This is a genomic window from Parvimonas micra (assembly GCF_037482165.1).
Classification (GTDB): Bacteria; Bacillota; Clostridia; order Tissierellales; family Peptoniphilaceae; genus Parvimonas.
The window spans coordinates 807,401-922,743 of record NZ_CP148048.1; the positions used below are offsets into that span (position 1 = coordinate 807,401).

Genomic DNA, 115,343 nt, shown 5'->3' on the forward strand with positions numbered 1-115,343 from the left:
TAAGATTGATCTCTATCTACACCAAAAACAAATTTTTTGTTTTCTTTGGCTGATTCGATTACTCCATTACCAGTTCCACCTGATGCATGGAAAATCATATCAACACCTGATGAGTACATGCTATTTGCAATAGCTTTACCTTTAGTAGCATCACCAAAACTTTCAGCATATTGAGCAACAACTTCTACTTTTTTGTTATTGTCTTTTGCAGCAAGTTCAACACCCGCTCTAAATCCTGCTTCAAATTTTTTGATTAATGGAGATGTAATACCACCAACAAATCCTACTTTATTTGAAGTAGTTAATGTTCCAGCTAAATATCCAACTAAAAATGAGTTTTCATTATCTGCAAATATTGTTCCAATTAAATTCTTTGGTGTGTTTTCAAAAGAAGAATCAATGATTACATATTTTTGATCAGGATTAGCTTTTGCAGCAGCTTCAATATCTTTTGCTAGCGCAAATCCAATTCCAGCAATTAAATCATTTTTAGCATCAAGTAAAGTTTCTAAGTTCGTTTTGTAATCAGAAGCTTGTTTACTTTCAACATAAGTAGGTTTTTCAATTATACCTTCTTTTTCTAATTCTTTTAATCCTTCATAAGCAGATTGGTTAAAAGATTGATCATTTACACCACCAGTATCTGTTACCATAGCATACTTAATTGGTTTTTTAGTGTTTTCTTTTTTTTCTTCTGTCTTTGTGTCTTTTGATTCATTAGGTTTAGAAGAGCAACCTGTTAAGATCATAGCGCCAACTAAAAGTGCCGCAAAAGTCTTTTTGAGTTTCATATAAAACCTCCTAGTTTATTTAGTCAAATACATTATATATCAAAGTTATCAAAAATTCAATACTTTTTTACTAATCTCCGACTAAATTGTCACCATTTCCTGAATTATTGTCATTTTTCTTATCATGATTAATATTTTCACCTGATTCCGATTTACTATCTAAATACTGCCCTATTATATCTCTAACAATTGGACCACAATAAGCTCCAGCTCCACCTTGAAATATTACTGTTGCAATAGCAATTTCTGGTTTATTATAAGGTGCAAAAGAAACATTCCATGCATAGTTATCATATGCTTGTCCAGTAACTGGATTTACTCCACTTTTTTGTGCAGTACCTGTTTTTGTTCCAATTTCAATTGGTAAATTTTTAAATATTTTAGAATTTTCTGAAGTCTTAGATGCCATATTCATACCTTCCAAAATATACTTTAGATTTTTAGGATTAAAACTAGATTTTTCAGTTTCAGGATTATTTTGAAATGAAACTGTCTTATTATCATAACTTACTATTTTTTCAATAACAGATGTTTTTATCTTCTGACCTCCGTTTGATATCATCGCCATATATCTAGCCATTTGAATTGGAGTATATGCATTTTGACCTTGTCCAATTACTGTATTTAAAGAGTCTGCATTAGACCAAGAAGCTTGATTTAAATAATCAAACTTTATCATATCAGCTAGAGTAGTTTTTGAATTAGAAACAGTTTCTTCTGCTTTTAATTCTAATTTTTCTAATCTTTTAATCACTTCAGTTCTTGATGGAACAGTATCTTCATCAGCCCAACTTACAATAGTATCAATAATTTTAGTAAAATCATAGTCATCTTTATTTTTTCCATCCAATATATATTTATCAATTTCTTTTTCGAGTTTTTGCTTTAACATAATTTTTGTTAAAGATTTCTTAGTATTTGAATCAGGAACAACACCCTTACTTTCTTTAGGTACATTAATTTCAATTCCTGTTCTTTCACCAAGTCCCAATTCTTTTACTGTTTTTGATAAATCTTCTATTGTAACTTTAGTTCCAGTTTTTTTATTTGATTTTGGGTTTTCTCCTAAAGCTAAAGCGTAAAAATAATAGTTACAACTGTCTCTTAATGCTGTTCTTAAATTTTCATTACCATGAGTTTTTTTATATTGATTCCAAATCCAACAACCAAATTTAGTATCCCCAACATCCATTACACCTTGACAGTTAATGTTTTCATTAGGATTCAATCCTTTTTCAAGCGCTGTTAAAGCAGTTGCCAATTTAAAAGTAGAACCTGGTTGTGAAATACTTTGAGTTGCTATATTATACAGAGGTCTTGGAGCAAGAAAATCTCTTGGATCTTCAGGAAACAAACTTATCCAATCACTATTTGAAATTCCAGTTACAAAAAGATTTGGATCATAGGAAGGATAACTTGCAAGAGCTAACACTTTTCCTGTTTTTACATCGAGAACTACAACCGCTCCACTTGTTGCATTTTTATGACTTTCATTAGGTCTATAGCTTCCCCACTTACTTTTATATTCACTTCCATTTCTTATAGATTCTAAAGTACGTTTTAAAGACTCTTCTGCTACCTTTTGTAAATCTGAATCAATTGATAAATAAACATTTTTTCCAGGAATAGCTTGTGTTTCAGAAATAGTTTCTGTTCTATTCCCTCTATTATCAACCATAACTTTCTTAAATCCATCTTGTCCTTTTAAAGAAACTTCTTGACTTTCTTCTACTCCCGTTTTTCCAATGAAACTATCAGAAGAGTAACCCTTATCTTTACTATATTTTTCAATTTCATCTTGCTGTGATATTTTTCCAATATATCCTAAGATATGTGAAGCCATTTCTCCGTTAGGATAGTACCTTATAGGTTCCATTGAAACCGTAAACCCATTGTTATTCTCAAATTTTTCTTTTATATGGGAAATACAGGGTTCAGAAATACCATATGTTAATGTTATAGGAATATATGCTTTATCTCCTTGTAACTCTACTTTTCTATTTAAAACCAAATAACTATATGCATTATAATCATCTAAATTTTCAATAGAATATGTCTTTTTTAAAATTTCAAATAAACTTTCAGCAGTATAATCATCTTTAATTTTATATCTATTTTTTATTTCTGTACGATTTATATTATAAACATAGTCAAATGATTTACTAGTTATTGAAATTTTTAAAATTATATTGTTTTCTGTATTTACTTCTTGAGCAACAGTTTTTATTTCATCTGATAGAACAAAATCATAGAGTATATTATTATCTTCAGCAATAGAAATTAGATGAGTTAAAGGTTCTACATCATTTTTAGAATTATCTTTATAATTAAATTGAACTACTTCCTTATCCTTTTCATCTTTAACAAGAGTATAATCAACATTTGCATCTATACCTTTTTCTTCTAATTTTTTTAATAATATTTCTGCAGGAATGATTTTATTACCATTTTTATCAACTTTGACATAGCTCAATAATTTATCCATAGTAAACTTTCTAACCATATTGTAAAAATCATCTTTTGCACTTGTCTCCATTGTTACCTTAGAATTTTGTTTATTTAATTCAGATTTAATTAATAATAAATTATATCTATTTAAATCAACTAATGGTTTTAATTCAATATTATTTAAAAGATTTCTATTTTTTAATTCATCATAAACTAATTTTCTTGCCAAAGGTTGATCTAGTATTTTTCTTATTATTGATTTATCATCTTTTACTAATGATGCAACATGAGAATAAATACCTTTAGAAAGATCTTTTCCTTTTGCATATTCATCATATTTTGTACCTTTAGTAAAAGTAATTTCTCCACTATCTACATCAAAAAAATCACTTGGAACATATATTCCTTTAAGTTGTAAATCTCTAATAACTTTTTTAATTATATAGTAAGAAAATTCTGATGATGAATTTTTTTCAATTTTTAGTTTTAAAATATCTTCTACTAAATTATTTTCCATAATAATATCAAGTACTTTCTCTTTTGGAGATTTTAATTCAGTAAAATAATCTAAATCTGAAGAATATACAAAGTAATTAATTCCTAAAAAATAATCATCAGTATCCCAACTAGCACCATCTTTATTAAGTATTTTAATTAGTTCTTCAATCTTATTTGCTTTTTCATCTTTATTTAGTCTATTAAATTCATCTTTTAAAATTTGAACAGCTGGACTAGTTTTTACTCCTGCTAACAACTTTCCATTTTTATCATAAATATTTCCTCTAGGGGCAGTTATTTTTACATCTTTAAGTCTATTATTATCTGCTTTATCTCTATAGTCATTACCATTTATAATTGTTAAGTGAAATAATTTGAGAACTAGTGCAGACATCAAAATAAATAAAATTGAATAAACTATCTTATATCTTAATTGTCTATCATTAATCTTTTCTAATTTATTCTTATCAAAAATTTTCATATAAGTACCTACTAAAATCTAAATTTTCTCTTTTTGAATACTTTTCTCAACAAATAATTACATATCAAGTATAATAAAACATTCAAAATTAATTCAATAATTATTGGACCTTTTAAATAATTTAAAAGTTCTACTGAAGATGAATTTCCAAGAATCATATTAATTATAGTATTCATAATCCAATAAAACAAAGTTGCTACTACTGTAATTATGGAACCTGAACGTATATCTCCTTTATTAATTGAATCTTCATTATATCCAACTATAAATCCTATCATATAATAAATTAATGCTCTAATTCCAATCAATTTTGAGAATAAAATATCTTCCAGAAAACCAAGAACAATTCCTGAATAACCTGATATATATGATCCATAATTCATAGCTATTGCTACAACAAGTGCTAGACTCATATTTGCTTTTGAGTTAAAAATACTAAAATTTGGCAATATAGCAGTTTGTATCATAATACTAGCAAAAAACAACAATACAATTTTTAATCTATTCATTCTTATCACCATTTCCTTTTAATACGAAAACTCTAAATAAAGTTGTAAAATCTACTGGAGATTTTACATTTATCTTTTTTTCTAAATTATTTTCTGAAGTTTTTACTTCTGTAACTTCACCGATATATAGATTACTTGGAAATACACCACCTCTTCCAGAAGTTACTAACTTATCTCCAACAACAACATCTGCATCTGATTTATACATAAACCCAGATAGAAAATCATTTTCTTGACCATTAATAGCACCAAAAGATTGAGTTCTTACAACATTAAAAGAAACATTACTTGCAGAATCAACTAAACTAGAAACTTTACTCCAGTTGTATCCCACTTCTATAACTTTTCCAACGACAGCCTTAATATAAGTGTTATTTTCGTCCCCTACAGTTCCCTGTACAATAATATCTCCAACTTTCACGCCATCTTTACTACCTTTATTAATATTAAATCTTACAAATAGATTATTATTATCTAAAGCAATTACATTAGCACTTAAAAGATTTTCTTTATTTTTCATATATAGATTATATTCATTTTTTAGAAATTCTTCTTTAGCAATTATATTCTCCATATTTGTCGCTTTTTCTTTAAGTTCTGCATTCTCAACTTTTAGTTTTTCATTTTCTTCTCTAATTGCTTTTGATCCAAAAATATTTTTAAAAACTTCCTTTGAATTAGCAATTGATGAATAAATTATTCTTGAAATTGAATTTGTAACTGTTCCTATCGCATTTTCACCAATATTCATAATAGAAGAATTATTACTGAAAAAAATAATAGAACTTAAAATAATTATAGTGGTGAAAAAAGATATCTTCTTTTTACGTGCTTTAATATTTCTAAATCTATTCATTACTTTTTCTCCTATTATTTTTAACTTTTAATTCACTTGCTAGTATACTAGCTCCAGCACAAGTACAAGTCAATGGATTATCAACGACGTTAATAGCTATCCTCAATTCATTTTGTAAATATTCAACACATCCATTAATTTTGGAACATCCTCCCGTTAAAAAAATCCCATTCCTTAAGACGTTACCAGTCATTGATGGTGGTGTTTTTTCTAATATAACTTTGATTGCATCAGCAACTGCATTAAAAAGCGGAAATAAAGAAGATGTTATATCTTTCCCATAAATTGTTGCATTTCTAGGCATTCCACTATTTATATCTCTCCCAAATATTGATAAATTATTAGTAATATTGCTAGTGATAAATGACGAAAGGTTAATCTTTATATATTCAGCAGTTTCTTTATCTATCATGAGATCATATTTATTTTTAACAATATTTATAATATCATAATCAACTAAATCTCCCCCAATATCTACAAACTTAGTTGCAACAACTCCTCCTAAACTTACTAGTGAAACGTCAACTGTTCCACCACCTACATTAGCTATAATGCTACCTGATGGCTCTAAAGCAGGAAGTCCCATTCCTATTGCGGTTGCTACGGCACTTGGAATAAATTCAACACTTCTAGCTCCAGAATATATTACACAATCTTCGATAGCTCTTCTATCAACTTCGGATATTCCACTAGATATCGCTATATATACTTTAGGATGAAAAATTGAAAAATTTGATTTTGCTTTTTTTAATAAATTAGTAAGCATTACTTGTGCAATCTCAAAATTTATTATTTTTCCACCCTTTATTGGTGATAAAGTTATAATATTATCAGGAGTTTTTCCTTCCATACTTTTTGCTTTCTCTCCGACTGCAACAATTTCATAATTATTTAAATCTACAGCCACTACAGAAGGTTCTATAATCTTACCATCTTTTCTTTTTGAGTAAATTAGAGTATTAGATGTACCTAAATCTAAAGTCAAATCTTCCCCTAAAATCCATGAAAAACTCATTATTCTACCTCTCTTATCTCATTAATCCCTTTTCTTTTAAACTTATATACTTGTTATATCCAATTATAATATGATCTAATAATCTTATTCCAACCAAATCTCCAACATCTTCTAACCTTTTTGTTATGTCTATGTCTTGTGAACTTGGAGTAGGATCACCACTTGGATGATTGTGCAAACAAATAATACTATTTGCACCATATTTCAATGCATACTTAAAAACTTCTCTTGGATGAACGATAGATGAATTCAAATCCCCTTTTGATATTTCGTTCCAAGATATTATTTTATTTTTTGTATCTAATAATAAGACGTAAAAATGCTCTTTCATTTCGTCTCTTAATATATTCATGAATATATCTGCAACACTTTTTGGAGAACAAAATGAAAAATTATCAACACATTCTCTCATGTTTAATCTTTTAAAAAGCTCTAAAGCGGAAATCAAACTACAGGCTTTAGATAATCCAATACCATCAATTTCCATAAGATCATTAATTGTAATCTCACTTATTCTATGAAATTTACTCATATAAATCCATAATTTTTTTGAAAGAGCTAAAACATCTTCTTTTTTTGAACCACTTCGAATTAAAATTGCTAAAAGTTCATATTCTGATAAACTTTCAGGACCAAATTTATAAAGTTTCTCTCTAGGCTTATCCGTTTCCTTTAATTCATTTATTGAAATAGTAAAAGTTTCAATATCTTTATATTCAATATTTTTTAATCTATTTACTTCACTTATTGTTTTATCTGCAAAAGGTATTTCTCCTTCTTTAACTTCTTTTTCAAATGATTCTTTATCTTTTATTTTTTCATTTTTTAAAAATACATTTAAATCTTTTAAAAATTCTTCATAACTATAATTTGACATAATAACCTCGTACAATTTTATACATAAAATTTGAAATCACACCAACTAGTATGCCTGTAAAAATTCCAATCATTCCTAAAATAGGAATAAAATTAACTAAAGTTCTTGAATTTAAAAGAACCATAGAAACTAGTATTTGAACCATAACATGAGAAACAGAACCTAAAACACTTATTCCTATTAAACTTAAAAATTTACTACAAAACTTATTTAATACATACATAATAATAATACTTGTAAATCCAGCAGTAAAATTATATATAAAACTTATTGGATTTCCTAAAATTATCACCAATAAAATAGCTTTTAAAAATGAAATAATAAATGCTTCCTTAAAGCCAAATAATAAAATAGAATTTATTATTATTATATTTGATAATCCTAATTTCACATTTGGTACGGGAATTGGAATATAATATTCTAGTAATGAAACTATTAAAGCTACTGAAACAAATAATGAAATTAAAACTACTTTTCTTGCTTTCACTAATTTACCACATCCAAATCATTAGTTTTTCTTGATTTTATTTGTATTACAAGTCTATTAGGCATACAAATAATTGCCTGTCCAACTTTATTTATTTTACCAAATTTAACATCAAGTTTATCAGGACAACTTGCTTCTATTACTCTAACACTTTCATTATCAACCTCTAGAATATTAAGTCCAAAAGAAGTTCTTATAGGATAAACTTTTTTTTCGTTACCAAAAGTGATTTGTTTAATCTCTTCTCCATTTACTTGAACACTAATATATTTATCACCAGTTGTTATAAAACTATTACTTATATATATAAATGACAGACAAAATACAACGATTAAAGTGAAGATAACAATAATATCACCTTTTTTCATACACACATCCTTATTTTTTATTAGAAATAACAATATTATATATTTTTAATAAAATTTATCAGTTCTTGTAAGGTAACATCATACCTCAGCATTAATTTTATCAAAATTTTATCTAATTTTCAATGTTTTAGAAAATTTTTTTAGAAAATACTTATTTTTTACAATAATAAACAAAAAGTAGTAATATATATTAAAAAATTTACTACTTTTATAGTTAATTTAATATTAAAAATCTAACTAACTGAATTTATATAGTGTCCTTTAAATCTATTTCTATCATTTATTTCTCTTGAATATTTTGAACAATCAATACATTCATTTAAAATTTTATAGACCATCATCGAATTTTCATAAGTAAAATCAAGTCTTACTCTGTCAACTCCTAATTCAAATATTTCTTTTATATCAGCTCTTAAATCAAGAGCAATATGGTTTCTTATTTCAGTTCTACAAAACATATCTTGAAATAGTCTAAACTCTCTATTTTCCATATCTTTTAAAGCATAATCACTTCTTGCACATTCCGCACAACGTCTATCTTTGTGACAATCCTTTGTTAAAACTCCCATTGCACAGTATTCTGTAAGCATTGATCTAGTATGGCCGTATATTATCATGTCAACATTTGAATTTCTTTCTTTTAATTTATCCAATATGTTTTTTATTTCAAATTTATTTATTTCTTGTGAAAGTGTTATATCTTCAGCATTAAAATATTTTTCAAAAAATTTCAATGAATATGAATTATAGATATTAAAATATGTATCTATATTGAATTTTTTGGTATCAAATTTTGATTTAAAAAAGCTTTTTGACCCCCAAGTTGATATTTGAACTTTATTAAAAATTTCATCATTTAATTTGGATAAATATTTTTCTAATACAGAATACTCTTCATTTCTTATAACACCTAACGCACTATAAATTAATTTTATTCCAATGGCTTTTAGATTATTATAATATTTTTCAAGTAAATTAAAATCCTCAGTGTAAATTTCTCTTATAAACTCTGATATATTTGGATATTCTAAAATTTTATCCAGTTGAGAATTTTGATGTACTTTTAATGTAATCTTTCCATTAAATACTTTTTTACCATTTTGATAACTAAAATTTTTAAAAGGACATACGATTCTTTTTTCTGAAAAATCTAGTTTATATTCCTCATATTTTACTATAGCTTTTCTTCTCATATTATTTAAAACTGAGACCGGAATAAAGGCATCTTTATCAATAAAAATATTTTTAAAAACAAAATTATATGGCGTTCCTCCAGTTTTAGACAATTTTTCAACAATCTTAGAAATCTCAACTTCTTTATTCTTTGCTTTTTCTATTTTTTCGTCTGAATAAACTTCGATATTTTCTAAAATAAACTTAGCTTTCTGTCCAACTTTAATAAAAATTTCACATTTTAAATTTATCTTTTTATTCTCAATTCCTTCTCTAAATGATTTATTGGCATTATCTACCAATAATTTATCAGAAGTTTTGTAAACAGGAGTTTTGGGTTTTATATCTTTTAAAAAATCAATTTCTATAATTTCTCCGGCTAGTCCAGAATCAAAAATTTCTCCATTTTTAATTATTCTACCAACATCTCCTCCACCTAAATTAATGCCGTCTCCCTTTGAAAGTTTACCGGATAATATTATTTTCAATTTCTTCTTTTTGGAATTGAAACTTAAAACTTCTCCTACTTTAACTCCAACATTATTAGGCTTATCTAAATTAATAATATCAGAACCGTTTTTACTCATAAGGTATCCTGATGTGAATTTTCTATTAAAAATAGCTTCTAAATCTTCTTTTAAAGCCTTTTTATCATCTGTAATTTTATTATTTATGTAATTGTCTATAGTTTTTCTATATCTTGATGTAACAACTGCTACATATTCTGGTCTTTTCATTCTTCCTTCAATTTTTAAGGATTTAACACCCGTATCCAATATTTTTTCGATATTTTCTATACTACATAAATCTTTTGGACTCAATAAGTAACTTCCATTTACATCAATTGCCTTTCCTGTTGTTTTGTTAATCAATTTATAACTTTGTCTACAAGGTTGAGCACAACGACCTCTGTTTCCTGAACGATCTCCAAGCATTGAGCTCATAAGGCATTGTCCTGAGTAACTTACACAGATAGCTCCGTGGATGAATACCTCAATGTCTATATCAACATTATCACAGATTTCCTTAATTTCTTCTATACTAAGTTCTCTTGCAAGAACTACTCTGTTAAATCCAACTTTTTTTAATTCTAAAACGTCATTTAATGAATGTGCAGATATTTGAGTTGATGCATGAAGTTCCATATTTGGATATCTATTTCTTAAAACTTCTGCAACTCCAATATCAGACAAAATTATTGCATCCACACCAATTTTATATAAAAAATCTGTATAAGAAATCAATTCTTCAATTTCTTTTTCTTTTATAGATGTATTTACAGTAACAAATATATTTACATTTCTAAGTTTTGCATATTTTACAGCTTCTACAAGCTCATCATTGTCAAAATTTGTTGCAGAAGCTCTTGCTCCAAAACTGCTACCACCTAGATAAATAGCATCTGCTCCATTTTGAATTCCGGCTTTCAAGGATTCCATAGACCCCGCCGGAGATAAAAGTTCAAACATAATATTCCTCACAATAAAAAATATATCTTTATAAAATGTGTAAAGATATATTCTATTATACCATAATTTTTACAATAAAAAAGGAGAAATTATAAAATTCCTCCTTTTAAAATATTCAATCATATTTAAATTTTATAAGAAATGTATTAATAAAAATCAATATAAAATGAATTATTATTATAATTATAAACAATAATATTGATTTAGAACCTAATAATTCAACTTTCCCAAATACAACTGGATACAATATTGCTAATAATTGAAATATTACATAGGATAAATTTATAATTAAAAATTTATAATTTATCTTATACAAAATAGAAAATGTCATATATAATATGAATACTATAATGAATGTTCCTCCATTTAATTCATCAATTATAGGCAAAACCTTTAAAAATAAATATTTATCAATACTGTATATATACTCATGATTTAAATCGACATAATCCAACATAAACATAAGTAAAGTAAATATAACAAAATTTACAATCCATAAATAATTTATAAAATATTTTTTAGCAATATTCATAACCAACACCTCAATATAATATAAAATCTGTTATTTATTAAAACTTAATTTTTAAGATGTTTAAATTGGTATAAATTAATAAGATGTAGCAAAATTATTATCAATATATTTGTAAAAAAATACATCATTGAAATATTATCTTCAAAACCGGCACGTCCTATAGTTATTGGATATATATTGAGAATAAAATATATACTCAAAAATATTTGATTTATAATTAAATATATTTTGTTTGAACAGAAAATTAAATTTAAAATCGAATAAAGTAATATGCTGTAAAAAAATATATGAGTCAAACCATATTCAGGGGGTGATAATATCTTATTCACTCTAAAAATATTAATTAATATATATCTGTAATAATTAAATGTAAACTCTTGATTTAACATTATATTTTCTAAAAGAAAAAATGATATTATAAACAAAAATATACTTAAAATAGAAATTGTTCTCGATTTCATAATAATTTTCTCCTATTTCACTGTACAATATATACTTTATAAAAGTATTATAATACAGCAAATTAAAAAAGTCAATCATTTAGAATTTATTTCAAAATTGGAAAGTGAGTTACCATATCTTAATTCCTTTCTTAAATCCTGAATAATATTATCCATTTTCTCAAGCTCTATAAGTAATTCCTTTTCCTTTTCAGTTGTTTCATGTATCGCAACAATAGCTCCATTATTTATTACAATTCTCTTATCAGCAATTAATGCAAGTATTGGATCGTGTGTTGCCATTAATACAATTTTATTTTCACTAACTAATAAATCTAATGCTTTTTTTCTATCAATTCCTGCGTTTTCAATCTCATCAATCAAAACAATAGGCGATGAACTTAAAATAGCTGTATCTGCAATCATTAAAGCCCTTGACTGTCCACCACTCAATGATGTTATAGGAGTGTTTAAGTCAAATTTTTCTCCAGCAAGTTTATTTGCTTCTACAATAATTTTATTAATAATCTCTTCTTCATTTTCAACCATTCTGCTTTTTGCATGAAGTTCTATAAACTCATATGCTGATAAATCCATAACAAAATTCATATTTTGGGAAAGTTGGGAAACTAATTTATTATTTGCACTTAATCGCCATTTCTTATCAGCATCTTTTCCATTTATTAAAATTTTTCTATTAGTAGGAGTATCTCTATCTGCCACCCACTCAATATCTCCTAATAATCTTGACTTTCCACTTCCTGTAGGACCAACTATTGAAATTATTTCTGATTTATTTACTATAAATTCATCGTAATTTTCTTTATTACCAAATTTATCTGTACCAGCTAGTAAAGTTATTGAATTTACTTCATCATCTTCTAGTCCTAAAAAACTTTTCATTTGATTTATATATATTTCTAATGAATCACAAAGCAATTCTTCATCTATTGCAAGTTCTTCTTTTTCTTCTTCAGAAAATGAATGTAAATACTCTGCAAATGATAAATGTTTACTATTTGAAATATCAAAGTTATTTTCTTCAAAAAAAACTTCAACAAAAGGATATTTTTCAATTAATTTTTCAATTTTTAGATTACGCATTTTTATCCTCCAATTTCATTTTTTTGATATTTCCCATTTGATATTTTGCTCCGATTTTCTTTTCTCCCAAGCAGTAAGAACATAATGCAGTTGGCATCGCAAATTTTAATTCCATACCATTAACAGTATTTATTGAATTCTTTTCATCATACAATAAAGTACTTAATTCATAAGTTCCTTGTCCTGTAAGTCCATTTATATTCATAACTATAGAACTTGGATTAACAGAAGCAACTCTTGAAGAAAAAACTTCCCTTTCAGCCTGGGAAACAATATCTCCTTTTGTTATAACAACATAATCCGCACTTTTTAACATTGGACCAATTTTTTTAGGTGTATTTATACCAGATAAATTATCAATAACGCAAACAGCTTTTATATTTTTAATATATGGTGAACATCTATTGCAAAGTCCAGCTGATTCTGTTATTAAAATGTCCAATTCATTACTAATTCCCCATTGAACAACCTCTTCAATATTTGAAACAAAGAAGTGATCTGGACACAAAGCACCAGATAGTCCTTTTCTGACTAAAATATTATTTTTTTTATAAATTAAATCGTCATCAGTATATAAACAGTCAAACTTAACTACTCCTGCTTTAATACCTCTATTTTTTAAGTTGTCAATTGTCTTTACTATTACACTGGTCTTTCCTGATGAAGGAGGACCTGAAAATACTACTAAATTCATATAAACCTCTATTTTAAAATTTCTTCATTAAAAATTCTTTCAGATTCTTTCATAATTTTTACTATATCATTATTATGAATATAATCCCAGCCACAGAATAAAAACCCAAAATCTTCATCCAACATATTATCTACCCCATAAATTGTAGTAGGAAATTTTCCATTTGATGAAAGTAATTTTCCAACATTTTCATTTCTAAAAAATTCAACTACTTTTTGTGCTTTTTCGTTATCTTTTTTAGCCATTATAAATACAGGACTTATTATTGCCCCATCTTTTGGCCAAACAACCTTAAGTGCTGAACTTCTTGACACCATTTGTGTGAAAAAATATGGAGTAATGCTAACAAGTGGATTGTTCTTTGAATCACCTTTTTTCTTAACCATTTCAGCAGGATGTAAACTCTTTTTATATATTCTTGCCAACGCTTTAATACCTTTGATTCCCCATTTTGCAAAAATGTTCACAACTAAAGCATTGAACATATCTAAATCAGATAACGGAATTGCAACACTGTCAGTGTAATTTCCACTAAAAAGCAAATCATCCCATGAAGTAGGAATTTTTCTACCGTTTAAATTATTTTCATTTATTAAAAATACGCAAGGAACTACTGCAATAATATTATAAATATTTTTAGGATCTCTTAAACAGATTTTTTTATTGTCAAAGTCTTTATTCATCTTCTTATTTTCAACATAAAATTTATTCTTTTCGAAAAAATTTCCGAATTTGTTTTTATCAAAAAACAATTCAAATCCTGCTGAAATCATTATATCAGCAACTTTATTAATATCTTCCGAATCTATATCATTTTCAATCCAATCTATACCTAGATTTGCAGATTTTAATTCATAACCAATAGTCAGACCTTTTGTTTTTTCCTCTTCAACAAATTTATCAAAAGATTCTATAATTGGTATTTTTAAAGGACACGGTAAAACACCTTTAACAATAACATCTCCAGTTACAACTTTTTCTTCTTCAAGAGATTTATCAACTGTACTATGTTCATTATTCAAGAACAAATCTAACTTTTCTTCGAATGCTGACTTATTTATACCTCTAACTTTTAAAGCCATATTTAATGAAACCATTTTACCCATAGTTTTCAACATTTTTTCGTTTTTTAATTGATCAAAACCATTATTTATAAAAAATTGTAATAGTTTTTCATTACCATTTAATATGTTATATAATTTATCATCAAAATCTATTTTACTCATAACTACCTCCTAACTACACAATAATATTATAATAATTTTTTGATTATGTATGTTGCAAATGCAATATAAAAAAATAAAATCGAAAATAATTTTCGATTTTATTTTTTCCTTCTATTAATTTGTTTATCTTTAAAATATAAATTTTTTAAATATATCACACCAACAATTTCTACAATTCCTATTACTATAATTGCAAGATTAGTATAAGATTTTGCTTCTTTTTCACTTATTCCTTTTACATACTTCTCTTTATATATTAAATTTGTTATAAGGTTATTAGGAGCATTTGTTAATGTTATTTCAGAACCTTTTTTTGTATTAATATATTTTGAATTTGAATTAATAATATATTTGTAATCTTCATTTCCATTAAACTTATATTTAAAACTCTTAAAATTATCAAAAGTAGAAAATGAAGAACTTTCTATATTTAGCTTCATTACATTAATATTATTTACTGTTGTTAGTGATGAAGATATTGGATACTCAACAGTTAAATGCTTTTCAACTTTACTATCGGTTTGAATTTCAAAAATTGCAACAATTTGTTTATCTGTTGTTGATTTTAAAACTCCTAGGCTATCATAACCTGAACCACCCAATATTTTATCAAAATTTTCAACAAAAATCTCATAAAGATTATCTTCTGAGAATCTTTGTTTAACATTATCGGGAATGTCCCCTAGAAATAAATTCTTTAAAAAGTTCTCAACATTCATAGATGTCTTTTCAATATTTTCTTTATAACCAGAATTAATTTGTTTATCACCTAAATAAATTTTAGTTCTTATGCTTACATCATTCCCGATTGTATATAAAACTGGTGTTTTACTCTTTCCACTAAATTCATGAGTTAAAACAATAGTTTTAGAATTTTTATTTTCTTCAACCTTTACATTTTCTCCACCTGATAAAAATAATTTTGTTTTATCTGTAGAATACTTAATTGTAATCTCATATTTTAAATTTTCAATGTTATTAGATTCTAAATTAAATTTTCTTAGAGTTCCTACATCTTCCTTTTTAAAATTTACTGGTTCATAGGTTGGAGAATCAATATTATTTATAATTTCTCTATAAAATTCACTACCTGTTGGAGACTTAAATTTATCGTTCAAAAATTTAAGGGTATATGGAACATCTGCTCCATCCATTTTAATTGAAAAATCACTTAATTTTTCTATGCTACTATTAAATGTTATGCCCATCTTAACTGTACTATTATCACCATTAGAGCTCTTTAGAGCGTAATTTGCTTTATAAACTCCATCTAATTTATTTTCAGTTGGACTAGCATTTGAAAAATCTATTACAGATTCTCCAGATAGCTCTATATTTTTAGTATCAGATAAGTTAAAAGGCTCATATATTCTATAATTATCAGTTAAAGTATTTTCTTCCGCATTATTTCTAAACGTGTTTCCCATAAAAAAACAAAATATCGTTAACGTGAGTAAAATTTTATTTTTCATATTTTCCTCCGACTTTTTATATGAGCTATTATACCATTTCTTATTTAGGTTGTAAAGATTATGGACTATAAAGAAAAAATCACAGATAGATTTATCTGTGATTTAAAATAAATTATAATAATTCAATTTTATGTGACTGTTTTATATTCTTATCTACTGCTATATTTACGGTACATATTTTATTTGCAAGATCAATTACCTTATCAATTTTATCAATACTTGCATCAGTTTTTAAAGAATACTTTGTCCTTATTTCTGAATACTCTTGATTTTTAAATGGAGTTTCTCCTATATTATCAGTACTTAAAACGTCAGCTTCAACTTCAATATTTAATTCTTCAAATTTTATTTTATAATATTTTGCAGATTTAATAAAAGTTAAAACTTTACATCCAGCAAGAGCTCCCATGAACATAGCTCCTGGTGACATATATCCAGAATTTACTTCCTTACATTTTAAACTATGTGTTATTATTTCTTGTCCATTACTGGATAAAATCATATCTCCATTTTTTTCTAATCTTATATTACAAATCATAGCTAAAATAACTTCAATATATTACCGATAAATACACCGTAATAATTACCAATAACATATCCTAAAATACCAACTAACATTGCAGGAACAACTAATTGATTCCAACCTCTAGCAATAGCTAACGCTGCAGCAGTTGTTGGACCCCCAATATTAGCATTTGAAGCTATACATACTTCTTCAATTGAATATTTGAAAATCTTACCGAAAATAAATGAAACAATCATGTTTATTACAACGATAAGTACACAAAATACTAATAACCATGGTGCTTTCTTTAATATTATCTCAATAGATGCAGGTGCTCCAATGGCGCCAAAGAAAATATGAATTAAAAATGTACCTATTTCTTCTGCACCTGAAACTTTTGCTAAAATTTTTGTATAAGTTGCTAAAATAACAGTTATTGTAGTCATTAATAAATATTTACTACCAACTAGTCCGAAGAATAAATCAACAAGAAATCTTAACGCAGTTCCCATATTGTCAGTATTAGGTTTAAATCCTGAAATATAAGTGCCTAATTCTGTAGATACCGCAACAATTACAAAAGAGAATGAAATAACTTTTGCTACATCTAATAGAGAAACATCTTTCTTTGCCCAGAATTGTGCAGCTTTATTTTCTCCAACTGAACCTAACTTTTCCATTTCATCTTCATAAGGATGACTATAATGTTTTCTAAAGAATTTCATCGTAGGTATAATAGTTAAACTTACAAAATAAATTCCCATAAATAAGTTATCAGCTACTACAGCAGAACCAACTAATCCTTTATCATCCAAAGGAAATGCATCAGCCATTGCAGTTAAGTTCATACTACCCCCAGTATAAGTTCCAACCATCATTGCACTTAATTTATAAAGTTCTGGAATAAAATTCTTTAATAAGAAAAATGCTACGAATGCACCTAAAATTGTACCTAAACCACTTAATAAATAAATTCCAATAAGCCTTCCGGATTCTTTCCAAACCTTTTTTAAGTCAGCCTTAAAAAGTAACATAGGAATTGCAAGAGGAACTACCCAACCCCATACTATATCATATGCTTTTGTATCTTCAGCAGGGATAATCCTAAAATTTGATAAAACCATGGTGAAAGCTAGTGCAAGAATACATCCTGTAATTTTCCCAGCCCAACTATAAGTTTGTTCTAAGTAAATACTAAATGCAGCTATAGCACATAAAATAGCTAGTAATACCAAAGTATTATCTACCTTAATAAGTGACCAATATTTCTGTTTTGCCACTTCTTGAGCAAAATATAACATAAAAATACCTCCTTTAAAAATATGTAATGCTTTTCACATCATAATTTATTATATACTCACTCTTTAAATTTGTCAAACTTATATTTTTAAAACATATAGTGTTCTAAATGCCTTATCTGTCTTATTCTTAAAATTTTCAAAATCAATAATTTCTATAATTTGAAAATTATTCTTTTTTATTACATTTAAAATATCATTTTCAGAATATATATATTGTCTTTGTATTTCTTTAATTTTTTCATATGTGCCATTCTCAGTCTTTAAGAAAAAATCAATATCAAAATCTATATATTTATTATGAAGATAATTTCTCCAAACATAAAATAGTTCATCTTCTTCATCTACAAAAATATTATTTCCTAAATATTCTCTTAGTTTATACTCAGAGTTTATATCAAACATTAAAATTGAGTTTTCATCCATTTGATTTTTACAATTATTTAAAAACATATCAATTTCCTTTATATTTTTTAAATAGTTTAAAACATCAAAAAAACAACATATTAAGTTATATTTCCTATTAGAATAAAAAGTTCTAATATCTCCTTTTAAGATATTAATATTATCATAAAGTATCAATTTATTATAAGCAATGGATAACATATTGTCAGAAATATCAAAACCATCAACATAAATTCCTCTTTTCAAAAATTGTTCTGTTAAATTTCCACTACCCATTCCACATTCTAAAATATTTCTTACTTCCACATTATTATTTATACAAATTTGTATAACATTAGAGGCAAGTAAATCATAATCTACTTGCCTTTTCATTAATTCATCATAAATATAAGAAAATTTATCGTACATATTAGTCCTCATACGAAAAAATATAAGGAATATTTCTATATTTATTACCATAGTTAAGTCCATATCCAACTATAAACCAATCTTCAATTTCAAAACCAAAATAATCAGGAACTATATCAACTTCTCTTCTACAAGGTTTATCAAGCATAACACATGTTTTAATACTTTTTGGATTTTTATTTAAGAGATATTCTTTAATATTTTTTAGAGTATTTCCTGAATCCATAATATCATCTACTATTAGCACATCTTTCCCTTCAATATCTTCTCTAAGATCAGAAATAATATTAACTTTACCAGTTGAAATTTCAGAATGTTCATAAGATGATGTTGTAATAAAATCTACAACTATAGGTTCATTTATCTCTCTAACTAAATCTGCAAGAAAAACAAAACTACCTCTCAAAAGGCCAATAGCAACTAAGTTTTTACCAACATAGTCTTTTGAAATTTGTTTTCCAAGTTCTTTTACTCTATTGGAAATTTCTTCTCTTGTAAATCTAGTAACCTCTCTTTTGTTCATCAAAATAGTCCTCCTTCGCTACTTTTTTACTATTTTTATTTTTTTCAAATTCAATTCTTTTCTTTTCAGAGTCTTTAATTTCCTTTAAAATCATTAATATTTTATTCAAAGTATATTGAATACTAACAAGTATTATAATCAAAAAAGTCATAAATATAACATTAAAATCTATATTCATATAAAATCACCTAATTATTTTTTATTTTCTCAATGCTTGATATAATTTCATCATAGATATTTTGATATTTCTTTAATTTTTCTCTTTCCTCATTAACAACTTTTTCAGGAGCATTATTTACAAACTTTTCGTTTGAAAGTTTAGAAGATGCCCTTTTTATTTCTGATTCATATTTCTGTAAATCAGTATTTAATTTTTCCAATTCCTTCTTATAATCTACAAGCCCATCTAAAGGAATATAAATTTTTTGATTATTACAGATAACAACCATAGAATTAGAAATTTCTTCATCTTTATCCATAACTATTACTCTAGAACATGATGCCAAAAATCTGTATAAATGTTCTAATGATGAAGTATAAACTTTTGTAATTTCACTATTTGAAACAAAATATAATTCAGATTTCTTTGAAGGCGGAATATTCTTTTCACTTCTCTTATTTCTAATAGCAGTAATAGTTTCAATTAAGTTTTCAACTTCACCTTCTTCTTCTATAAACATACTACTCTCATCATATTCAGGAAAACTTGAATTAATAAGCTTTTCATTAATGCTAGGCATAAAAGAATAAATTTCTTCTGTTATAAAAGGCATAAAAGGATGTAATAATTTTAGAATATTATTTAAAACATAAATTAAAACAGACTTAGCAACTAATTTTTTCTCAACATTATCTCCATACAATCTTGTTTTAGAAAACTCAATATACCAATCACAAAATTCATTCCATATAAAGTCATAAATTTTTGCTGAAGCTAACCCAAATTCAAATTTTGATAGATTTTCTGTTAATTCTTTAATTGTTCTATTTAATCTTGTTAAAATCCACTTATCTTCAATTTCTATCTTACTTAAATCAACATCATATTTCTCTTCATCATTTAAATTCATAAGTACAAATCTTGATGCATTCCAAAGTTTGTTTGCAAAATTTCTGTTGGATTCTACTCTTTTTTCATAAAATCTCATGTCATTTCCAGGAGTATTTCCTCCAACTAATGTAAATCTTAATGCATCTGCACCATATTTATCTATTATTTCAATCGGATCAATTCCATTTCCTAAAGATTTACTCATCTTTCTTCCAAGTTCATCTCTAATCAATCCTGTAAAATAGACATCTTTAAAGGGAATTTCATTTAGATTATATAAACTTGAAAAAACCATTCTAATAACCCAGAAAAATAAAATATCATAACCTGTAACTAAAGTATTAGTTGGAAAAAAGTATTTTAAATCTTCCGTTTTATCAGGCCAACCTAATGTTGAAAATGGCCATAATGCAGAAGAAAACCAAGTATCTAAAGTATCCTCATCTCTAATAAATGTTTTTCCTTCTTCTTTTGGTTCTTTTTTACTTACAACAACTTCTCCTGTTTCTTTACAATAATAAACAGGAAGTCTATGTCCCCACCATAATTGACGAGAAATACACCAATCTTTAATATTATCTAACCAATTTATATAAACTTTTCCAAATCTCTCTGGAATAATGTTTAACTTTCCATCTAAATAAGCTTGCTTAGCAGGTTTTGCTAATTCTTCCATTCTAACGAACCATTGTTTTGATATAATTGCTTCAATAATCGTCTTACATCTCTCGCAATGTCCTACAGCATGATTATGTGGTTCAATTTTAATCAAATATCCATTTTCTTTAAGTTCTTTTACTATTTCTTTCCTTGCAACTTCTCTTTCTAATCCAGAAAATTTTCCGAATCCTTTAGCAATTTTGCCATCATAATCCATAATAAGCTTTTGTCCTAAATTATGTCTACTTCCAACTTCAAAGTCATTCGGATCGTGTGATGGTGTAATCTTAACACAACCTGTACCAAATTCCATATCAACATAATCATCTGCTATAATAGGAATTTCAATATTTAAAATAGGTAAAATTAAAGTCTTTCCTACCTTATCTTTATATCTCTCATCATCTGGATGTACTGCAACAGCTAGGTCACCAAGCATTGTTTCAGGTCTTGTTGTTGCAATTGTTAAATACTCTTCACTATCTTTAAAAAAGTATTTAATATGGTAAAAATTTCCATCTTCATCATTATGTTCAACTTCAGCATCAGAAATAGCAGTACCACAATTACAACACCAGTTTACAATTCTGTCTCCTCTATAAATTAATCCATCATTGTACATTTTTATGAAAACTTCTTCTACTGCCTTAGAAAGATTATCATCTAAAGTAAATGCATCTCTTGACCAATCACAAGAAACACCTAGTGTTTTTAATTGATTTTTAATGTTTCCTCCATATTTTTCAGTCCAGTCCCATGCTTCTTTTAAAAAACCGTCTCTTCCAAGTTTTTCTTTAGAATTACCTTCTTTCTTTATTTTTTCAACAACTTTTGCCTCTGTTGATATTGATGCATGGTCAGTTCCTGGAACCCAAAGAGCCTCATAACCACTCATTCTTTTCCAACGAATTAAAATATCTTGAATAGTATTATTAAGAGCATGGCCTAAATGTAAATTACCTGTTACATTAGGTGGCGGCATTACAATAGTATATGGTTTTTTATCTGTATTTATATGTGCAACAAAATCTTGATCTTCTAACCAACTATTATATATTTTATTTTCAAAGTCTTTTGGATTATAAGTCTTTTCTAAATTTTTCATAAAACCTCCTCATATAAAATAAAATATTCATATTATCCAAATAATAAATTAAGCACTTTTACTTGCTGTAATATTATAATTTATATAATTATAATATTACTACTTTGAATTGTAACATATTGTTATAATATCACAATAAAAAAACTTCATCCCGTATATAGGACGAAGTTATCGCGGTACCACCTAATTTTCATAAAAAATGACTCTCTAAATTTATAACGTAATTACCCGTTTTTCAAAGCTAAAAAGCTACCTTCACAAAAAATGAATTAAATTTTTACACCGAACAAATTCTCTCTGAAAATTCTTTTTATGTTACTCCTCTTTTATATGCCTATATTTAATTTTTAGATAAAAATATTAGATATATTATAACACGAAAAATATTAAATTTCAATAAAAATTAAGAATTTTATTTATACTTTCTTACCATTATATGTCCCCTAAATTTATTAATAGGATTTTTACCTTCAAATCTAATTAACATATAGTATATTTATAAAAATTTATATTTATAAAAATTTAATTTTTATAAATAAAAAAAAGGCCGAAAACTAATTTCGGCCAATTTATTATTAAATTAAATTTTACCAACTAAATCTAATCCTGGAGTTAAAGTTTCATCGCCTGGTTCCCATCTTGCTGGACATACCTTATCTCCATGTTTAGCTACAAATTGTGCAGCTTGAACTTTTCTTAACAATTCTTTAGCGTTTCTTCCAATTCCATTAGCGTTTACTTCATAAAGAACTATTTCACCTTGAGGATTTACAACGAAAGTTCCTCTTAAAGCTTGTCCTTCGCCTTCAATTAATACGCCAAATTGTTCTGAAAGAGAAAGAGCTCTGTCTGAAATCATTGGATATTGAATCTTTCTGATTGTTTCAGAAGCATCCCACCAAGCTTTATGAACAAATTCAGAATCTGTAGATACTGAATAAATTTCGCAACCTATTGCTTTGAATTTATCATAACTTAAAGCTAAATCTTCTAATTCAGTTGGACACACAAATGTAAAATCTCCTGGATAAAAGAAGAAAACACTCCATTTACCTTCTAAATCTTTGTTTGATACTGTGATTAAATCCCCGTCATAATATGCAGGAACTTCAAATTCTTCAATTTTTTTTCCAATTAAACTCATACTAATACCTCCTATATTCGCCTTTTTTACTAAGACATTCATATTATACCACTTTTCTATTCATTCAAACAAAAAAGAGAGCAAAAAGCTCTCTTTAAATTTATAATTATGAAATATATCCTTCATTTGACAAGATTTCTTTAGATTTTTCTAGATTTGCATCATTGACCATTACTACAGGTCCAGTACAACCCATTCCAGTTTTTGCAAATATATTATTTTTCCACAAAGCAACCTTAGCATCTTCAAGTTCAAGAATATCAATTCCACCAATAGTTGCAGTAGCTTGTTCTTCTGCAGGACATTTAACTTCTTCTTCTGGTTCAGCTTTTTTTGCACCAGCAGAAGTAATCTTTTCTAAAATAGCTTTTAGACCAGCTTTATTAGCTTTTTCAAATTCTTTCTTTGAAACTTCTTTAATATTTCCTTTAACTAATTGTCCTGCATAAGTCATAGCATTTGCAATAACAGGGAATCCTGAAGCTCTTGATACTATAAGAACAAGTCTATCATATCCTTCACCAATTCCTGGTCCATAACCATAACCCATAGCTTCAAATCCACCACCAGTAGTGTATGATGAGAAAACTTTCATCAAAAGATTTCCAGTTAATGTATCATTTACCATTACATCTGGGACTCCTTGCAATAAGTCATTTCCTCTCATTAATACTCCACCATCAGCTCTGTTAGACTCAGCAAAGTTCATATCATAACCATTTTCTTTTAATTCTTTAAATGCTCTTTCAACAGAAACTGCATTATCTACATTCAATATACCTACTGTAGGATTTTGAATACCTAATGCTTTTGCAACAATAACTCCATAGATACCATTTTTAACCATACCTTCTACTCTATGTGCAGAAGATGTACCAGTAGTTGTCGCAATAATCATTTCCTTTGCAGCAGCTGGAGTAATAACTCTACCTACAGTAGAAACTCCAATTGGAAAACTATAATGCATAGTTACACAACCATCAATTTCACCACTATCTAATAGTGATTCCATTTTTTTGTAACCTTCTTCTTCATTAGCAACAACATATTGCTTTAATGAAGTATTTACTTCTGGTCCAATAATGCAATATTCTACACTATTATCTCTTGATTGAGCAAGCTCAGCTCCTTTTACAACATTATCTAATCCATGTTCACTGCCTAAAGTTGTAACAGCAATCCTTGGTCTTATTCCAAACGCACCTGTTTCTAAACCAGTAGCAATTTCTTCAAAGACATTACCTATTACTTTTTTTATATCAGACATGAAATCACCTCTATTCTTCAATTAAAGAAGATGCAAAATTTCTCATTGCTTCAGCAACTAATTTCTTAACTTCTTCCTTAGAAACTCCAGAGTTGTCTTCTAATTTACCTGAATTTCTTTCTAAAACAATTGATACACCATCAAATAAGTTAGTCATTCTTCCTAAGAATAAAGAACCCTTACCAATAATCATAGCTCTATTTAATTCACCTGATGTTAAATCTTCACGGCAGAATCCTAAATAAGGTACTCCTGAAGGAATATGTCCTTGAGTTGGAGCCCATCCTTCCATACCATGATCTTCAATAAAGCTAGCAATTTCAGCTTTTTCTAATTGTTTTTTCATTACTCCTAAAGCACCAATCATCTTGAAGTTAGCATTTGGAACATCTCCAGCTCCAGCAGGTTTAGTTATGTCAGGATTTTGCATTTCAGCTGAGTATTTATCAACATCTTTTACTGTTAAATTAGCTTTTTCCAATGGTGCAGTAACTAATGCTGACATAACGGCTTGTGGTGATGAACCAGTTCCTACTGTATGTCTACCAACTATGTCAGTTCTTAATACTGGGTTAACTCCATCATTTTCTGAAATTAATGCAGCAAATCCACCAATACAATCTTCTAATATAGGTAATCCTTTCTTAAGGTGGTCTTTACCGTTCATTCCTAATTTAGCTGTACATCCACCTGCAACTATAACAACATTTTTGAAAGTTCCAGAATGAACATGAGATGATGCAGCAATTAAAGTATGAGTTGGAGCAGCACAGAATCCTCTTATATCAGAACCTGAAGCATTGTCAAATCCAGCTAATTCAGCTATAGATTTTGCAAAGTTACCACCACCTCTTTGGTTCATATCTCCACATGCTTCTTCTGAACATTCAATAACATATTCTACATCATTAGGATCTAAATTATTCTTTGCAACTAAATGTAAAGCAGCTAACAATCCAGAAGCTTTTGTAACCAAATTTTCTAACATAACATGAGCTGATAAGTTAACATCAACATCATGAGCTCTAGTAACTACACCTACTAGTTTATCTTCAAAGTATAAACCTTCTGCATGATTATTCATATGTCCTTCAAGAACTGATTGATCAACACCTTCTTTTAATCTTGCAACTAATCCTTCGCTAATTAGTGGATGTTTTTCCAAATCAGCTTTAACAGATTCAGTAAACTCTTTGTTAAGATAAACTAAATCAAAGGCATCACAAATTTTCATAAGACCAACAAATTCATGTTCTGGCATTATTTCACCATATTTACCATCTCTTGGAGCTCCAGATAAATATTTATCTGCATCTGACCATGGTTGTGGCACAGCCTTTAAATCTTCTGGTCTTTTGTTTCCAATGTAAACTTGGTTTGGTAAATAATTTAATACTTCTTCATATTTTCTAATATGATTTGGTATTTCCTTTAAATATTCTGAATCAGGATTTAAAGCCTTTTCAGTAGTTTGAGTTGTTCCATTTTGAATTATCATGTCTGGTGCATGAACTAATACGTAAGAAGTTCCTTTTAATACAGGAAAATTCATCTTAATTACCTCCTTTAATATAAAAAACAGATAGCATAGTATGTATTGCATATAAGCCAACTACCCTCATCTAATAGAATACCATTAAATTAAAAAGGTGTCAATACCTGACACCTTTTTTTACTTAAAAATTATTCAAATATTGTTTGTCCTTCAACTTCAGTTGATAAAGCTTTTAATGCTTTTTTAACAATACCCATTCTTAATGCATATTCTTCTTCATGGCTCAATTTAGGATTACCTAATGGATGAGGAATTGCTATAGCAGGAACAATTCTGTTAGCTCCTACTGTTAATGAAATTGGAGTTACAGTACATACATGTACTACTGGAATTCCAGCTCTCTCAATTTCTTTTACCATCGTTGCACCGCAACGTGTACAAGTACCTCAGGTAGATGTTAATATAACTGCATCTACTCCATCAGCAACCAATTCTTTGCTGTATTTTTCTGCAAATGCTTTTGCAGAAGCTACAGCTGTACCATTTCCTACTGTAGTATAGAAATATCTATGAAGACTTCCAATTTCACCCTTCTTTTCAAGTTCTCTTAAAACATCAACAGGTAAAACTCTATCTGCATCTTGGTTCGCATAAACTGGGTCATAACCACCATGTGCTGTTTCCCATTCGCCTTCTTTAAGATCCATTACACCTTCAATATCATATTTACCATATTTTGAAGCTGATGAAGATTCAATATGATCAGGGTTTCCATGAGGAACAATACCACCTGATGTTACCAAAGCAATCTTAGCTTTTGTAATATCTTTAACAGCTGGATTTGGATCTACTCTGTCAAAGTGTGGCATTGGAAATTCTGTTTCAAATTCCTCACCTTTTAACTTTTTAATCATCATATTTACAGCTCTCTTACCACCGAAATCTTCTCTAAATATGTTCTTTCTAACTCCTCTTTCAATGTAACCTTCTTCAGCTGGAGAACCAATTTCTTCTCCTTTAACAAGTTTCATTGCAAGTGGAACCATTTTGCTTACAGCATCTTTCATACCTGCAGCACTATTTTTAGTTGAAACTATATATATGCTCTTTTTGAACATATCTGCACCTGGGTTTTCAATATACATACCAGTTAAAGCCGGAATACCCAATTCATTTTGAACAGCTTCAGTAATTGTACCAGCAGCAACTCCATAACGACCAGCATTAAATGCAGGACCTGCTATGAATAAATCTGGATTGTACTTTTTAACCATTTCTAAAACTTCTGCTTTAGCTTGGTCCATATTTTCACCAAAATAGCTGTCTCCGCAAATAACTGTAGCAACTATTTCAGCTTCACCCTTAAAACCGGCATTTAATGCTAAACCAGGTCCAATTTTTTCTTCTCTGACTTCTGGTTTATAATCTGCCTTTTCTTCTCCACCTATACCAGCAAAGAATTGGTTTATATAGTGAACTACTCTTAATTTTTCCACACTAATCACCTCTCTATCATATATTTATATATGATTTTTTTCTTAATTACAAATTATAATGAATTTCTAATTTCACTTACAGCTTCAATGATAGCATCACAGTCAAGAACCATTTCCATCATACCAATTTGGTCATCATAAACTGATTCATCAACTTCTGCTTTAAATTCAGGTTCAACTGCGTGATATACTTTAAGTCCTAACTGAACTCCTGCTAATGGACCTGCAAAAGTAGGGTCTCCTGTAGTTACAGTTTCAGCTGCTAATGCTGCTGATTCTGCTTCAGATGCTCCTAAAAGAACTAAACAATTTTCTGCTCCGTATTTTTCTGCTAATTCTTTTACCCTTCTTTGATTTTCTAAGTCCATTGCTCCTGCTGCAGTTCAGACAAAACATTCAGTTGCTGAAAATACTATTTCTGCAGGAGTTGTAGCGACACATTCTTCCATAGCTGGTCCTGGTATACCATCTCTATCACCGATTATGATTACTTTTGTATTTTCTGTAAAAAGTGCCATATCGCTAACACATCCTTTCTATATATTTTATTTTCGTTTAATTTTATATAATATTCCGTGTATTTAATAAATTTTAATAGCCAGTAGCTGATAATCTATTAAATCCTAATTCATTTGTTGCACCTGTAATTGCTTGTAATTCAACCATAATTGAACCATCTTCTCTTAATGATCCATCGAATCCACCTGCAATAATGTCAACATAATCTAAAGTTCCAATAACTTTGTCCATCTTAGGTAATACAATAGTTTCGTTAGCATTACCACCAGTTACTACCGCATTTGCAGCAACATCAGCATCAGCTAAAGATTGACTTGCACCGTCTCTACCAGCATATTCATCAGTAATGATAACTGTTTTAACGCCTTTACCTTCGATTTTTTTACAGTTCATAATTAAATCTGTATCTGGGTTACCAAATCCTTCTTGTGATACGATAGCTCCATCAAGATTTAAAAATTCACACAATTTAGCAGTCCAGTTTGATGATCTTTCTTTATCTGCTAAATATACATTTTCGTTAGTGATAATAACACCAACAAAGTTGATTTCTTTTCCATGCTTTTCATACATTGCTCTAACAACTGGGTTGTTTAAGTGATGATAAGTTGTATTCTTATCACAAGCAGATACACAGTTACCACTTAATATAGCTCCATCCATCAATTCTGTTGGATATAATAGTGTTGGAACTATTTGTTTTGCATCTACACCGTAAACATATGTATCATGTAATAATCCTTGAGATTGTAACATTTGAACATAAGCAACTTTTGGTAAATGTTTTAATTCTTCAGCTTGTTCGAATAATGGCTTAGTTTCGAATACTTCTACTTCATCAGGTTCAACTTCTTTACCAGCTAATCCTAAATAAGTAGCAGCTTTTAATCCTGCCATTCTAACAGCTTTTTCGTAAGCATGAGCTTCAACACCTTCAGCTGGTTCCACAATTAAAACTATATTATTAGTTTTAGAGAATGGTGTATATTCAGCTCCAGGTCCTTGCATATCAACAATACCTTCTTGGAAGCCTACTATTTTACCAACTGTCATTACTGCGGCTCCTTTAAGAACATGAGTTCTTCCTGAACCAACTACATCAACTTTTGAAATCATTCCAGGGAATACTCCGCCTGCTCCGTTAACCTTTACTCTTGGTTCTACAACATCCTTAATTGGAGTAATTCTTACACTTTCACCTGGTTTTGCAAGATCTACGTCTACTGATTTTAAGTGTTCATCATCCATTAAATGAGCTATTAATTCTTCCTTATTAATGTATAAAACACCTTTGTCAACTTTTGTTTCTGAACAAAATTTAACATCGTTAATTAAGATTTTTCCTAATTCTAGACGCATATACTCACCTCCTTAAAATTTATATATTTAATCCTTTCGGAATTAAATTCATTTATTCAAAACTTTCGACATATTTTCTAGCATTTATTGCGGCTATTGCACCATCATTAACAGCAGTAACCACTTGTCTAAGTTCTTTTACTCTAACATCTCCAGCAACAAAAACACCTTCAACATTAGTTCTCATAGTTTCATCTGAGACTATATAATTTCTATCAGTTTCAATCTTTCCTTCAAATAATGAACTTTCAGGTATATAACCTACGAAAATAAAAACGCCAAAAATCATATCGCCTTCTCTTGGAACTATCTTAGTTTTTTCTCCAGTTTTATTATTTACTATATTCATAGCTCCTAACAAACTAGCGCCTTCAAAACTTTCTACCTCAACGTTCCACATAATCTTCAGTTTTTCACATTTTAAAGCTTTTTCTTCTATTGATTTAGCCACTGATAATTTATCTTTTCTTACTAGTAATGTAACATTTCGTCCAAATTTTGTAAGATACATCGCTTCTTCAACTGCAGCTTCTCCTGAGCCAACAACATAAATATCCAAATCTTGGAAAAAAGGTGCATCACAAGTTGCACAATATGCTATTCCTTTACCAGTAAATTCTTTTTCACCCGGAACATTAAGTAATCTTGGATTTGATCCAGTTGCAATTATCACAGACTTTCCTTCATAAGTAGCATTTTCTCCTTGAACTACCTTTGTGTTCTCAGAAAAATCAACATTAATCACTGTATCTGTTACAAATTCTGCTCCAAACGATTTGGCTTGTTTAACCATTCTTTCAATTAATTCAGGACCTGTTGGGACATCTTCTGCCCCTGGATAATTTGCTATTTCGTCAGTCTTAGCTATTAATCCACCTGGTGTTCCCTTTTCAATAATTATTGTTTTCATACTAGCTCTTGCAGCATAAATTCCTGCACTTATTCCCGCAGGACCAGCTCCAATTATAATACAATCATACATAATTTACCTCCAATTACAGTATCAAAATAATAAACTGTAATGAAAACACATTCGTTTATTATTATATATTAAGTTTACCCAATTGTAAAGCATTTTTTGATAAAATCATAATAAAACTTTTTTATAACTTTAAGTATTTGTATATAAAATTCACAATCTTTTTAAAGTTCCTTTCCTAATGTGTAATTTGCAATATTCACACTATGGTCTGCAATTCTTTCAAAATTTGATAATATGTCAAGAAATTTAACTCCAGCATTTGTATCGCAAATGCCTTTATTAATTCTATCCATATGGTTTCTTCTATAACTTTCTTCTAATATGTCTACTTCTTCCTCAATATTAATACAATTTTTTGCTAACTCAAGATTATTATCTTTATATGCATTGGTTGTATCAACAACAATTTTCATAACATCTGAAGATATTTTTTCATATTCATCAAAAGCTGTTTTACTAAATACAGAATTTTCATCTTTAATTTCTTGAATCAATTCTATTATATTTTCGCAATGATCTCCAATTCTCTCATAATCATTTATAGCGTACATCATAACAAATACTTTATGTTTTTCTTCATCAGATAAATTTTTATCAGCTAAGGGAACTAAATAGTCAATAATTTCCTTTTCTAATCCATTAATCATTTTTTCTCTATTAAAAACAAATTCTATATTCTTGCCACTTTTAGTCTTAAATGCCTCAATTGTCTTTTCAAGAGATTCAATGACAATTTCTCCCATTCTAGCAACCTCTTTTTGAGCTTGAATAATTGCAATACTTGGTGTTTCAAAAAATCTTTTATCCAAATTTTCAGAATAATGTTCTTCTACGACATCATCTCCTTTTATTACTAATTGTGATATTTTAACTAAAAGACTAGAAAATGGCAATTGAATTAAAACATTTATTATATTAAAAAATGTATGAGCATTAGCAATTTGCCTTTGAACATTTCCTGGAGAAATATATTCAACTAAATATTGAACTGGAATTCTTAGAACAGTCATAAATATTATAGTTCCTATTAAATTGAATAGAAAATGAATAAAAGCAGCTCTCTTTGCATTTTTACTTGCTCCTATTCCAGCAATCATAGCGGTTGTTGTTGTCCCAATGTTATCACCAAAAAGAACTCCAAAAGCCTGGTTTATATTAATAGCTCCTTGCATTCCCAATGCTTCCAACAATCCTATTGAGGCAGATGATGATTGAAGTACAGTAGTTAATAAGAATCCGGCTAAAACTCCAATAAATGGGTTATTTAATTTTACAAGTATATTCTTAAACCATTCTTCTTTTGCAAGAGGTTCTAATCCACTACTCATAATAGACATACCTAAAAATAATATTCCAAAACCAATTAATATTTCAGATATATCTTTTTTTCTATCGTTCTTTGCTCTCATCCACATAAAAACACCTATAGCGATAACTAATGGTGCATATTTTGAAATATCAAAAGCAATAATTTGTGCAGTTATAGTAGTCCCAACATTTGCACCTATTATTATTCCAACAGATTGAGCTAAAGTCATAAATCCAGCGTTTACAAAACCTATAGCCATTATAGTAGTAGCAGAACTAGATTGAATAATCATTGTAACAAAAATACCAACCAATACTGCATATATTTTATTTTTTGTTATTGCAGCGATTATTCCTTTTAATCTTTCACCACAAGACTTTTGTAGTCCTGCACCCATTAAATTCATTCCATATAAAAATAAACCTAAACCGCCTAAGACAGAAATGAAAATAGACATATTTCCTCCAAAAATTATAAAAAAAATCAAAATATTAGCTCATATATTATATATAAACTTATCAATAATAGTATACCATAAAATGAAATAAAAATAATATTTATTTCAAACAATTCAATAAATTAATCTTAAAATTTATATAAATAATGAGCTAATCAAAAATTATTATACTCTATTTAATATTATAAAATGCAGATAATCCTAAAAATTTAGAATTTTCTCCAAGTCTGTCCTCAATTCTCAATAATTGATTATATTTACAAATTCTATCAGTTCTAGATGCTGATCCTGTTTTTATTTGACCAGCATTAACAGCAACAGCTAAATCAGCAATAGTTGTATCTTCTGTTTCTCCAGATCTATGAGAAATTACACAAGTATAACCATGAGTTTTAGCAAGCTCTATTGCATCAAGTGTTTCAGTTATTGTTCCAATTTGATTTAATTTAATCAATATTGAATTAGCAATTCCTTTTTCTATTCCCATATTTAATCTTGAGTAATTAGTAACAAATAAGTCATCACCAACTAATTGAACTTTTTTTCCAATTTTTTCAGTTAAAAGTTTCCATCCATCCCAATCATCTTCAGATAATCCATCTTCAATTGAAATAATAGGATATTTTTCAACTAAATCACAATAATAATTTACTAATTCTTCTGAGGAATAAATTTTTCCTTCTCCTTTAAAATTATATTTTCCATTTTCATACATTTCACTTGATGCTACATCCAAAGCTAAAAATATATCTTTTCCTGCTTTATAGCCAGCTTTTTCAATGGCTTCCATAATTGTTTGTAGGGCTTCTTCATTAGAATTTAAATTAGGGGCGAATCCACCTTCGTCACCAACTGCTGTATTATATCCTTTTGACTTTAAAACAGATTTTAAGTTATGGAAAACTTCTGTTCCCATTCTTAGAGCTTCTTTAAATGAACAAGCTCCTGCAGGCATAACCATAAATTCTTGAATGTCTACATTATTATCAGCATGTTCTCCACCATTTAAAATATTCATCATCGGAACAGGTAAAGTTTTTGCGTTAACTCCACCTATATATTCGTAAAGAGGGGTATCTGATTCAATTGCTGCAGCTCTTGCAACTGCCATGGAAACTCCTAAAATTGCATTTGCACCTAATTTTGATTTGTTTTCAGTTCCATCAATTTGAATTAAAGCTCTATCAATTCCAACTTGATCAAAAATATCAAATCCAATCAATTCATCTGCTATAATTTCATTAACATTATTAACTGCATTTAATGTTCCTTTTCCTAAATATCTAGATTTGTCACCATCTCTAAGTTCAACAGCTTCATGTACTCCTGTTGATGCCCCTGAAGGGACAATCGCACTTCCAACTGTACCGTTTTCAGTTGTAACCTCAACTTCAACAGTAGGATTTCCTCTTGAATCTAAAACTTCTCTTGCATAAATTTCAACTATTAAGCTCATAATATTCTCCTTATTATTTATAATTTATTAATGCACAAAAACTAGCACTTTCTAAGCAAGCTCCACCAACTAAAGCACCATCTACATTCTCTTTTTGCATTAAATCTTTTATATTGTTTGGTTTAACACTGCCTCCATATTGAATTCTTATATTTTCAGATAAATTTCCATAAATATCAAATAAAATTTCTCTAATAAATTTAATCATATTTTCAGCATCATCGGAAGATGCAGTTAAGCCTGTTCCTATTGCCCATATTGGCTCATAAGCAATTATTACTTTTTCAATATCAGTTTCACTAATACCTTCTAGAGTATTTCTTATCTGTTTTTCAACAACTTCTTTTTCTACTCCTGAATTTCTTTCTTCAAGAGTTTCACCACAACATAATATTGGAATCAATTTATTTTGTAATGCAGATTTTACTTTTTTATTAATCATTTCATCAGTTTCGTTAAAAATAGTTCTTCTTTCTGAATGCCCTAATATTACATATGACACTCCACAGCTTTTTAACATTAAAGGAGAAATTTCACCTGTAAATGCACCTTTGTTTTCAAAGTACATATTTTGAACCCCTAAACCTACATCAGAACCTTCTAACAGTTTATTAACTTCTGTAACATAAACAAAAGGAACACATACTACTTTCTCAACATTATTATCTAACTTCTCTGATACAATTTCTTTTACTAATTTCTTGGCTTCATCTAAATCTTTATTCATTTTCCAGTTTCCAATAATAACAGGTTTTCTCATACTACCTCCAATTATTTATTATCTATTGAGTCAATTCCTGGTAAAATCTTACCTTCTAAGAATTCTAAAGATGCGCCTCCACCTGTTGAAATATGTGTTATTTTATCTTTATAACCTGATTTTTCAGCAGCAGATGCACTATCTCCTCCACCAATAATACTAATCGCTTCACTTTCTGCAATAGACTTTGCAATTTCAAATGTACCCTTTGCAAAATTTGACATTTCAAAAACTCCCATTGGACCATTCCAAACAACAGTTTTTGCATTATTAATTTCATCTGAAAATAGTTTAACCGTCTTTTCTCCAATATCTAATCCCATATAATCATCTTCTATTGAATCTATATTAACTGTTTTAAATTCAGAATCATTAGAAAATTCTTTACAAACAACGACATCTATAGGTAATAATATCTTAACATTTTTACTTTTTGCTTTTTCAATCAACTCTTTTGCTAAATCGATTTTATCTTCTTCCAATAAACTTTTACCTACTGAATAACCTAAAGATTTTAAGAATGTAAATGCCATTCCTCCTCCGATTATTATACTGTCTACTTTTTCAATCAAATTTTCAATAACAGTAATTTTATCAGATACTTTTGCTCCTCCTAAAATTGCTACAAAAGGTCTTTCAGGATTAGAAAGTGCTTTTCCCATTATAGAAATTTCCTTTTCTACTAAAAATCCCACAGCTGATGGTAAAAACTTACAAAGTCCAACATTTGAACAATGCGCCCTGTGGCTTGTACCAAAAGCGTCATTTATATATAATTCACCTAGTTCAGCCAATTCTTTTGAAAAATCATCGATATTTTTTGTTTCTTCATTTCTAAATCTTGTATTTTCAAGCAAAGCAATTTCTCCATCTTTTAATTTTAAAACTTCATTTTTTACATTATCATCCACTACTAAATTACTTTGTAAAAATTTAACATCTTTATTTAAAAGTTTAGATAATTCTTTAGCTACTGGTGCTAATGAAAATTCTTTCTTAGCTTCTCCCTTTGGTCTACCTAGATGAGATAATAAAATTATTTTTGCATTATTTTCAATTAAATATTTGATTGTAGGTAATGCTGCTACTATTCTAGCATTATCAGTAATTTTACCTTCTTCTGTTTTTGACATTGGAACGTTAAAATCAACTCTTACAATAACTCTTTTTGAGGTCACTTCTAAATCAGTAATAACTTTTTTATTCATAATTACTCCTTACTATACAATATGAGGTGAAAATCTCCACCTCATATTATTATTAAATAATAAGATTCCAATTTTGGAAATTCTTATTTATAGACTATTTTGAAAGATTAACTAAATATTGGAAAGTACGTATCAAGTTTGCAGTATATGACATTTCATTATCATACCACGCAACTGTTTTAACTAATTGTTTACCATCAACTTCAACTATTCTAGTTTGAGTAGCATCAAATAAAGAACCAAATTTTATTCCTATTACATCTGTAGAAACTATAGGATCTTCAGTATACCCAAATGATTCACTTGATGCTTCTTTCATTGCATTGTTAATTTCTTCAACTGTAACATTTTTTTCTAAAACTGTTACCAATTCTGTCAATGATCCTGTAGCAACAGGTACTCTTTGGGCAGAACCGTCTAGTTTTCCTTTTAATTCAGGAATAACAAGTCCAATAGCTTTAGCTGCGCCAGTTGTATTTGGAACTATATTTATTGCAGCAGATCTAGCTCTTCTCATATCACCTTTTCTATGTGGAGCATCTAAAGTATTTTGGTCGCCTGTATATGCATGAATAGTAGTCATAATACCTTGAACAATTCCAAATTTATCTTGTAAAACTTTAGCCATTGGTGCTAAACAGTTAGTAGTGCAAGAAGCTCCTGATAAAATTTTTTCTGTTCCATCCAATATGTCATGATTTACACCATAAACTACTGTTTTCATGTCACCTTTCCCCGGTGCTGATATAATTACTCTTTTAGCACCAGCATCAATATGGAATTGTGCTTTTTCCTTTGCAACAAAGAAACCTGTACATTCTAATACAACATCTATATCTAATTCTTTCCAAGGTAAATTCTTAGGATCTGCATCTGAGAAAACTTTTATTTCTTTCCCATCTATAGAAAAACATCCTTCTTTTACAATTACTTCTTTTTCAAATCTTCCTTGAGTTGAATCATATTTTAACAAATGAGCTAACATATTTGCATCTGTTAAATCATTTATAGCTACTACTTCAACTCCATCCAAATCGTGCATTAATCTAAATGCCAATCTACCTATTCTTCCAAAACCGTTAATCGCAACTTTCATTTCGATTCCTCCTTAAAATTTTATAAAAAGCTTTCGCTTATAATATATTTAAAATCTTTTTAGCTGATTCTTTATCTGTAACTAAAGTCATGTCTTTTCTAATGTTACAAATAGAAATAATCGCCTTATACTTTTCTCCATAACCCGCAATTGCAATTACTTCTTTAATCTTTAAATACTGATCCATATCTAATCCGATAGTATTCGAACTATACACAATGTTTCCACTAATATCAAAGTAATTTCCAAATGCCTCACTAACTGCATTTTTTTCATTTAATATTTTTATTTCATCTTCAGTTAATGAACGTCTTTTTGCCATAGCATCAGATCGTCCAATACCAAAAACTAATACATTTATCTTATTTAAATATTCAATTAGCGTTTTTACTTCTTCTAAATCCTTTAATCTATCAAATGTTAAATCATCTAAATAATCTGGTAAAAAAGTTCCGAAAAAATTTGCACTAAGTTTTTTTGATAAATTATTAGCCACAACATTTGACTGGTATTCCAAGCCGTTACCTAAACTTCCTCTAGCAGGTATAACAGCAATCTTATCATATGATTTTTTTACATTCATTATATCTACAAATGTTTTAACTGTTGTACCTCCTGATATTCCAATTACATCATTCTCAGAAATTGTATTTAAAAAATACTCCGCTGCAACCTTTGCAATTTGTTCCTTTCCCAAAGATTCATCACCAAACGAATCACTAACTATAACTCTTTTTATTCCTAATTTTAGCTTTAACTTATCTGCAATATCTTGGTTTTCATTAAAATTATTAATCAAATCTCTAAGTTCTATTAACATAGACTCTCCAAGATCAGTTATAAAAGTTCCGGATTTAATTACCTCAACAAACTTTTCTTCAGTAAAAAATTCTAATTCATTTCTTACTAGGCGCTCTCCAACACCTAAATATGACGAAATATTTCTTCTCCCAACAGGGGCATTCATGGAAATGTATTCTAGAATTTTATATCTAAAAACAAATTTTTTAATCAAATCTGGAACAAACTTTTTTAAATAATCTATATCATTCATTTTTGTCCCGTTATATACTATTTGTCCCTATGTTTATTTTTTCCCATAATTTTACAATCTTTATGTTATGATTATACTATTATTTAATAAAAAATGCAACAAAAAAATAATAAAATTTTATAATTTTAAGTTGTAATTATACTATTCATACAATGATTGATCTGTTAAAATTAAAGGTCCATCTTTTGTAATAACAAAAGTATGTTCATATTGACAAGAAAGTCCACCATCAATTGTTCTAGCAGTCCAGCCATCATCATCAATTGTACATCTCCAGTCACCTGTATTAATCATAGGTTCAACTGTTATTACCATACCTTCAACAAGTCTAACACCTTTTGTTGCAGTAATATAATGAGGAACTTGTGGATCCTCGTGCATTTCAACACCAATTCCATGTCCACAAAAATCTCTGACTATTGAATATCCTTTGGGCTCAACATAATTTTGAATAGCCTTTCCTATATCAACAATTCTATTTCCTATTATTGCTGCATTAATACCCTTATACATAGCCTCTTTTGTTACTTCCATAAGATTTTTAACTTCATCTGAAACTTCACCAACAGCATAACTCCAAGCACTATCTGATAAATATCCATTTAGATCTACAACCATATCTACAGTTATCAAATCACCAGATTTTAATACTTGTTTGCTTGGAAATCCATGACAAATTACGTCGTTAACAGAAGTACATGTTGCATAAGGATATCCGTGATATCCTATTTGTTTAGGCTTTGCTCCATGTTTTAACATAAAATCATGACAAAATTTATCTATTTCTAAAGTTGTAATACCAGGTTTTATGATATCTCTCAAACCAATATGAATTTTTGACAGAATTTCCCCTGATTTTTTCATACCTTCTATTTCATGTTTACTTTTTATTGTTATCATAATTATCTCCTTGTTTTTATAAACTATATATAATTTTTAGTAAATACAAATTTTATATAAATATAAACATTTATATTTCACAACAAAAAGACATACCAAAAAGTATGCCTTTATTTATTAATCTTCTAATTTTATATATGGAACACCTGCTGAAGATGGTCCTTTTGATTTTCCTACAAAGAAAATGAGTACTAATAATGTACTAATATATGGTACCATTGGCAAAATTGATTCAGGAATATTAATATTCAAACTTGGTAATAAAATTGCTAATTCTTGAGCTGCTCCAAAGAATAAACATGCTCCCAAAACACCATATGGTTTCCATTTTCCAAAAATAACTGCTACTAATGCTATAAAACCATGTCCAGAAACTAAAGACTGTGAAAAATTTGATACAGTAGCTAAACTCATAGTTGCGCCGCCAAAACCAGCTAACAATCCAGATATTATTACAGCAAAATATCTATATAAATAAACATTTACATTTAGAGTTTCTGCAGCTTTAGGATGTTCTCCTACTGCGATTAATCTTAACCCAAATTTAGTTTTATATAAGTAAATTGACATTAATATAACTAAAGCTATAGCTACATAAGTTGTAACATATTGTCCTAGAATTTTATCTATAAAATCAATACCTGTTAAATTATCAAAGATTTTTAACATTTTTCCTTCACCTTCGGCAACAGGAATAGTTTGTTTTGCTCCATCAAACAAAAGTGAACATATAAATAAAGCCACACCAGGTCCAATAAAGTTAATAGCAATACCAGAAACAACTTGATCCGCCCCAAATGTTATACTAACAATTGCGTGGATAAGCGCTACTAGAGATGCTGCGATACCTCCTGCTAAAAATCCTAATAATGCACTTTTTGTAAAATATCCTACTGCAGCGCCTGCAAAAGCACCTATAGTCATCATGCCTTCTAATCCGATATTTGTAACACCTGCTTTTTCAGTAAACATTCCACCTAAAGCAGTAAATAATAATGGAGTAGCAAATAATAATGTATCAGATATAAATAAAGCTATTTTTAATAAACTCATTACTTTTTACCTCCAACTTTCTTAAATTTACTTGAAATGATTTTTATAACTAAAGGCATCGAAATAAATAAAACAATTATACCTATAATAATTTGTACAATTTCATAAGGAACTCCAAGTAGTTGTTGAACCCTAAATCCACCTCTTTTTAAAACACTAAAAAAGAAACCGGAAAATATTGATCCAATAGGATGACTGTTAGCTAAAAGAGCAACAGACATAGCATCAAAACCATTACCTTCAGCTACAGTTAATCTTGCAACATTTCCTGCAAACCCTAAAACTTTTACAGCTCCTGCAACCGCACATAGTGCACCTGATAATCCCATTGATAATACAAGATTCTTACCAACGTTTATACCACCAAATTCTGCAGCATTTGGATTTAATCCAACTGCTTTTAGTTCATATCCTTTTGATGTTTGATTTAATAAATAATAAACTAAAAATGCTAAAATAATTGCCAATATAATTCCAAAATTTATATCAGCAGAAAAGAAATCTTTTACGAAGGGAATAGAAGAATTTCTTAATCCTTGAAACATTTTTATACTTGCTGTAGATTGTATATCGTTTGAAGTTTGTCCTGTTTCATTATAAAACTTTCCAAATGTCACTACTAAATTTGAAAAATATAAAGCTATCCAATTTAACATAATTGTTGTAATTACTTCATGAACACCAAACTTTGATTTAATCCAACCTGCAAATCCACCCCAAGCCATTCCTGCTAAAGCAGCTAATATAATACAAACTATTGGATGAATAATTGGAGGTAATTTTAAAAAGTAGCCAAAAAATGCAGCTGTTAAAGAACCAATTATAAATTGGCCTTCGGCTCCGATATTAAAGGCTCCAGTTTTAAATGCTAGCGAAACTCCAATACTTCCTATGATTAATGGAACTGCGTCAACTAATGTCCTAGCAAAAAATTTTGGTCTTGAAAAAGTAGTTTCTATCATTATTTTATAATAATTAATAGGATTAAATCCAGCTATCATAATAACTATAGATCCTACAACAAATCCAATTAATACAGAGAATAAAAGTAATAATATTTTTTTTCTACTGTTCATTACTAATAACACCTCCCGCCATCATAAGTCCTAATTCATTTTCGTTAGCATCTTTTGCTAATTTTTCCCCAACAATATTACCTTTATAGATAACAGCTATTCTATCAGATAAATCCATTACTTCGTCTAATTCAAAGGAAATTAATAATACAGCTTTTCCTTTATCACGTTGTTCTACAATATATTTATGGATTATTTCAATAGCTCCAACATCTAGTCCTCTCGTAGGTTGTGCAGCTATCAACAAATCAGGATTATTATCAATTTCTCTTGCTAAGATTACTTTTTGTTGATTTCCACCAGAAAGTCCTCTAGCTGTAGCATGAATATCATTTGGTCTTATATCAAATTTATCAATCATTTTTTGTGTATATGATTCTATCTCTTTAAAATTTAATATACCTTTTTTAGAAAAAGGAGCTTTACCTCTTTTTTCTAAAATCATATTTTCTGATACTGAAAAATCTAATACTAAACCATGTTTATGTCTATCCTCAGGAATTGTACTAATTCCACTTTCAATAATTTCATAAACTGATTTATTAGTTATATCTTTACCTAGGATAGTAATATTTCCAGACTCAACTTTTCTAAGGCCTGTAATAGCTTCAATAAGTTCTGATTGACCATTTCCATCAACTCCAGCAATACCTAAAATCTCACCTTTTCTTACATTTAGGCTCAATCCTTTTAAAGCTGGTAAATATCTATTATTAAGAACATTAATATCTTTGATATCTAATACAACTTCACCTATTTCGTTATCTTTCTTATTTACACTAAAACTAACTTCTCTACCAACCATTTTTTCTGCTAACTCTTTTTGTGATGAGTCAGCAACAGTAACTTTATCAATAAACTTTCCACGACGAATAATAGTACAATAATCTGCCATTTTTTTTATTTCATCTAATTTATGTGTAATTATTATGATAGACTTTCCTTCATTCCTTAAATTATTACAGATATTAATAAATTCTTCAATTTCTTGTGGAGTTAATACCGCTGTAGGTTCATCAAAAATAATTATTTCAGCACCTTTATATAGTGCTTTTAAAATTTCAACTTTTTGTTGAGATCCAACTGTAATATCTTGAATTTTTTCATCTAAGTCTATATTGAATCCATATTTTTCAATTATAGAAAGTACTTTTTTACGTGATTTATCAAGATCAATAATTAAGCCTTTAGTATCCTCAGTTCCTAATACAATATTTTGAATAACACTAAATGGTTCTATCAACATAAAATGTTGATGAACCATACCAATACCATTCTCAACGGCTATTTTTGGTGTCATATTTGTATATCGTTTGGAATTAATAAAAATTTCTCCAGAATTTGGTGAATATAACCCATAAAGTATATTCATTAAGGTCGTTTTCCCAGCACCATTTTCTCCCAAAAGAGCATGTATTTCTCCCTTTTTTAATTCAAAGTCTACTTCATCTAAAACTTTATTTTTCCCAAAAATTTTAGTGATGCCTTTCATAACTACTATGCTGTCATTAGTTTTGCAATCAGACAAGTCAAAGCCCTCCTCTAAATTGTTTGTATTTTTTATACCATTACTAAATATTATACAATAAAAACTATCTTAATACAAGAAATAAAAATGTAAATTTCATAAAAAAGTATATAAAATTTACTATTATTTTAATAGCATTTTAACAATTATTTGAACTAATCAACAAATACAGACCCATATTTCTCACCATTAATCTTAATTAAACAATTGTTTGATGTTTCATTAATAATAATACTTTCTAATAATTTATAATTTTCTTTTTTAATTAATAAATTGATTTTTACTTTTTCCAGATACTTTATATTTAGCATATCTAAACCTAAATTTTTTATAATGTTCTCAATTTTCCCCCAATAAACATAGTCTAATACAATATCCAAATCATAAAAAAGCTCTTTTTTAACAATTTTTGACTCTTCTAGTACCCCAACTATTGATTTTGTATATGCTCTAACAAGGCCACCTGCGCCTAATAAAATACCACCAAAATATCTTGTAGAAACTACTAAACAATTAGTTAAATCTTTTTTTCGGAGCACTTCAAGCATTGGAATTCCCGCAGTTCCTGATGGCTCACCATCATCTGAATATTTTTGTATTAACTTATCCACTCCAATAATATATGCAAAACAATTATGCGTAGCATCTTTATATTTCTCTCTTATTTTTAAAATATATTTTTCAGCCTCATCAACACTTTCTATATAGAAAGAATGGCCAATAAACTCTGATTTATTAATAATGAAACTATACGATTGATTACTATGAATGCTTAAAAATGCTTCGTTATTTTTCATTTACTTCATATCCTTTATATATTAAATAATCTTCTGGTTTTAAAAAGACTTCCAAAAAACAGCCATTTGCAATGTGCTCAATAAATTTCGGTGAATAATTATTTAAAATATTACTCAAAATTTTCTGACTATCATAAGGAATTAACAGCCTTGTTTTTACTAATGATGAAAATAGTTTTTTCTCAATTTCGTTTAAAAGTACAATAATATCTTCATCACTTTTTGCACTAATAAAAACTTTATCTTCAATATTTGCATATTCTAATTTAATATTTTCATCAGTTATTTTATCTACTTTATTGAAAACATAAATTAATTTTTTATCATTACATTCAAGTTTTTTTATCATATCATTTGTTATTTTTATTTGTTCATCAACATTTCTATTTGAGATATCAATAACATGTAAAATTAAATCAGAGTATTTTATTTCTTCAAGTGTTCCTTTAAAACTTTCAACTAAATTATGTGGAATATCAGAAACAAAACCTACAGTATCTACATACATTACTTTTGAACCATTTAAAAGTAATCCTTCTCGCACAAATGTATCTAATGTAGCAAACAACATATCCTTAACAAAAACTTCTTTAATTTCAGAATTTTCATTTTTTCCATATGAAATTAACTTATTTATTAAAGTTGACTTCCCAGCATTTGTATATCCAACAAGAGAAATAATTGGTTCTATTGAATTAATTCTCTTTTTTCTAATTTCATTTCTATTTTTCTCAATCTCTTTAAGTTGCAAAGTGATATTTGATATTTCTCTATTTATAGTTCTTCTATCCAATTCAATTTGTTGTTCGCCAATTCCTTTACCACCAATTCCCCCTTGCTGTCTAGAAAAGCCACTTCTAAGTGCGGATAATCTTGGTAATGTATATTTTAGTTTTGCAAGTTTAACTTGAAGTTTAGCCTCTTTCGTTCTTGCTCTTTCGCTAAAAATATCTAAAATTAAATTAGTCCTGTCAATAACCCTAATACCTATAATTTCTTCGAGGTTTTTTACTTGAGAGCCTGTCAATTCATTATTAAAAACTACAAATTCAGCATCCAATTTTTCGCAATAGTCTTTAATTTCATTTACTTTTCCTTTCCCAACGTAAAAAGCCTTATCGATATATGGCTTATTTTGAGTCAAACTTAAAACTACTTCTCCATCTAAAGCTTCAACTAATTTTTCTAATTCATTAACTTTATCTTCTAAAGTTTTTTCATCCATATCTATATTTACAGTAACTGTAATAACTTTTTTATTCATAAGAACTCCTTAATTAATACTAAATTTAATTGTATCATAAATTAATATATAAAAACAAATAAGAATCCCACCCTTCCACGATGCTTTGAATCGGGTGGGTTCCCGGGAACCTTGTTGTTTCACAATAAAAAAGCACACTGAAAAGAGTGCACTTACTTAAAATATTTTACTTTCATTTTCAAAGAAGAAAACTTCTCCAAATTTTCTATTTAATTCTGTTGATATGGTCAGAGCAAGTCTTACATCTGGAATAAAACTACCATTTTCTATTGAAACTATCATTTCAGTTGAAACACCTATTAAAATAGCTAATTCTCTTTGAGAAAGTTCATTTTCAACTCTAAATTTTTCAACATTATTCTTTTCAGATAATTTTCTATTCATAAGATCACCCCTTTTTTAGTAAAACTAAAAATATAATTTTAATTACAAGTTATATTATATTTTTATTCTATCATTAAAAGCTTTAAAAGTCAATTTATTAATGTATATCTTAATTATATTTTGTAATATTATTTAATTTATATTTAAAAAGATTTTTATAAAACATAAAATATGATATAATGTATTTGAATAAATTATATAAATTTTTTTAATAGGAGGAGATATATGAATTTAAAAGAAAATTCTTTGGAAAAAAGCAAAAATATAGCTAATGAACTACGAATTGCATTAGAAGAAAAAAACATTTTTCATTTAAGAGATATAATTTACGACACGAATGAAGTAACTCTTGCAAATATTTTTGAAGAATATTTTGATATAAAAGAAATTCTATTTATGTTTAAAGTTATAAAAAAAGAAAAAACTGCTGAAATTTTTGCTTATCTTCCTCAAAATATGAAGCAACAAGTAATAAATGGTCTACAAGATCATGAAATAAAAGTTATGTTGGACTATATGTTTACAGATGATATAAGTGATTTTTTAGAAGAACTTCCAGCAAATATTGTTAAAAGAGTCCTAAACTCAGCTTCTAATCAAAGAAGAAGTGAAATTAATATGATTTTAAACTTCAAAGAAAATAGTGCTGGTTCTGTAATGAGTACTGATTATGTTGAACTTGATCCAGAGATTACAGCTGATGAAGCACTAAAAATGATCAAAGATAAAGAGAGACTTGCTGAAACTATTTCTTATTGTTATATAACTAATGATCAACATATACTTTTAGGCTTTGTTTCAATGAAAAGTATATTACTTGCTTCTTCAAATACTCTAATTTCTGATATTATGGAAACAGATGTTATATCTGTAGAATGTGACGAAGATCAAGAAGAAGTAGCAAAAATATTTACTAAATATGATTTATTGGTACTTCCTATTGTAAATGATCAACATAGGTTAATTGGGATTATAACTATTGATGATGTATATGATATTATTCAAGAAGAAGTTACAGAAGACTTACAAAAAATGGGTGGTATTACACCAATAGAAGGATCTTATATAAATATGTCTATAATTGAAATGGTAAAAAGTAGAATAACTTGGCTTTTAATACTTATGATTTCTGCAACAGTATCTGGATTTATTCTTGCTAAAAATACCGACTTAACTTTAAAATTTCCTTCTTTAGTAATTTTTATTCCAATGCTTATGGATACTGCGGGAAATGCTGGAAGTCAATCTAGTGCGATGGTCGTTAGAGGTATTGCTGTAGACAATTTAAGTATTAGTGATTTTAAATATGTAATAAAAACAGAATTTTTAAATTCCTTGATTTTAGGTGCAATATTGTTTACTGTAAATATGTTGAGAATTTTAATTTTTATGCCAAATATTTCTATTTCTATAGCAATCTTAATTTCAGGAACGATTTATATAATTATAACTATTGCAAATTTAATTGGTGGAATTTTACCATTGTTGGCAAGTACTCTTAAACAAGATCCCGCTTCTATGAGTGGACCAATTTTGACTACCGTTTGTGATGCAATATCACTTACTGTATATTTTGCTCTTGCTTCTTTGTTTTTAGGAGGTGGAATTTATGGAATATAACTTTTTAGAATATAGTAAAGAACAATTATCTTCTCTACTTCCTGAATTAATAAAAGAGAAAAAAGTATTATTAATAAGAGAAATTTTTGATGAATATAATATAGTTGATTTAAGTGAAATATTTAGTGAATTAGAACTTGATGAAGCGATTTTTGTTTTTAAAATTTTACCAAAGGATATTTCCGCTGAGTTATTTACTTATTTAGATCCACTACATCAAGAAAGATTAATTTCAGCTCTATCATCTATGGAAGTAAAAGGCATTTTAGATAATATGTTTAGTGATGATATAATAGATTTTCTTGAAGAAATGCCCGCTAATGTTATTAAATATATTTTAGATAATGTACCATCAGAGCACCGAAAAGAGATTAATACTCTTTTAAGTTATGAAGAAAATACAGCTGGGTCAGTAATGAGTACTGACTTTGTTGAACTTTTTGAAGAAGATACAGTTGAAGAAGCAATAAAAAAAATAAAAGAACAAGCTGAAATTGCGGAAACTGTAAATGTCTGCTTTGTTATAGATAAAAGAAGAGTTTTAGTTGGCATAGTAAATTTACGAGATATTATTATTGCAAAAAATGATAAATTGATATCAGAAATAATGGATAAAAATATTCACTATGTTTATACAAATACAGACCAAGAAGAAGTTGCTTATTTATTAAGTAAATATGACCTAACAACTATTTGTGTATTAAATGACCAAAATTGCTTAATTGGAATTGTCACTGCTGATGATGTTTTGGACATTTTAAATGAAGAAGCAACCGAAGATATCCATAAAATGAGTGGTATTGTTCCTACTGATGGATCTTACTTAAAAACAGGAATTAAGGAAATGGTAAAATCAAGAATATCCTGGCTTTTAATTTTAATGATTTCTGCAACTTTTACAGGATATATTTTACAATATTTTGAAGATAAACTTAGTACATTAGCCATCTTATCAGCATCAATTCCTATTATAATGTCAACTGCTGGTAATGCTGGAGCACAAAGTTCAACTATGGTAATTAGAGGAATAGCTGTAGATGATTTAAACATTAAAGATTTTTTTATTGTTCTAAAAAAAGAATTATCTGTTGGGCTACTTTGTGGATTAATATTATTTATTACTAATTTTATTAGATTATATATTTTTGGATCTAAAAGTACAACTTTTGCAATAAGTTTTGTTGTTAGTCTTACCATAGCAATTTCGCTAATTTCTGCAAATTTAGCGGGTGGAGTACTTCCATTAATTGCAAAAAAACTTAAAATGGACCCAGCAAGTGCCGCTGCACCTCTTATAACAACTATTGTAGACGCAACTAGTTTAATAATATATTTTATGCTAGCTATAGCTATTTTAAAAATTTAGTATTTGATATTAAAAAGTGTAGATGAAATAATAAAACATCTACACTTTTTAGTTAACATTTATATAAATTTTTTAACTATAAATTAACACAATACATAACGACCTTTCCTAAAATGCTAAATTCATCATCTTTTGAAAACTTAAAATCTGTAAATGAATGATAAGTAGAACAAGGCCTAAAAATTATATCTTCCCCATCTCTGAAAAATAACTTTAAACTATATTCCCCATTTTCAGAAAAGACTACAATATCTTCATCTTCTAAATTATAAATAGGATAATTTAGTTTAACCGCAATGTAACTTCCATTTGGTATCACTTTATTCATACTCTCTCCATTAACATGCATTATGAGAATATCATCGTCATTTGCATAAGGTCCCATAACTGAATCACTTATTTCTATCTTCTCAAGTTCAACATCATAATTAGGACCATCAGGCAATCCTGCAGAAACCCCATAAGGTAAATAATTATATACTGATGCCTTTGTTGAATTAGGAGAATTTGAATAGTGCTCCCATCCTAAAATTTCTATTGGACTTGAATTATAGATTTCTGCTAACTTCAATAATCTATCTATCGGAATATTTGTTATTATATCATTTTCATACTTAAATAAATTTTGTTTACTTGTGCCAATAAGTTCTCCTGCATCTTGTAGTGTAAGATTAGCTTTTTGTCTAAGTTCTTTTAATCTTTCTCCTGTTGTCATACTATCACCTCTACTATTCTACAATAATTATACAACAAAATAACTTAAAAAGCAATTTATTTTATATTTTTTTAAATTTTTCTTAAAAAGTATCTTGACAAGTTATTTTTTGTGTTGTATAATAAAAGTAACTTAAAAAGTGATTTATTAATTGGAGGAAAGAATTATGCAAAAAAGAAAAAATAGAAATCCAGAGTTTAATACTCTAGAAATGCTTAAATTACTGTTAACTTTTACAACTTTCACTTTATCATGTTTTTTTATGATAATGTATGGAGTAACTGGAAAGTTGATTTAATATAAATTATAAATTATTAAGGAATAATTTTACATTCTATTAAAAGTTGAGTAATACTGGATTAAAAAACATCTTATATTGAGATGTTTTTTTATTTTTGATATAATTTAATTATAAAAATTTGTTAGGAGTATTTTATGAATAATTATGATATTATTTTAGCTAGTAATTCACAAAGGAGAAAAGAGCTTTTAAAATTCATATATAAAGAATTCAAAGTAATTCCTGCTAATATTGATGAGAGAAATTTAGAACATCAGTTTTTAAGTAGGACATCTAAAGATAACAAGTCAAAATTTAGCAAATTATGTGATATACTATCTTTTGAAAAATGTAAAGATGTAGCTAAAGATTACAAGAGTGCTTTAATTATTTCAGCAGATACAATTGTTTATGATGATATGTATTTGTTTGGAAAGCCAAACAATTATGAAGAAGCAAAATATATGTTAGAATATTTATCTGGAAAAGAACATATCGTCCAAACCTCAGTTACAATATACTTTAATAATACTTTCTCAACATTTTTAGAAAAAAGTTATGTATCATTTTATGACTTGGACGAAATTCAAAAAGAAACAATTGAATCATACATTAAAAATGAAAATCCATATGATAAAGCTGGTGGATATGGAATACAAGATGGTGCTAGTCTTTTAATAAAACATATAAATGGTGATTATTTTAATATTGTTGGGCTTCCTATTTCAAAATTAAATAGAAAATTATTAGAAATCGTATCGCAAAAAATCTAGTGAATAAACACTAGATTTTTTACTTTTTATATTATATTTTTCGATCACAGATATCATCATTAGGATTATAGAATATATTTCTCATTTTTAAGAGTTTTCCATTTTCTTGTGGAATAAATTCTCCTATTCCAATAAAAATATTATCACAGTATATTTTAAATATTCCTTCTTGTTCAATATTAAATATTTTTCTAAGCCCATTTGAAATATGCTTAAAATATTTTTTATCAAAATTTATGCTTTCATATTCAAAAACATCTTCTATCTTAATCAATGAATTTTTTAATTGCATATCATCAAAATTTTTAAGTCGTTCTAATGATAAAGCATTTTCAATTGAAAATATTCCATATTTACTTCTACAAAGAGAACTCATATAAGCAAAATTATCTGTATCTGATGCAATGTCATTAAACAACGTGCGGATATATGTTCCTTTTGAGCAGTTTACTTCAAAACGTATTTTATTATCATAAAAATTTAGAATTATAAGAGAATAAATTTCAGCCTCTCTTTTTCTCTTTCTACTTCAATTCCTAATCTTGCATATTCATATAATCTTTTTCCATCTTTTTTTAAAGCAGAAAACATTGGTGGTGTTTGCAAAATTGTTTTGTTATCATATCTTTTTATAACTGCAAAAAACTGATTTTTATCTAAATTTATTTCTTTAGAATTAAGACTTTCACCCCAAATATCCAAAGTATCAGTTTCAATTCCCAGAGTCATTTCTCCAACATAACATTTCCCCATACTTTGAATATATTCAACAATCTTTGTAGCATTACCAATAGCTATGGGTAAAACACCTGTTGCATTTGGATCAAGTGTACCGGCATGTCCGACCTTTTTGGTCTTATATATTTTTCTAACAATATTTACTACATCCCTACTTGTAAATCCTTTTGGTTTATAGACATTTATTATACCATTAAAACTCATTAGGATACTCGCTTTTTAATTTTTCTAAAAATAAATTAACAACTGTATTAAAATCTCCATCTATAATACAACCAGCTGCTCTTGTGTGCCCTCCACCGTTAAAATGACTACATACCTTAGAAACATCTACAAACTCTTTACTTCTTATGCTACCTTTAAATAAATTTTCTTTCATTTCTTTAAATAGAATAGAAACTTCAAATCCATTAATATCTCTATAATAATTTACAACATCATCAACCATATCCATTGTTAAATCGGTACCTTCAAAATCAGATTCGAACATTCCTATTACTGCAACTTTATTGTCAAAATATAATTTCGCTCTATTTATTAATTTATTTTTTAGCATTTCAACTTCAAAAATATTATTTTGATAAAGTTTTTTATAAATATAGTCTTTATCTGCACCTAAATCATAAAGATTAGCACATACTCTTAAAGTAGAAGAGGTAGATGATTCATATAGAAATCTATATGTATCAGTATTAATTCCTACTAATAGAGCATTCGCTATATTTTTTGAAATTTTAAAATCAAATTCTTTGAATAAATTATAAACTATTTCACAAGTTGAACTCATATTAGGAAATACATAGTTTAAGTCTCCAAAATAATCATTAGTCTTATGATGATCTATATTTATAGTTTTTTTAGCTCTTTTTCTAAAAAGTTCACCAATATCTCCAGGTCTATCTATCTCACCACAGTCCACATAAATTAATAAATCTAAATCTTGTTCTTCAGTTTCTATAATATTATCAATAGTATCAAGAAATAACAAGTTTTTTGGAAAATCATCTACTTTTATTCCAAATATATTTTTCTCCAAATTCTCTCTTATTCCAAGTATTACAGATATTGTAGAGCCTATATTATCTCCATCAGGATTTTTGTGAGAAATAACTCCAATATTTTCAGATGATTTAATTAAGTTTAAAATTTCTTCAGTGCTATTGTTCTTCTTCATCAACATTACCATATAATTCTCTCTTTTCTCTATCCTCTTTTGAAACTTTTATTATTAATTCATTCATTAAAGCTGCTTTTTCAAAAGATTCATCCAACTTGAAAATTAATTTTGGAGTGTGTCTTAAATCTAAAGCATCTGCAATTCTTTTTTTCATATATCCAGTTGCACTTTCTAAACCCTTCATAATTTTATCTTTAGTTTTTTCATCTCCAAAAATACCTATGCTAACGTAACAAATATCTAAATCATTTGTTACGCTAACCTTTGTTATATTTGTTATTGATGGATTTATTCTATTATCTTTAATTCCATTATATATAGCATCTGATAAAACTCTATTAATTTCAGATTCTATTCTCCCAAGTCTTTTTGTATTCATAAAAAACCTCTATCTTTCAACTTCCTTGTCAATATAAGCTTCAATTATATCAGTTTCTTTTAAATCATTATAATTTGCTATTCCCAATCCGCCTTCATATCCAGTTAAAAGTTCTTTTGCATCGTCTTTAAATCTTTTCAATGAACTAATTTCTCCTTCATGTAAGATTATTCCATCTCTAAGAAGTCTTACTTTTGAATTTCTAGTAACTTTACCATTTAATACATAAACTCCAGCTACAGTACCTATTCCTGGAACTTTAAATGTTGCTCTAACTTCAGCTCTACCAATTACTTCTTCAACAAAAGTAGGAGCCAACATTCCTTTTACAGCTAATTTAATATCTTCGATTGCATCATATATTACTCTATATGTTCTGACATCAACATTTTCATGTCTAGATAAGTCGATTGCTCCTTGTGAAGGTCTAACATTAAATCCAATTATTATAGCATTACTTGCAGCAGCTAACATTACATCAGATTCATTGATTCCTCCAACAGCACCGTGGATTATATTAACTTTAACTTCTTCATTACTCAATTTTTCTAAAGAATTTTTAACTGCGTCAACAGTTCCTCTTACATCAGTTTTAACAATTATTTTAATTTCTTTTAAATTACCATCTTGAATCTTATCAAATAAATCATCAAGTGAAACTTTACTTCCTGAAGCAATCATATTTTCTTTTTGAACATTTATAATTCTTTGGGCATAACCTCTTGCTGTTTTTTCATCTTTAACTGCATAAATAAAGCTTCCTGCTTCTGGTACTTCTGAAAGACCTAAAATAACAGCTGGCATTGAAGGTGTAGCCTTCTTAATTTTCTTTCCTTTATCATCAAACATAGCTCTAATTCTTCCTGTAGAAGTTCCTGAAATAACTATATCTCCAGAATTTAAAGTACCCTTTTGTACTAAAATTGTCGCTACTGGCCCTCTTCCTTTATCAAGCTGTGCTTCAATTACAGTTCCAATAGCCATTCTATTTGGATTTGCTTTTAATTCTTCAACTTCAGCAACCATTAACACCATTTCTAATAATTCATCAATTCCTTCTCCAGTTTTAGCTGATACTGGCATAGTGATTACATCTCCACCCCAATCTTCAGGTAATAATCCATTATCTGCAAGTTCGGTCTTTACTCTTTCAGGATTAGCTCCTTCTTTATCTATTTTATTAATAGCTACTATAATTGGAACTCCTGCATCTTTTGAATGGTTAATTGCTTCAATAGTTTGAGGCATAACACCATCGTCTGCAGCAACTACAAGAATAGAAATATCGGTAACTTTTGCTCCTCTAGAACGCATTGCTGTAAATGCTTCGTGTCCAGGAGTATCTAAAAATACAATTTTATTATTATTTATATTTACGGTATACGCTCCAATATGTTGAGTAATGCCACCAGCTTCTTGAGTTGTAACTTTAGACTTTCTAATATAATCTAATAAAGAAGTTTTACCATGGTCAACATGACCCATTACTGTTACAACAGGAGGTCTTGTTACCAAATCTTCTTTTTTATCTTCATAATCTAATGATAAAATTTCATTTTCTTCTGTAATTTCAGGTGTTTCTAATACAACTGTTTTTCCAAACTCTTCTGCAATCAAACTTGCACAGTCAAAATCAATTTCTTGATTAAGCCCAGCCATTATACCTAAAGCAATTAGCTTTGAAATAACTTGAGAACTACTAACTCCTAAACTTTCAGAAAAATCTTTAACTGTAATACTTTCAGGAATTTTAATTTCTCCAACATTTTCTACCTTGTTTTCAAATTCTAAGTCACTATCACTTTTAGTTTTATGGTTTGCTTTATTCTTCTTTTTAGTAGGTTTTAAAATAAGATTAGGATTTCTATCTTCTCTCATTTTATGTTCATTTAATGACTTATTTTTTTTATTTTTTTCTTGACCTTGTAAATGTGTTTTTCTAGCATCTCTCTTTTCTATTGCTGGATCTACCTCTACAACATCATCTAAAAACTCTCTATTCCTATCGTCGAATTTTTTTCCAAAATCTTTTTTATCCTTACTAAAGTTTCTATTGTCTTTATTGTATCCATCTCTTTTATCTTTATTATAAGGTCTATTATCTTTATTGAAATTTTGCTTTTTATCCTTATTATAAGCATCTTTCTTGTCCTTACCAAAATTTCTATTATCTTTATTATAAGATTCTTTTTTATCTTTATTAAATGACTTACTATCTTTATTGAAATTTTGCTTTTTATCCTTATTATAAGCATCTTTCTTGTCCTTACCAAAATTTCTATTATCTTTATTATAAGATTCTTTTTTATCTTTATTAAATGTCCTATTATCTTTATTATAACCGTCTTTTGAACTTCCATTATCTTTATTCAAGTTATCTTTTTTATCTTTATTTACAGTATTTTTCTTTTCATCAGATTTGTTTTCACCTTTAACAGGATTCTTTTCATCTTTCTTATTTTTTTCTGCTTCAATTTTTCTAAAATGTCCAATTACAATCTCTAAATCTTTTCCTTCAAGAATAGACATGTGACTTTTCACTTCTACCCCTAAACTACTAATTATATTAATTAATTCCTTGCTTTGAAGATTTAAACCTTTTGCAAGTTCATGTACTCTAACTTTACTCATACTAGCACCCCTTTGCTATTTAATAGAATCTACATATTTTTTTAGTTCTTCATAAAATTCACTACTTATTTCTGATTCTAATGCAATATTCAATCTCTTGTTTTTCTTAGCTTTATCAACACATTTACTTGAAATACAAATATAAGCACCTCTACCGTTTTTCTTTCCGGTTATGTCTAATAAAACACCTTCTTCTTTGTTATTCACAATTCTAATTAACTCTTTTTTTTCTTTTTGCTCTCCACAGGCAACACATTTTCTCATAGGAATTTTTTTTGTTTTCATAAAATCACCTATAATTCAAATCCATTATTGATAAATTCTTGTTCCCCATCAAAACTTACTTCAATTAATCCGTTATTAATATCTTCTTTATATTTTTCTAAACCCTTAATATCTATTCTCCAATTTGTAAGTTTTGCTGCAAGTCTTGCATTTTGTCCTTCTTTACCAATAGCTAATGATAATTGTGAATCTGGAACTATTATTCTTGCTCTATTTTCACTTTCATTAATAAATACTGCTATTACTTCTGATGGACTAAGAGAGTTTGATAAATATTCTTTTACATCTTTGCTATAAACAATAATATCAATTTTCTCTCCTCTCAATTCTTTAATAATTGAACTTACTCTTGATCTTTTATATCCAACACAAGCTCCAACTGGATCTACATCGTCATTTTTTGAATAAACTGAAATTTTTGTTCTACTACCAGGTTCTCTAGCAATTGATTGAATTTCTACTATTCCTTCAAGAATTTCAGGAACCTCTAATTCAAACAATTTTAAAACAAAATTAACATCTGATCTTGAGAGTAAAACTTGAGCTCCCTTTGGAGTATTCTTTACTTCCTTAACATAAAATTTTAATCTTTCACCTACTCGATAAACTTCATTCTTAATTTGTTCTGGTGGTGTTACAATTGCTTCAAGCTTTCCTAAATTTATAAATAAATTATTTCTGTCAATTCTTTGGATTTGTCCCGATATTAACTCTCTTTCTTTATCTTGAAAATCATTATAAATTACTTCTCTTTCAGCATCTTTAATCTTTTGGATAACAATATTTCTTGCAGTTTGTGCAGCAACTCTACCAAAATCCATAGTTTTTAGTTTTATAGACACTTCATCTCCTAAGTTATATTTTGTACTAATAGCTTTTGCATCATCCAAAGAAATTTCTGTTATATTATCTTCAACATTTTCTACAACTGTCTTTATTGCAAAAAGTTCAACTTTTCCAGTAGTTCTATTGATATTTATCTTAACATTTTCGTATTCTCCAAAGTTTTTCTCATAACTTTTCAAAAGTGCTTTCTCTAAAGAATCAAAAATTATTTCCTTTGATACACCTTTTTCACGTTCAATTTCATCTAATGCTCTTAAAAAATCTGTTGTTCCTTTCATCATCTTCTCCTTAAATTTCAATTTGTGATTTAATTATTGCAATATCTTTCCTAAAAAAATCAACATTTAATTTTCCCATTATTAAAGTTACTTTTTCTTTATCAAAAGATTTTAATTTTCCAATAAATTCTTTTTCATTATTTATTTTTTTATAACATTTTATTAAAATTCTTTTACCAATAAAAGTTTCTAATTGTTCATCGTTTTTAATTTCTCTTTCAGCTCCAGGAGATGATACTTCTAAAAAATATGATTCTTCTATTGGATCTACTTCATCAAGCCAATCACTTACAATATTACTTGCAATTTCACAAGAATCTAAATCAACTCCACCTTCCTTGTCAATAAAAATTCTTAATACATTTCCCTTAGGCTCTTTTACATATTCTGCATCTACATAATAGATTCCTTTTTCTAAGAAAATATTTTTAAAAGTTCTTTCAATAGTTTCTAATAATTCATTTTCTTTTTTCAATTTTTTCTCCTTTCAATCAGTAATTAAACTAAAACGAAAGAGTGGGATGACCCACTCTTTATAATAAAAGAATATTTTTAATTATTATAACATAGTTTTAAAAACTTTTCAACTACATATCTCTACTTGCTATAATATTTGCCCCAGTATCTAATACATTTTCCAAAATTATATCTCCAACTTTTACGGGAGAAACAACTTCAATCTTATTTAATTCTCTCATAATATCAAAAATCATATTTTTTGGAATTTCTTGTGAAGTTTTTACTGGTAATCTATTGTGTATAGCATTCTTTATCTTAACTGTTGAAGTTATAGTTCTGGTTGGAAATGTTAATTCTTTTTTTCCATAATTTGAACCTTTTGGGCATTTATTTCCAACGACTTTATAATCATTTTCTTCATCAACTGATATTCTACAACCAACTGGACAAACGATACAAACCATATCTTTCATAATTACTCGTCTCCTTTTTTCATGGATATAACTATTTTATCTGTAGTTACAGATTCAATCTGTTTTTTTGTTAACGAAATTTTTTCCATTTCAGCAGGCGCAACATGTGGCCTTTTGAATTCTTTAATAATATTACCATTTTCATCCGTAACTGAAATTATAACATTTTTCTCAACGCTCTTTACCCTAAAAAATATTTCTAATTTATTTTCCAAATTCTCAACTCTTATATTTTGAGGAACTGTATAAAAAATTCCATCTCCATTTAAAATCTCAATCTTTCTACTTTCAAATAAATTATTATCAAAAATGTATTTTGCAGCGGCTCTTCCAGCCTTTTGACTTTCTCCTGTAACAAAATCAACTAAATCATGAACATGACATACATTACCGCAAGCAAAAACTCCATCCATGCTTGTTTCCATATTTTCATAGACAAAAGCTCCTTTTGTTCTTCCATCAATTTCTATTCCAATTTCACGAGTAATTTCATTTTCAGGAATTAATCCTACTGAAAGCAATAATGTATCACATTCTAATTCTATTTCAGTACCCTTTATAGGAATTCTATTTTCATCAACCTTACTTATAACAACTTTTTCAAGTCTTTCTTTACCAATTATATTAGTTACTGTATGTGATAAAAGTAAAGGAATATTATAATCATTTAAACATTGTACAATATTTCTTGCTAATCCATTTGAATAAGGCATAAGTTCAACGCACGCGATAACCTCAGCTCCCTCTAATGATAATCTTCTTGCCATTATTAATCCAATATCTCCTGAACCTAAAATAACAATCTTTTTTCCACACATTAACCCTTGCATATTAACATACATTTGAGCAGATCCTGCAGTCAATACTCCTGAAGGTCTATCTCCCGGTATAGAAATTGCTCCTCTAGTTCTTTCTCGGCAACCCATAGCTAATATGATAGCCTTAGCTTGTATAACCTGATATCCATAGTCCTTACTTATAGCATGAATAACCTTATTTTTATCAAAATCTAATACCATTGAATTTAATCTTATTTCAACATTATATTCTTTTGCTAAATCAATAAATCTTTGGGCATATTCTGGTCCAGTTAATTCTTCCTTAAAATAATGTAATCCAAATCCATTATGGATGCATTGATTTAAAATTCCACCAGCTTCTTTATCTCTTTCTAAAATCAATACTTTTTCTATCCCATTTTTTTTAGCTTCACATGCAGCAGCTAGTCCTGCAGGACCTCCTCCAATAACAACTAAATCATATTTTTCCATTTTAGACTTTTTACTCACTTTCTTTTGTTTTTCCTGTTATGATATAACTTCCAAAATTAGTATTATAAACTTCTTCAGGTGGAATATTTAGTTCTCTTGAAATAATATCTAATACTTTTGGACCGCAAAAACCACCTAAACAACGTCCCATTCCTGCTCCTGTTCTTTTTTTTACTGCACCGAGAGTTCTAGGTGGTAAAGGCATTCTTAATGAATCTATAATTTCTCCCTCAGAAACTGTAATACATCTACAAATTATATTTCCATAAAGAGGATTTTCCTTAATTTTTTTTGCTCTTTCTTCAGAAGATAAATGTTTTATTCTTATAATCTTTCTGCTATCAATATAATTTTCTTTTTCTACAAATTCAACACCAATTTTTTCTAAAATATCTAAACACATTAATCCTATAGCTGCACAAGATGCTAGACCTGGAGATTTAATCCCTGCTAAATCGACAAAATTCTTACAACTTTTAGCCTCTCTAATTATAAAATCAGATTCTGTACTATTTGCTCTCAACCCTGCAAAATTATTGATGTTTTCCCAGTATGGAATATTAGAAATAGTTTTTGAAACTTTATCTTTTACCTCATTTAATCCATCAAATGATGTAGATTTATCAGAAATTTCAGAATTACTTTCTGCATTAGGTCCAATTATTATATTGTTATGTGATGTTGGAGCAATTAAAACTCCCTTACCAACTTTAGATGGACATTGAAATAAAACATGTTTAACTAAATCTTTTTGACTCTTATCTAATATAAAATATTGACCTTTAGATGGTGTAATCTCAAATTCCTTTTCACATACCATATTATGGACTTTATCTGAATTTACTCCAGCTGCATTTACTATATATTTAGATGTATATGTATTATCTTTTGTTTTTACTATAAATTTTTCATCTTCTTTTATAATATCTACAACTTCACTATTTAATTTTATTTCAACTCCATTTGAAACTGCAACTTGAGACATTGCTATACATAATTCCCAAGGATCTATTACTCCTGCACCTGGTGAAAACAAAGCTTTAGTAACAGTTTTATTAATATTGGGTTCTATTTTTTCAATTTCTTCTTTATCGATAATTTTTAAATTTTCAACACCATTTTTTATTCCATTATCCAATAATTTTTCTAAAGTTTTCTCGTCTTCTTTATTAAAAGCTAAAACTAAGGAACCACATTCATTATATTGAACATCTAATTTTTTTACCAATTCTTTAATTCTTTTTGAACCTTCTACATTTAACTTTGCCATTAATGTTCCAGATTCAGGATCATAACCTGAATGTAAAATTCCACTATTTGCCTTTGTAGTACCATCAGCGACATCAATTTCTTTTTCAAGTACTAAAACTTTTAAATCATACTTAGACAATTCATAGGCAACACTAGCTCCAACTACTCCACAACCTATTACTATAATATCATACATTTCTCGTATCTCCCACTATCTTTACATATTTTTCATAAAAGGATTATTTTCTTTTTCAAACTGCAATGTACTTTCTGCTCCATGACCAGGCAATACTCTATAATCCTTTTTTAAATTATATAATTTTTTTACTGAGTTAATAATTTCATCAAAACTTCCAGTTGCTAAATCACTTCTCCCTATGCTCATCCTAAACAAGGTATCTCCTGAAAGCAATACACTATCCATAAGAATACAGATACTACCAACAGTATGTCCTGGTGTTTCCATTATACTTAGTTTTTCTCCATGAAAATCAATTATCTCTTCATCATATAACCATTTATCTGCTATCAACTCAATTCCTTTAAAAGGTGGAATTGATTTTGATAAATTTATTATAGAATCTTTTAGTAATTCTTTTTCTTTTATACTTGCATAAATAGGTAAATTATATTTTTCTTTTATAATCTTGGCTGCACCAATATGATCAGCGTGACCATGAGTCAACAATATAAATTCTAAATTGATTTTTTCTTCATCAACAAATTTTATAATATCATCACTATCTCCTCCTGGGTCAACTATAAATCCATTTTTATTATCATTATAAACTATATAACAATTTACTGCATATACTCCAACAACAATTCTTTTTATATTCATAATTTTCTCCTAATAGTTCTTTTTAGAGTCCAGCTGTATTGTAACAGGACCATCATTTTCTAACAATACTTTCATATCAGCTTGAAAAATTCCAGTCTTTACTAAAATATTATTATCGTAAAACAACTTTAAAAATTCTTCATATTTTTTTCTAGCTTCAAAACTTGATAAGCTATTATCAAAACTAGGCCTGTTTCCTTTTCTACAATCTCCATAAAGTGTAAATTGTGACACGACTAAAATTTCATATTCATTATCTAAAACAGAATGATTCATTTTATAATTATTATCTTCAAAAATCCTAAGATTTAAAGTTTTTTTATAAATATAATTTAAATCCTCAATAGTATCTTCTTTTCCAAAGCCAACAAAAAGAAGGAGTCCTTTGTTTATTCTGGACACTTCCTTCTCATCAACTACTACTCTTGCAAAATTTACTCTTTGTATTACAGCTCTCATTAGGCTCTCACCCTATATACGTCAAGTATACCTTTCAAAGATTTTATCTTATTAATTAGTCTATCAAGCTCATCAATATTTTTTATTTCTACAATAATGTTTGTAATAAAAGTTTTATCTTTTCCAGTTTTCGCAGTAATCCCAACTAAATTTAACTTTGATTCTGAAATAATATGCGCCACATCTGCTAATGCTCCAACTTGATCTAAAGAAATAACTGCAACTTCAACCTTGTAAAATAAATTTTTAGTATTACTCCATTCAACAGCAATAAGTCTATCACGGTTTGTAACATTTTTTATGTTCGTGCAATTACTATTATGAACAGAAATCCCTCTTCCTTTTGTAATATAACCTACAATTTCATCTCCTGGAAGCGGATTACAACATTTTGCAAAACTAACTTCAATATTATCTATTCCTTTTACAATAACACCTTTAGAATTTAATTTATTAGTTGTTTTTTCATTTTTTATTTTATTTATTATATCATCAGCAGATTCGTGATAATAATCGGTATAAAATTCTTTTAATCTTGGAATAATCTGTTTTAAATTTATACTTCCAAAACCAATACCAGCATACATCTCATCAATTGAATTAAAACTTAATTTTTTTGCAATTTGTAAAAGCCAGTCTTCTTTTAAAATTTTACTATAAGTGAAACCTAATCGTCTAACTTCTTTTTCAAGCATATCTCTACCTTGAACAATATTTAAAGCTTTATTTTCTTTTTTAAACCATTGTTTTATTTTTGTCTTTGCTTGAGATGACTTAACTATCTTAAGCCAATCTTTACTAGGACCTGATGAATTAGGATTAGTTAGTATTTCTACTATATTTCCATTTTTTAATTTATAATTTAATGGAACTATTCTACCATCAACTTTAGCACCAACACAATTATTTCCAACAGCTGTATGAACTTTATACGCAAAGTCAATAGGTGTTGCTCCAGCTATTAAATTAATAACATCTCCTTTTGGTGAAAAAACAAAAACTTCATCGGAAACAAAGTCTTCTTTAAAGGAAGTTATAAATTCTCTATTATCATTAACTTCTCTTTGCCAATCCATAAGTTGTCTAAGCCAAGTTAATTTATCATCAAAACTTGTACTTCTATCAACTCCAGCCTTATACTTCCAATGTGCAGCAATACCATATTCTGCCGTCTTATGCATTTCAAAAGTTCTTATTTGTACTTCAAAAACATCACCTGAATTACTAATAAGAGTATTGTGCAAAGATTGATACAAATTTGGTTTAGGTACAGCAATATAGTCTTTAAATCTTGAAGGTATAGGTTTCCATTTAGAATGAACTATTCCTAAAACAGCGTAACAATCACTGATAGTTGGAACTATAATTCTAACTGCTGTTAGGTCAAAAATTTCATCAAAGCTTTTATTTTGTTTATACATTTTCTTATATATACTATATAAACTTTTTGGTCTTCCACTTATTTCACCTTGAATATTATGTTCTTTAAGGCTTTTACTTATTTCTTCAATTATATCATTTATAATCTTTTCTCTTTCACTTCTCTTTTTCTTAACTCTTTCTGCTAAGTCATAATATATTTCAGGTTCTAAGTATCTTAAAGATAAATCTTCAAGTTCCCATTTAACATTACTCATACCTAATCTATAGGCTAAGGGAGCATAAATTTCTAATGTTTCTTTTGCTTTTTCTAATTGCTTAGCTTTCTTCATATATTCTAAAGTTCTTATATTGTGAAGTCTATCGGCAATTTTTATTATAATGACTCTAATATCAGAATTCATTGCTAAAAGCATTTTTCTAAGATTATCAGCTTGTGACTCTTGTTTGCTTTGATACTTAATTTTTTTAAGTTTTGTAACTCCATCAACTAGGTTAGCAATTTCTTCATCAAACATTTCTGCCATCTCTTCATAAGTAACCTCAGTATCTTCAAGAATATCATGCATAAGTCCAGCTATAATAGTAGCATCATCCATATATAAATCAGCTAAAATATTGGCTACTGCAACTGGATGAATAAAGTACGGTTCTCCAGAATTTCTAAATTGTCCTTCATGACATTCTTTAGTAAAATTATAAGCTTTTGTAATTTTTTCAACATCTGTACTTGGATTATAACTCTTAATTTTTGATAATAATTCATCTAACATTTTCTCACCTCCTACCTTATATCCTTAATGAGTAATTGTATTGATTTAGTATTCATATATTCGTTAATTACCGGAGTATATAAAATATCAATAAATTTATTTTTTATATCATTATATTCTGACAATATATCATTAGTTTTAAACTTTTCATTAAAATACTTAATGTACTTATCATAATTAGTAAAAATAATACCACTAAACTCAATTTCATCTTGTTTTAGAACTAATTTAATTACATTCTTATTTTTTCCAATAATTGATAAAGACTTAATTTCTACATTCTTAGTTCCAAATAAAGGTTCTGGATTTGCTTTTCCGTATGGTTCTAACAATTTTAATTCATCAACTATATTATAATTTAATAATTTAAAATCTAAAGAACAGTCTATTTTTACTTTTTCAATAAAATTTTCAGAAGTTAAATCTGAATTTTTATTTAATTCATTTCTTAATATATCTAAATTTTCTTCTTTTATTGAAAATCCAGCTGCCATTGCATGACCACCTAATTTTTCAAAAAGATTTGAAAAATCTCTCAATTTTGAAATAATATTATAGTCTTCAATACTTCTTGCACTACCTTTTAGAATTCCTTCTTCTTTTGCCTTTGAAAAAACTAAAGTTGGCTTATAATAATAGTCTTTAATTCTTCCAGCAACGATTCCGGCAATTGATTCATGAATTTCTTCATCATACACTACAATAATATCATCTTCATAATACTTATTATCTTTAATTTTTAAATTAACTCTAGAGTATGCTTCATTAGTTAAATCTTTTCTTTTATTATTTAATTCAACTAGTTTTTTTGCAAAATTTTCTGCAGATTTTTCATCTTCTTGTAAAAATAAATCCACACCAATACTTGCAGATTCTAGCCTTCCTGCAGCATTAATACAAGGTCCTAACTTAAATCCTAATGAGGTAGTCGTAATTTTCCCTATCTCATTCTCTTTTTTTAGTTTATTAACTCCAATATTATCACTATAATTTAATAATTCTAATCCTTTTTTCACGAAAAATCTATTTTCGTCTATTAAATCAACCACATCACAAACAGTACCCATAGAAACAAATTGCAATAAATCTATCAAATAATCTTCATCTCCACCTAATTCATCAAATAGCGCTTGCATTAATTTAAATGCAACACCAGCACCACATAATTCTTTAAATGGATATTCACAATCAACTCTATGAGGGTTAATTACAGCTTTTGCTTTAGGAAGAATTTGGTTTCCTCCATCATCAAAACAAACTTGATGATGATCTGTTATAATCATTGGAATATTTAAATAATTACAATACTCTGCAACTTCAAATGCAGAAATTCCATTATCACATGTTATAATTAAATCTACACCTTTTTGTTTAGCCGTATCTACAATTCCTTTTGAAATTCCATATCCATCTTCAATTCTATGAGGAATTGCAAAACTAATATTATCTGTAAAAAATCCAATACCTTTCATCAAAACAACTGTAGCTGAATTACCATCTTGATCATAATCGCCTACAATTTGTATATGTAAATTATTATCTATTGCATCTACCAAAATTTCAATCGCGATATCTAGATCTTTCATCAAAAAAGGATTGTGAAGGTATTTATAGTCAGGATATAAAAAATTTTTTACATTAGCAGAATCAATTTTTCTATTAGCTAAAAGTTGACATGTAATATATGAAAACTCACTATTATTTTTGAAATTATCTTTAGTTAGTCCATTATCAGATTTAATAAACCATCTTTTCATAAATACCTCCTTTCATCTTGCATATAAAGAAAAAATAGACGAAATCCGTCTATTTAATTAAAATTAATTTCCTTCGCTATTTTCCTCTTCTTCATCATCTTCATTATCAGAAGGTTCTTCAGATTTGCTAACGATAGAATGAATAGCAGATTTAATAAATTCTATTTTTGTTCCATCATCAGATGTTTCAATTACAACGTCAGTATCTGTAAGCTCAACTATCTTACCTTTAATTCCTCCAATTGTAACTATATTATCTCCGATTTTTAAATTTTCTCTCATTTCCATTATAGCTTTTTGTCTTTTCTTTTGAGGTTTTATTAAAAGAAAATAAGCAATAGCCATAAATCCGCCTAACATAACTAGCTGCATAGTTACTTGATCCATAACATTCCTCCTAAACTTAAATATATGACTATATTTTAACACAAAATATATTATATTTCAAATATTTATAATTACAAATTACAATAAATTTTATATTTTGAAAATAAACAAATTATACTCCTAAAGATAGTTCCAATCTGTATTTTATGAATAAACATATTTTCTTAAAATAAGAACCCCACCCTTCCATGATGCTTCGCATCAGATGGGTTCCCGGGAACCTTGTTGTTTCACAATAAGAACCTCACCCTTCCATGATGCTTCGCATCAGGTGAGTTCCCGGGAACCTTGTTATTTTGCAATAAAAGAGCTAAGAAATTATCTTAGCTCTATATTATCAAATGTAAATTTATGAGATACAAATTTTTCCATCAACATTTTTAAAATTAATAATAGAATCTGGCTTAATTTTACCTTCAATCAACTTTGTCGCTATTTCTGTTTCAATATTTTTTTGAATATATCTTTTAATTATTCTAGCGCCATAATTATAAGAGTATGTCGAATCTAAAATTAATTTCTTACAATCTTCATCCAAATTAATTTTTACTCCAATATCTTTTAATCTTCCTTCAATTTCTGAAATAGTCATATCAATTATCTTATAAAGTTCTTCTTTTTGTAATGGTTTGAATAGTACTATATCATCAACTCTATTTAAAAATTCAGGTCTAAAAGAGTTTTTCAACTCTTTCATAACTTCATTCTCAGCTTCTTTTGTAATTTTGCCATTTTCATCAATTCCATCAAGCAAGTAAGTTGAACCTATATTGGAAGTCATAATTATAATAGTATTTTTAAAGTCAACCACCCTTCCTTGATTATCAGTAAGTCTTCCATCATCAAGAACTTGTAATAAGATGTTAAATACATCCGGATGAGCTTTTTCTATTTCATCAAATAGAATTACACAATATGGATTTCTTCTAACTCTTTCTGTAAGTTGTCCTCCTTCATCATATCCTACATATCCTGGAGGCGCTCCTATAAGTCTTGAAACTGAATGTTTTTCCATATATTCACTCATATCTATTCTAACAAGATTTTTTTCGCTGTCGAACATACTTTCACATAATGTTTTTGCTAATTCAGTTTTACCAACTCCTGTAGGTCCTAAGAAAATAAATGAACCAATAGGTTTGTTTTCGTCCTTTAACCCACTTCTTGATCTTAAAATACAATCTCTAACTAAATCAATTGCTTCATCTTGTCCAACAACTCTCTTATGCAAAATATCTCCGAGATGTAATAATTTTTCTTTTTCTCCTTCGACCAATTTCTTTATAGGAATATTTGTCCACTTAGAAATTACTTCAGCTATTGTTTCTTCTGTAACTTCTTCTTTTAAATAACTTTCTTTTTCTTTTTTCTTTTCATTAAGTTCAGCTAATTTTAATTCTAAATTTGCAAGTTTTCCATATCTTAATTCTGAAAGTTTTTCAAAGTCATATTCTCTTTCAGCTTTTTCAATATCTATTCTGACAGAATCAATTTCAGCTTTCACAGATTTTATTTCATTAATATCTTTTTTATCACTTTCCCATCTAGCAAGTTCAACATTGTACTTGTTTTTCACATCGGAAAGTTCTTCTTCTAAATTTTGCAATCTTTTTTTACTAATTTCATCAGTTTCCTTAACAAGACCTGCTTTTTCGATTTCTAATTGTAAAACTTTTCTTCTAAGGTCATCAATTTCTTGTGGCATTGAGTCAATTTCAGTTCTTACCATAGAAGATGCTTCATCCATTAAGTCAATCGCCTTATCCGGTAAAAACCTATCAGTAATATATCTATCACTTAGAGTTACACATGCAATAACTGCAGAATCAGTTATCTTTATTCCATGATGAATTTCGTATTTTTCTTTTATTCCTCTAAGAATTGAAATTGTATCTTCAACAGTAGGTTCCTTTACCAATACTTTTTGAAATCTTCTTTCCAAAGCTCCATCTTTTTCAATATATTTCCTATATTCATCAAGTGTTGTTGCACCTATTGTGTGCAATTCTCCTCTAGCAAGCATTGGTTTTAACATATTTGATGCATCCAAAGCTCCGTCGGTTTTTCCTGCACCAACTAAAGTGTGAATTTCATCAATGAATAAAATTATTTCGCCTTCTGAATTTTTGATTTCTTCAAGAACAGCCTTTAATCTTTCCTCAAATTCTCCTCTAAATTTGGCACCTGCTATTAAACTTCCCATATCTAATGAAAAAATTATTTTATTCTTTAATCCATCTGGAACGTCATTATTTACAATTCTTTGAGCTAATCCTTCAACAATAGCTGTCTTACCAACTCCGGGTTCGCCTATTAAAACAGGATTATTTTTTGTTCTTCTTGATAAAATTCTAATTGAATGCCTTATTTCTTCATCTCTACCAATCACAGGATCAAGTTTACCATTTCTTGCTTCTTCTGTTAAATTTCTTCCATATTTTAACAACTCTTCACTTGTACTTCCATCTTTATGTTCATTTTTCATATTCTTAATTCCCATCAAAGCATATTTAAAAGAGTTGTATGTTATGTTATACTTTCTAAAAATATCTGATGATTTTATATTCTTTTCTTTCAAAAGAGAAAGGTAAATATGTTCAGGTAAAATTGTACTATCTCCTGTTCCTTTTATTTCATCTTCGGAATTAAGCAAAATTCTTTGATAAACGGTATTTGGATAAATGTTAGAATCTCCATATTGTGAAGGTAAATTATCAAATGCAAGTTTTACATCATTTCTATAATTATCTATATTTACATTCATGATATTTAAAATTTTAATAATTATATTATCATTATCAATCAAAGCTTTGTGTAAATGAATATCTGATATTTCTACATTTGCATTTTTTATTGCTAAACTTTGAGACTCTTCTACAATTTTCATTGCATCACTACTAAATTTTTCTAAATTCATAATACTCCTCCTTTTTTTTGAATTTAACTTTTCACTTAAAAATTAAATTCAACATAATTAAATATTTATTGCATAATAATAAAACTTTATTCAACTTAACATATACATTCTGTAATAGATAAGTTAAATATCATTATTTTAATCTTATTTTTCCATTAATTTTTTATATAATTCTAATTTTTCACCTGATAAGTTTTTAGGGTTATTTATAACTATTTCAAGATATAAATCTCCTGTTTTTCCTTTTAAATCAGTATATCCCTTGTTTGAAATTCTTATTTTTTTCATACTTTCTATCTTTGCAGGAATCTTAACTCTAACATTTCCGTTTAAAGTTTCAATAACCTTTGTAACTCCAAAATATGCTTCCCATGGATATAAACTAACTGTCTTTATTAAGTCTAAACCTTCAAGTCTATATTCATCATTTATAACATTTATTTTTACATATATATCACCATCAAGCTTATACTTATCTCCATTGACTTTTACCTTTTTACCTGTTGTAATTCCTCTAGGTATCTTAACAGTTATTTTTTTAGGAGAATTATTTATATTGACGTAAAGTACTCGCTCTATTCCGGAATATGCTTCTTTAACAGATAAATTCAAGCTAGTTTCATATTTTTGTCTTTGAGGTTGTCTTCCAAATCCTGAGTAAGAATTTCCAGAATATGCATTTGAATTTGTAAAACCATCAAATCCTGAAAATCCGCTAAAATGTGATGAAGTTTTTCCACTTCCACCAAAAAACATATTAAAGAAGTCAGAAAAACCACCCATATCACTTCCACTATAGGAAGCACTAAAACCATAATTTCTTGGGTCAAAATTATCTCCACCACTAAAATTATAATTTGATCCGAACATATCATATTGTTTTCTTTTTTCTTTATCAGACAAAACTTCATAAGCTTCATTTATTTCTTTAAATTTATTACTTGCAGCTTCATTATTTTGATTAACATCAGGATGATATTTTTTTGCCAACTTTCTATATTCTTTTTTTATCTCTGCATCAGTCGCGTTCTTATCGACGCCTAAAATTTTATAATAATCTTTATATTCCATAAATTCCTCCTTGTTTTGACTTTCTTTGACCTTTAATTTTATTATACCCTATATAGAAAATTTAAACAATATTTTTATAAAAATTAAATATGATTTTTAACTTTATTTAAATTTTAATATTGATTTGTACACTAAAAATTCATACATGATATTGCATACAAAAATATAAACTATTTTACTTGTATTAATAATTTTTATATTGTATAATTATATTGTATAAATTAATTTTTTTGGAGGTAAATTATGAAAGAAATAAATGCTAAAGGTTTAGCTTGTCCTCAACCATTGATTTTAACTAAAAGAGCTGTTGAAAGTTCAGAAGAAAAAGATTTTTTAGTTATAGTTGACAATGATACTGCAGTAAAAAACTTAGAGAAATTTGCTAAAAGTAGCAATCTGGATTTTAAATTTGAGAAAATATCTGATAATGAATTTAATGTGTTTGTATCAAAAAATAACGAAACTTCTCTAAAGGAACCAAGTGCCTTTTGTTCTGTTGAAAACTCATCAGATACAGTAATAGCTATTTCTAAGAACTTTATGGGAAATGGGTCTGAAGAATTAGGAAAATTATTAATTAAAGGATTTATTTATACATCAAGCGAATATGAAAAATTACCTAAAACTTTAGTATTCTTTAATTCAGGTGTTAAATTAACTTGTGAAGAATCACCTTGTATTGATGACCTACAAAAACTTCAAGAAAAAGGAGTGGAAATTATTTCTTGTGGAACTTGTCTTGATTACTTCGGATTAAAAGAAAAACTTTTAGTTGGTGAAATAAGTAATATGTATTCAATATACGAAACATTATTTAATGCAGGAAAAGTAATTAATATCTAAAAAAATCAAAACCGGCTAAAATTAGCCGGTTTAGTTTTTTTTAAAATTATAATTTATATGATAATACTCCAATTATATTTTTCTCATAATTTTTTATATTTTGCAATAATTTTTCAAAAGCTGAATATCTTGTAATTCCATACTCTTCAACTAATATAACATTTTTTAAATTCATTATATTACTTAAGTCATTTGTTTTCACTATATTTACTTTATCAATATTCAAATCATTTAACTTATCAATAATTTTTGAATTTGAACTAAGTATACTTAATTCTTCAATATTTTCATTATTAATTTTATATTTCAAAACTTCAAGTAAATCATTATTATTTTTTATTTCCTGAACAAATTTTATATTGTATTTTCTGTAATCTCCTTCTCTATTAATTGTTGGATTAAAAATGTACATAACAAAATTCATAATAGCAACTAAAATTATTAGAGCTACTTCGATAGCAAATACTTTTACTAACAATTTTTTCATACTATATCCTGTATTAACATTTTCTTTAGAGCTTAATTCTTTAGAATAATTTGATTCAACTTTTTCAATAGTAACATTTTTATAAACGGATTTATACTTATTTATTAATTCATCAAATTTCTTTTCAATAACATCATTTACAGCTTTACTTGGAGTTAAAATTTTAGCAGAAACCCCTAAATTAGTAGAAATATAATTTACCACTACTTTCTTATCCCAATAATCAGCATTAGAATTTTTCAAAGTAACAGCCGATGTATCTAATTCTTTAGCCATTTTTGACAAATCTTTATCGCTTACATCATTAAATAAATAAGCACCATTTAGATTAGATACTAGTAACTTTTCATAAAAATCCGAATAGCCTCTTCTACTATATAACGCATTTATATTATCACTCTCAGGAGCTGTTATTTTATAAGCAACATAAGTTGAATATTGCACTCCTTCTTTTGTTATAGTTTTTTTATTTATTGTTTGTAAAACCAACGGACAAACCAAAGCAATACTCAACAGCAAAAATGCTATTAAATTTAAAATTCTCTTTTTATATATATTGGATAATAAATCTCCAAATGAGTAATTTTCAAACATATCATATCTCCTTTATTTTAAAAATTGTATAAGAATTTTCTTTTGATATTAATTTTGCCACTACAAAAATTAATATAATTATAAACCAAAATTGGAATGTAAGTAATATTGAAAAACTTTCTGAAAAACTACTTCTAGGCATAAAAAACAAATTATTTAATATTATTAACGTGCAAACGAAAGGTAAAATTTTATTTCTGTAAGAAACATTTAACATTCTTATAAATAAAAATCCTAAAGCAACACTAAATAAGAATACGCCCAAATATCCATAATCTGTAAAATTTTCCATTATAAAACTACTTCCTAAACCATGTCCTTGCAAATAATCACCTTTCATCGCTATATAAGAAAGATTATGTGCGTAGCTATTACTTTTTATTGCCAACTCAATGCTATTTGTTGTAGCTGTAAATGGCTTTGTATCAAATAATAACTTACCAAAATTCCCATGAGTAAAATACTCGACAATAGGTCCAAAGGTAAAGTTTGTAAAACTTCTTACTGCAATATTACTGTTATACAAAAATCCTTTAGCTAAAACACCAAAACTTGTTCCCTGTTTATAGATAAAATCTATAAATATATCGAATATTTTAAAATTAGAAACTTCAACATTGTCTCTGACATAGTTTAAAAGTCCCATTCCTACAATTATTATAGGAAGACTTGTAAAAATTAGTATTTTTTCTTTAACTCCTATCCATTTATTTTTAATATCTTCTTGTCCCCTTATAAAATAATATATAAAAGAAAATATTAAGCTTAAAATAAATGGATTTCTGGTCCCAATAAATAAATATATTGCATTTGCAAATAGGTTACTTACCAGAACTATAGTAGCATTTCTTTTATTTGGTTTAGATGCTAAATATACACACATCGAATATACTGTAAAAACTGATAATATATACGTGAAGTAAGGCAAATTACTTTTGAAAGACGCGTAATAAATATAATAAGATGTATTTAGCTTAAATATTAATCTTTCAATCAGCCTTAAAGCATAAAATGGATATGTCAATACATATACAGTAAGAGAAATAATTCTTATATTTTTTAGCCATATAGAGCTTTTTAACTTATCATTACTATCTACATCTAACCTCTTTTTGTTTTTTATTTTTAATAATGCTTTTGAAATTATTCCTCCAATAAACAATCCTAAAAGTGAAATCATAACTATAACAAACGCAAAAACATATGCATCTTTTTGATAAGTATTAAAACTATAACTTCTCAAGTAATCTATCGTAGGCCTTGAAACTAGAAATATAAAAATAGTTATATAAAAAAATAAATGTATTATATAATATTTTATATCTGTAAAACAAAACAATATTAAGTTGACAAAAAAAGACAACAATGTAAAAAGTAATATATCCAATCTATCTGTGTATAAATAACTTACTCCAAGTAACAGAGTAAAAATAAAAGAAAATGCTGTAATTAAAGAATAAAATCTTTTAAAAGTAATATTCATATAATTATCTCCATTATTCTAATATTTCATTTATATTTTTCATTTGTTCTGAAATCGTAAACTGAGTTATAAAATTTTTCATTTCTGATTTATCTACTGACATATTATTTTCAAAATAATTAACAATACATTCACAAGCATCATCAGTAGAATTTACAATTTTACCGAATTTACCGTCGTTTGAAAGTTCCTTTACTCCTCCAACATCTGTAGAAATGAAAGGAATTCCTAAAGCCAATCCTTCAACAATAGCACCGGAAAATCCCTCTTGTTTAGACATTGAAAACATTAAATTCATTTTTTTTATATATTTATATGGATTCTTTTGATATCCTAAAAAATGAACATACTCTTCCAAATTATCTTTTTGTACAAGCTCTTTTATATGAGCCTCTAATTCTCCTGCACCTAAAAAATATAAATGATACTTTTTATTTAAATTTTTATGTAATTTTTTTATTGTATCATAAACTTCTAATGAACCTTTTAAGTTTTCAATTCTTCCAATTACACAAATCGAATTTTTTTCAATATTAATATCTGTCCTCTCATTTGATTTTTCCAAAATACTTTCAAAATCATAACCATTATAAATTGTCAAGACTTTATCTTTGTATTCCGGATAAATTGAAATTATGGACTCTTTAGTTTTTTCTGATACAGAAATTATTTTATCAACATTTTCTAAATATCTCTTATGATTATTCCTCTTTTGAGAATCTTTCATAAAATCTTCAATACTGCCATGAATCCAAGCAATTTTTTTTACATTCTTATCTTTTGAAAATTCAAATGGCGGATTAATTATAGTAAATGAAATTTCAATATCATATTTTTCTTTAACCATTATTTTTCTTACTAAATTTGGAAAAAATTTTCTTATTCTCCATAAAATAGCTCTTTTTATCTTAGATTGTCTATAATCTTGCCACGATTTTAATATTCTTATATTGTCATTAACAGGTTCATATCCTTTATCAAAATGCTCGATTTCCAATATATCAATATCATATTTTTCGCTATCAAGATTATTTACAATTGTTGATAATATTTTTTCAGCTCCTCCTCCTAATGAAAAGGACCATAAAAAAAATAATATTTTCGTTTTTTTCAAACAATCACCTTATTTCCAAATATTCTCGTAATTCGCATAGCTGTTTCTTAAATCTAAAAAAAGTAAGTCATGATGTGGTATTTGTTTTTCCTTTGGAGGCAATTTCATATAATCTCCAAATGCTGTCTTTAAATATCCATCATATCCAATAGGAATTGGCATTCTTGTATCTTCAAAGTCAAAATACTTCTTATCTACAAACCATTCTTTTTTATATATCTTTTTCATATAATACGGACCAGAACAAAGTTCTGTAATATATTCTGATTTATCAATTCTATATTTAGTCATTCTTTTTTCTGCGAGCTTCCAAATTTTATATCTAATTTTTTTAGATTTAAAAATTGATAATAACAACTTAGAAACTTTTTTCTTTAGCCCACCATGTTTTTCAGGTAAAACTTGAGCACAAAAAAGAGAATAAATTAGTCCCCACATTATCTGAAATTTTCGCTTAATTTTCCCACTTGGACAACCATCAAGAGGTAAAATATCAAGCGCTATTCCGTGACTTATATTTAAACCTTTTTGATATGGTTTAATAGCAGTAGTTTCATTATCTCTAATAGTAATAAAAAGATTATGATCAACTAAATCTTTATTGGCCTTAACAAGTGAATATTTTTTAGTATCAGCTTTTTCATTCCATAACAAAGCTAATTTTTCATAATCTTCTCTAGGCATAAAAAAATCTAAATCATCATCCCAAGGAATAAATCCTGAATGTCTTAAACTACCAATTGCTCCTCCACCACAAAGATAACATAACAAATTATTTTCTTCACAAAATGAAACAAAATATTTTCCCATTTCTAAACTCTTAAGTTGTAACTCTCTTAAATTTATTTCATCCATAATTTATATCATAACCACTAATTAAATATTCCATTTAGCAACTGTTTTAAAAGGTGTATTCAAGTCATTTTTGAAAAATCTATGAATATCATCAACACTATTTATTTCGTCATCTTCAAACACAATAGATTTAAATCTATTTTGGATTTTTTTATTTCCAAGCATCTTTACTGCTTCTTGAAAATCAACTCTTCCAGATCTGGAACATCCAATTAATGTTAGTCCTTTCTCCAATATATCTCTAGTATTAATTGCAACTTTATTTTCACTAACACCCATCAACATAATTGAACCTTGAGGTTTTATATACTTTATTATGTTATTAATAGCATCTTCACTTCCGGGCCCTCCAGCACACTCAAATCCATGATCTGTAGAAAAACCTTCAGGAATGTCATCACTTGAATATACCTCATCAACAAAGGAGAATATTTTTAATTTTTCCAAGTTTCTGCCGACAACAACAATTTTACTATTAGGAAATTTATATTTCAAAACATTTGCCATAATAAAACCTAAACTTCCATTTCCAAAAATAGTTATAGTTTCTTTACTTTCAAGTGAGTTTTTTACAAACCTATCATAAGCATGAAAACCTACCGAAATAAACTCTAAAATAGAAGCTACAGGTAACTCAATGTTATTAAACTTAACAAGTCTATCTGGAGAGATTTTTACAAATTCTCTCATAAATCCATCATGACCACTTGACAAAAAATATGAGCCTTTTACATAATTTTCATAAATTCTTTCATCAAAATTACAAGGTGGTGTATTTGGAATCATTGAAACTAAATCTCCAACTTGAAAAGTATTTGTAGGATCAAAAACAACCTCACCACAAGATTCATGGATTGGAGCCATTGGTAATTTTTTTGCCAATACTTTTGGATCTCTCTTTCCTAAATAATATCTTTGATCAGCATGACACAAAGATACATATAGTGGTTTTACAATGACTTTATCTCCTAAAAAGCTCTCATCAACATATTTAACTGAGATAAAACCCGGTTTCATTAACTGAAAAATTCTATTTATCATCTTAAATCTCCATAAGCATTGCCTTAGCAATCTTTAAGTCTGTTACAGTAGTAATTTTTATATTTGAAAAATCTCCATTAACTAAAAATACTTTTTCTCCATTTAACACAAATATTTTACAAGCATCAGTTAAAATGTTCTTTTCTTCTTCTGACAATTTATTATAGTATTCCATGAATTTATTAATTTTAAATGTTTGAGGAGTTTGTCCTTGAAACATTGTTTTTCTATCTGGTATTGATGAAATAAACTTTCCATCTTCAGAAGAAACTATAGTATCAAAAGCTGGAACTACAGTATCAATAATATTATATTTTTTACAATTATCTATATTTTCTTCAATCATTTTAATTGAAACAAATGGTCTAACAGCATCATGAGTTATAAGAATATCTTCATCAGACAATCCATTATCTTTATCAATAGCTGAAATAATATTTAAAATTGTAGAATTTCTATCTTTTCCACCATCTACAACAACAATTTTTTCAGATATATAATTATAATCTTTCTCAATTATATCAACGAGATAAGAATTCCAATCAGGATTTACTCCAACATAAATTTTATCTATTTTGTTACATAATAAAAACTTTTCAATAGTATGAATTATAATAGGCTTATCTCCAATATTTAAAAATTGTTTTGGAATATTGGAAATATTCATCCTACTACCTATTCCCCCTGCAAGAATACCTGCATATATCATAGTCTAGTCCTCCTTATTATATGTTTTTAAAAATGATGGGATTTTTAAAAAACCTATCAATGTACCATATCCATAACTAATATGTAAAAGAAAAAATACAATTGGAAGCAATAAGTTGTAGGGATTAAATTTACCTTTAAAAATTGAACTTAAAGACATCAAAATATTCACTATAAGATATGAACCAAATACTAATAAAAATAAATATTTAGTAAAAAATAATGAAATAATTGATATAAAAAGTGCAACTAAAAATGCAAAAGGAACATAATGATATAAATTTAAACACTCAGGACAAATAGCTGTCGTAAGTCCTATCCACATTCCATTAGCTTTCTTTTGTTTAATCATTTTTAGAAGTGAATTCCTTGTATGTTGATATGAAACAATATTATCATTATAGCAAAGTTTATATCCTGCTTTTCTGATTCTATAATGGAATTCATTATCTTCTGTCCTTAACAATTTTTCATTAAAGAAACCCACTTTTTCTAATACTTCTCTTTTATACATTGCGTGAAACATTGACTTTACATATTTTTTCCCAGATGCATTTCTAAAAGGTGCAATTCCACTTCCAAACATCGATGATTCTGCTTCTAAAAGCATCTTTTTATATCCTGTATTATCATCTATTATATTTGGCCTTTTTCCGCCTGAAACATCTTCTCCTGATTCTATATTTCTAACATTTTTTTCTATAAAATCTTTTGGAACTGAGGAGTGTGCATCAATTCTAACAAGTACATCTCCCGTAAAATTTTTTATAACGATATTCCATCCAGCAGATTGAATTTTTTTAGGATTATCTAAAATTTTAACTTCCATAAAATCATTATTTTCTTTAAAATCTTGCATTATATTTTTTGTATCATCCGTTGAAATTCCATCTACTAAAATTATTTCAATTTCATCATGTGGATATGTCTGCATTTTAAAATCTTCAAAAAGAGAAGGTAAAGTCTTTTCTTCATTTAAGGCAACTACCCCTATACTAACTTTCATTATTTTTCCTCCCCAAAAAAACAGATAAAAATGTTTTAAACATAATTTTTATATCATACCAAAAAGAAAATCTTTCAATATATTCAATATTATACTTCATTTTATCTGGCAAAATATAATTTATATATATATCATCAATACTAGTTTCATCATCTAAATGACTTGATATTATTTCATCCTCGTCTTTATAATTTATGCTAGAGTATGAAGTAAGACCTGCAGGTAATAACAAAGTGGCAAACATATAGTCTGAATATCTATCAACATATTTTGTAACTTCTGGTCTAGTTCCTACAAAACTCATATCTCCTGATAATATATTAAAAATTTGAGGAAATTCATCTAATCTATATTTTCTTAAAAACTTTCCAACCTTTGTTATTCTAGAATCTTCCTTTATAGTTACAAGTGTTCCAATTTTATCAGCATTAGATACCATTGTTCTAAATTTAAAAATTTTAAACTTTTTACCATATCTTGTAACTCTCTCCTGCCTATAAAAAATACTCCCTTTAGAATCTAATTTTATAGCTATTGAAATAACAACAATTGGAATAAATAAAATCAATAAAATTAAAATGGAAAAAATAATGTCAAATACTCTTTTAAAAAATAAACTTAATCTTTTTTTTGATACTATTTCGTAGTACTTTTTTACAGATTCATTTTTAAATTCTTTTGGTAAATCTTCAAATTTTATCAAAATATTTTCTCCTTAATTAAACGTCTGTAATATAATAACATATATTTAAAATAAAGTAAAATTAAAGAACTTTAACATCTCCATCATAAACTAATCCACCTACAGTATCAATTGTTACAAGTTGTTCATCTTTAATCATATTAGTAGCATTTTCAGCTCCTATAATTGTTGGAATATTAAAATGTAAAGCAATAATTGCAGCGTGAGAAGTCAGTCCTCCTGTTTCAACTATGATTCCTGATGCTCTATCAATAAACTCAACATATTCTCTATCTGTAAATTTGGAAACAATTATATCTCCATCTTTAAATTTGTTCTTTAAATCGTCTTCATTGTTTATTAGGCAAGCTTTTCCAGTAACCGAATCTTTTCCAATCCCAAAGCCTTTTATCAAAATTTTCCCAACAGTATGAACTTTAATTAAATTTGTTGTTCCTGCAACACCAACAGGAATACCTGCAGTTAAAACAACTGTATCTCCATCACTAATATAGTTTGCATTTAAAGTTGCTGATATAGAACGTTCAATAACTTCATCAGTATGTTCAGATTTCTTAGAAATCAAGCTAGTAACTCCCCAAAAAATTTGTAATTTTCGTCTAACTTTCTCAGAATAAGTTACAGCTATAATATCAACAAATGGTCTAAATTTAGAAATTGAAATAGGAGTAATTCCAGAAGCTGTAGCACAAATTATAGCTTTTGCTCTTAAATTTTCAGCAATTTCTTTTGTTGACAAACTTATTGAATTCATAGTATTTAAAATATCTTGTCTATTCTTGCTTTTTATACTATTTTGAAAATCAAAAGAATTTTCTGTTGTTATTGCAATATTATTCATTACTTTAACCGCTTCTTTTGGATATTTTCCAGCAGCAGTTTCACCGGATAACATAATACAATCACTTCCATCTATAATCGCATTTGCTACATCTGTAACTTCTGCTCTTGTAGGCCTTGGGTTTCTAATCATTGAATCAAGCATTTGTGTTGCAGTTATTACTGGTTTTCCTACTAAATTACATTTTCTAATTATTTCTTTTTGAATTTTTGGAATGAATTCTGCTTTAATTTCAACTCCTAAGTCTCCTCTGGCAACCATTATTCCATCAGAAGCCTCTATAATTTTATCAATATTTTCAACGCCTTCTTGATTTTCTATTTTAGAAATTATTTTAATATCAGAATTGTTATCATCTAAAATTTTTCTAATTTCGTATACATCTTCAGGTTTTCTTACAAATGAAGCTGCAATAAAGTCTAAATCATTTTGTATTCCAAATAAAATATCAGACTTATCCTTTTCCGTAATGGATGGTAAATTTATTACTTCATTCGGTATATTTACACCTTTATTACTCTTGATTACTCCATTATTTTTAACTAGACATTTTATTTCCTTATCTGTCTTAGAAATAACTTCCATTTCAACTAAACCATCATCAACTAAAATTGTACCACCAACCTTAACATCATTTGGTAATAGTTTGTAAGAAACAGAACAAATTTCTTGATTTCCTAATACTTCATCAATTGTAAAGGTATAAAAATCTCCCGCTTTAAGAATAACTTCATCAATACTAAATTTACCTAATCTTATTTCAGGACCTTTAGTATCAAGCATTATTGCTATAGGTAAATCTAACTCTTCTCTTGCTTTTTTTATATTATCAATTCTAACTTGATGTTCTTCTTTGCTTCCATGTGAAAAATTTAATCTACAAACATTCATTCCACTAAGCATTAATTCTTTTAAATTTTCAACTGAATCTGAAGCAGGCCCAATTGTACATATTATTTTTGTTTTTTTCATAATTCTCTCCTAAATAGATAGTTCATCAACTATATCATATAAATCTTTATTAAATATTTTTTTGCTAGATACAGCATCTTCTATAGTAATATACTCAATATTATTATTTTTAAAAGCTAAAGCTAAATTAGTTTGTTCTTTCAACAATAATTTAACAGACATACTTCCCATTTGACTTGCTATTATTCTGTCAAATGAGCTTGGAGTACCTCCTCTTTGGATATGTCCTAGTACAGTAACCCTTGTATCAATTTTCGTTTTTTCTTGAATCTGTTTTTTAAGCTCATAAGGGCTTAAAATACCTTCAGTTAAAACTATGATATGGTGTAATTTACCTCTTTTCCTACCAGATATAATTTTATTACAAACTTTATCTATATCAAAATCGACTTCTGGAACTATTATACTTTCAGCTCCACCAGCTAATCCTGAATTTAGAGCAATATCACCACATTTTCTTCCCATAACTTCTAAAATATTAGCTCTTCCATGAGAAGAAGATGTATCACGAAGTTTTGAAATAGCGTCGATAACTGTATTTACTGAAGTAAAAAATCCAATTGTATAATCAGTATATCCCATATCATTATCAATAGTACAAGGTATAGCAATAGTCTTTATACCATATTTGCTTAAAACATTAGCGCCACGAAAAGTACCATCTCCTCCTAAAACTACAAGTCCTTCAATACCATTATCTTTTAAGCTTTTAACTGCTTTTTCTTGACCTTCTTTAGTCATAAACTCTTTACTTCTAGCACTACCTAATATAGTACCACCTTTTTGAATTATATCTGCAACACTAGACACATTCATCTCAAAAATATTTCCTTTAATAAGGCCATCATAACCAAATTTTACACCATATATTCTAACATTATGATATATACAAGTTCTTACAACAGCTCTTATTACTGGATTCATTCCTGGAGAATCTCCACCACTAGTAAGAATAGCAATTTTTTTCAAATTATACCTCCATTAATTGATACGAAAACAGTCTTTTCCAAAAATATTTTCTAATTCAACAATTAAATTTTCATTTTTTAAATCAAACTTATTTTCTAATCTTAAAGTTTTATGATTGTTAGTTATATACAAAATTACATTATTTATTCCACCATATTTTTCAGAAAATTCACTTAATTTTTTCTTTATACTATTATCAAAATTTTCAATTTTTATATATAGTTTCTTAGAATATATACTATCTACTTCTCTAGCATCAATTACAGTAAAATTAGTATTCCCAAATGAATTTATAGAAACTTTAATCGATATTTCATAAATTTTTCCTTTAATAATATCTAAATCTTTAACATCTAAAATCTCTATACTACTTGTAAAATCTTCTACATTAATTGTTTTTAGCATCTTATTTTTTTTATTTCTTCTAAGTTTAATAGAGTTAATATAAACTATTACATTATAGATACCTTTATCTAAAACTTTTAAATCAATTAACTTCATACTATTTTTAGACTTAATATAATCTTTATATTCATCTAGTGGATGTGAAGAAATATAAAATCCTAAAACATCTTTTTCATATTCTAACATATCGTCTTTTAAAAATTTTTCAGACTTAACATATTTTTCATGCATAAAATCTGAACTTATTAAGGAAAGTTGTCCCGATAATTCATTTTTACTTTTAGATACTATTTGAGTAAATAATGTCTCCAAAGAATTTAGAATTTCAACTCTTTTTTCATCTATTTCATCAAAAGCTCCAGACTTTACTAAATTTTCAATTGATTGCAAGCTCATATTCTTTGAATTTTTCAATCTTTCTAAAAATTCTTTAAAACTTTTAAACTCTCCATTTTTTCTTTCTTCTTCAATATCTTTAGCTAAAAGCCTATTAAATCCTTTAATTTGAGAGAAACCAATTCTCATACACTTATTTTCAGTACTTATCTTATAGTAACTATAATTAACACTTGGAAGTAAAATCTTTATTCCCATCCTTTTAATTTCTTGAAAATATTGGAAAAATTGTCTTTCATAATTTATAACAGAATTTAAAAGACTTACCATATATTCTAATGGATAATAATATTTTAAATAAGCAGTTCTATAAGCATTTAATGAATAGCAAGCACTATGTGATTTATTAAAAGCGTAGTTACCAAACTCAACTATTAAATCAAAAATATTTTGAGCAAGCTTCTCATCCACACCATTTCTTACACAACCTTTTATTTTAATGCTTCCATCTAAATCATCTAGACCATAAATAAATATCTTCCTATTATATTCCATTATATCCATATGTTTTTTACCAATGGCTTTTCGCAAATTATCTGCTTGACCCCAAGTATATCCTGCTAATTCTCTTGCAATCTGCATAACTTGTTCTTGATATACAATAATTCCATAAGTGGATTTTAAATATTTTTCTAAACGCTTATCCAAATATCGAATACTATTAGGATTATTTTTATTTTTAATGTAATTAGGTATTTGATTCATCGGACCTGGTCTAAAAAGAGAATTTGCAGCAACCAACTCATCGAAATTATCTGCTTTTAAATCTTTTAAGAACAATCTCATACCTGTACTTTCAAATTGGAATATGCCAATTGTATCAGCTGTCTTAAATAAATTTAAAACATTCTTGTCACTTAACGATATTTTTTCAATATCAATCTCTCTATTGTAATTTTTTTGAACAAGTCTTATAGTATCATCAATTACTGTTAGAGTTCTAAGTCCTAAAAAATCCATCTTTAAAAGCCCAAGTTCTTCCAACTCTATCATATTGAATTGTGTTACTATATTATCTCCACTTTTAGATAGCGGAACATACTCTGTAAGTTCTTCCTTAGTTATAACAATACCCGCTGCATGTATTGATATATGTCTATGAAATTTTTCAAATTTTTCAGAAGTATTAATAAGTTTTTTTATATTTACATCTTCGTCATATAACTTTTTTAATTCCAAACTATCTTTTAATGCATTTTTAAAAGTAACGTCTAAATTATTTGGAATAAGTTTTGCTACCTTATCAACAGTTGATAATTTATAACCTAAAACTCTGCCAATATCTCTTACTGCTGCTCTTGGTTTCATAGTTCCAAAGGTAACAATTTGTGAAACGTGGTTTTTCCCATACTTTCTAATTACATAGTCTATGACTTCTTCTCTTCTTTCGTTGCAAAAATCTATGTCAAAATCAGGCATTGAAATTCTTTCAGGATTTAAAAATCTTTCAAATATTAATTCATATTCTATTGGATCAATATCAGTTATCTCCAAGCAGTATGCAACAATTGAATTTGCACCTGAACCTCTACCAGGTCCAACTGGAATTTTATTTTTTTTAGCAAAATTTACAAAATCCCAAACAATAAGAAAATAATCAGTAAATCCCATTTTATTTATTACTGAAAATTCATGATTAACTCTTTTTTTAATTTCATCAGTGATATTTTCATATCTTTTTTTCATACCTTCTATGATTATACTATGTAAATAATCTTCCTTTGTACTAACTCCATCAGGTACTTTATATTCAGGTAAATGATACTTTGAAAAGTCAAATTCAACATTACATCTTTGAGCAATCATTTTAGTATTATACATAGAATCTTTTAATTGAGAAAATATTTTTAACATTTCTTCTTCACTTTTTAAATAGTATTCTGCTTGAGTAAAAGTATCTTCTTTAAGTTCAGATAATAAAATACCTTTTGATATACATCTTGCTATATTAAATAAATTAAAATCTGTATTTTCTAAATAATGAACATCATTAGTTACAACAGTCTCAACGTTTACTTCATTTGCAAGTTCCAAATATTTGTTTATCATTAACTCATCATTTTCTTCAAAATGAAAATTCAATTCTAGAAATAAATCCTCTTTATTGAATATACTTTTGAAATTTAAAATTTCATTCTTAGCGTTTAAAGTATCGTCTAAATATAGACATTTTCTAATAAAACTTCTTTTAGAACCAACAATTAATATTAAATTTTTTGAGAATTTTTCTAATTCATCAAATGTTATATATTCTCTATTTCTATTTTCAATAATATATAAATTAGACACTAATTTACATAAATTTTTATATCCTTGATTATTCTTAGCTAATAATATTATATTATAAAATTCATTATTTGGGTATGACAAAGTTAACTCACAACCAATAATAGGTTTTATTGAATTCTTTTTACATCTTTTATAAAAATCAATAACGCCATACATATTGTTATAATCTGTAATAGCCATAGCTTTAAAATTTAATTCTTTAGCTTTATCTATTAATTTTTCCATTGGATTATAATTGTTCAACAAACTATACTCAGTATGAACATTCAAATGTACAAAATCATTAGCCAAAATTATCACCTCATTATTGATTTTACCATATTTTTAGAATTTTTTAAATATATTTTACCTAATCACTTTATATTTTTATGTTTTTATGATACAATTTTATAGTACGAAGGGAGAATTGATATGAAATTTACATTAGTAACTAATAATATTGACTTATATGAAAAAGTGAAAAATAAGAAAGATTTAGACATAATATTTGATGAAAAATATACATATGGAGACATATTAGATATAGTTAAGAAAAAACTTCAAAATGGATTTGAGCTTTCAACTCATCCACTTTGTGGTAGTATAAAACCTAATGAAACACCATACAGATCTATATTAATTACTAAAACAAAAGAACTTGATGTTAATGGAATTATAATTATCGATGAAGCTATTGAAACATACAAAAAATTTCAAAGCAATATGAAAACGCCTCTATGGATAGATAGAGTTCTAAGAGACTTTAGATATGTAGATTGTAACATATTAGTACAAACTATTGAAAAATTAGGAATAGAATAAATTAATACTAAAAAACCCACATTTTTTTAATAATGTGGGCTTTTAATTATTATATATAATTATAGATATTAAAAATTATTCGTCAGAATTTTTTTCTTCATCTTCATCCTTTTCTACAACTTCTTCTTTAGGAAGAATTATTCTAACTTTCTTAACTCTATGTTCATAAATAGATAATATATTATAAATAACACCATTATCTTCAACAATAAGCTTCTCTCCATCATTAGGTATATATCCTAATAGATACATAAGCATACCACCTAATGTATCATAATCTTCTGAATTTTCATCAAGTTTTAAATTACAAGCATTATTTACATCCTCAATTTCACATGCTCCAGTTGCAATAAAATGTCTATCATCTATCTTTTTGATTGAAGGATTAGTTTTCTTATCATATTCGTCATCAATTTCACCCATAACTTCCTCAATTAAATCTTCCATAGTGACAATTCCCGTAAAACCACCATATTCATCAATTAATACAGCCATTTGATTTCTTGAATTTTTAAGTTCAAGAAATAAATCATTTATATTTTTTCTCTCTGGAATAAAATAAGCTGGTCTTAAAATAGAACGAATATCAATATTATCAAATCCTACTTTATAAGCTTCTAAGAAAAAGTCTTTAATATATAAAATACCAATTATATTATCAATATCATCTTCATAAACTGGCACTCTTGAATACCTCATTTGCATTAAAGTTTCAAAATCTTTATCAGGTTCATCAATATCAATCATAAATACTTCAGTTCTTGCTGTCATTACTTCTTCAGCTAATACATCATCAAAAGATATAACACCATCTATCATTTCACGCTCTGTAGGATTGATTATTCCTTGTTCTTGTCCTACTTCAACAATTGATTTTATCTCTTCTAGAGTAACCTGTGCTTCAACTCCACTTGTAGGAACTGAAAAAATCTTTAACACTATATTAGTAGATAAAGATAGCAAATAAACAAACGGACTCATTATTTTATAAACAAAATTTATTGTCCCAACAGAAAATAAAGCAAATTTTTCTGCATTTTGTAATGCTATTCTTTTAGGCACAAGTTCACCAAATACTAAACTAAAGAATGCCAATATGACTGTAATTAAAACAAAAGAAACTCTATACGCAAAAGGAACTGATAAATTTGATAATACTTTTCCAAACTTATCTGATAGTCCAACTGCAGCAGAAGCTGATGTAAAGAAACCAGCAAAAGTGATACCAACTTGAATAGTTGATAAAAACTTCGAAGGCTCTTTTAAAAGTTTTTCAACTTTAATCGCTCTCTTATTTCCTTGTTCTGACAAAGTTAATAACTTTTTCTTGTCCATAGAAACTATTGCCATTTCAGATGCAGCAAAAAAAGCATTAACTAAAGTTAATAAAATTAAAATAAAAATCTGAAAATAGACCTCGGGTCCACTATCCATAAAAACCTCCTAAAATTTATTTATCAAATGCATTATATCAAAAATTTAAAAATATTGCAAATACAAATTTTTTTATTTAAATATAAAAAACAATAATAATTTATAAAAAAATAAAAAGTGTATTTAAAATACACTTTTTACATAAACATATTATTATAATTATTTTATTAACATTCCACCATAGTTTAAAATAACTTGAGCAAACACTAATGCTACTACAGTCATTAACTTAATTAAAATGTTTAATGATGGACCTGAAGTATCCTTAAATGGATCCCCTACAGTATCCCCAACAACCGCTGCTTTATGAGGATCTGAACCTTTACCACCATGATGACCTTCTTCAATGTACTTTTTAGCATTATCCCATGCTCCACCAGCATTTGACATAAAGATTGCCATTAAAACACCTGTAACTAAAGATCCAGCTAATAATCCACCAAGAGCTTCTGCTCCAATTAAAATACCGACTAATACTGGAACTACTACTGCTAATAATCCAGGAATAATCATTTGTTTTAATGCTGCCATTGTAGAAATATCAACACATTTTCTATAATCTGGAGTTCCAGTTCCTTCCATAATTCCAGGAATAGTTTTAAATTGTCTTCTAACTTCTTGAATCATTTCATTAGCAGCATTTCCAACAGCTTCCATAGTTAAAGCTGAGAATAAGAATGGTAACATACCACCAATGAACATTCCTGCAACTACTTGAGGTTTAGTAACATCTATTTTTTCCAATCCTACTGCTTGAGTATATGATGCAAACAATGCTAAAGCAGTTAAGGCAGCTGAACCAATCGCAAATCCTTTACCAATAGCAGCTGTAGTATTACCAACAGAATCTAATTTGTCTGTAATATTTCTAACTTCATGAGGTAATTCACACATTTCTGCAATACCACCAGCATTATCAGCAATTGGACCATAAGCATCAACAGCAATAGTCATACCACAAGTAGAAAGCATTCCTATAGCAGCAACAGAAATCCCATATAATCCTTGACCAGCATTAGCAAATCCATTTGATGCCATATATGATACTAAAATACCTATTGCTATTACTACAATAGGACCAGCAGTTGACTTCATTCCAACAGCTAAACCAGAAATTATATTAGTTGATGAACCAGTTTCTGATTCTTCTGCAATATGTTGAACAGGTTTTTTATCTCCTGAAGTATAGTATTCAGTAAATTGAGAAATAATTAATCCTACTAAAATACCAGCAACTGAAGAAATAAATGCTGAGTTATTTCCTAAAATTTGTTTACTTAAGAAATATGTAACTATAATAGTTAATACTGAACTAACAATAGTTCCCATATTTAAAGATTTTTGTGGATCTTTATCCCCTCTTACGCAGAATAGGCCAACTAATGATGCTAAGATACCAGCTGCAGCAAGAGCTAACGCAAATATAATACCTTCTTTACCAAAAGCAACAGAACCTAATGTAATACCAGAAAGTATAGACCCTACATAAGATTCAAAAAGGTCAGCTCCCATACCAGCAACGTCCCCTACATTATCTCCTACATTATCAGCTATAACAGCAGGGTTTCTTGGATCATCTTCAGGAATTCCAGCTTCAACCTTTCCTACAAGGTCAGCACCAACGTCAGCAGCTTTAGTATAAATACCACCACCTACTCTTCCGAACAATGCTATAGATGAAGCACCAAAACTGAATCCAGTTACAATATTAACGTCTCCTACTAAGAAGTAGCAAACTGTCATCCCTAGAATACCTAATCCAACTACAGAAAGTCCCATTACTGCTCCTCCTGAAAATGCAGTTTGAAGTGCTTTTCCCATTCCGTATTCTTTAGCAGCATTTGCAGTTCTAACATTTGCTTTAGTAGCAGCTTTCATTCCGAAATATCCTGCTAAAATTGAACAAATTGAGCCAGCTAAGAAACAAACTGCTGTAAGTAAATTAATGGCTACCCCTAAAATAATTGCAACAACAACAACGAATATAGCTAAATACTTATATTCACGAACTAAGAAAGCCATAGCGCCTTCTTGAATATAACCTGATATTTCTTTCATTCTTTCATTACCAGGTTCAATTTTTGTAATGCTTAAATATTTAATATAAGCAAATACTAGCGCAACAATACCAACGGCAATTGCACAATAAAAAATCAAATTAGTATCCATTTTTTCCTCCTAAATTTTTTATTTAATCGCAGCCATAGCAATAGCTACTATAAAAAACACAACTGATGCTATAATAGTAATTTGGCTTAACACAGCATCTTTAGATTTTTTTCCGCCTTTTCCAGAAATATTAGTTTCAGCTGTTAAAGACGCAACACCGTCAGACTTAGATTCTTGCATTAACACTGCTAATATTATAACAATACTAGCAACGAATAATATTATTTCCATTAAAACTTGCATTATACACCTCCGAACATTCTTATTTAACCTGCTACTTATAATAACACATTTACAAGCAAAAATCAACTTAAAATATTGATTTTTAAGTTGATTCTAAAAATAAATTAAAAATAAATAACTAAATAATATAAATGGAATTAATGGTATTTCTTGATGTTTAAAAGCTTCTATATCTTTTATAATAATTAGTTTTATTAAATAAAAAAGCCCCGCTATTATAAAAGTAAATAGTCCAATATAAAAAACTGTATACCAATCTGTTGAAATTCCTATTAAAGATAATGCATAAATATCTCCTATTCCAAATACTTCCTTTCCATAAACTAATTTTGATACTATATAAATAGTTCCATACAAAATTATTCCTGAAATTAAACCAAAAATAGCTAATCTAGTGTAATTTCCATATATATTCAATAATATAATCGGAACTAGAAAAGCCATAATGATATTTATAAAAATATTTTTACAAATAATATCAGTAAATGCACAAATGTACAGACATAAAAAACAAAGTAAATTTATCATATATAATATATCATTATAAAAAAATAATGACATTAAATATATATTTGTTAGGAATATTAATATAAAATTTAATAAATTATAGTATTTCTTTATATTGTTAATCGAGATTTTTATTGTCTCTTTTTCTTTTAAATATTTCAAATCGATTGATGAAACTAATAAACAAACAAAAATACTAACCAATCCACCCAAAAAATGCATCTTAATATTTTCTTTCTATCTTACTATCCTTCATTAAAGCATCCATTTTTTTCACATAAGCTACTTGTTCTTTAGCTTTTATTATACTTTTCTCAATTTCATCTCTAACTGATTCTAAATCTAGTTGTTCGGGATTTGTTTTTGATTCAAGTTTAATTAAATGATAACCAAATTGTGTTTTTACAGGAGCAGTAACTTTTCCAACTTCTGCATCTATACATGCATTTTCAAATTCTAATACCATTTGTCCTTGACTAAATTCTCCCAAATCTCCACCTACTTCTTTAGATGGGCACATAGAATGTTCTTTAGCTAATTCTTCAAATTTTTCACCTTTATTACAAAGATCTTTTAGTTCATTAGCTTTTTCTTCACTTTCAACCAAAATATGTTTTGCCTTAAAAGTATATTTACTCTTAAAAATATTTTTATTTTCTTCATAATACTCTTTTATTTCTTCATCAGTAGCATGAATATTTTCAAATAATTCATTTAAAAAATGTTTTGCTAAAATTGAACGTTTAATTTCATTAATTTCTTTAACAAATGCTTCACTTTCATCTAACTTCCTATTATAGCAATCTTGAATTATAAGTTCTTGTTTAACTAATTCTTCACATAATTGTTTTCTACCTTCAGGATTATTATATGGCATTGCTCTATTTCCCATTAATTCTATAAATCTGTCAATATCACTTTCTAAAATTTCAACTCCGTTTACAATTGCCATTACTTTACTTTCCATAATTATTTCCCCCTTAAATTAATTTAATTCCATTTCCCTCAAATTGAATTTTTTTATTTTTTAATAATCTTCCTACGGCTTTCTTAAAAGATGATTTACTCATACCACAAATTTCCTTAATTTTTTCTGGTTCACTTTTGTCATTCAAATCCAAAAAACCGCCTCTATTTTTAATAATATTAAAAAGTATTTCAGCATTATCATTTATTTCAACATGAGATAAATTTTTTAAAACTAAATTCAAACGACCATCTTTTTTTACTTTTGAAATCCTAAAATTAATAGGTTCTCCAATTTCTAAAACGCCAATAATATCTTTATTTTCAATCATAGCATCATATTTTTTATCTACAGCAACGAAAGCACCATAGTCTTTATGGATTGAATAAACAATTCCTTCAACCCACTCACCTTCCTTATAAGGAGAATCTGATGTCAAATAATCTCTTATTTTCATTGTTGCACAAAGTCTTTCTGATTTATCTATGTATAATGCAACTAAATATTTCCTTCCTTTTTCGAGTTTCATAGTTTGCTCTTTAAAAGGCAAAAACAATTCTTTTTCAAGACCCCAATCCAAAAAAGCTCCAATTTTTGAAATATCCATTACCTCTAAAGTTTCTAATTTTCCTAAAGATATTTTTGTTTTTTTCCTCGTAGCAACAAACCTAGACTGATTGTCTTTATAAACAAAAACTTCAATTTCATCATCAACTTTATCTGTTTCTAAAACTTCTTTCTTAGGTAACAATATATCAAGTTTTTCATTTTTTACATCTTTTAGTCCTATATAAGCTCCGTTATTTTTAAAACGCTTTATAATCAACTTCTGAAATTCACCTAAATTATACATATTTTCTCCTCTTATAACTAAACCATTTTTTAAATATCTCTATTTATCTTTATCAATGTTATACTGTGCTGACATTACAATAGCTTTACTATCTAGCTAAAAGCTATTGTAATTATACCATATTAGGTTAATTTTTGTAACCATATAATAATAAAAATTTAAAATTCATTTTGAAATATTATAAAAATGTTGTATAATAAATATATTAATATTACTAATTAAGGAGTAAAAAATGTTTCATATAAGAAAGAGATTTGTTTTTATTTTATTATCTATTTTTATACTATCATCTTGTAGTAAAACTGGTACCAAAAATGTAGATAAAGTAAATAATGAAATAAAGAACTCAACATCCCAATTTTCTCTAACAGCTGAGGAAATTACTGTATTAGAAAAACCTTATGGGGATTTTTCAGATGATGATAAAAAAATTTTTAATAAAATTTTAGAAAAGTATAATAAGTTTAAAAACGACTCTTCAAAGGATATCACGTTTGAAAGAAAAATATTATCAAAACTTGAAGAGATAGAAAATTTTTATGGTAAGAAATATATAAATTTTAAAAATGAATCTTCAAGTAATGTAAAAGTTGAAGAAAAATTATTAAATCAAAATTCTAAGACTGAACTTAATAAAAAAGATTTTTCATATGATAATTATTTAGTAAAACTCACAGGAAAAGGAATTTTTAAGTACTATGTAGATAACAAAATAATTTTAGAAGAAACTTTGAATGATAATGAAAAGCCCAGATATGTACGTATAAAAGTTCTAAATAATTCTAACATTGAATTTAATGGAAATGTAATAGGGATTATTTTTAAAGATAATATAAAATATGATACATTTAAAAACTTATCCAGTGGAATATTTACAATTGAAGATGATTTAAAACAAGGTCATTACAAATTATCGAATACTACTAAAGATACAATTATTAAGATTATATCAAAAGAAAACAAAGAAACAGTTATAAATTTACAAGAATCTCATGAACTAAAGTTAGAAAAAGGAATGAAACTAATAATTTCAGGAGTAGATTATATAACATTAGAAAAGATAGATTAAAAAAGGAGACACAATTGTCTCCTTTTTTAAATTATTTTTAACAACAAACTCTCATCATTCTAATTAATGTAAATTTTATTGAAATTACGAATCTATTATTTTAATGATTTAGGTTTTCCAATAATTTCAGAATAGAGAATAGCTTTTGATAGGCTTTCTTTACCTTTAATGACAAATTTTTTGGTTTTTCTTTCTATTAATTCATCAAAATGTTGAATATCATTTCGCAAGGCTACTCTTTCTGTTTTGCGAGAATTGTACATTTGACCTTGACCCTCCATTGAAGTATTCATAATACTTTTACCTTCAATAGAAGTAGTCATAACTGTTTTACCTTCATAAGAAACATTTTCTAAAGTAGAACCCTCTATACTAGAAGTCATTACACTAGAACCCTCAGGACTTTCGTAATTATCAAAATTATTAATTCTATAATTTGGATTTTTATTACTTTTACTAGCGTTCTTATTTTTCTTGTTTTTAGGTTTGCTAGAAGCTTTTAAAGTACTATTCTTGTTTTCATTACCTACTTCATCTATTTGAGCTTTTATATCATTAATCTCTGATTTTAAATCCTCAATAAAAGATAGAAAACTCTTATTTTTTTTCATAGGAACTCACCTCTATTCTGAAAGTGATTCTCTCATTTTAGTATCTGATTTGATATTTTTAAGTTTTTCATATTCTAAAACTGAAATATTTCCATCTTCAAACGCCTTTGCAATCGCAAGCGGAATTTTACTTTCAGATTCAACAACCTTAGCTTTCATTTCTTCAATCTTAGCTTTATTTTCTTGTTCAACTGCAACTGCCATTGCACGTCTTTCTTCTGCTTTGGCTTGAGCTATTTTCTTATCTGCTTCTGCTTGATCAGCTTGTAATTGAGCACCTATATTTCTACCAATATCAACATCAGCAATATCAATAGATAAAATTTCGAAAGCAGTTCCTAAATCTAAACCTTTTTTCAAAACTGTTTCTGAAATTGCATCAGGATTTTCGAGCACTAAACTATGTCTTTCAGCACTACCTACAGTAGTAACAATACCTTCTCCTACTCTGGCTATAATAGTTTCTTCACCAGCTCCTCCGATAAGTCTTGAAATATCTGCTCTAACAGTAACTTTTGCGATAACTATTACTTCAATACCATTCATTGCAACCGCTGCAATTTTTGGCGTATTGATAACTTTAGGATTTACACTAACTTGAACAGCTTCCAATACATCACGTCCGGCAAGGTCAATCGCTGTTGCCATTTCAAAAGTCAATTCGATGTTAGCCTTTTGAGCAGCAATTAAAGCATCAACAACATTATTTACATTTCCTCCTGCCAAATAATGTGCTTCTAATTCAGAAATGTTAATTTTAACATTAGCTTTCGTTGCTTTAATTAATGGATAAATTATTTTTGACGCTCTAACTCTTCTAAGTTTCATTCCTATTAAATTAGAAATTTTAACTTTAACACCACTGAATAAAGCAGTAATCCAAAGCCCTACAGGAACAAAATAAAAGAAACCAAACACCAAAACTGCAACTAAAATAATAATTATACTATTTGTTGGCATTAAACTTTTCATAACTGTTTGTGGTAACAATCTCATAATTAAACCCTCCTTTATTAATTTACACTATTGTGTATGATAATATTATATCACTTTCTGCAAAAAATTCAACAAAAAAGAAACCAATTTTAAATTGATTTCTATGTATCATTTCCTTCACATTTTATTTTTGCAGTAATTTCATTATTATTAATTTCAAGTTCGTCTACTAAATGTTTTACAATTCTAAGACCTCTACCAGAGGTTGTCGTATTAATATCTCTATTTTCATTAAAGATATAGTTTATTCCATCTCCTTCATCTTTAACATTTATATGTATACAGTCCATATTAACACAGACTTTTAAATTTATTCCCTTTTCTTTATTGCATTTATTACCATGTTCATAGCTATTTATCACTATTTCATTTATAACAATTCTAATATTGAACATTAGTTCTTCATCTCTAATAACACTTGATAACTTTTCTAAAATAAAAGAAACCGCTTCATCAATATCATCTAAATCACTTTTTATAACCTTAATATATTCAAAGTCCATACTTATCTCCTAATTTCTAGTAACAAATATATACCCAATCAAAAATAATTGTTAACATTTTTTATATTTTATTTGCATATTTGAAGAATTTTTAATATAATATATACGTTATGAGGTGATTAATATGTTTTTTAAGAATAAAAATTTATATAAAATTGACTTATTTATACTAATTTCTTTAATTTTAATTATATTAATAGGGTTAGTAAATTTATATAGTGCAACAATAAGTTTGAAAAGAAACTTTATGTTATCACAAATAATTGCTACAATATTAGGCTTTATCTTAATGTTTGTATTAATAGCAGTAAATATTAAATTTTTAAAAAGATTGTATTTGCCAATATATATAATTTCAATTATACTTTTAGTATTAGTACTTATAATTGGTACTGGGGATTCTGTTGGTGCAAGAAGTTGGATTAAATTTGGTCCTATTTCATTCCAACCTTCTGAATTTGTAAAACTTGGAATGATTATTTGTTTAGCAACGGTTATTGAAAAAAATAATTCCAAATTGAATGAACCAAAAACTCTAATAAAAGTTTTGATTTTTGCTTTTATTCCTGTTGGATTAGTTTTAATGCAACCAGACTTTGGAACTGCATTTGTTTTTATATTAGTAATTGGATCAATGCTATTTGTAGCTGGAATAAGCTTAAGACTAGTAGTATATACTTTACTAGCAGCTATAGCCAGTTTACCTATTTTTTATTTTAACCTATCTCAATATCAAAAAAATAGGATTTTAAATTTTTTACATCCTGAAAGAGACATAACAAACACTGGATATCAAGCTGTTCAAGGCAAAATCGCAGCAGGATCAGGAAAATTTATAGGAAGAGGATTATTTAAAGGCCCTCAAAATCAATTTAACTTTATTCCTGAAAAACAAACAGACTATATATTTCCAGTTTTTGTTGAAGAAATGGGATTTGTTGGAGGAACAATTTTGATTGGATTATATACAATAATGTTATATAGATTTGTAAGACTTTCTAAGAAGACAGCAAATAAATTTAATCAAATGTTAATTATAGGAATATGTGCAATGTTTCTAGCTCATATTTTTGAGAATATTGGAATGACTATTGGTCTTATGCCTATAACTGGTATTCCACTTCCATTTTTAAGTTATGGAGGTACTTTCCAATTAGTAAACTTAATTGCTATGGGGATTGTGTTATCCATATCTTGTGAAAAAACACCTCTAGATTTTATGTAAATACTTATTACATATATTATTTACTTTTTATATTATATTTAAAAGCTCAGTGCTATAATGTACTGAGCTTTTATAATTCGTAGTAATTTTTTTCAGTTGATAGATAATCAACAACTCTTACAACTTTATCGCCTTCAAGATAAACTCTTGGAATCCTCATATTTATTCGACATATTAAATCATAAACATTTGTATTAGCTATTTTTGCTATTTCAAAAATATCAAGTCTCATATCCTTGTATTCCCCATAGAGCAAAACAGTATCTCCTATTTTTACATCATCAATATCAGAAATATCTATCATCGTTTGATCCATACAAACTTTTCCTAAAATGTTAGCTTTTTTATTATTTATCATAACATAACCTTTATTACTTAACTCATAAGGATAGCCGTCTGCATAACCTACGGAAATTGTGGCAACTTTAATAGTTTTATCAGCACAGAAAGTTCTTCCATATCCAACAGTATCTCCTTTATGAATATATTTAATATTACTTACTGTACTTACAAAACTAACAACTGTATCCATCTTTATTTTAGAATTATCTTTAACATATTCTGATGGATAATGACCATAAATTCCAATTCCAACTCTTACCATATCGTAATAATAATTATGAAGCAAAACCCCACCATCATTTGCAATATGTAACATTGGTATTTTTAGATTTTCTTCTTCAAGAATTTTCTTAACTTTCTCAAATTTTTCAACTTGTAGTTTAGTAAAAGAAAAGTCATCAATATCTGAAACACATAAATGCGAGAACATTCCTTTTACAATAATATGTTTCATAGAATAAATTTCTTTTAAATACCCCTTTAATTTATCATCAATTAAAAACCCAAGTCTATTCATCCCTGTATCAATTTTAATATGAATTTTACATTTTTTTCTACATTTTGCAGAGATTTCATTTAATTCTCTTATCATTTCAATATTATATACAGTTAATTCAACATTATTTTTTATCAGTTTTTCAAATAAAGCATTAGGAACATAACCTAATATCAAGATAGGTAGTTTAATTCTCTTTTTTCTAAGTTCCATGGCTTCTGAAAAATTTGCAACACAAAAATAATCTGCACCTTGTTTTTGTAAAAATTCAGCAACAGTACAAGCACCAAGTCCATAAGCATTAGCCTTTAGAACTATCCCAACTTTTGCACCATTAGTCTTTTCTTTTATTTTAAAAAAATTATTCTTTAATTTATCTAAATCAACAAAAATCAATGATTGATTTTCATACATAATATCACTCCCTAATATATTTAATTGCATTTGGTAAAAACATTATTATATCAGATGCTACTAAAGAATCTTCACCTAAAGACTCTTTAGCAAAATCTCCAGCTAATCCATGCATAAAAACTCCAAGTTTTGCAGAATTAAAAGCATCTAGTCCTTGTCCAACCAAAGATAGAATAATACCTGTTAAACAATCACCACTTCCGGCAGTTGCCATTCCAGAATTTCCAGTGGTATTAACATAAAGCTTCTTATCTGACTTAACTATTGTATTTTTACCTTTCAAAACTAGTGTATATTTTAAATTTTTTTCAAAAAATTTATTTACAACTTCCAATCTATTTTCTTTAATTACTTTTAAATCATAAGATGAAAATCGAGAAAATTCAACTTCATGTGGTGTTATAATAATATTTTCTCTATTTAATATATCTGATTTAATATTTCTCAAGAAAAAAATGGCATCCGCATCAATTACAATTGGTCCTTGAAAATTCTTCATTATCATTTTAATAATTTTAGTGTTATCTTCATTTCTTCCTAATCCACAACCAATAGCTATAGCATCTAAGTGTTTTATTTTTTCAATAATTTCATCTATATATTTATAAATAAAACAACCATTACCATCATCAGAAATCGGAAGAATTATATTTTCAATTGCTTTAATTTGTAAAATATTAGAAATAGATTTAGGGCATATATTATATACTAATCCACTTCCACTTCGAAGAGCAGATCTAGCACATAAGTCAACACTACCACACATTCCCAAACTTCCACCAATTATTCCAACTTTTCCAAAATCACCTTTATTGCCATCATCTTTTCTATTTAACATTAATTTTTTCATATCTGAAACTTTTTGTAAATCTACTTTTATGCTTAAAAAAGTAACATCAACAACAGCAATTGCGAAATCAGAATCATGAGAAATAGAGCAAGATATACTTCCTATTTTTTTATAAATATCATTATGAATAATTATATCAGGTTTGCCAGAAAAACTATGTATCACTTCTACATCAATAGGTGAAATATTTCCAAATCCAGTACCAATTGCCTTCACAAAAGCTTCCTTCAATGAAAAAATACCTGCAATTGTCTCTTCCCTATTACCTGTATTTATAATATAAGTAATTTCTTCATTTGTAAAATATTTTTTTAAAAATCTTTCCAAATTTTTCATATTTTTAAATCTGGAAATGCTGCAAATATCAATTCCAATCATTATTCAAATTCATCCACTTCTTTTTTTACAAAATCATTTTCTAAAGAATTATATAAATCTTCATAATTCAAAGCCAGTATTTCTTCTGGTTTTTCAACATTTTTCAAGAAATTTCTTATTTTATTTTCAATATCCTTCATACTTTTAAAAGTAATAATGTTAGTAGAATATGAATTACAAATAAATTCCATAACAACATATGAAATATCCCATTTTAATTTTGACTTATCCTCATTTGAAATATTTAATTCATCAACAGCACGTTTTACTCTCTTAACTACAGCAAATACTATAAATTCAGAAAATAAAACAAATTCTTCACAAAAATCATTTTCTTCAATATCTTGAATAACTGAAAAAATCAAATTCCATTTAAAATCTTTATTTACTAATTCTAATAATCCAGTTCCAAATTTTTTGCACAAATCATTTTTAAATTCGATTGTATCACAAATTTCAAAAGTTTCTCCTATAACAATAGTTCTATTATTCGCACTACTAAGTCTATTTAATAATCTAACAAAATAGTCTTCATAACGCATAGAATTATGAAATTTATTTTTAGAAAATATATAATCTACAATTATATTTGCACAATCTTTAAAATCTACAACAAATCCTGTACTCTCTTTAATTTTTACAGAATATAAATCGTGAACCATCTTTGAAACAATAGTTTTTAAATGAATTTTTGAAGAATCATAATTACTTTTATCTTCAACATTTTTTAAATGATTATATACACTTTGTAGTTGATTATCTATCATAGTTAAATTAGCTTTAATTGAGAACATTATAGAACGAATAAAATCCTCAGTAATCATATAATTGAAATTTTTATATAATACACTATGATCAATTTCACCCCAAAATATATTTACTAATGACTTGATTTGTAATTCAAAATTTACAAAATAATCTCCTTCAACTACATATCTCCCATCAATTTTGTATATTTCAAAACCATTTTTTTGAAATGTAGGCTGCTTTTCACTCAGTTTTAATTCTATATTAGAATTTAGTTCGCTCCTGTAAAAACCATTTTCCAACTCAATGGTAAAATTTTTAGATATTTCATCAAAAATTTTCTTTTCATCATCAATAAATCTACATTCAACTCTAATTCCTATTAAATCTGGTAAATTTTCTATTGCAACTTTATGATTAGGATATTTATAATAATAATTATTTCTTAACAATTTTTCTCTAATACTATCTTCACTTTTTATTCTAGCAGTTGTATTAATGAAAAAATCACAATTCAAAAATATATCATTAAAAAACTTTTTTAATGAATCAGCTGAATTAGAAATAAAATCCATATTATTATCCATATGTTCAATTGATTTTTCTAAAAACTGAAAAATTTCAAGTTTCAAAAAAACACCTCCAATCACAAAATTATTTTACCATAGATTACAAATATTTACAATGTAAATAGCTTTAAAAGATATTAATAATTTTCGGAATAATTCTATGTTATTTTTATAAATTGAATAAATAGATTCTTTTTAATTTATAATAAGAACCTCCACCTTTCCATCTTGAGGAGCGTCTGGGAAGCTTGTTATTTCACAATAAAAAAAGACAGTGAATTAAATCACTGCCTTTAAACTTTTTTATAATCCCATTTGTTTTGCAACTTCTTCAGCAAAGTTTTCTTCTTTCTTTTCCAATCCTTCACCTACTTCGAATCTAGTGTATTCTACTATTTCAATACTTCCACCTAACTCTTTTGCTTTATCATTAACAGCTTCTAAAACTGTTTTACTATCATCTAATACATATTGTTGACTAAATAAAGCATATTGTTGATCAATTAATGTATTGTCTTGAATAAATCTTTCGATTTGTCCAGGTAAAATTTTATTCCAAATTTTTTCAGGTTTTCCTTGTTTCTTCAATTCTTCTTTTAATAATTCTTCTTCAGCTTTTAAAACTTCATCAGTTATTTGAGACATTGAAGCAAACTTCGGAATTCTCTTTAATTGTTTTCCAAGTCTAACTAATTCTTCATTTTCTTTTTCAATTGATCCTTTAAGAGCTAAATATTCTTTTTCAACAAAATCAGCATCTAAATCTTTATAACTTAAGTATTGTGGCTTCATTGCTGAGATATGCATGCAAATGTTTTGTAATAAATCTTTTGCACCTTTCTTTGTAGCTTCGCTATCACAATTAGCTTTAAGAATAACACCAACTTTTTTATTAAAGTGAACATATCCACATACTATACTATTTTCACAACATGCTTTTGCAAATGCCAATCTTCTAACTACAATATTTTCTCCAATTGAAGAAATTTGTAATTTCAAGAATTCTTCAAAATTAGTTCCATCTATATTTGATGCATTTAATTCCTCAATATTCTTTATTTCATTATTAAATACATGTTCAGTAACTTTTTTAGTTAATGCGACGAAATTTTCATTTTTAGCAACAAAATCTGTTTGTGAATTTACTTCAGTAAGAGCAGCTTTAGTGTTGTTTTCATCAATTACTAAAGTAATTAAGCCTTCAGCAGCAACCTTATTAGCTTTTTTAGCAGCTTTAGCTAAACCCTTTTCTCTTAAAAATTCAATAGCTTTTTCCATATCTCCACTAACTTCTTGTAATGCTTTCTTACATTCCATCATTCCAGCTCCAGTGGCTTCTCTTAAATCTTTTACCAACTTTGCAGTAATTTCCATAAAATCCTCCTATTATTAATATAATCTATAAAAATAAGGTAAGGATAAATATTATAAATTTAAATCCTTACCCCTTAAAGTTCTACTTGCTTATTATTCAGCTACTTCCTCAGAAACTTCTTCAATTTCTATCACTTCTTCTACTACAGCTTCTGTTTCTTCTGCCTCAACTTGTTCTCCTTGCTTAGCTTCTACAATAGCATTAGCAATAGTACCTGTTAATAATTTTACGGCTCTAATAGCATCATCATTTCCCGGAATAGCGATATCAACTTCATCAGGATCACAGTTAGTATCAACAACACCAATAACTGGAATACCTAATATTCTTGCTTCATTTACAGCAATTTTTTCATTCTTTGGATCTATTACAAAAAGAACATTAGGAAGTTTATCCATTTCTTTAATTCCACCTAAGAATTTTTCTAATTTTTCAGCTTCTCTTCTTAATTTAATAACTTCTTTCTTAGGTAATCTTTGGAAAGTACCATCTTCTTCCATAAGTTCTAATTTTTTTAATCTTTCAATTCTTTTTCTAATAGTCTTATAATTAGTCAACATTCCGCCTAACCATCTATGACTAACATAGAATTGGCCACTTCTCTTTGCTTCTGTTTCAACAGCTTCTTGAGCTTGTTTTTTAGTTCCAACAAATAGAACTCTACCACCATCTGCAACAATTTCTCTTACAAAATCATATGCTTGTTCAATTTGTTTTACAGTCTTTTGTAAATCAATAATATAGATTCCATTTCTTTCTGTAAAAATAAATTTTGACATTTTTGGATTCCATCTTCTAGTTTGATGACCAAAATGTACTCCTGCTTCTAATAAGTTTTTCATTAAAATTACTTGTGACATTTTTAATACCTCCTGTTTTTAGCCACCCATATTCATCAACTTGACAAGAACCACATGGGCAACACTTGTTCAATCAGAATATGTGATTATTCACCAAACTATTATAACATAATACATTTTATTTTTCAACATAAATCATTAAAATTTTGAAAAAAAAATCAGACTTAGTGTCTGATTTTTTTATTAGCATTCAAAAATTATTTATTTACTATTTCTTTTAATGATTTTCCAGCTTTGAATACTGGAGCTTTTGATGCTGGGATTTTAATAACTTCTTTAGGGTTTCTAGGATTTCTACCATTTCTTGCTTTTCTTTCTCTAGCTTCGAAAGTTCCAAATCCAACTAATTGAACTTTTTCCCCTTTAACAAGTGTTTCTTCAACAGTTTGAATAAACGCATTTAATGCTCTTTCAGCATCTACTTTTGTGATTTTTCCTTTTTCGGCCATGCTAGCCAATAATTCAGATTTGTTCATTAAAATTTCCTCCTAAATACACTATTATATTTAATAATTGCCTATAAAATGGTCACTTAACCATTGTGCAATATTATTATATATCAATTTTTAAAAAATATCAAGTAATTTAACTGATTTATTTAAAATTTTTAATTGGTAGGTATCCAACTTCCTTTTGAATACTTTCAAATTCAGTTTTAAACTTTTCAGATAATATTTTTTGTTTCAATTTTTGACTTATAAGTTTCTTGCTCTCATCTGTAAATTGACTATAATCTTCAACAATTTCATTCAATTTGATTATATGGTACCCAAATTTTGTCTTTACTGGTTCACTAATTTCTCCAACTTTTAATTTTACTGCTGCATCATAAAACTCTTGAACCATTATTCCTTTAGTAAATGTTCCTAAAACACCTTTATTATTTTTAACTGAAGGATCTTTTGAAACTTCGGTTGCAACATCTTCAAATTTTTCACCAGCATCTAAACGACTTTTTACTTTCTTTGCATCTTCTTCTGTTTCCACTAAAATATGACTTGCATTAATTTGTGGACCATCAAAATCACTTCCCTTATATTTTTCTGCAACTTCTTCATCTGTTGGTGTATAATTTTCTGCGAACCAAGTTTGAAATTTAGAAGAATATAAATTATCTTCAATTTTATATTTTAATTCGTCTTCAGTAAGTTTTGCTTTTTCAAGTTCCTCATTAAATTTATCACCTAACTGTTCTTTAACCTTACTTAGACTTTCATTAACTTCTTCTTCGGTTACTGTTACCTTAGCTATATCTTCTTCAGATTTTCCTTCGTCTTTATACTCTTTTTCTAACTTAGCAAATTTTTGCTTTACAACCTCAATATTAGAAAACATTTCTAAAATATTTTGTTTCAAAGTTAAAGAAGCAGTTTTTCCCTCTTCAGTTGATTCATCATATTTTTCTTTTTGTTCATCAGTATAAGATGAAATAACTCTATCATATTCTTTTTGTACTTGTTCTTCAGTAATATACTTATCCCCAATTTTTACCATCGCACCTTTTGGAGCCGATGCACATGCTGTTAAAAGCATTGCTGACAGTACAATGGCACTTGTAAATTTTATAAATCTATTTTTCATATTTCTCTCCCTTTCGACTAATATTCTAATCTTTTGATATTATACATTATTTTTTTAGGAATGTCAAAGTTTTTTTAATTTTTTTGATTTAAAAATAGCAAATTTTCAACAAAATTAATACTTTCTGGCAATTTGTCCTTATCATAATTAAATATTAACTCAGCATTTTCATTCAAATTAAATTCTATTTTTCTAAATAATTCATCAGTTAAGCTACCTATTAGCTGTAAAATCTTCTTATTTGATTGATCAAAATTAAATACAACTGACTTTCCTCTTTCTATTATTTTTATAAAATTTAATTCTGATGAAATTCTCTTCAAGTATGAAACATTCATAACATTTAAAACTGTAGTAGGTACTTCTCCAAATCTATCAGTTAATTCTTCATAAATTTCATTAAAATCTTCCTTAGAGGAAATCGCAGCAATTTTTCTATACATATCAATCTTTTGATTACTATCTCCTATATAATTTGAAGGAATATATGCATCAACAGATAATTCAATAGTAGTTTGACTTTTTATATTAATGTTTTCGCCCTTAATAGTTTTTATGCTTTCTTCCAACATTCTAACGTACATTTCATATCCAATAGTCTCTATATGTCCAGATTGGCATTCTCCTAAAATATTTCCAGCACCTCTAAGCTCCAAATCTCTCATAGCTATTTTAAAACCAGAACCAAATTCCGAAAAATCTCTTATTGCCATAAGTCTCTTCTCTGAAATTTCAGTAAGCGCTTTATCCTTCTCATATGTAAAATATGCATATGCTCTCCTAGTAGATCGTCCTATTCTTCCTTTTAGCTGATAAAGTTGTGACAATCCCATTTTATCTGCATCATATATAATCATAGTATTACAATTTTTAATATCCATTCCCGTTTCAATAATTGTAGTGCATAATAATATATCATATTCTCCCTCTTGAAAATCATACATTATATTCTCTAACTCTTTGTTAGACAATTTACTATGCGCCATTGCAATTCTAGCATCAGGAATTAGTTTCGATAATTCAACATACATTTTTTCCATATCATGAATCCTATTATAGACAAAATAAACTTGTCCACCTCTATCCAACTCCTTGTATATTGCTTCTCGAATTACTGAATCATTATATTCTAAAACAAAAGTAGCAATAGTAACTCTTTCTTCTGGTGGATCATCTAAAACACTCATATCTCTAATTCCGACTAAACTCATTTGCATTGTCCTAGGAATAGGTGTTGCAGATAGTGATAATACATCAATGTTTTCTTTTATTTTTTTTAATGCCTCTTTATGTTTAACTCCAAATCTTTGTTCTTCGTCTATTATTAAAAGTCCTAAATCTTTAAATTCTAAATTATTTGATAATAGTTTGTGTGTCCCTATAAGTAAATTTACTTTACCATTTTTTACATTTTTTAGAATTTCTTTTTGTTTAGCAGGACTTCTAAATCTACTAAGCATTTCAATTTCTAAAGGAAAATCCCCTATTCTATCATTAGCAGTATTAAAATGCTGTTGAGCTAGAATAGTTGTTGGAACTAAGAATGCAACTTGCTTATCGTCCATCATGGCCTTAAAAGCAGCTCTTAATGCTACTTCGGTTTTTCCATACCCAACATCTCCACAAAGCAATCTATCCATCGGCTTAAATTGTTCCATATCTTTTTTTATTTCATTAATGGCTCTAAGCTGTGAATAAGTTTCTTCGTAAATAAAACTATCTTCAAATTCTTTTTGCCAAGTTGTATCCTCTGAAAAAGCAAAACCCTTTATTTTATCTCTCTTCGCATAGAGTTGAACTAAGTCTAATGCTATCTCATCTAAAACTTTTTTAGCACGATTTTTCGTTTTTATCCAATCACTAGAACCTAATTTATTTAATTTTGGTCGATATCCATCTTTTCCAATATATTTTTGAATTAAATTCATTTGGTCAGTTGGTATATATAATTTGTCATTTCCTTTATATAATATTAAAATATGGTCTTTTACAATTCCATCAACTTCTATTTGTTCAATCCCTCTATATTCTCCAATTCCATGATTCTCATGGACTACGAAATCTCCAACATTTAAATCAGTATAATCAAGTAAATTTTCTTTACTTTTCTTCTTTGCTTTTTTAGAAGTCTTTTTTACAGTTCCATAAATTTCTTTGTGTGTTAAAAAAAGTACTTTTTGAACTGGATACTCAAAACCTGATTCTAAATTTAATGTAGAAATTCCTAAAATGGAACTTTTTAATTCAAATTCTAATCCTTCAATTATATTAGAATTTATATTCTCAGCAAATAAAATCTCCTTCAAATTATTAGCCTTTTCTAATGAACCTGCAAAGATAACAATTTTATACCCTCTTTGTAATTTAGATTTCAAATTCTGAAATAATAAATCAAATTTTCTGTTAAACATTTCAGCTTCAATCGTTTTTAAATTTACAATACTTTTAGGATTAATAATTTTTGTTCTTTTTAAAAGTTGTGTAAAGTTAATTATACTAAATTCTTTTATTCTTCTTAAAATTTGTTCAAAAGGAATTAAAATATCTTTATGTGAGTCTAAAATTTCTGCATTTTCGATAGAAAATACTACATTTTCATGAAATAAATTTTCTATTTCTAAATTTCTATCATAAATTTTTAAAATATCTTCAGTGCATATTATTGAATCTTTCTCTAAATAATCTAAAAGAGTTGAATAGCTTCCTTTTTTTATATATGGTGAAATTAAATCCATATTTGAAATATGATAATTCTCCTTTAAATCATTGAAAATTTGATAAAATTTTTCTGTAGCTTTTTCAATATCTTTTCCAAATAATTTTAACTTTTGTAATTTTTCAATATCTTTATTCAGTCCATTTAAAATATTTTCAACATCATCTTTTGATAATACCATTTCTTTAGCAGGTATTATTTCTACTTTATTCAACTTTTCAACAGATCTTTGACTATTAATATCAAATATACGTATTGAGTCTACATCATCGCCAAATAATTCTATTCTTATTGGATTTCCAAAATTTACTGGGAATATATCAAATATAGATCCCCTTATTGAAAATTGTCCTTTTGCTTCAACAAAATCTACTCTATCATAATGCATTTTTATTAACTTTTCAGTTAATTCATTTAAATTTATTTCAGAATTTTCATCAATGTTGATATAATGAGATTTAAAAAAATTTGGAGTGCTAATTTTTTTTGATAAAGCACTTGCAGTAGTTATTATTATGAATTTTTCATTGGAAAGAAGTCTATTCATTATTCCTATTCTTATATTTTCTAGATTAGTTTCCAAACTATTTATATTATGAAATCTTATTTCAAAATTAGGATAAACAACAACCTTATCTCCAACTAAATTTTTTAATTCATCGCAAAGTTCATTAGCTCTATTATCGTTTTCAACTAATAAGACTAAATTTTTATCAGGCAAATCATTGAAAATAGAATATATCAAATGGAATAAACTCTCTTTTATAAGTCCGTTACAATATATCGGAACATTATTTAATTTTAAATTTGAAATCATATCCAAATATGACTCATTATTTTTTAAAAAATCAATTAAAAAATTCATAATTAACTCCTGTTCATAAAAAATATAGAGGAATATTATTCCTCTATACACATTCCATTATATTTACACATTGTTTTGTCAACATCACTTTTTATTATCTCTTCAACGGCATCTGCTGCAATTTCTAATTCTTTTTTCAAAATTTTTTCTTCAGTTGATGAAAATTTACTTAAAACAAAATCTTTTAAATCCATATAATCAGGACATTTCCCAACACTTATTCTAACTCTAGGAAAATCTTCTGTTTCTAAATGATAAATAATTGACCTTAAACCATTATGTGTTCCTGCACTTCCTTTTTTCTTAATTCTAACAGTTCCAAAAGGAATATCTATATCATCTAATACAACTATAATATTTTCAGGTTTTATTTTAAAATAATTTACTGCATCTATAACTGCTTCTCCTGACAAATTCATATAAGTAAGTGGCTTTAAAAAAATACATTTTTTTCTAAACATATTTATTTGACCATAGAAAGATTTAAATTTTTCTTTTTTCATATTAATACTATACTTATCAGCTAAAATATCAATAACTCCATATCCTACATTATGTCTAGTTTCTACATAATTTTTACCAGGATTTCCAAGGCCTACTATTAAATAAATATTATCTTCCATCAAAAAGCATGCTCACTGGTCTATTGTTATTTATTCTATCAATAGCCTTTGCAAAATATTGGGCTACTGAAACAACTTCAATTTTACCACCTAAATTCTTTTCTTGAGGAATAGTGTCAGTTACAACACATTTTTCAACTTTTGAATTAGCTATATTTTCTATTGCCTTTCCAGAAAATACTCCATGACTTGCAGTGATATAAACTTTTTTTGCTCCCTTAGCTATTAAAGCATTTGCAGCATTTGTAATAGTTCCAGCAGTGTCTATAATATCATCTACAATTATACAAGTTTTTCCTTCAATATCTCCTATAACATTCATTACTTCAGAAACATTTGGACGAGGTCTCCTCTTTTCTAAGATAGCAATAGGCAAATCCAAATAATTAGAGAAATTTCTAGCTCTAGTAACTCCACCTAAATCAGGAGAAACTACAACCATATCTTTTTTGTCTTCATCTTTTAACTCATCCTTGAAGAAATCAGCAAGAGGTTTAATAGCGGATAAATGATCTACAGGAATATCAAAATATCCTTGAATTTGTCCTGCATGTAAATCCATAGTTATAACTCTATCAGCCCCTGATTTTTCAATCAAATTCGCAACTAATTTTGCTGTAATTGGTTCTCTAGCTTTTGTTTTTCTGTCTTGCCTTGCATATCCATAATATGGAATAACTACATTAATTCTTCCAGCAGAAGCCCTCTTGAAAGCATCAACCATAATTAACACTTCCATTAGATTATCATTAGTTGGATTGCAAGTTGGTTGAATAATGTAAACATCATAACCTCTTACAGTTTCCTCAACTGAAAGATTTATTTCACCGTCACTAAATTTCCCGATATTAATTTCCCCCAATGGCATATCAAGACATTTACAAATATCTTCTGCAAACTTTCTATTTGCAGTTCCTGAAAAAATTTTCATAGGTCCAGTATAAGCTAACATAATTCCTCCTAAAATATTACTTTTTTATTTTTAAATTCTTTTTATAAACCCAATTTTCTTTTTCAAAAGTTTCACTACGTCCAATTATTAAAGAACCTTCATTTTCCACATCTGAAACAACAGTAGTTCCAGCGGCAATAAAAGTATCATTTGCAATTTTTACTGGAGAAACTATATTAGAATTACTACCTACAAAACAGCCATCTCCAATTTCAGAAATGTGTTTATTTTTACCATCGTAATTTACTAAAATAGACCCACAACCCATATTTACATCTTTTCCTACAATTGCATCTCCAATATATGATAAATGTCCAGCTTTAGTATTTTCTCCAACTGTTGAATTCTTAACTTCAACAAAATTTCCTATATGAACTTCATTTTTTAAAATACTATTTGGTCTAAGATGAGCGAAAGGTCCCATAGTTACAGAATCTCCAACAGTACTATCTTCTATATAAGAACTTCTAATTACAACATCATTTCCTATTACAGAATTTTCTATAAAAGAATCTCCTGTTATATATACATTTTCTCCTATGCTCGTATTTCCAAAAATTCTGGCACCACTTCCAATAAATGTATCTATTCCTATACTTATTCCCTTTTCAATCACAGTATTTTCTGGATTTTCCATTACTACACCATTTTTCATATATTCTGAATTTATCCTATAACGCATAATTTTTTCAGCTTCAAATAATTGTAGCTTAGAATTTATCCCATAAATTTCTTCAATGTCATCAAGTTTATAAGTTGAAACATTCTCTCCATCTTGAACTAAAACTTTAATTGCATCTGTAAGATATAATTCGTTTTGAACATTATTTTGATCTATCTTTGTTATTGAATTTTTTAATGCTTTCCCATTAAAAACATAAATTCCTGAATTTATTTCTTTTACTCTCTTTTCTTCAATAGTAGCATCCTTATCTTCAACTATTTTTAAAAATTTACCATTATTGTCTTTTATAATATGACCATATCCTGTAGTATCATCAATAAATGCTGTAAGAACAGTTGCTTTTGAATTCATAGCAATATGTTCTTCTAACAATTTTTGCAAAGTTTCTCCTTTTATTAAAGGAGTATCTCCACTCAAAATTAAAACATTATCGTCATCACTGATTTCATCTACAGCAAGTTGAACAGCATAACCTGTTCCATAAGGATATTCTTTACCGATTTTTTGTTCTTTATATAATACCTTATCTCCAAACTTATCTTCAACTTCAACTTTATTTTTCCCTACAATAATTATAGTTTTATCACTACCTGCATCACAACTAGCATCATAAACATAGTCAATCAAAGTTCGATTAACTATTTTATGTAAAACCTTTGATTTCTTACTTTTCATTCTAGTTCCTTCACCTGCAGCTAATATGATTGTAATATTCATACTCTAACTCCTAACTATATAAAATATATATCACAAATTATAATATTCAATTAAATTAGTATTATTTCTTCAAATCAAGTTTTATGATATGGCATAAATTTTTTAATTATACCACAGTTCCTTTATAACTACTTTTTTACGGTAATTACGATGAAATTAATATAGTTTTATCACAAGGCATAAAACTATATTAATTATAACACATATGCTCAAAAAAAACAAAAGAGATATACGTAAATATATCCCTTTTAATCTAAATTTTTTTCCAATTTTTAAATTTTTTTGAAATGTTTTTTCAATATTTTATTTCCAATTACAACACCAAGTCCACCTAGTATAAATACAATCAAAAGGTTAATTGCCCCATATGTTCCAGTTGAAAATTTTATCATCTCATTTATTGCACTCTCTGTAACTCCGTTTTTTCCTACCCAAGTTTTCTTAAATGATTCTAAGAAGAAATTTACTGGTATTATTTGTCCACATTCACTACCTACTTGAATCAATCCAAAAGCTATAAATTGAGCAATTTTATTTTGATATCCTGTATATGATAGTATAATTTCTCCAATAATAAAGGCAACCGTGTATGAAATAATCCACGGAAGATAGAAACCTGTACCAGCCATCGCAATCAAATAAACACCTGAAAAAAGCAAGAAACTACCTTTTTTCCCAACTTTATTACACATAAACACAAAAACTGTACCTGCAAACAATCCTGCAATTCCAGGACTTATACAATGAGCATATGGTCCCAATGGGAATAATGCAAATGTTACAATCATTGAAACAACTAAATTTAAAGCTCCTAAAATAGCAACCAAAACTAAATCTTTAATTTTCATTTTCTTTTCCTCCTTTTATCTTTTGAAAAATATTAGTTAGTTGATTTTTTTCTTTTAAAATAAAATCCTCTGTGATTTTTCCATCTTCAAGAAATATAACTCTATCTACAACTCTTGACAATAATTCATAGTCATGAGAAATTAATATTATTGCTTTGTCTTTTGATAATTTTTTTATAATATCAGAAATAATAATCATATTATTAAAATCCAAACCACTAGTTGGTTCATCTAAAATCAAAATGTCTGAATTGCTTTTTGCACAAATTCCCATAAGCAGTCTTTGTTTTTCTCCCCCAGAAAGTGAAAATGGATGACAATTTCTTTTTTCATAAAGATTAATGGCTTTTAGCATTTCCAAAACTTCGTCATCAGTCAAGTCTTTATTTGATAAGAAAAACTCTGAAAATACACTTTCTGAAAATAATTGGTAATCCACATCTTGCATCAAAACAAAAGGTAAACTTTTACTTAAAATTTGTCCAGAAGTTTTCTTATTTATTCCAGAAATCAACTTAGAAATTGTAGATTTTCCAACGCCGTTTTTCCCTACCAATCCAACTATTTCACCTCTATAAACATCAAAAGAAATATCTTTTATAATATCTTTAAATTTAAGATTTCTTATTTCTAATATTTTCTCTTCTCTGCTACATTTATTAATTATCGTTAATTCTCTATCAAATGGATTTAAGCTTCTCAAATCTTCTGCACTATAATTTAAAGCATCTTTTCTATCTAAATTTACAATAAGTTTCCCTTTATTTATATGAATTAACCTATCAAAAATTTCTTTTAAATAAAAAATTCTATGTTCAACAACGACAATAGTATATCCATTTTTCTTTAATTTTAGAAAAATTTCTTTCAACAGCTCAATTCCCAAGTAATCCAAATTTGCAGAAGGCTCATCAAATATTAAAGTTTTTGCATCTAATATTGAAACGCATGCAATAGAGATTTTTTGCTTTTCGCCCCCAGAAATTTCTAAAACATTTTTATTTAAAATATTTGAAATACCAAAGAAATTTGAAATATTTTTTATTTTTTTTACAATTTCTTTAACTTCATATCCCAAATTTTCCAAAGTAAATGCCAATTCAGAAGTGGTATTATCAGTAAAAAATTGTCCTCTTGGATTTTGAGAAACCGAACCTATTATTTTGCACAGCTCATAATTCTCACAATCCTTCGTATTTTTATCATCAATAAAAATATTTCCTAAAAGTTCACCGTCATAAATATGTGGAATTAGTCCATTTATACATTTGTATATCGTAGATTTACCGGAACCGGAAGCTCCTGTTATTAACACCAACTCTCCTTTATTTATTTCAAAACTTATATCTTCTAAGGCTTTTTTATCAGAATCTTCATAAGTAAAACTTACATTTTCAAATTTTATCAATAAATCCACCTCCCCAAGAAGCAACTAGTAAAATCAACATAACAATAAGAATAAAATCTACTATATCAAACTTTTTATAGTATATTGAATTCATATTATCAGTACACATCGCACATCTTGTATATGCTGACTCCGTCATTTCATTTGCAATATTCGATGCTCTAAAAAGAGTCGGTACAATATAATATTCAAATCGTTTAATAGGTTTGGTAAATGAAACATCTATTCCTCTAAGTTTTAAAGCATTTTTTATAATTCTTTTTTCTGCAAAATAAATAGGAATAAATTTTAAAGTAATCGTACATGCAAATCTGATTTTTTTACCAAATCCCAATTTTCCTAAAACATAAATCAATTCACTTGTTCTTATATCTAAAACAATAAAACTCGCTATCATGTATGTTGGACACATCTTTACATTTGAATAACTGATAAAACCTATGAAGGAGAAAAATGAATCATCAGGCAACTTTATATAAAAAACTATATACAAACAAATAAGATAAAAAATTAGAAATTTTATAAATCTTTTAGTCTTTCCACTATAAATTAAAATTAAAGAACAAATACAAAAATAAATCATATCTAATTTGAAATTATTCCACACTAAAATCAACGTTCCAAAAATCAAATTCATAAAAATTAAGACAAATAAATTTATTCTACGTTGCTCTATCAAATAAATTCCCCCAATCGATTAAAAATTAATAAGAACCCCACCCTTCCTCGATGCTTTGCATCGGGTGGGTACCCGGGAACCTTGTTGTTTCACAATATAAAGCGCTGTAAAAACAGCGTTCATATATTAATAACTATAATTTTCAGCTAAACTAGAATTTTTAACCATAGTATTATAAACTTTAGATTTTTCTAAAAGTTCATTGTGATTACCTTGAGATTCTATTTTTCCATTTTCCATTACTATTATTTTATTTGCATTTTCTATAGACTTCATTCTATGTGAAATTACTAATACAGTTTTATTTTTAATAAGTTTATTTAAACTTTCTTGTATTTTCATTTCATTTTCAACATCAAGACTTGCACTAATTTCATCAAGTAAAATTATTGGAGCATTCTTTAAAAAAGCACGTGCAATCGAAATTCTCTGCCTTTCGCCTCCTGATAACTTACTTCCATTTTCTCCGATTAAGGTATTATATTTCTCAGGTAATTTTTCAATAAATTCTTCACAATTAGCAAGTCTTGCAGCTTCTTTAACTTGGTCATCAGTTGCATTTTTATTTCCAAATCTGATATTTTCTAAAATTGAAGTATTAAACAATGTAACTTCTTGAAAAACTATTGAAATATTTTCAAAAAGACTCTCTGTTTCAATACCCTTTATATCATTTCCATCTATAATTATCTTTCCGCTATCATAGTCATACAATCTTGACATCAATCTCAGAACTGTTGTTTTTCCACAACCTGAAGGTCCAACTAATGCGGTAACTTCACCTTGTTTTGCAACAAATGAAATATCATTAATTACTTTGTTTTCTCCATATCCAAACTCAACATTTTTGAATTCTATATCAAAATTATGAAGTTCCTTAGCTTCTCCAGTTTGGATTTTGGTACTTCTTAATTCTCTAATTCTTTGTAAATTTCCATCCAAATACATAAGTTCCGCAAAATTTGAAAGCATTCCATTTACAGCATCAATAATCTTTGAAGCACACATTATATAACCGATTAGATAAAGAATAGACGCCTCACCCTTTAAATATAAAGCTGTTCCAAATAAAATCGTAGCTCCTAAAGTTAAATTTTGTATATTTGTTGAAATACTCAATGGAAGCACCATTTTTCCTTCAGCACTTATATGAATTTTTTCTGAATAGTCAATATCATCATATATTTTTTTAGTAATTTTATCTACTTGTCCATAACTTTTTATCTCTTGTTGTAATTCAATTGATTCTTGGAAATCTTCTGAAATACCTCTCATAACATTATAATATTTTTTATTTCCGTTAACTTGTATTCTTTTTGTAATTAATATGAACCCAGTTGCCAAAATAATAGGAATTAAAATACAAAGAGCAAGTTTGAAATTATAAATTAATAACATTATTACTATTATTATTAAATAAAATATAAGTCCTATAGCCTTTGGAATAGCATGACTTATTGCATGTTCAATAACTGAAACATCTTTCATAATTGTTTGAGACAAATCTGAAACATCATGCTTTGAAAAAAAAGAAAGTGGTAATTTTCTTAAAATCTCTGCTATTTCTATTCTAATATTTGCACTTTCTTTATATGTTTCGTTATACAAACAGTCGTATTCTATTGACATAAGAATATACATTATAAGTAGCATAATTAATATTCCTATTACAAAGAAAGAAATAGTATTTTCTTTCCCTTCAATAACATTTTGAATAAAAAACATAAGTAAAATCATAGGAATCATTAAACTACAATATGAAAAGAATGATGCTATTGATGCCTTTATGATTCCGGCAGTTCCCTTATCAGTTAATTGAAACATTCTTTTAAGCATTTTCATAATTATATCCTCCATTCATTTGCTTGAGAGAATAAATCTTGTAAAAATTTATATCTTCCATCAATTTCCATAAGCTCTTTATCTGTTCCTCTTTCAATAATTTTTCCGTTATCAACAACCAATATTTCATCAACATTTCTAATTGAACTCAATCTATGCGCAATCATAATTACAGTTTTATCTTTCATTAAATTAGAAAAAGCTAATTGTATTTCATGTTCATTTTCCGGATCAGATGCTGCTGAAGCCTCATCTAAAATTATAATCTTAGCATCTTTTAAAATTGCTCTGGCAATTGCAATTCTCTGAATTTCTCCACCTGAAAGATGAACTCCCTTTGATCCTATTACAGTATTTTCTCGAGTTTCAAATTTATCTAAAATATCTCCACATCTTGCTAATTTTAAAGCATTCATGACTTCTTCATAACTAGCATTTTCATTTCCGATCTTTACATTTTCAAAAATTGTCGTCTTAAAAAGTTTTGAATTTTGAAAAACAAATGAGATATTATTCATAAGAGCTTCCCTTGAATAAGTAGAAATATTTTTCCCTCCAATTAAAATTGCTCCCTCATCAATATTATAAAAACCGGAAATTAATTTTGCGATGGTTGACTTACCACCACCTGATGAACCAACCAAAGCATAAGTTTTGTTTTCTTCAAGTCTAAAACTTAAATTTTCCAAAATATTAGCAGTATCATATTTAAAACTAACATTTCTAAATTCTATATCATAACCAGAAAATTCTTTATTATTTCCAAACTTAATATCATTTGCTTCCATTTCTGTAAAAAGATTTTTCTAATTTTTCTACTGCTTGCGTCGCCATATATTGATGCATTCCAACATACATAATTCTCATAAGACAACTAAACAAAGTTCCAATAAAACATGTGAAAAAAATTAATTTAATCATTATTACTACATTATTTTCTGTACCCTTTGAAAACATGATTGCAAATGGAATTATAAAAGCAGCTGCGCCAAGTAAAACAATTTGAAACATAACATAAGGCTGTTTACAGCTTTTACTATACTCATAAGCAGTTTTAGAGTAGTCAACGATAGAATCATAAAATGATTTAAAAGAAAATATTGAAGCTTTAAATATCTTTAACACTTGCATACCTCTAACATATTCAACTGCCTCACTATTAACTCTTTCAAGTGCTTTATTATAT

102 protein-coding genes, 1 pseudogene and 1 other annotated feature (2 of these 104 running past the window's edge) are annotated in these 115,343 nt (G+C 27.3%); of the genes and pseudogenes, 8 read left to right on the top strand and 95 right to left on the bottom strand.

Features of this window, described 5'->3' with window-relative positions; all coding sequences use genetic code 11:
- The 40 genes from WFJ11_RS03925 to WFJ11_RS04120 form a co-directional block, all read right to left on the bottom strand.
- A protein-coding gene (locus tag WFJ11_RS03925; RefSeq protein ID WP_293439675.1) for a BMP family ABC transporter substrate-binding protein crosses the window boundary here: on the bottom strand, window positions 1–791 show its 5' portion. It extends 262 nt beyond the left edge of the window; 791 of the gene's 1,053 nt are visible here — the first part of the coding sequence; the start codon lies at window positions 789–791; its stop codon lies beyond the left edge, outside the window.
- Between the two features lie 70 nt (window positions 792–861).
- Window positions 862–4,218: a penicillin-binding transpeptidase domain-containing protein gene (locus WFJ11_RS03930; protein ID WP_338816931.1), complete on the bottom strand. Its 3,357-nt coding sequence runs from the start codon at window positions 4,216–4,218 to the stop codon at window positions 862–864.
- 11 nt (window positions 4,219–4,229) lie between these two features.
- A complete protein-coding gene (mreD, locus tag WFJ11_RS03935) occupies window positions 4,230–4,727 on the bottom strand; it encodes a rod shape-determining protein MreD (protein WP_009354286.1) in 498 nt (165 codons plus the stop codon).
- The gene (gene mreC / locus WFJ11_RS03940; protein ID WP_313960737.1) at window positions 4,720–5,583 is read right to left on the bottom strand and encodes a rod shape-determining protein MreC; all 864 of its coding nucleotides are present in this window, start codon (window positions 5,581–5,583) and stop codon (window positions 4,720–4,722) included. The genes mreD and mreC overlap by 8 nt, the downstream gene beginning before the upstream one ends.
- Window positions 5,576–6,598, bottom strand: coding sequence for a rod shape-determining protein (locus tag WFJ11_RS03945; protein WP_293439669.1), 1,023 nt, complete (start codon window positions 6,596–6,598; stop codon window positions 5,576–5,578). The genes mreC and WFJ11_RS03945 overlap by 8 nt, the downstream gene beginning before the upstream one ends.
- 13 nt (window positions 6,599–6,611) lie before the next feature.
- Window positions 6,612–7,475, bottom strand: coding sequence for a RadC family protein (radC, locus tag WFJ11_RS03950; RefSeq protein ID WP_313960736.1), 864 nt, complete (start codon window positions 7,473–7,475; stop codon window positions 6,612–6,614).
- The gene (locus tag WFJ11_RS03955; RefSeq protein ID WP_293439665.1) at window positions 7,462–7,962 is read right to left on the bottom strand and encodes a Gx transporter family protein; all 501 of its coding nucleotides are present in this window, start codon (window positions 7,960–7,962) and stop codon (window positions 7,462–7,464) included. Before WFJ11_RS03955 ends, radC begins: the two co-directional genes overlap by 14 nt.
- Entirely contained in the window at window positions 7,962–8,330 is a 369-nt protein-coding gene (locus WFJ11_RS03960) for a NusG domain II-containing protein (RefSeq protein ID WP_293439663.1), read from the bottom strand. Before WFJ11_RS03960 ends, WFJ11_RS03955 begins: the two co-directional genes overlap by 1 nt.
- A gap of 233 nt (window positions 8,331–8,563) precedes the next feature.
- Window positions 8,564–10,942, bottom strand: a complete 2,379-nt coding sequence (locus tag WFJ11_RS03965) for a U32 family peptidase (protein WP_338816932.1) — start codon at window positions 10,940–10,942, stop codon at window positions 8,564–8,566.
- 145 nt (window positions 10,943–11,087) lie between these two features.
- Window positions 11,088–11,504 carry a hypothetical protein gene (locus WFJ11_RS03970; protein WP_041953977.1) on the bottom strand — a complete coding sequence of 139 codons (417 nt, stop codon included), beginning with the start codon at window positions 11,502–11,504 and terminating at the stop codon, window positions 11,088–11,090.
- Window positions 11,505–12,040: 536 nt separating this feature from the next.
- On the bottom strand, window positions 12,041–13,048 hold the full coding sequence (locus tag WFJ11_RS03975; RefSeq protein WP_313960734.1) for an ATP-binding cassette domain-containing protein: 1,008 nt from the start codon (window positions 13,046–13,048) through the stop codon (window positions 12,041–12,043).
- The gene (locus WFJ11_RS03980) at window positions 13,041–13,742 is read right to left on the bottom strand and encodes a GTP-binding protein (RefSeq protein ID WP_293439655.1); all 702 of its coding nucleotides are present in this window, start codon (window positions 13,740–13,742) and stop codon (window positions 13,041–13,043) included. The genes WFJ11_RS03975 and WFJ11_RS03980 overlap by 8 nt, the downstream gene beginning before the upstream one ends.
- 8 nt (window positions 13,743–13,750) lie before the next feature.
- Window positions 13,751–14,968 carry an ABC transporter substrate-binding protein gene (locus tag WFJ11_RS03985; RefSeq protein ID WP_313960733.1) on the bottom strand — a complete coding sequence of 406 codons (1,218 nt, stop codon included), beginning with the start codon at window positions 14,966–14,968 and terminating at the stop codon, window positions 13,751–13,753.
- Window positions 14,969–15,066: 98 nt separating this feature from the next.
- Window positions 15,067–16,395, bottom strand: coding sequence for a hypothetical protein (locus tag WFJ11_RS03990; protein WP_009372832.1), 1,329 nt, complete (start codon window positions 16,393–16,395; stop codon window positions 15,067–15,069).
- A 157-nt stretch (window positions 16,396–16,552) separates the two neighbouring features.
- Window positions 16,553–16,978, bottom strand: coding sequence for an OsmC family protein (locus tag WFJ11_RS03995; RefSeq protein ID WP_009372744.1), 426 nt, complete (start codon window positions 16,976–16,978; stop codon window positions 16,553–16,555).
- A 2-nt stretch (window positions 16,979–16,980) separates the two neighbouring features.
- A complete protein-coding gene (locus tag WFJ11_RS04000) occupies window positions 16,981–18,246 on the bottom strand; it encodes a DUF819 domain-containing protein (protein WP_313960731.1) in 1,266 nt (421 codons plus the stop codon).
- 78 nt (window positions 18,247–18,324) lie between these two features.
- Window positions 18,325–19,056, bottom strand: coding sequence for a class I SAM-dependent DNA methyltransferase (locus tag WFJ11_RS04005; RefSeq protein WP_313960730.1), 732 nt, complete (start codon window positions 19,054–19,056; stop codon window positions 18,325–18,327).
- Between the two features lies 1 nt (window position 19,057).
- Entirely contained in the window at window positions 19,058–19,579 is a 522-nt protein-coding gene (hpt, locus tag WFJ11_RS04010) for a hypoxanthine phosphoribosyltransferase (protein WP_009372514.1), read from the bottom strand.
- Window positions 19,557–19,757 (bottom strand): hypothetical protein, encoded by a 201-nt coding sequence (locus WFJ11_RS04015; RefSeq protein WP_009372405.1) that lies wholly within the window; start codon window positions 19,755–19,757, stop codon window positions 19,557–19,559. The genes hpt and WFJ11_RS04015 overlap by 23 nt, the downstream gene beginning before the upstream one ends.
- A gap of 10 nt (window positions 19,758–19,767) precedes the next feature.
- The gene (locus tag WFJ11_RS04020; protein WP_338816933.1) at window positions 19,768–22,395 is read right to left on the bottom strand and encodes a valine--tRNA ligase; all 2,628 of its coding nucleotides are present in this window, start codon (window positions 22,393–22,395) and stop codon (window positions 19,768–19,770) included.
- Window positions 22,396–22,550: 155 nt separating this feature from the next.
- Window positions 22,551–22,735 (bottom strand) — a binding site (T-box leader).
- Window positions 22,736–22,975: 240 nt separating this feature from the next.
- Complete coding sequence (gene ahpC, locus WFJ11_RS04025; protein ID WP_009372322.1) at window positions 22,976–23,539, bottom strand: alkyl hydroperoxide reductase subunit C; 564 nt, start codon at window positions 23,537–23,539, stop codon at window positions 22,976–22,978.
- 106 nt (window positions 23,540–23,645) lie between these two features.
- Window positions 23,646–24,806, bottom strand: coding sequence for a glycine/sarcosine/betaine reductase complex component C subunit alpha (gene grdD / locus WFJ11_RS04030; protein ID WP_313960728.1), 1,161 nt, complete (start codon window positions 24,804–24,806; stop codon window positions 23,646–23,648).
- Window positions 24,807–24,816: 10 nt separating this feature from the next.
- Window positions 24,817–26,358: a glycine/sarcosine/betaine reductase complex component C subunit beta gene (grdC, locus tag WFJ11_RS04035; RefSeq protein ID WP_293439635.1), complete on the bottom strand. Its 1,542-nt coding sequence runs from the start codon at window positions 26,356–26,358 to the stop codon at window positions 24,817–24,819.
- A gap of 131 nt (window positions 26,359–26,489) precedes the next feature.
- Complete coding sequence (grdB, locus tag WFJ11_RS04040; RefSeq protein ID WP_293439633.1) at window positions 26,490–27,797, bottom strand: glycine reductase complex selenoprotein B; 1,308 nt, start codon at window positions 27,795–27,797, stop codon at window positions 26,490–26,492.
- Window positions 27,798–27,850: 53 nt separating this feature from the next.
- Window positions 27,851–28,315 (bottom strand): glycine/sarcosine/betaine reductase complex selenoprotein A, encoded by a 465-nt coding sequence (gene grdA / locus WFJ11_RS04045; protein WP_081446160.1) that lies wholly within the window; start codon window positions 28,313–28,315, stop codon window positions 27,851–27,853.
- A 73-nt stretch (window positions 28,316–28,388) separates the two neighbouring features.
- The gene (locus WFJ11_RS04050) at window positions 28,389–29,675 is read right to left on the bottom strand and encodes a glycine/sarcosine/betaine reductase component B subunit (RefSeq protein WP_009732728.1); all 1,287 of its coding nucleotides are present in this window, start codon (window positions 29,673–29,675) and stop codon (window positions 28,389–28,391) included.
- A 52-nt stretch (window positions 29,676–29,727) separates the two neighbouring features.
- Window positions 29,728–30,657, bottom strand: a complete 930-nt coding sequence (locus WFJ11_RS04055; protein ID WP_293439628.1) for an NAD(P)/FAD-dependent oxidoreductase — start codon at window positions 30,655–30,657, stop codon at window positions 29,728–29,730.
- 161 nt (window positions 30,658–30,818) lie between these two features.
- The gene (locus tag WFJ11_RS04060) at window positions 30,819–32,423 is read right to left on the bottom strand and encodes a Na/Pi cotransporter family protein (RefSeq protein WP_293439626.1); all 1,605 of its coding nucleotides are present in this window, start codon (window positions 32,421–32,423) and stop codon (window positions 30,819–30,821) included.
- A gap of 172 nt (window positions 32,424–32,595) precedes the next feature.
- On the bottom strand, window positions 32,596–33,879 hold the full coding sequence (gene eno / locus WFJ11_RS04065; protein ID WP_293439624.1) for a phosphopyruvate hydratase: 1,284 nt from the start codon (window positions 33,877–33,879) through the stop codon (window positions 32,596–32,598).
- Between the two features lie 13 nt (window positions 33,880–33,892).
- On the bottom strand, window positions 33,893–34,639 hold the full coding sequence (tpiA, locus tag WFJ11_RS04070) for a triose-phosphate isomerase (RefSeq protein ID WP_293439622.1): 747 nt from the start codon (window positions 34,637–34,639) through the stop codon (window positions 33,893–33,895).
- An 11-nt stretch (window positions 34,640–34,650) separates the two neighbouring features.
- Complete coding sequence (locus WFJ11_RS04075) at window positions 34,651–35,847, bottom strand: phosphoglycerate kinase (RefSeq protein ID WP_293439620.1); 1,197 nt, start codon at window positions 35,845–35,847, stop codon at window positions 34,651–34,653.
- 94 nt (window positions 35,848–35,941) lie between these two features.
- Window positions 35,942–36,943: a type I glyceraldehyde-3-phosphate dehydrogenase gene (gene gap / locus WFJ11_RS04080; protein WP_009372720.1), complete on the bottom strand. Its 1,002-nt coding sequence runs from the start codon at window positions 36,941–36,943 to the stop codon at window positions 35,942–35,944.
- A gap of 37 nt (window positions 36,944–36,980) precedes the next feature.
- A complete protein-coding gene (locus WFJ11_RS04085) occupies window positions 36,981–37,997 on the bottom strand; it encodes a sugar-binding transcriptional regulator (RefSeq protein WP_293439618.1) in 1,017 nt (338 codons plus the stop codon).
- A 141-nt stretch (window positions 37,998–38,138) separates the two neighbouring features.
- The gene (gene map / locus WFJ11_RS04090) at window positions 38,139–38,897 is read right to left on the bottom strand and encodes a type I methionyl aminopeptidase (protein WP_009372256.1); all 759 of its coding nucleotides are present in this window, start codon (window positions 38,895–38,897) and stop codon (window positions 38,139–38,141) included.
- 117 nt (window positions 38,898–39,014) lie between these two features.
- The gene (locus tag WFJ11_RS04095; protein ID WP_293439615.1) at window positions 39,015–39,950 is read right to left on the bottom strand and encodes an ABC transporter permease; all 936 of its coding nucleotides are present in this window, start codon (window positions 39,948–39,950) and stop codon (window positions 39,015–39,017) included.
- Complete coding sequence (locus tag WFJ11_RS04100; RefSeq protein ID WP_293439613.1) at window positions 39,950–41,026, bottom strand: ABC transporter permease; 1,077 nt, start codon at window positions 41,024–41,026, stop codon at window positions 39,950–39,952. The genes WFJ11_RS04095 and WFJ11_RS04100 overlap by 1 nt, the downstream gene beginning before the upstream one ends.
- Entirely contained in the window at window positions 41,016–42,554 is a 1,539-nt protein-coding gene (locus WFJ11_RS04105) for an ABC transporter ATP-binding protein (RefSeq protein ID WP_009372597.1), read from the bottom strand. Before WFJ11_RS04105 ends, WFJ11_RS04100 begins: the two co-directional genes overlap by 11 nt.
- 155 nt (window positions 42,555–42,709) lie before the next feature.
- The gene (locus WFJ11_RS04110) at window positions 42,710–43,351 is read right to left on the bottom strand and encodes a YigZ family protein (protein ID WP_293439611.1); all 642 of its coding nucleotides are present in this window, start codon (window positions 43,349–43,351) and stop codon (window positions 42,710–42,712) included.
- The gene (gene hflX / locus WFJ11_RS04115) at window positions 43,341–44,615 is read right to left on the bottom strand and encodes a GTPase HflX (protein WP_338816937.1); all 1,275 of its coding nucleotides are present in this window, start codon (window positions 44,613–44,615) and stop codon (window positions 43,341–43,343) included. Before hflX ends, WFJ11_RS04110 begins: the two co-directional genes overlap by 11 nt.
- Window positions 44,616–44,771: 156 nt before the next feature.
- On the bottom strand, window positions 44,772–44,999 hold the full coding sequence (locus tag WFJ11_RS04120) for a helix-turn-helix transcriptional regulator (protein WP_293441436.1): 228 nt from the start codon (window positions 44,997–44,999) through the stop codon (window positions 44,772–44,774).
- A 225-nt stretch (window positions 45,000–45,224) separates the two neighbouring features.
- Between WFJ11_RS04120 and mgtE (WFJ11_RS04125) the strand changes: the two genes are divergently transcribed.
- Together mgtE (WFJ11_RS04125) and mgtE (WFJ11_RS04130) are read left to right on the top strand one after the other, a co-directional pair.
- Window positions 45,225–46,619, top strand: coding sequence for a magnesium transporter (gene mgtE / locus WFJ11_RS04125; protein WP_338816938.1), 1,395 nt, complete (start codon window positions 45,225–45,227; stop codon window positions 46,617–46,619).
- On the top strand, window positions 46,609–47,985 hold the full coding sequence (mgtE, locus tag WFJ11_RS04130; RefSeq protein WP_338816939.1) for a magnesium transporter: 1,377 nt from the start codon (window positions 46,609–46,611) through the stop codon (window positions 47,983–47,985). The genes mgtE (WFJ11_RS04125) and mgtE (WFJ11_RS04130) overlap by 11 nt, the downstream gene beginning before the upstream one ends.
- 76 nt (window positions 47,986–48,061) lie before the next feature.
- Here the strand turns inward: mgtE (WFJ11_RS04130) and WFJ11_RS04135 are convergent, their stop codons facing one another.
- Entirely contained in the window at window positions 48,062–48,700 is a 639-nt protein-coding gene (locus WFJ11_RS04135; RefSeq protein ID WP_009372567.1) for an XRE family transcriptional regulator, read from the bottom strand.
- A 166-nt stretch (window positions 48,701–48,866) separates the two neighbouring features.
- On the opposite strand from WFJ11_RS04135, the gene WFJ11_RS04140 reads away from it, so the two are divergent.
- Both WFJ11_RS04140 and WFJ11_RS04145 read left to right on the top strand, forming a co-directional pair.
- Window positions 48,867–48,998: a hypothetical protein gene (locus WFJ11_RS04140; RefSeq protein WP_293439972.1), complete on the top strand. Its 132-nt coding sequence runs from the start codon at window positions 48,867–48,869 to the stop codon at window positions 48,996–48,998.
- A gap of 137 nt (window positions 48,999–49,135) precedes the next feature.
- Window positions 49,136–49,753, top strand: a complete 618-nt coding sequence (locus WFJ11_RS04145; protein ID WP_293439974.1) for a Maf family protein — start codon at window positions 49,136–49,138, stop codon at window positions 49,751–49,753.
- 31 nt (window positions 49,754–49,784) lie between these two features.
- Here WFJ11_RS04145 and WFJ11_RS04150 read toward each other — a convergent pair whose 3' ends face one another.
- The 18 genes from WFJ11_RS04150 to WFJ11_RS04235 all read right to left on the bottom strand — a co-directional run bounded on the left by WFJ11_RS04150 (window position 49,785) and on the right by WFJ11_RS04235 (window position 69,126).
- On the bottom strand, window positions 49,785–50,171 hold the full coding sequence (locus WFJ11_RS04150; RefSeq protein WP_338816940.1) for a hypothetical protein: 387 nt from the start codon (window positions 50,169–50,171) through the stop codon (window positions 49,785–49,787).
- Between the two features lie 68 nt (window positions 50,172–50,239).
- The gene (truB, locus tag WFJ11_RS04155; RefSeq protein ID WP_338816941.1) at window positions 50,240–50,695 is read right to left on the bottom strand and encodes a tRNA pseudouridine(55) synthase TruB; all 456 of its coding nucleotides are present in this window, start codon (window positions 50,693–50,695) and stop codon (window positions 50,240–50,242) included.
- Window positions 50,685–51,677 carry a DHH family phosphoesterase gene (locus WFJ11_RS04160; RefSeq protein WP_293439978.1) on the bottom strand — a complete coding sequence of 331 codons (993 nt, stop codon included), beginning with the start codon at window positions 51,675–51,677 and terminating at the stop codon, window positions 50,685–50,687. The genes truB and WFJ11_RS04160 overlap by 11 nt, the downstream gene beginning before the upstream one ends.
- Window positions 51,649–52,047 (bottom strand): 30S ribosome-binding factor RbfA, encoded by a 399-nt coding sequence (gene rbfA / locus WFJ11_RS04165; protein ID WP_338816942.1) that lies wholly within the window; start codon window positions 52,045–52,047, stop codon window positions 51,649–51,651. Before rbfA ends, WFJ11_RS04160 begins: the two co-directional genes overlap by 29 nt.
- Window positions 52,048–52,056: 9 nt before the next feature.
- Window positions 52,057–54,678: a translation initiation factor IF-2 gene (gene infB, locus WFJ11_RS04170; RefSeq protein WP_338816943.1), complete on the bottom strand. Its 2,622-nt coding sequence runs from the start codon at window positions 54,676–54,678 to the stop codon at window positions 52,057–52,059.
- 15 nt (window positions 54,679–54,693) lie between these two features.
- Complete coding sequence (gene rnpM, locus WFJ11_RS04175; RefSeq protein ID WP_293439982.1) at window positions 54,694–54,963, bottom strand: RNase P modulator RnpM; 270 nt, start codon at window positions 54,961–54,963, stop codon at window positions 54,694–54,696.
- A gap of 8 nt (window positions 54,964–54,971) precedes the next feature.
- Window positions 54,972–56,087, bottom strand: coding sequence for a transcription termination factor NusA (gene nusA, locus WFJ11_RS04180; RefSeq protein WP_009372312.1), 1,116 nt, complete (start codon window positions 56,085–56,087; stop codon window positions 54,972–54,974).
- 10 nt (window positions 56,088–56,097) lie between these two features.
- Complete coding sequence (gene rimP, locus WFJ11_RS04185) at window positions 56,098–56,562, bottom strand: ribosome maturation factor RimP (RefSeq protein ID WP_293439986.1); 465 nt, start codon at window positions 56,560–56,562, stop codon at window positions 56,098–56,100.
- A gap of 112 nt (window positions 56,563–56,674) precedes the next feature.
- Window positions 56,675–57,019, bottom strand: coding sequence for a DUF1667 domain-containing protein (locus WFJ11_RS04190; protein WP_293439988.1), 345 nt, complete (start codon window positions 57,017–57,019; stop codon window positions 56,675–56,677).
- Window positions 57,020–57,021: 2 nt separating this feature from the next.
- Window positions 57,022–58,290 (bottom strand): NAD(P)/FAD-dependent oxidoreductase, encoded by a 1,269-nt coding sequence (locus WFJ11_RS04195; RefSeq protein ID WP_338816944.1) that lies wholly within the window; start codon window positions 58,288–58,290, stop codon window positions 57,022–57,024.
- A gap of 10 nt (window positions 58,291–58,300) precedes the next feature.
- The gene (locus tag WFJ11_RS04200) at window positions 58,301–59,737 is read right to left on the bottom strand and encodes an NAD(P)/FAD-dependent oxidoreductase (RefSeq protein WP_338816945.1); all 1,437 of its coding nucleotides are present in this window, start codon (window positions 59,735–59,737) and stop codon (window positions 58,301–58,303) included.
- 21 nt (window positions 59,738–59,758) lie between these two features.
- Window positions 59,759–60,382, bottom strand: coding sequence for an MBL fold metallo-hydrolase (locus WFJ11_RS04205; RefSeq protein WP_293439992.1), 624 nt, complete (start codon window positions 60,380–60,382; stop codon window positions 59,759–59,761).
- Window positions 60,383–60,391: 9 nt separating this feature from the next.
- Complete coding sequence (dtd, locus tag WFJ11_RS04210) at window positions 60,392–60,841, bottom strand: D-aminoacyl-tRNA deacylase (protein ID WP_293439994.1); 450 nt, start codon at window positions 60,839–60,841, stop codon at window positions 60,392–60,394.
- Window positions 60,841–62,994: a bifunctional (p)ppGpp synthetase/guanosine-3',5'-bis(diphosphate) 3'-pyrophosphohydrolase gene (locus tag WFJ11_RS04215; protein ID WP_338816947.1), complete on the bottom strand. Its 2,154-nt coding sequence runs from the start codon at window positions 62,992–62,994 to the stop codon at window positions 60,841–60,843. The genes dtd and WFJ11_RS04215 overlap by 1 nt, the downstream gene beginning before the upstream one ends.
- A gap of 11 nt (window positions 62,995–63,005) precedes the next feature.
- Complete coding sequence (recJ, locus tag WFJ11_RS04220; RefSeq protein WP_338816948.1) at window positions 63,006–64,751, bottom strand: single-stranded-DNA-specific exonuclease RecJ; 1,746 nt, start codon at window positions 64,749–64,751, stop codon at window positions 63,006–63,008.
- 63 nt (window positions 64,752–64,814) lie between these two features.
- A complete protein-coding gene (gene yajC / locus WFJ11_RS04225; protein WP_338816949.1) occupies window positions 64,815–65,138 on the bottom strand; it encodes a preprotein translocase subunit YajC in 324 nt (107 codons plus the stop codon).
- 349 nt (window positions 65,139–65,487) lie between these two features.
- A complete protein-coding gene (locus WFJ11_RS04230) occupies window positions 65,488–68,055 on the bottom strand; it encodes an ATP-dependent Clp protease ATP-binding subunit (protein ID WP_338816950.1) in 2,568 nt (855 codons plus the stop codon).
- A gap of 144 nt (window positions 68,056–68,199) precedes the next feature.
- Window positions 68,200–69,126: a DnaJ domain-containing protein gene (locus tag WFJ11_RS04235; protein WP_004833301.1), complete on the bottom strand. Its 927-nt coding sequence runs from the start codon at window positions 69,124–69,126 to the stop codon at window positions 68,200–68,202.
- A 243-nt stretch (window positions 69,127–69,369) separates the two neighbouring features.
- On the opposite strand from WFJ11_RS04235, the gene yedF reads away from it, so the two are divergent.
- On the top strand, window positions 69,370–69,969 hold the full coding sequence (yedF, locus tag WFJ11_RS04240) for a sulfurtransferase-like selenium metabolism protein YedF (RefSeq protein ID WP_041953997.1): 600 nt from the start codon (window positions 69,370–69,372) through the stop codon (window positions 69,967–69,969).
- Window positions 69,970–70,015: 46 nt separating this feature from the next.
- Here yedF and WFJ11_RS04245 read toward each other — a convergent pair whose 3' ends face one another.
- The 11 genes from WFJ11_RS04245 to dnaE form a co-directional block, all read right to left on the bottom strand.
- Window positions 70,016–71,050, bottom strand: coding sequence for a hypothetical protein (locus tag WFJ11_RS04245; RefSeq protein WP_004833299.1), 1,035 nt, complete (start codon window positions 71,048–71,050; stop codon window positions 70,016–70,018).
- 1 nt (window position 71,051) lies between these two features.
- Complete coding sequence (locus WFJ11_RS04250; RefSeq protein ID WP_338816951.1) at window positions 71,052–72,533, bottom strand: O-antigen polysaccharide polymerase Wzy family protein; 1,482 nt, start codon at window positions 72,531–72,533, stop codon at window positions 71,052–71,054.
- A 13-nt stretch (window positions 72,534–72,546) separates the two neighbouring features.
- Complete coding sequence (locus WFJ11_RS04255; RefSeq protein WP_004833297.1) at window positions 72,547–73,647, bottom strand: glycosyltransferase; 1,101 nt, start codon at window positions 73,645–73,647, stop codon at window positions 72,547–72,549.
- A 9-nt stretch (window positions 73,648–73,656) separates the two neighbouring features.
- Window positions 73,657–74,502 (bottom strand): LicD family protein, encoded by an 846-nt coding sequence (locus WFJ11_RS04260; protein ID WP_269754534.1) that lies wholly within the window; start codon window positions 74,500–74,502, stop codon window positions 73,657–73,659.
- Window positions 74,503–74,523: 21 nt separating this feature from the next.
- Window positions 74,524–75,543: an alcohol dehydrogenase catalytic domain-containing protein gene (locus WFJ11_RS04265; protein ID WP_269754533.1), complete on the bottom strand. Its 1,020-nt coding sequence runs from the start codon at window positions 75,541–75,543 to the stop codon at window positions 74,524–74,526.
- Window position 75,544: 1 nt separating this feature from the next.
- Window positions 75,545–76,252 carry an IspD/TarI family cytidylyltransferase gene (locus tag WFJ11_RS04270; RefSeq protein ID WP_269754532.1) on the bottom strand — a complete coding sequence of 236 codons (708 nt, stop codon included), beginning with the start codon at window positions 76,250–76,252 and terminating at the stop codon, window positions 75,545–75,547.
- A 3-nt stretch (window positions 76,253–76,255) separates the two neighbouring features.
- Complete coding sequence (locus tag WFJ11_RS04275) at window positions 76,256–77,257, bottom strand: glycosyltransferase family 2 protein (RefSeq protein WP_338816952.1); 1,002 nt, start codon at window positions 77,255–77,257, stop codon at window positions 76,256–76,258.
- A complete protein-coding gene (locus WFJ11_RS04280; RefSeq protein WP_293440023.1) occupies window positions 77,247–77,960 on the bottom strand; it encodes a sugar transferase in 714 nt (237 codons plus the stop codon). The genes WFJ11_RS04275 and WFJ11_RS04280 overlap by 11 nt, the downstream gene beginning before the upstream one ends.
- A 61-nt stretch (window positions 77,961–78,021) precedes the next feature.
- Window positions 78,022–79,773, bottom strand: coding sequence for a pyruvate kinase (pyk, locus tag WFJ11_RS04285; protein WP_293440025.1), 1,752 nt, complete (start codon window positions 79,771–79,773; stop codon window positions 78,022–78,024).
- 9 nt (window positions 79,774–79,782) lie between these two features.
- A complete protein-coding gene (pfkA, locus tag WFJ11_RS04290; protein ID WP_009372843.1) occupies window positions 79,783–80,742 on the bottom strand; it encodes a 6-phosphofructokinase in 960 nt (319 codons plus the stop codon).
- A 12-nt stretch (window positions 80,743–80,754) separates the two neighbouring features.
- Window positions 80,755–84,123: a DNA polymerase III subunit alpha gene (dnaE, locus tag WFJ11_RS04295; protein WP_293440028.1), complete on the bottom strand. Its 3,369-nt coding sequence runs from the start codon at window positions 84,121–84,123 to the stop codon at window positions 80,755–80,757.
- Between the two features lie 120 nt (window positions 84,124–84,243).
- On the opposite strand from dnaE, the gene WFJ11_RS04300 reads away from it, so the two are divergent.
- Window positions 84,244–84,633 carry a GrdX family protein gene (locus tag WFJ11_RS04300; protein WP_293440030.1) on the top strand — a complete coding sequence of 130 codons (390 nt, stop codon included), beginning with the start codon at window positions 84,244–84,246 and terminating at the stop codon, window positions 84,631–84,633.
- A gap of 75 nt (window positions 84,634–84,708) precedes the next feature.
- Here WFJ11_RS04300 and WFJ11_RS04305 read toward each other — a convergent pair whose 3' ends face one another.
- The 6 genes from WFJ11_RS04305 to WFJ11_RS04330 all read right to left on the bottom strand — a co-directional run bounded on the left by WFJ11_RS04305 (window position 84,709) and on the right by WFJ11_RS04330 (window position 90,806).
- Window positions 84,709–86,067, bottom strand: coding sequence for a hemolysin family protein (locus WFJ11_RS04305; protein ID WP_293440032.1), 1,359 nt, complete (start codon window positions 86,065–86,067; stop codon window positions 84,709–84,711).
- A 159-nt stretch (window positions 86,068–86,226) separates the two neighbouring features.
- A complete protein-coding gene (locus WFJ11_RS04310; protein WP_293440034.1) occupies window positions 86,227–88,236 on the bottom strand; it encodes a sodium-translocating pyrophosphatase in 2,010 nt (669 codons plus the stop codon).
- Between the two features lie 18 nt (window positions 88,237–88,254).
- Window positions 88,255–88,479: a preprotein translocase subunit SecG gene (secG, locus tag WFJ11_RS04315; RefSeq protein ID WP_009372563.1), complete on the bottom strand. Its 225-nt coding sequence runs from the start codon at window positions 88,477–88,479 to the stop codon at window positions 88,255–88,257.
- Window positions 88,480–88,572: 93 nt separating this feature from the next.
- Window positions 88,573–88,923, bottom strand: coding sequence for a hypothetical protein (locus tag WFJ11_RS04320; protein ID WP_338816953.1), 351 nt, complete (start codon window positions 88,921–88,923; stop codon window positions 88,573–88,575).
- Window positions 88,924–89,209: 286 nt separating this feature from the next.
- Entirely contained in the window at window positions 89,210–89,953 is a 744-nt protein-coding gene (locus tag WFJ11_RS04325; RefSeq protein WP_338816954.1) for a peptidylprolyl isomerase, read from the bottom strand.
- A 13-nt stretch (window positions 89,954–89,966) separates the two neighbouring features.
- The gene (locus WFJ11_RS04330; RefSeq protein WP_293440040.1) at window positions 89,967–90,806 is read right to left on the bottom strand and encodes a CvfB family protein; all 840 of its coding nucleotides are present in this window, start codon (window positions 90,804–90,806) and stop codon (window positions 89,967–89,969) included.
- A gap of 232 nt (window positions 90,807–91,038) precedes the next feature.
- Here WFJ11_RS04330 and WFJ11_RS04335 point away from each other — a divergent pair, with 232 nt between their 5' ends.
- Complete coding sequence (locus WFJ11_RS04335) at window positions 91,039–91,875, top strand: hypothetical protein (protein WP_293440042.1); 837 nt, start codon at window positions 91,039–91,041, stop codon at window positions 91,873–91,875.
- A 95-nt stretch (window positions 91,876–91,970) separates the two neighbouring features.
- Here the strand turns inward: WFJ11_RS04335 and WFJ11_RS04340 are convergent, their stop codons facing one another.
- From WFJ11_RS04340 to WFJ11_RS04350, 3 genes are all read right to left on the bottom strand, one after another.
- Complete coding sequence (locus WFJ11_RS04340; protein ID WP_293440044.1) at window positions 91,971–92,486, bottom strand: hypothetical protein; 516 nt, start codon at window positions 92,484–92,486, stop codon at window positions 91,971–91,973.
- A 12-nt stretch (window positions 92,487–92,498) separates the two neighbouring features.
- Complete coding sequence (floA, locus tag WFJ11_RS04345; protein WP_293440055.1) at window positions 92,499–93,446, bottom strand: flotillin-like protein FloA; 948 nt, start codon at window positions 93,444–93,446, stop codon at window positions 92,499–92,501.
- 137 nt (window positions 93,447–93,583) lie between these two features.
- Window positions 93,584–93,985 (bottom strand): ATP-binding protein, encoded by a 402-nt coding sequence (locus WFJ11_RS04350; protein ID WP_293440046.1) that lies wholly within the window; start codon window positions 93,983–93,985, stop codon window positions 93,584–93,586.
- A 124-nt stretch (window positions 93,986–94,109) separates the two neighbouring features.
- Here WFJ11_RS04350 and rodA point away from each other — a divergent pair, with 124 nt between their 5' ends.
- On the top strand, window positions 94,110–95,210 hold the full coding sequence (gene rodA / locus WFJ11_RS04355; protein ID WP_293440048.1) for a rod shape-determining protein RodA: 1,101 nt from the start codon (window positions 94,110–94,112) through the stop codon (window positions 95,208–95,210).
- 70 nt (window positions 95,211–95,280) lie between these two features.
- Here rodA and alr read toward each other — a convergent pair whose 3' ends face one another.
- The 16 genes and pseudogenes from alr to WFJ11_RS04435 all read right to left on the bottom strand — a co-directional run.
- Window positions 95,281–96,462 carry an alanine racemase gene (gene alr, locus WFJ11_RS04360; RefSeq protein ID WP_009372268.1) on the bottom strand — a complete coding sequence of 394 codons (1,182 nt, stop codon included), beginning with the start codon at window positions 96,460–96,462 and terminating at the stop codon, window positions 95,281–95,283.
- A gap of 4 nt (window positions 96,463–96,466) precedes the next feature.
- Complete coding sequence (locus WFJ11_RS04365) at window positions 96,467–97,690, bottom strand: NAD(P)H-hydrate dehydratase (protein ID WP_293440051.1); 1,224 nt, start codon at window positions 97,688–97,690, stop codon at window positions 96,467–96,469.
- Window positions 97,690–99,069, bottom strand: coding sequence for a GTP pyrophosphokinase (locus tag WFJ11_RS04370; protein ID WP_009372810.1), 1,380 nt, complete (start codon window positions 99,067–99,069; stop codon window positions 97,690–97,692). Before WFJ11_RS04370 ends, WFJ11_RS04365 begins: the two co-directional genes overlap by 1 nt.
- A 240-nt stretch (window positions 99,070–99,309) precedes the next feature.
- Entirely contained in the window at window positions 99,310–100,380 is a 1,071-nt protein-coding gene (gene tsf / locus WFJ11_RS04375; RefSeq protein WP_338816956.1) for a translation elongation factor Ts, read from the bottom strand.
- Window positions 100,381–100,473: 93 nt separating this feature from the next.
- The gene (gene rpsB, locus WFJ11_RS04380) at window positions 100,474–101,241 is read right to left on the bottom strand and encodes a 30S ribosomal protein S2 (RefSeq protein WP_009372551.1); all 768 of its coding nucleotides are present in this window, start codon (window positions 101,239–101,241) and stop codon (window positions 100,474–100,476) included.
- A 197-nt stretch (window positions 101,242–101,438) separates the two neighbouring features.
- The gene (locus WFJ11_RS04385) at window positions 101,439–101,717 is read right to left on the bottom strand and encodes an HU family DNA-binding protein (RefSeq protein WP_009372569.1); all 279 of its coding nucleotides are present in this window, start codon (window positions 101,715–101,717) and stop codon (window positions 101,439–101,441) included.
- Window positions 101,718–101,835: 118 nt separating this feature from the next.
- Window positions 101,836–102,822 (bottom strand): peptidylprolyl isomerase, encoded by a 987-nt coding sequence (locus WFJ11_RS04390; protein WP_009372411.1) that lies wholly within the window; start codon window positions 102,820–102,822, stop codon window positions 101,836–101,838.
- A gap of 74 nt (window positions 102,823–102,896) precedes the next feature.
- On the bottom strand, window positions 102,897–106,403 hold the full coding sequence (gene mfd / locus WFJ11_RS04395; RefSeq protein WP_338816957.1) for a transcription-repair coupling factor: 3,507 nt from the start codon (window positions 106,401–106,403) through the stop codon (window positions 102,897–102,899).
- 35 nt (window positions 106,404–106,438) lie between these two features.
- A complete protein-coding gene (gene pth, locus WFJ11_RS04400; RefSeq protein ID WP_293440611.1) occupies window positions 106,439–107,026 on the bottom strand; it encodes an aminoacyl-tRNA hydrolase in 588 nt (195 codons plus the stop codon).
- Window positions 107,016–107,978: a ribose-phosphate diphosphokinase gene (locus WFJ11_RS04405; RefSeq protein WP_009372278.1), complete on the bottom strand. Its 963-nt coding sequence runs from the start codon at window positions 107,976–107,978 to the stop codon at window positions 107,016–107,018. The genes pth and WFJ11_RS04405 overlap by 11 nt, the downstream gene beginning before the upstream one ends.
- A 16-nt stretch (window positions 107,979–107,994) precedes the next feature.
- Complete coding sequence (gene glmU, locus WFJ11_RS04410) at window positions 107,995–109,380, bottom strand: bifunctional UDP-N-acetylglucosamine diphosphorylase/glucosamine-1-phosphate N-acetyltransferase GlmU (RefSeq protein ID WP_293440614.1); 1,386 nt, start codon at window positions 109,378–109,380, stop codon at window positions 107,995–107,997.
- Between the two features lie 272 nt (window positions 109,381–109,652).
- On the bottom strand, window positions 109,653–110,228 hold the full coding sequence (locus WFJ11_RS04415; protein WP_293440616.1) for an MptD family putative ECF transporter S component: 576 nt from the start codon (window positions 110,226–110,228) through the stop codon (window positions 109,653–109,655).
- A complete protein-coding gene (locus WFJ11_RS04420; protein WP_338816958.1) occupies window positions 110,218–111,645 on the bottom strand; it encodes an ABC transporter ATP-binding protein in 1,428 nt (475 codons plus the stop codon). Before WFJ11_RS04420 ends, WFJ11_RS04415 begins: the two co-directional genes overlap by 11 nt.
- Complete coding sequence (locus WFJ11_RS04425; RefSeq protein WP_009732732.1) at window positions 111,623–112,315, bottom strand: energy-coupling factor transporter transmembrane component T; 693 nt, start codon at window positions 112,313–112,315, stop codon at window positions 111,623–111,625. Before WFJ11_RS04425 ends, WFJ11_RS04420 begins: the two co-directional genes overlap by 23 nt.
- A 126-nt stretch (window positions 112,316–112,441) precedes the next feature.
- Window positions 112,442–114,160: an ABC transporter ATP-binding protein gene (locus WFJ11_RS04430; protein WP_313960999.1), complete on the bottom strand. Its 1,719-nt coding sequence runs from the start codon at window positions 114,158–114,160 to the stop codon at window positions 112,442–112,444.
- Window positions 114,160–115,343, bottom strand: a pseudogene (locus WFJ11_RS04435) (ABC transporter ATP-binding protein) (it continues 554 nt past the right edge of the window). The gene WFJ11_RS04430 and the pseudogene WFJ11_RS04435 overlap by 1 nt, the downstream one beginning before the upstream one ends.

Excerpts from the sequence above, each read along its gene's own strand:
- gap (WP_009372720.1), bottom strand. The coding sequence starts at position 36,943 with ATGAAAGTTGCGATTAACGGTTTTGGAAGAATAGGTAGATTGGCATTT.
- WFJ11_RS04260 (WP_269754534.1), bottom strand. The coding sequence starts at position 74,502 with ATGGATGAAATAAATTTAAGAGAGTTACAACTTAAGAGTTTAGAAATG.
- WFJ11_RS04230 (WP_338816950.1), bottom strand. The coding sequence starts at position 68,055 with ATGAATTTAGAAAAATTTAGTAGTGATGCAATGAAAATTGTAGAAGAG.
- WFJ11_RS03985 (WP_313960733.1), bottom strand. The coding sequence starts at position 14,968 with ATGAGTAAAATAGATTTTGATGATAAATTATATAACATATTAAATGGT.
- yajC (WP_338816949.1), bottom strand. The coding sequence starts at position 65,138 with ATGGATCAAGTAACTATGCAGCTAGTTATGTTAGGCGGATTTATGGCT.
- hflX (WP_338816937.1), bottom strand. The coding sequence starts at position 44,615 with ATGAATAAAAAAGTTATTACAGTTACTGTAAATATAGATATGGATGAA.
- WFJ11_RS04385 (WP_009372569.1), bottom strand. The coding sequence starts at position 101,717 with ATGAACAAATCTGAATTATTGGCTAGCATGGCCGAAAAAGGAAAAATC.
- grdD (WP_313960728.1), bottom strand. The coding sequence starts at position 24,806 with ATGTCTGATATAAAAAAAGTAATAGGTAATGTCTTTGAAGAAATTGCT.
- glmU (WP_293440614.1), bottom strand. The coding sequence starts at position 109,380 with ATGAATATTACAATCATATTAGCTGCAGGTGAAGGAACTAGAATGAAA.
- WFJ11_RS03960 (WP_293439663.1), bottom strand. The coding sequence starts at position 8,330 with ATGAAAAAAGGTGATATTATTGTTATCTTCACTTTAATCGTTGTATTT.
- WFJ11_RS04325 (WP_338816954.1), bottom strand. The coding sequence starts at position 89,953 with ATGGAAAGTAAAGTAATGGCAATTGTAAACGGAGTTGAAATTTTAGAA.
- mgtE (WP_338816938.1), top strand. The coding sequence starts at position 45,225 with ATGAATTTAAAAGAAAATTCTTTGGAAAAAAGCAAAAATATAGCTAAT.
- yedF (WP_041953997.1), top strand. The coding sequence starts at position 69,370 with ATGAAAGAAATAAATGCTAAAGGTTTAGCTTGTCCTCAACCATTGATT.
- nusA (WP_009372312.1), bottom strand. The coding sequence starts at position 56,087 with ATGAAAGGAACAACAGATTTTTTAAGAGCATTAGATGAAATTGAACGT.
- WFJ11_RS04365 (WP_293440051.1), bottom strand. The coding sequence starts at position 97,690 with ATGATTGGAATTGATATTTGCAGCATTTCCAGATTTAAAAATATGAAA.
- mreC (WP_313960737.1), bottom strand. The coding sequence starts at position 5,583 with ATGAATAGATTTAGAAATATTAAAGCACGTAAAAAGAAGATATCTTTT.
- WFJ11_RS04250 (WP_338816951.1), bottom strand. The coding sequence starts at position 72,533 with ATGAATATTACTTTTAAAAGATTTTATTCTTTAATTACAGCATTTTCT.
- alr (WP_009372268.1), bottom strand. The coding sequence starts at position 96,462 with ATGTATGAAAATCAATCATTGATTTTTGTTGATTTAGATAAATTAAAG.
- hpt (WP_009372514.1), bottom strand. The coding sequence starts at position 19,579 with ATGAACAAAAGAGAGGTTACTAGATTTACAAGAGAAGAAATTTCCAAT.
- floA (WP_293440055.1), bottom strand. The coding sequence starts at position 93,446 with ATGCCAACAAATAGTATAATTATTATTTTAGTTGCAGTTTTGGTGTTT.
- WFJ11_RS04190 (WP_293439988.1), bottom strand. The coding sequence starts at position 57,019 with ATGAAAGATATGGTTTGTATCGTTTGTCCAGTTGGTTGTAGAATATCA.
- WFJ11_RS04110 (WP_293439611.1), bottom strand. The coding sequence starts at position 43,351 with ATGAAAAATAACGAAGCATTTTTAAGCATTCATAGTAATCAATCGTAT.
- WFJ11_RS04350 (WP_293440046.1), bottom strand. The coding sequence starts at position 93,985 with ATGGACTTTGAATATATTAAGGTTATAAAAAGTGATTTAGATGATATT.
- tsf (WP_338816956.1), bottom strand. The coding sequence starts at position 100,380 with ATGGAAATTACTGCAAAGTTGGTAAAAGATTTAAGAGAAGCCACTGGA.
- WFJ11_RS04120 (WP_293441436.1), bottom strand. The coding sequence starts at position 44,999 with ATGAATAGAAAATTATCTGAAAAGAATAATGTTGAAAAATTTAGAGTT.
- WFJ11_RS03930 (WP_338816931.1), bottom strand. The coding sequence starts at position 4,218 with ATGAAAATTTTTGATAAGAATAAATTAGAAAAGATTAATGATAGACAA.
- WFJ11_RS03995 (WP_009372744.1), bottom strand. The coding sequence starts at position 16,978 with ATGATTTGTAATATAAGATTAGAAAAAAATGGAGATATGATTTTATCC.
- WFJ11_RS04160 (WP_293439978.1), bottom strand. The coding sequence starts at position 51,677 with ATGGTAATGTTGATGAAGAAGAACAATAGCACTGAAGAAATTTTAAAC.
- WFJ11_RS04060 (WP_293439626.1), bottom strand. The coding sequence starts at position 32,423 with ATGTCTATTTTCATTTCTGTCTTAGGCGGTTTAGGTTTATTTTTATAT.
- WFJ11_RS04340 (WP_293440044.1), bottom strand. The coding sequence starts at position 92,486 with ATGAAAAAAAATAAGAGTTTTCTATCTTTTATTGAGGATTTAAAATCA.
- WFJ11_RS04215 (WP_338816947.1), bottom strand. The coding sequence starts at position 62,994 with ATGTTAGATGAATTATTATCAAAAATTAAGAGTTATAATCCAAGTACA.
- WFJ11_RS04085 (WP_293439618.1), bottom strand. The coding sequence starts at position 37,997 with ATGAATGATATAGATTATTTAAAAAAGTTTGTTCCAGATTTGATTAAA.
- pyk (WP_293440025.1), bottom strand. The coding sequence starts at position 79,773 with ATGAAAAAAACAAAAATAATATGTACAATTGGGCCTGCTTCAGATTCA.
- WFJ11_RS03980 (WP_293439655.1), bottom strand. The coding sequence starts at position 13,742 with ATGAATTTAGTAGTATTTTCAGGTCCTCCTTCATCAGGAAAGACCAGT.
- WFJ11_RS04205 (WP_293439992.1), bottom strand. The coding sequence starts at position 60,382 with ATGAATATAAAAAGAATTGTTGTTGGAGTATATGCAGTAAATTGTTAT.
- WFJ11_RS04095 (WP_293439615.1), bottom strand. The coding sequence starts at position 39,950 with ATGAGTTTATTAAAAATAGCTTTATTTATATCTGATACATTATTATTT.
- WFJ11_RS04135 (WP_009372567.1), bottom strand. The coding sequence starts at position 48,700 with ATGACAACAGGAGAAAGATTAAAAGAACTTAGACAAAAAGCTAATCTT.
- WFJ11_RS04000 (WP_313960731.1), bottom strand. The coding sequence starts at position 18,246 with ATGTTATATTTTGCTCAAGAAGTGGCAAAACAGAAATATTGGTCACTT.
- mgtE (WP_338816939.1), top strand. The coding sequence starts at position 46,609 with ATGGAATATAACTTTTTAGAATATAGTAAAGAACAATTATCTTCTCTA.
- WFJ11_RS04310 (WP_293440034.1), bottom strand. The coding sequence starts at position 88,236 with ATGGATACTAATTTGATTTTTTATTGTGCAATTGCCGTTGGTATTGTT.
- WFJ11_RS04305 (WP_293440032.1), bottom strand. The coding sequence starts at position 86,067 with ATGGATAGTGGACCCGAGGTCTATTTTCAGATTTTTATTTTAATTTTA.
- WFJ11_RS04320 (WP_338816953.1), bottom strand. The coding sequence starts at position 88,923 with ATGGCTTTTCTAGTTCCGATTATATTATTGAATATATATGGAAATTAC.
- secG (WP_009372563.1), bottom strand. The coding sequence starts at position 88,479 with ATGCAAGTTTTAATGGAAATAATATTATTCGTTGCTAGTATTGTTATA.
- WFJ11_RS04405 (WP_009372278.1), bottom strand. The coding sequence starts at position 107,978 with ATGTTAGCTTATACTGGACCTATGAAAATTTTTTCAGGAACTGCAAAT.
- WFJ11_RS04195 (WP_338816944.1), bottom strand. The coding sequence starts at position 58,290 with ATGGAAAAATATGATTTAGTTGTTATTGGAGGAGGTCCTGCAGGACTA.
- WFJ11_RS04415 (WP_293440616.1), bottom strand. The coding sequence starts at position 110,228 with ATGAAAATTAAAGATTTAGTTTTGGTTGCTATTTTAGGAGCTTTAAAT.
- WFJ11_RS04235 (WP_004833301.1), bottom strand. The coding sequence starts at position 69,126 with ATGGAATATAAAGATTATTATAAAATTTTAGGCGTCGATAAGAACGCG.
- WFJ11_RS04270 (WP_269754532.1), bottom strand. The coding sequence starts at position 76,252 with ATGATATATGCAGGTATTCTTGCAGGGGGAATAGGTAGTAGGATGAAT.
- WFJ11_RS04015 (WP_009372405.1), bottom strand. The coding sequence starts at position 19,757 with ATGAATATAGATTTTAATGTTATATTTATGACTTTTTTGATTATAATA.
- WFJ11_RS04300 (WP_293440030.1), top strand. The coding sequence starts at position 84,244 with ATGAAATTTACATTAGTAACTAATAATATTGACTTATATGAAAAAGTG.
- rnpM (WP_293439982.1), bottom strand. The coding sequence starts at position 54,963 with ATGAAAACAAAAAAAATTCCTATGAGAAAATGTGTTGCCTGTGGAGAG.
- WFJ11_RS03965 (WP_338816932.1), bottom strand. The coding sequence starts at position 10,942 with ATGGAATCCTTGAAAGCCGGAATTCAAAATGGAGCAGATGCTATTTAT.
- WFJ11_RS04075 (WP_293439620.1), bottom strand. The coding sequence starts at position 35,847 with ATGAATAAAAAAGTTATTACTGATTTAGAAGTGACCTCAAAAAGAGTT.
- truB (WP_338816941.1), bottom strand. The coding sequence starts at position 50,695 with ATGAGTTTTAATGGTATAATAAATGTCTATAAACCAAAAGGATTTACA.
- dtd (WP_293439994.1), bottom strand. The coding sequence starts at position 60,841 with ATGAGAGCTGTAATACAAAGAGTAAATTTTGCAAGAGTAGTAGTTGAT.
- WFJ11_RS03990 (WP_009372832.1), bottom strand. The coding sequence starts at position 16,395 with ATGGGAAACACGTTTAGAAATAATGCGGAAGAAAATACTTTAACTGAT.
- rbfA (WP_338816942.1), bottom strand. The coding sequence starts at position 52,047 with ATGAATACAAAAAGACTTGGGAGAATAGAATCTGAAATTAATAGAGTT.
- map (WP_009372256.1), bottom strand. The coding sequence starts at position 38,897 with ATGATAACAATAAAAAGTAAACATGAAATAGAAGGTATGAAAAAATCA.
- eno (WP_293439624.1), bottom strand. The coding sequence starts at position 33,879 with ATGAGCTTAATAGTTGAAATTTATGCAAGAGAAGTTTTAGATTCAAGA.
- infB (WP_338816943.1), bottom strand. The coding sequence starts at position 54,678 with ATGAGTAAAGTTAGAGTACATGAACTTGCAAAAGGTTTAAATCTTCAA.
- WFJ11_RS04245 (WP_004833299.1), bottom strand. The coding sequence starts at position 71,050 with ATGTTTGAAAATTACTCATTTGGAGATTTATTATCCAATATATATAAA.
- radC (WP_313960736.1), bottom strand. The coding sequence starts at position 7,475 with ATGTCAAATTATAGTTATGAAGAATTTTTAAAAGATTTAAATGTATTT.
- WFJ11_RS04100 (WP_293439613.1), bottom strand. The coding sequence starts at position 41,026 with ATGAACAGTAGAAAAAAAATATTATTACTTTTATTCTCTGTATTAATT.
- mreD (WP_009354286.1), bottom strand. The coding sequence starts at position 4,727 with ATGAATAGATTAAAAATTGTATTGTTGTTTTTTGCTAGTATTATGATA.
- recJ (WP_338816948.1), bottom strand. The coding sequence starts at position 64,751 with ATGAAAAGATGGTTTATTAAATCTGATAATGGACTAACTAAAGATAAT.
- WFJ11_RS03945 (WP_293439669.1), bottom strand. The coding sequence starts at position 6,598 with ATGAGTTTTTCATGGATTTTAGGGGAAGATTTGACTTTAGATTTAGGT.
- tpiA (WP_293439622.1), bottom strand. The coding sequence starts at position 34,639 with ATGAGAAAACCTGTTATTATTGGAAACTGGAAAATGAATAAAGATTTA.
- ahpC (WP_009372322.1), bottom strand. The coding sequence starts at position 23,539 with ATGAGTTTAATTGGAAAAAAAATTGAAGAATTTGAAGTTCCTGCATAT.
- WFJ11_RS04200 (WP_338816945.1), bottom strand. The coding sequence starts at position 59,737 with ATGTATGATATTATAGTAATAGGTTGTGGAGTAGTTGGAGCTAGTGTT.
- WFJ11_RS04005 (WP_313960730.1), bottom strand. The coding sequence starts at position 19,056 with ATGTACGATAAATTTTCTTATATTTATGATGAATTAATGAAAAGGCAA.
- rodA (WP_293440048.1), top strand. The coding sequence starts at position 94,110 with ATGTTTTTTAAGAATAAAAATTTATATAAAATTGACTTATTTATACTA.
- WFJ11_RS04335 (WP_293440042.1), top strand. The coding sequence starts at position 91,039 with ATGTTTCATATAAGAAAGAGATTTGTTTTTATTTTATTATCTATTTTT.
- WFJ11_RS04275 (WP_338816952.1), bottom strand. The coding sequence starts at position 77,257 with ATGAAAGTTAGTATAGGGGTAGTTGCCTTAAATGAAGAAAAGACTTTA.
- WFJ11_RS04145 (WP_293439974.1), top strand. The coding sequence starts at position 49,136 with ATGAATAATTATGATATTATTTTAGCTAGTAATTCACAAAGGAGAAAA.
- WFJ11_RS04265 (WP_269754533.1), bottom strand. The coding sequence starts at position 75,543 with ATGATAAATAGAATTTTTCAGTTAATGAAACCGGGTTTTATCTCAGTT.
- WFJ11_RS03975 (WP_313960734.1), bottom strand. The coding sequence starts at position 13,048 with ATGCGTAATCTAAAAATTGAAAAATTAATTGAAAAATATCCTTTTGTT.
- WFJ11_RS04050 (WP_009732728.1), bottom strand. The coding sequence starts at position 29,675 with ATGCGTCTAGAATTAGGAAAAATCTTAATTAACGATGTTAAATTTTGT.
- rpsB (WP_009372551.1), bottom strand. The coding sequence starts at position 101,241 with ATGTCACAAGTAATTTTAATGAAAAACTTATTAGAAGCAGGAGTACAT.
- mfd (WP_338816957.1), bottom strand. The coding sequence starts at position 106,403 with ATGAATTTTTTAATTGATTTTTTAAAAAATAATGAGTCATATTTGGAT.
- WFJ11_RS04330 (WP_293440040.1), bottom strand. The coding sequence starts at position 90,806 with ATGTATAATTTAGGTGAATTTCAGAAGTTGATTATAAAGCGTTTTAAA.
- WFJ11_RS03970 (WP_041953977.1), bottom strand. The coding sequence starts at position 11,504 with ATGAATATTGCTAAAAAATATTTTATAAATTATTTATGGATTGTAAAT.
- pth (WP_293440611.1), bottom strand. The coding sequence starts at position 107,026 with ATGGAAGATAATATTTATTTAATAGTAGGCCTTGGAAATCCTGGTAAA.
- WFJ11_RS04390 (WP_009372411.1), bottom strand. The coding sequence starts at position 102,822 with ATGAAAAATAGATTTATAAAATTTACAAGTGCCATTGTACTGTCAGCA.
- WFJ11_RS04020 (WP_338816933.1), bottom strand. The coding sequence starts at position 22,395 with ATGAAAAATTTAGAAAAGACTTATAATCCAAAAGACTTTGAAAATAAA.
- WFJ11_RS04140 (WP_293439972.1), top strand. The coding sequence starts at position 48,867 with ATGCAAAAAAGAAAAAATAGAAATCCAGAGTTTAATACTCTAGAAATG.
- grdC (WP_293439635.1), bottom strand. The coding sequence starts at position 26,358 with ATGAATTTTCCTGTATTAAAAGGAACTTCTTACGTATTAGTTCATGCA.
- WFJ11_RS04055 (WP_293439628.1), bottom strand. The coding sequence starts at position 30,657 with ATGTATGATTGTATTATAATTGGAGCTGGTCCTGCGGGAATAAGTGCA.